General features: G+C 75.3%; 84 protein-coding genes (1 of these 84 only partly in view). 40 read left to right on the forward strand and 44 right to left on the reverse strand.

Annotated elements, in window-relative coordinates:
- The 3 genes from PUR61_RS22995 to PUR61_RS23005 all read right to left on the reverse strand — a co-directional run.
- Positions 1-447, reverse strand: partial view of an alpha/beta hydrolase gene (locus PUR61_RS22995; protein ID WP_329881228.1) — the 5' portion only. It extends 495 nt beyond the left edge of the window; the window shows 447 of its 942 coding nt (coding positions 1-447); it begins with the start codon at positions 445-447; the stop codon falls past the left edge of the window.
- A gap of 29 nt (positions 448-476) precedes the next feature.
- The gene (locus PUR61_RS23000) at positions 477-1,250 is read right to left on the reverse strand and encodes a methyltransferase domain-containing protein (protein ID WP_329881230.1); all 774 of its coding nucleotides are present in this window, start codon (positions 1,248-1,250) and stop codon (positions 477-479) included.
- Between the two features lie 230 nt (positions 1,251-1,480).
- On the reverse strand, positions 1,481-2,575 hold the full coding sequence (locus tag PUR61_RS23005) for an alpha-hydroxy acid oxidase (RefSeq protein WP_443035221.1): 1,095 nt from the start codon (positions 2,573-2,575) through the stop codon (positions 1,481-1,483).
- A 188-nt stretch (positions 2,576-2,763) separates the two neighbouring features.
- On the opposite strand from PUR61_RS23005, the gene PUR61_RS23010 reads away from it, so the two are divergent.
- The 11 genes from PUR61_RS23010 (at position 2,764) to PUR61_RS23060 (ending at position 13,824) form a co-directional block, all read left to right on the forward strand.
- Complete coding sequence (locus PUR61_RS23010) at positions 2,764-4,188, forward strand: class I adenylate-forming enzyme family protein (protein WP_329881232.1); 1,425 nt, start codon at positions 2,764-2,766, stop codon at positions 4,186-4,188.
- A gap of 294 nt (positions 4,189-4,482) precedes the next feature.
- Entirely contained in the window at positions 4,483-4,770 is a 288-nt protein-coding gene (locus tag PUR61_RS23015; protein ID WP_329881233.1) for an acyl carrier protein, read from the forward strand.
- The gene (locus tag PUR61_RS23020) at positions 4,767-5,057 is read left to right on the forward strand and encodes an acyl carrier protein (RefSeq protein ID WP_329881235.1); all 291 of its coding nucleotides are present in this window, start codon (positions 4,767-4,769) and stop codon (positions 5,055-5,057) included. The genes PUR61_RS23015 and PUR61_RS23020 overlap by 4 nt, the downstream gene beginning before the upstream one ends.
- Positions 5,054-6,175, forward strand: a complete 1,122-nt coding sequence (locus PUR61_RS23025) for a beta-ketoacyl synthase N-terminal-like domain-containing protein (protein WP_329881237.1) — start codon at positions 5,054-5,056, stop codon at positions 6,173-6,175. Before PUR61_RS23020 ends, PUR61_RS23025 begins: the two co-directional genes overlap by 4 nt.
- A complete protein-coding gene (locus PUR61_RS23030) occupies positions 6,172-6,687 on the forward strand; it encodes a hypothetical protein (protein WP_329881239.1) in 516 nt (171 codons plus the stop codon). The genes PUR61_RS23025 and PUR61_RS23030 overlap by 4 nt, the downstream gene beginning before the upstream one ends.
- A 164-nt stretch (positions 6,688-6,851) precedes the next feature.
- Positions 6,852-8,489 carry a class I adenylate-forming enzyme family protein gene (locus PUR61_RS23035; RefSeq protein WP_329881241.1) on the forward strand — a complete coding sequence of 546 codons (1,638 nt, stop codon included), beginning with the start codon at positions 6,852-6,854 and terminating at the stop codon, positions 8,487-8,489.
- Complete coding sequence (locus tag PUR61_RS23040; protein WP_329881243.1) at positions 8,486-9,763, forward strand: beta-ketoacyl-[acyl-carrier-protein] synthase family protein; 1,278 nt, start codon at positions 8,486-8,488, stop codon at positions 9,761-9,763. The genes PUR61_RS23035 and PUR61_RS23040 overlap by 4 nt, the downstream gene beginning before the upstream one ends.
- Before the next feature lie 149 nt (positions 9,764-9,912).
- Complete coding sequence (hppD, locus tag PUR61_RS23045) at positions 9,913-10,923, forward strand: 4-hydroxyphenylpyruvate dioxygenase (RefSeq protein WP_329881245.1); 1,011 nt, start codon at positions 9,913-9,915, stop codon at positions 10,921-10,923.
- 44 nt (positions 10,924-10,967) lie between these two features.
- Complete coding sequence (locus PUR61_RS23050; protein ID WP_329881247.1) at positions 10,968-11,882, forward strand: phytanoyl-CoA dioxygenase family protein; 915 nt, start codon at positions 10,968-10,970, stop codon at positions 11,880-11,882.
- Positions 11,879-12,865 (forward strand): thiamine pyrophosphate-dependent dehydrogenase E1 component subunit alpha, encoded by a 987-nt coding sequence (locus PUR61_RS23055; protein WP_329881249.1) that lies wholly within the window; start codon positions 11,879-11,881, stop codon positions 12,863-12,865. Before PUR61_RS23050 ends, PUR61_RS23055 begins: the two co-directional genes overlap by 4 nt.
- Entirely contained in the window at positions 12,862-13,824 is a 963-nt protein-coding gene (locus PUR61_RS23060; protein WP_329881251.1) for an alpha-ketoacid dehydrogenase subunit beta, read from the forward strand. The genes PUR61_RS23055 and PUR61_RS23060 overlap by 4 nt, the downstream gene beginning before the upstream one ends.
- A 64-nt stretch (positions 13,825-13,888) precedes the next feature.
- Here PUR61_RS23060 and PUR61_RS23065 read toward each other — a convergent pair whose 3' ends face one another.
- Positions 13,889-15,238: an acyltransferase gene (locus tag PUR61_RS23065; RefSeq protein ID WP_329881252.1), complete on the reverse strand. Its 1,350-nt coding sequence runs from the start codon at positions 15,236-15,238 to the stop codon at positions 13,889-13,891.
- A gap of 251 nt (positions 15,239-15,489) precedes the next feature.
- Between PUR61_RS23065 and PUR61_RS23070 the strand changes: the two genes are divergently transcribed.
- From PUR61_RS23070 to PUR61_RS23080, 3 genes are all read left to right on the forward strand, one after another.
- On the forward strand, positions 15,490-17,853 hold the full coding sequence (locus PUR61_RS23070) for an FHA domain-containing protein (protein WP_329881253.1): 2,364 nt from the start codon (positions 15,490-15,492) through the stop codon (positions 17,851-17,853).
- 87 nt (positions 17,854-17,940) lie between these two features.
- Positions 17,941-18,534: a hypothetical protein gene (locus tag PUR61_RS23075; RefSeq protein WP_329881254.1), complete on the forward strand. Its 594-nt coding sequence runs from the start codon at positions 17,941-17,943 to the stop codon at positions 18,532-18,534.
- A gap of 428 nt (positions 18,535-18,962) precedes the next feature.
- Positions 18,963-19,979 (forward strand): serine/threonine-protein kinase, encoded by a 1,017-nt coding sequence (locus PUR61_RS23080; RefSeq protein WP_329881330.1) that lies wholly within the window; start codon positions 18,963-18,965, stop codon positions 19,977-19,979.
- A 49-nt stretch (positions 19,980-20,028) separates the two neighbouring features.
- Here the strand turns inward: PUR61_RS23080 and PUR61_RS23085 are convergent, their stop codons facing one another.
- Positions 20,029-21,405, reverse strand: coding sequence for a streptophobe family protein (locus tag PUR61_RS23085; RefSeq protein WP_329881256.1), 1,377 nt, complete (start codon positions 21,403-21,405; stop codon positions 20,029-20,031).
- A gap of 527 nt (positions 21,406-21,932) precedes the next feature.
- Between PUR61_RS23085 and PUR61_RS23090 the strand changes: the two genes are divergently transcribed.
- Positions 21,933-23,231, forward strand: coding sequence for a DUF6777 domain-containing protein (locus PUR61_RS23090; RefSeq protein WP_329881257.1), 1,299 nt, complete (start codon positions 21,933-21,935; stop codon positions 23,229-23,231).
- 72 nt (positions 23,232-23,303) lie between these two features.
- On the opposite strand, the gene PUR61_RS23095 is transcribed toward PUR61_RS23090, so the two are convergent.
- Positions 23,304-23,747 carry a winged helix-turn-helix transcriptional regulator gene (locus PUR61_RS23095; RefSeq protein WP_329881258.1) on the reverse strand — a complete coding sequence of 148 codons (444 nt, stop codon included), beginning with the start codon at positions 23,745-23,747 and terminating at the stop codon, positions 23,304-23,306.
- 193 nt (positions 23,748-23,940) lie between these two features.
- On the opposite strand from PUR61_RS23095, the gene PUR61_RS23100 reads away from it, so the two are divergent.
- Entirely contained in the window at positions 23,941-25,218 is a 1,278-nt protein-coding gene (locus PUR61_RS23100) for an MFS transporter (protein ID WP_329881259.1), read from the forward strand.
- On the opposite strand, the gene PUR61_RS23105 is transcribed toward PUR61_RS23100, so the two are convergent.
- The 3 genes from PUR61_RS23105 to PUR61_RS23115 all read right to left on the reverse strand — a co-directional run bounded on the left by PUR61_RS23105 (position 25,208) and on the right by PUR61_RS23115 (position 28,610).
- Positions 25,208-26,146 (reverse strand): endonuclease/exonuclease/phosphatase family protein, encoded by a 939-nt coding sequence (locus PUR61_RS23105; protein WP_329881260.1) that lies wholly within the window; start codon positions 26,144-26,146, stop codon positions 25,208-25,210. The genes PUR61_RS23100 and PUR61_RS23105 overlap by 11 nt on opposite strands.
- Before the next feature lie 144 nt (positions 26,147-26,290).
- On the reverse strand, positions 26,291-27,886 hold the full coding sequence (locus tag PUR61_RS23110) for an LCP family protein (RefSeq protein WP_329881261.1): 1,596 nt from the start codon (positions 27,884-27,886) through the stop codon (positions 26,291-26,293).
- Positions 27,879-28,610: a DUF6542 domain-containing protein gene (locus tag PUR61_RS23115; RefSeq protein WP_329881262.1), complete on the reverse strand. Its 732-nt coding sequence runs from the start codon at positions 28,608-28,610 to the stop codon at positions 27,879-27,881. Before PUR61_RS23115 ends, PUR61_RS23110 begins: the two co-directional genes overlap by 8 nt.
- A 187-nt stretch (positions 28,611-28,797) precedes the next feature.
- Here PUR61_RS23115 and PUR61_RS23120 point away from each other — a divergent pair, with 187 nt between their 5' ends.
- Entirely contained in the window at positions 28,798-29,004 is a 207-nt protein-coding gene (locus tag PUR61_RS23120; protein WP_329881263.1) for an antitoxin, read from the forward strand.
- Positions 29,005-29,092: 88 nt separating this feature from the next.
- On the opposite strand, the gene galE is transcribed toward PUR61_RS23120, so the two are convergent.
- The 5 genes from galE to PUR61_RS23145 all read right to left on the reverse strand — a co-directional run bounded on the left by galE (position 29,093) and on the right by PUR61_RS23145 (position 35,925).
- Positions 29,093-30,109, reverse strand: a complete 1,017-nt coding sequence (gene galE / locus PUR61_RS23125; RefSeq protein WP_329881265.1) for a UDP-glucose 4-epimerase GalE — start codon at positions 30,107-30,109, stop codon at positions 29,093-29,095.
- A gap of 149 nt (positions 30,110-30,258) precedes the next feature.
- Entirely contained in the window at positions 30,259-30,921 is a 663-nt protein-coding gene (locus PUR61_RS23130; protein ID WP_329881266.1) for a hypothetical protein, read from the reverse strand.
- Between the two features lie 219 nt (positions 30,922-31,140).
- A complete protein-coding gene (locus PUR61_RS23135) occupies positions 31,141-33,507 on the reverse strand; it encodes an RICIN domain-containing protein (RefSeq protein WP_329881267.1) in 2,367 nt (788 codons plus the stop codon).
- A gap of 978 nt (positions 33,508-34,485) precedes the next feature.
- The gene (locus PUR61_RS23140; protein ID WP_329881268.1) at positions 34,486-35,067 is read right to left on the reverse strand and encodes a hypothetical protein; all 582 of its coding nucleotides are present in this window, start codon (positions 35,065-35,067) and stop codon (positions 34,486-34,488) included.
- Between the two features lie 78 nt (positions 35,068-35,145).
- Positions 35,146-35,925: a sigma 54 modulation/S30EA ribosomal C-terminal domain-containing protein gene (locus tag PUR61_RS23145; protein ID WP_329881269.1), complete on the reverse strand. Its 780-nt coding sequence runs from the start codon at positions 35,923-35,925 to the stop codon at positions 35,146-35,148.
- 418 nt (positions 35,926-36,343) lie between these two features.
- Between PUR61_RS23145 and PUR61_RS23150 the strand changes: the two genes are divergently transcribed.
- The gene (locus PUR61_RS23150; protein WP_329881270.1) at positions 36,344-39,076 is read left to right on the forward strand and encodes a cytochrome P450; all 2,733 of its coding nucleotides are present in this window, start codon (positions 36,344-36,346) and stop codon (positions 39,074-39,076) included.
- 129 nt (positions 39,077-39,205) lie between these two features.
- Here the strand turns inward: PUR61_RS23150 and PUR61_RS23155 are convergent, their stop codons facing one another.
- The 4 genes from PUR61_RS23155 to PUR61_RS23170 form a co-directional block, all read right to left on the reverse strand.
- The gene (locus PUR61_RS23155) at positions 39,206-39,349 is read right to left on the reverse strand and encodes a DUF6126 family protein (protein ID WP_329881271.1); all 144 of its coding nucleotides are present in this window, start codon (positions 39,347-39,349) and stop codon (positions 39,206-39,208) included.
- 53 nt (positions 39,350-39,402) lie between these two features.
- Positions 39,403-39,759 carry an ArsR/SmtB family transcription factor gene (locus PUR61_RS23160; protein ID WP_329881272.1) on the reverse strand — a complete coding sequence of 119 codons (357 nt, stop codon included), beginning with the start codon at positions 39,757-39,759 and terminating at the stop codon, positions 39,403-39,405.
- 254 nt (positions 39,760-40,013) lie between these two features.
- Complete coding sequence (locus PUR61_RS23165; RefSeq protein WP_329881273.1) at positions 40,014-40,484, reverse strand: hypothetical protein; 471 nt, start codon at positions 40,482-40,484, stop codon at positions 40,014-40,016.
- A 300-nt stretch (positions 40,485-40,784) separates the two neighbouring features.
- Entirely contained in the window at positions 40,785-41,609 is an 825-nt protein-coding gene (locus tag PUR61_RS23170) for a nucleotidyltransferase domain-containing protein (RefSeq protein WP_329881274.1), read from the reverse strand.
- A 75-nt stretch (positions 41,610-41,684) separates the two neighbouring features.
- Between PUR61_RS23170 and PUR61_RS23175 the strand changes: the two genes are divergently transcribed.
- The gene (locus PUR61_RS23175; RefSeq protein WP_329881275.1) at positions 41,685-42,440 is read left to right on the forward strand and encodes a polysaccharide deacetylase family protein; all 756 of its coding nucleotides are present in this window, start codon (positions 41,685-41,687) and stop codon (positions 42,438-42,440) included.
- Between the two features lie 53 nt (positions 42,441-42,493).
- On the opposite strand, the gene PUR61_RS23180 is transcribed toward PUR61_RS23175, so the two are convergent.
- Together PUR61_RS23180 and pdxR (PUR61_RS23185) are read right to left on the reverse strand one after the other, a co-directional pair.
- Complete coding sequence (locus PUR61_RS23180; protein ID WP_329881276.1) at positions 42,494-43,702, reverse strand: glycoside hydrolase family 3 N-terminal domain-containing protein; 1,209 nt, start codon at positions 43,700-43,702, stop codon at positions 42,494-42,496.
- 205 nt (positions 43,703-43,907) lie between these two features.
- Complete coding sequence (gene pdxR, locus PUR61_RS23185) at positions 43,908-45,464, reverse strand: MocR-like pyridoxine biosynthesis transcription factor PdxR (RefSeq protein WP_329881277.1); 1,557 nt, start codon at positions 45,462-45,464, stop codon at positions 43,908-43,910.
- Between the two features lie 52 nt (positions 45,465-45,516).
- Between pdxR (PUR61_RS23185) and PUR61_RS23190 the strand changes: the two genes are divergently transcribed.
- Positions 45,517-46,446 carry a methyltransferase domain-containing protein gene (locus PUR61_RS23190; RefSeq protein ID WP_329881278.1) on the forward strand — a complete coding sequence of 310 codons (930 nt, stop codon included), beginning with the start codon at positions 45,517-45,519 and terminating at the stop codon, positions 46,444-46,446.
- A gap of 113 nt (positions 46,447-46,559) precedes the next feature.
- Here the strand turns inward: PUR61_RS23190 and PUR61_RS23195 are convergent, their stop codons facing one another.
- Positions 46,560-47,120, reverse strand: coding sequence for a MarR family winged helix-turn-helix transcriptional regulator (locus PUR61_RS23195; protein WP_329881279.1), 561 nt, complete (start codon positions 47,118-47,120; stop codon positions 46,560-46,562).
- 100 nt (positions 47,121-47,220) lie between these two features.
- Between PUR61_RS23195 and PUR61_RS23200 the strand changes: the two genes are divergently transcribed.
- On the forward strand, positions 47,221-48,180 hold the full coding sequence (locus tag PUR61_RS23200) for an EamA family transporter (RefSeq protein WP_329881280.1): 960 nt from the start codon (positions 47,221-47,223) through the stop codon (positions 48,178-48,180).
- Positions 48,181-48,254: 74 nt separating this feature from the next.
- Positions 48,255-48,893 (forward strand): NAD(P)-dependent oxidoreductase, encoded by a 639-nt coding sequence (locus PUR61_RS23205; protein WP_329881281.1) that lies wholly within the window; start codon positions 48,255-48,257, stop codon positions 48,891-48,893.
- Positions 48,894-49,013: 120 nt separating this feature from the next.
- Here PUR61_RS23205 and PUR61_RS23210 read toward each other — a convergent pair whose 3' ends face one another.
- From PUR61_RS23210 to ypfJ, 3 genes are all read right to left on the reverse strand, one after another.
- Positions 49,014-49,751: an SAVMC3_10250 family protein gene (locus tag PUR61_RS23210; protein WP_329881282.1), complete on the reverse strand. Its 738-nt coding sequence runs from the start codon at positions 49,749-49,751 to the stop codon at positions 49,014-49,016.
- Positions 49,752-49,925: 174 nt separating this feature from the next.
- Entirely contained in the window at positions 49,926-50,291 is a 366-nt protein-coding gene (locus tag PUR61_RS23215) for a hypothetical protein (protein ID WP_329881283.1), read from the reverse strand.
- Positions 50,292-50,433: 142 nt separating this feature from the next.
- On the reverse strand, positions 50,434-51,333 hold the full coding sequence (gene ypfJ / locus PUR61_RS23220) for a KPN_02809 family neutral zinc metallopeptidase (RefSeq protein ID WP_329881284.1): 900 nt from the start codon (positions 51,331-51,333) through the stop codon (positions 50,434-50,436).
- Between the two features lie 429 nt (positions 51,334-51,762).
- On the opposite strand from ypfJ, the gene PUR61_RS23225 reads away from it, so the two are divergent.
- Positions 51,763-52,347, forward strand: coding sequence for a putative glycolipid-binding domain-containing protein (locus PUR61_RS23225; protein WP_329881285.1), 585 nt, complete (start codon positions 51,763-51,765; stop codon positions 52,345-52,347).
- Positions 52,348-52,413: 66 nt separating this feature from the next.
- On the opposite strand, the gene fusA is transcribed toward PUR61_RS23225, so the two are convergent.
- Positions 52,414-54,570, reverse strand: coding sequence for an elongation factor G (fusA, locus tag PUR61_RS23230; RefSeq protein WP_329881286.1), 2,157 nt, complete (start codon positions 54,568-54,570; stop codon positions 52,414-52,416).
- Positions 54,571-55,109: 539 nt separating this feature from the next.
- Between fusA and PUR61_RS23235 the strand changes: the two genes are divergently transcribed.
- Positions 55,110-55,553, forward strand: a complete 444-nt coding sequence (locus PUR61_RS23235) for a hypothetical protein (protein WP_329881287.1) — start codon at positions 55,110-55,112, stop codon at positions 55,551-55,553.
- Positions 55,554-55,716: 163 nt separating this feature from the next.
- Here PUR61_RS23235 and PUR61_RS23240 read toward each other — a convergent pair whose 3' ends face one another.
- The gene (locus PUR61_RS23240) at positions 55,717-57,141 is read right to left on the reverse strand and encodes an aminotransferase-like domain-containing protein (protein ID WP_329881288.1); all 1,425 of its coding nucleotides are present in this window, start codon (positions 57,139-57,141) and stop codon (positions 55,717-55,719) included.
- On the opposite strand from PUR61_RS23240, the gene PUR61_RS23245 reads away from it, so the two are divergent.
- On the forward strand, positions 57,140-58,483 hold the full coding sequence (locus PUR61_RS23245; RefSeq protein WP_329881289.1) for an aminotransferase class V-fold PLP-dependent enzyme: 1,344 nt from the start codon (positions 57,140-57,142) through the stop codon (positions 58,481-58,483). The genes PUR61_RS23240 and PUR61_RS23245 overlap by 2 nt on opposite strands.
- Positions 58,480-59,868, forward strand: a complete 1,389-nt coding sequence (locus tag PUR61_RS23250; protein ID WP_329881290.1) for an MFS transporter — start codon at positions 58,480-58,482, stop codon at positions 59,866-59,868. Before PUR61_RS23245 ends, PUR61_RS23250 begins: the two co-directional genes overlap by 4 nt.
- 45 nt (positions 59,869-59,913) lie before the next feature.
- On the opposite strand, the gene PUR61_RS23255 is transcribed toward PUR61_RS23250, so the two are convergent.
- Positions 59,914-61,017, reverse strand: coding sequence for a DUF2690 domain-containing protein (locus PUR61_RS23255; RefSeq protein WP_329881291.1), 1,104 nt, complete (start codon positions 61,015-61,017; stop codon positions 59,914-59,916).
- A 231-nt stretch (positions 61,018-61,248) separates the two neighbouring features.
- Here PUR61_RS23255 and PUR61_RS23260 point away from each other — a divergent pair, with 231 nt between their 5' ends.
- Complete coding sequence (locus PUR61_RS23260; protein WP_329881292.1) at positions 61,249-61,926, forward strand: CHAP domain-containing protein; 678 nt, start codon at positions 61,249-61,251, stop codon at positions 61,924-61,926.
- A 96-nt stretch (positions 61,927-62,022) separates the two neighbouring features.
- Here PUR61_RS23260 and PUR61_RS23265 read toward each other — a convergent pair whose 3' ends face one another.
- Positions 62,023-62,994 carry an EamA family transporter gene (locus PUR61_RS23265; RefSeq protein WP_329881293.1) on the reverse strand — a complete coding sequence of 324 codons (972 nt, stop codon included), beginning with the start codon at positions 62,992-62,994 and terminating at the stop codon, positions 62,023-62,025.
- A 47-nt stretch (positions 62,995-63,041) separates the two neighbouring features.
- Here PUR61_RS23265 and PUR61_RS23270 point away from each other — a divergent pair, with 47 nt between their 5' ends.
- Positions 63,042-63,668: a MarR family winged helix-turn-helix transcriptional regulator gene (locus PUR61_RS23270; RefSeq protein ID WP_329881294.1), complete on the forward strand. Its 627-nt coding sequence runs from the start codon at positions 63,042-63,044 to the stop codon at positions 63,666-63,668.
- Positions 63,669-63,965: 297 nt separating this feature from the next.
- On the opposite strand, the gene PUR61_RS23275 is transcribed toward PUR61_RS23270, so the two are convergent.
- Both PUR61_RS23275 and PUR61_RS23280 read right to left on the reverse strand, forming a co-directional pair.
- Positions 63,966-64,259 (reverse strand): hypothetical protein, encoded by a 294-nt coding sequence (locus PUR61_RS23275; RefSeq protein WP_329881295.1) that lies wholly within the window; start codon positions 64,257-64,259, stop codon positions 63,966-63,968.
- Positions 64,260-64,457: 198 nt separating this feature from the next.
- On the reverse strand, positions 64,458-64,862 hold the full coding sequence (locus PUR61_RS23280) for a winged helix-turn-helix transcriptional regulator (protein WP_329881296.1): 405 nt from the start codon (positions 64,860-64,862) through the stop codon (positions 64,458-64,460).
- A gap of 145 nt (positions 64,863-65,007) precedes the next feature.
- Here PUR61_RS23280 and PUR61_RS23285 point away from each other — a divergent pair, with 145 nt between their 5' ends.
- Both PUR61_RS23285 and PUR61_RS23290 read left to right on the forward strand, forming a co-directional pair.
- On the forward strand, positions 65,008-65,946 hold the full coding sequence (locus tag PUR61_RS23285) for an alcohol dehydrogenase catalytic domain-containing protein (protein ID WP_329881297.1): 939 nt from the start codon (positions 65,008-65,010) through the stop codon (positions 65,944-65,946).
- Positions 65,947-66,091: 145 nt separating this feature from the next.
- Positions 66,092-66,334 (forward strand): hypothetical protein, encoded by a 243-nt coding sequence (locus PUR61_RS23290; protein WP_329881298.1) that lies wholly within the window; start codon positions 66,092-66,094, stop codon positions 66,332-66,334.
- Positions 66,335-66,376: 42 nt separating this feature from the next.
- Here the strand turns inward: PUR61_RS23290 and PUR61_RS23295 are convergent, their stop codons facing one another.
- Positions 66,377-66,760 carry a hypothetical protein gene (locus tag PUR61_RS23295; RefSeq protein WP_329881299.1) on the reverse strand — a complete coding sequence of 128 codons (384 nt, stop codon included), beginning with the start codon at positions 66,758-66,760 and terminating at the stop codon, positions 66,377-66,379.
- 589 nt (positions 66,761-67,349) lie between these two features.
- Between PUR61_RS23295 and PUR61_RS23300 the strand changes: the two genes are divergently transcribed.
- The 7 genes from PUR61_RS23300 to PUR61_RS23330 all read left to right on the forward strand — a co-directional run bounded on the left by PUR61_RS23300 (position 67,350) and on the right by PUR61_RS23330 (position 75,153).
- Positions 67,350-67,655: a hypothetical protein gene (locus PUR61_RS23300; RefSeq protein ID WP_329881300.1), complete on the forward strand. Its 306-nt coding sequence runs from the start codon at positions 67,350-67,352 to the stop codon at positions 67,653-67,655.
- A gap of 195 nt (positions 67,656-67,850) precedes the next feature.
- Positions 67,851-69,518, forward strand: a complete 1,668-nt coding sequence (locus PUR61_RS23305; protein ID WP_329881301.1) for an outer membrane protein assembly factor BamB family protein — start codon at positions 67,851-67,853, stop codon at positions 69,516-69,518.
- Positions 69,519-69,801: 283 nt separating this feature from the next.
- Positions 69,802-69,951, forward strand: a complete 150-nt coding sequence (pqqA, locus tag PUR61_RS23310; protein ID WP_329881302.1) for a pyrroloquinoline quinone precursor peptide PqqA — start codon at positions 69,802-69,804, stop codon at positions 69,949-69,951.
- Complete coding sequence (pqqC, locus tag PUR61_RS23315) at positions 69,948-70,706, forward strand: pyrroloquinoline-quinone synthase PqqC (protein WP_329881303.1); 759 nt, start codon at positions 69,948-69,950, stop codon at positions 70,704-70,706. The genes pqqA and pqqC overlap by 4 nt, the downstream gene beginning before the upstream one ends.
- Positions 70,703-72,301: a pyrroloquinoline quinone biosynthesis protein PqqE gene (gene pqqE, locus PUR61_RS23320; protein WP_329881304.1), complete on the forward strand. Its 1,599-nt coding sequence runs from the start codon at positions 70,703-70,705 to the stop codon at positions 72,299-72,301. The genes pqqC and pqqE overlap by 4 nt, the downstream gene beginning before the upstream one ends.
- 23 nt (positions 72,302-72,324) lie before the next feature.
- Positions 72,325-73,275 carry a pyrroloquinoline quinone biosynthesis protein PqqB gene (pqqB, locus tag PUR61_RS23325; protein WP_443035222.1) on the forward strand — a complete coding sequence of 317 codons (951 nt, stop codon included), beginning with the start codon at positions 72,325-72,327 and terminating at the stop codon, positions 73,273-73,275.
- Positions 73,276-73,524: 249 nt separating this feature from the next.
- Complete coding sequence (locus PUR61_RS23330) at positions 73,525-75,153, forward strand: lytic transglycosylase domain-containing protein (protein ID WP_329881305.1); 1,629 nt, start codon at positions 73,525-73,527, stop codon at positions 75,151-75,153.
- Between the two features lie 124 nt (positions 75,154-75,277).
- Here the strand turns inward: PUR61_RS23330 and PUR61_RS23335 are convergent, their stop codons facing one another.
- The 3 genes from PUR61_RS23335 to PUR61_RS23345 form a co-directional block, all read right to left on the reverse strand.
- The gene (locus PUR61_RS23335; protein ID WP_329881306.1) at positions 75,278-75,862 is read right to left on the reverse strand and encodes a TerD family protein; all 585 of its coding nucleotides are present in this window, start codon (positions 75,860-75,862) and stop codon (positions 75,278-75,280) included.
- Positions 75,863-76,031: 169 nt separating this feature from the next.
- Positions 76,032-76,622, reverse strand: a complete 591-nt coding sequence (locus PUR61_RS23340) for an RICIN domain-containing protein (protein ID WP_329881307.1) — start codon at positions 76,620-76,622, stop codon at positions 76,032-76,034.
- Positions 76,623-76,947: 325 nt separating this feature from the next.
- Entirely contained in the window at positions 76,948-77,613 is a 666-nt protein-coding gene (locus tag PUR61_RS23345; protein ID WP_329881308.1) for a class I SAM-dependent methyltransferase, read from the reverse strand.
- 283 nt (positions 77,614-77,896) lie between these two features.
- On the opposite strand from PUR61_RS23345, the gene PUR61_RS23350 reads away from it, so the two are divergent.
- Positions 77,897-80,218, forward strand: a complete 2,322-nt coding sequence (locus PUR61_RS23350; protein ID WP_329881309.1) for a glycosyl hydrolase family 18 protein — start codon at positions 77,897-77,899, stop codon at positions 80,216-80,218.
- 89 nt (positions 80,219-80,307) lie between these two features.
- On the opposite strand, the gene yidD is transcribed toward PUR61_RS23350, so the two are convergent.
- The 8 genes from yidD to pdxR (PUR61_RS23390) form a co-directional block, all read right to left on the reverse strand.
- Positions 80,308-80,868 carry a membrane protein insertion efficiency factor YidD gene (yidD, locus tag PUR61_RS23355; protein WP_329881310.1) on the reverse strand — a complete coding sequence of 187 codons (561 nt, stop codon included), beginning with the start codon at positions 80,866-80,868 and terminating at the stop codon, positions 80,308-80,310.
- Positions 80,869-80,981: 113 nt separating this feature from the next.
- A complete protein-coding gene (locus tag PUR61_RS23360; protein WP_329881311.1) occupies positions 80,982-81,755 on the reverse strand; it encodes a bestrophin-like domain in 774 nt (257 codons plus the stop codon).
- Positions 81,756-83,330: 1,575 nt separating this feature from the next.
- Positions 83,331-84,737, reverse strand: coding sequence for a family 2B encapsulin nanocompartment shell protein (locus tag PUR61_RS23365; protein WP_329881312.1), 1,407 nt, complete (start codon positions 84,735-84,737; stop codon positions 83,331-83,333).
- A 437-nt stretch (positions 84,738-85,174) separates the two neighbouring features.
- On the reverse strand, positions 85,175-86,644 hold the full coding sequence (locus PUR61_RS23370) for a KamA family radical SAM protein (protein WP_329881313.1): 1,470 nt from the start codon (positions 86,642-86,644) through the stop codon (positions 85,175-85,177).
- 205 nt (positions 86,645-86,849) lie between these two features.
- On the reverse strand, positions 86,850-87,953 hold the full coding sequence (locus PUR61_RS23375) for a hypothetical protein (protein ID WP_329881314.1): 1,104 nt from the start codon (positions 87,951-87,953) through the stop codon (positions 86,850-86,852).
- Positions 87,954-88,162: 209 nt separating this feature from the next.
- On the reverse strand, positions 88,163-88,978 hold the full coding sequence (locus PUR61_RS23380) for a DUF1963 domain-containing protein (RefSeq protein ID WP_329881315.1): 816 nt from the start codon (positions 88,976-88,978) through the stop codon (positions 88,163-88,165).
- Positions 88,979-89,188: 210 nt separating this feature from the next.
- Positions 89,189-89,698, reverse strand: coding sequence for a hypothetical protein (locus PUR61_RS23385; RefSeq protein ID WP_329881316.1), 510 nt, complete (start codon positions 89,696-89,698; stop codon positions 89,189-89,191).
- Positions 89,699-89,866: 168 nt separating this feature from the next.
- A complete protein-coding gene (pdxR, locus tag PUR61_RS23390; RefSeq protein ID WP_329881317.1) occupies positions 89,867-91,402 on the reverse strand; it encodes a MocR-like pyridoxine biosynthesis transcription factor PdxR in 1,536 nt (511 codons plus the stop codon).
- A gap of 228 nt (positions 91,403-91,630) precedes the next feature.
- Between pdxR (PUR61_RS23390) and PUR61_RS23395 the strand changes: the two genes are divergently transcribed.
- Complete coding sequence (locus PUR61_RS23395; protein ID WP_329881318.1) at positions 91,631-92,635, forward strand: ATP-binding protein; 1,005 nt, start codon at positions 91,631-91,633, stop codon at positions 92,633-92,635.
- Here the strand turns inward: PUR61_RS23395 and PUR61_RS23400 are convergent.
- Positions 92,613-92,900, reverse strand: a complete 288-nt coding sequence (locus PUR61_RS23400) for a hypothetical protein (RefSeq protein ID WP_329881319.1) — start codon at positions 92,898-92,900, stop codon at positions 92,613-92,615. The genes PUR61_RS23395 and PUR61_RS23400 overlap by 23 nt on opposite strands.
- 302 nt (positions 92,901-93,202) lie before the next feature.
- On the opposite strand from PUR61_RS23400, the gene PUR61_RS23405 reads away from it, so the two are divergent.
- Positions 93,203-93,511: a chaplin family protein gene (locus tag PUR61_RS23405; protein WP_329881320.1), complete on the forward strand. Its 309-nt coding sequence runs from the start codon at positions 93,203-93,205 to the stop codon at positions 93,509-93,511.
- An 85-nt stretch (positions 93,512-93,596) separates the two neighbouring features.
- Here the strand turns inward: PUR61_RS23405 and PUR61_RS23410 are convergent, their stop codons facing one another.
- Complete coding sequence (locus PUR61_RS23410; RefSeq protein ID WP_329881332.1) at positions 93,597-94,010, reverse strand: universal stress protein; 414 nt, start codon at positions 94,008-94,010, stop codon at positions 93,597-93,599.
- Between the last annotated feature and the right edge of the window lie 482 nt (positions 94,011-94,492).

Here is a 94,492-nt window from a genome sequence, read left to right on the forward strand (position 1 = left end):
GATGCCGAGGGTGTCGGCCTGCTCCGCCAGCCACCGGGCGGCGGCGCGGCTGTCGTGGACGGCGGCGGGGAACGGGTGCTCGGGGGCGAGGCGGTAGCCGACCGAGGCCGTGAGGCAGCCGACCGCGTTGGTCAGGGCGCGGCAGATGGCGTCGCTGGTGTCGGGCGAGCCGAGCGTCCAGCCGCCGCCGAACAGGTAGAGCAGGACGGGGAGGCGGCGGCCGGGCGCCGGGCGGGCGGGCCGGTAGAGCCGGAGCGCGAGCTCGCCGCCGGGGCCGGGGATGCGGTGCTCCTCGACGGCGGAGACCGGTTCGGGGGTGCCGGCGGCGGCGCGGATGTCGGCGAGGTCGGCGGCGCGGGCCTCGGCCAGGGTGAGGGTGTAGAGCGGCGGCGTGCCGGAGCTCGCGCGGCGGTCGCGCAGCGCCTGGGCCTGGGGGTGCAGTGGCATCGGGTGTCCCGGGGGTCTGGCGTCGGGTCTCAGCGGTCGGCCTCGACGTAGACGGTCTCGTCGGTGCGGAAGGCGGTGTCGAGGTCGGCGACGTCGGCCCGCGCGCCCTCGCGGTAGGCGCAGGGGCGGATCTGCCCGGGCTCGAACCCGGCCCGGGTGAGGACGTGCCGCAGCTCGTCGAGGTCGTAGATCCACTGGTGACCGTAGTGGCGGAAGATCTGGTTGACCAGGAAGGCGGGGCGCGCCGGCATCGGCGGGCCGAAGCCGAGGGTGGTGAGGCGGCGGCGGTGCTTGGCCAGGAAGCCGTCGTCGGTGGCGTAGCCGACCAGGTAGCGGGCCAGGTCGGGGGTGGTGATCCGCAGGACGCCGCCGGGGCGCAGGACGCGCCGGGCCTCGCGCAGCCAGCCGACCGCGACCGGCATGGTGACGTGCTCGATCAGGTGCTCGGCGTAGACCCAGTCGACGCTGGCGTCGGCGAAGGGCAGCGGCTTGGAGATGTCGAGCTGGGTGAACCAGCGGTCGCCGTCGACCCGGTAGAGGGTACCGGGTTCGGTGCCGGTCCCGGGGCTGCGCAGCGCGGTGAGGTCGGTGCCGAGTCCGCCCGGGTGGGCGGTGCGGAAGGCGGCGAACTCGATGCCGGTCAGGCCGAGGTCGGTGAAGTCCCGGTGGTCGAACGGGAGCCCGCCTGCGGCCGGTTCGAGTGTGCGGCAGGTGGCGACGTCGGCGCTGAACCGGTCGAGCTGGTCCTCCAGGCCGTCCGGGTCGTCCCAGTCCCAGCCGGGAAAGGCATTCTGTCTGCTCATGGTGTCGGTCTTTCCGTCGTTCTCGTCTGGTGCTGGGCGGTGTGTCAAAAAGGGCCCGGAGGCTGCCCGATGGTGCCTCCGCCGGGTACCGGACGGCCCTGCCGTCCGGTCCTTCCGGCTGCCCGATGGTGCCGTCGTCGCGACGCCTCCGGGGGGGCCGCCGGGTGCGCCGCGGCGCGGCGCGGCGTCGCGGCGGGATCAGGTGCCGCCGGGATCAGGTGCCGCCGGGATCAGCCGGTGGGCCAGGGGGCGAGGGCGGTGCGGTCCAGGTCGGCGAGCCGGGGGCGGCCCAGCAGGGCCATGGTGTGCTCCAGTTCGTCGCGGAGCAGGTCGAGGACCCGGGTGACGCCGTCCTCGCCGCCGGTGGCCAGGCCCCAGAACGCCGGACGCCCGACCAGGACGGCGCGGGCGCCGAGGGCGAGGGCGACGGCGATGTCGGCGCCGCCGCGCACGCCGCCGTCAAGCACGGCGGGGATGTGCGGCGGGAGGGCGTCGACCACCTCGGGGAGGGCGGCGAGCGCGGGCAGTGCGCCGTCCAGTTGACGGCCGCCGTGGTTGGAGACCACGACGGCGTCGACGCCGTGCTCGGCGGCGAGCCGGGCGTCCTCGGCGGTGAGGACGCCCTTGAGGACCAGCGGCAGCCGGGTGCGTTCGCGCAGCCAGGCCAGGTCGGACCAGGTCAGGGTGGGGTCGAACTGCTCGCGGCCGTGGTCGGCGATGCCCGAACTGCCTTCGGTCGCGCGGTGGGTGGAGGCCATCAGGGCGGGGTCGAGATTGACCGCGCGGATCTCCGGCGGGACGGCGAAGCCGTTGCGCAGGTCGCGCAGCCGGCGGCCGATCCGGGGGGCGTCGACGGTGAGCATCAGGGCGGTGAAACCGGCCGCCTCGGCGCGTTCGACCAGGGAGGCCAGCGCGTCCCGGCGGCGCAGCCAGTACAGCTGGAGCCAGAGTGGACCGGTCGCGGCGGCGGCGATCTCCTCCAGGGTACTGCTGGCGAAGATGCCCGCGACCAGCAGGGCCCCCGCCCGGCCGGCCGCCCTGGCGGTCGCGGTCTCGCCGTCCGGATGGACCAGGCGGTGGTAGGCCATCGGGGCAATTCCGAGCGGCAGTCCGAGCGGTGAGCCGAGCAACTTGACGGCGGTCGAGCAGTCGGAGACGTCGACCAGTGTGCGCGGGCGGAACGCGTAGCGTCCGAACATTTCGCGGTTGGCCGCCAGGGTGCGCTCCGCACCGCTGCCGCCCTCGATGAAGTCCCAGATCTCTGGGGAGAGTTGCTCGCGCGCTGCGCGTTCGATCCCGGCCAGCGTGAGTGGTGCCACGGCCATCCTCGTTCCCGGACGGCCGCGCTCGGACCAGTCCACGGGTCGGCAGCGTAGGAGGTCTGGACCTGATTGGTATAGACCTTGATTTGACCAAACGTCTGTGCAATGGTCTGGCAACGGAATTGACCGTATTGCTCGTGATTACCTACACACGGCGTTCATGACAAATCTCCTCACTGTGTGGAGTGGCGTTGACCCGCATTTCCCCTTCTTCACCGCCGCCTTCTTCACCCCCGCACGCCGATGCCCCCGACGACTGGGTCGAACGGGTGCTGCTGGCCGGTCCCGGGGGTGAGGAGTGCCTCCGCTTCGGCACACCCGTCGACCGCGACGCCCTGCGCGCGCTGGTCGCCGAGCAGGCCGAACGGCTCACCGCCGCCGGCCTCGGCCCGGGCGGCACCGCCGCGCTGCGCCTGCCGCCCTCGCTGGGCTTCGTCGTCGCGCTCCTCGCCTGCTGGCGCCTGCGGGCCCAGGTGGCCCTGCTGGACCACCGGCTGACCGACCACGAGATCGAGGGCGCGGTCGAACGGCTGGCCCCACAGGTCCTGGTGGGCTCCGCCCAGCGACCCTCGGCCGCCGCGCTGCGCGGCTACTCCGTGGTCGACCCGGTGGCCGTCCGGCTGCCCGCCGGCCGGCCGGCCCGGACCGGGCACGCCCTGATCCAGCTCAGCTCCGGCTCCACCGGCCCGGCCAAGATCATCGCCCGGACCGCGGGCGACCTGATCCGCGAGCTCGACTGCTACCGGCGGCTGGCCGACTTCCCCGGCGAGGGTGAGCGGGTCGTCCTGCTGTCCTCGGTGGTCCACGTGCTCGGGCTGGTCGGCGGACTGCTCAACAGCCTGCACGCGCACGCCCCGCTGACCGTCCCGGACCGGATGACGGCGGCGGGTATCCTCGCCAGCGTCGCCGACGACGACCGCCCCACCACGGTGATCGGCGTCCCGTTCCACGCCGAGCTGCTGGCCGGCGCCGCCGGACCGCCGGCGCTGCCCCAGCTCCGGCGGATGGTCGTGGCCGGCGAACTGGTCCGCCCGGGCCTGCCCGCCGCGTTCACCGCGCGGTACGGCGTCCCGCTCGGCACGATGTACGGCATGACCGAGCTCGGGGTGATCGCCACCGATCTGGACGGCACCCTGAACCCGGCCAAGCAGCCCGTCGAGGGCATGGAACTGCGTCTCGTCAACGGCGAGTTGCAGCTCCGCACGGCCGCCTCGCCGTACCCCGGACTGGACGATCCGACCCGCTGGGCCGACGGCTGGCTGCACACCCGCGACGCCGCCGTGGTCGACGGGACCACCGGTCTGGTCACCGTGCTCGGCCGCCGGGACTCGCAGGTCTCGATCGGCGGACTCAAGGTCGACCTCACCGAGGTCGAGCAGACCCTCGCCGCACTGCCGCAGGTCCGGGAGGCCGTCGTGGTCTTCGACGGGGGCGCCATCGAGGCCTACCTCGCCACGGAGGACGGCGCCGACCAGGCGCTCGTCCAGGACGGACTCGCCCGTCAGCTCGCCGCCTACAAGCGGCCGCGCCGGCTGGCCTTCCTCCCGCAACTCCCCCGGACCGCCACCGGAAAGCTGCTGCGCGACCCGACCGCCCTGCGCGCCGCCGCCGGCTGAACCCCGGCCAAGGAGCCTCCCGACACCGCCCACCGCACCACCCCGCTGCACCGCACCACTTCGGAACCACGCACCACCGCACCACCACACCGCCACACCGCCACACCACCGCACCACCGCACCGCCGAACCGCCGAACCGCCCCTGCGGGACCCGGCCGGCTCCCCGACAGGCAGACGCCCCGACAGGCGGACACCGCCACCCGTCGGACCCGGTCCGACCACCCGGACCGGCCGTGTTCACATCCCCGACAACCCCGCGCGCGCCGCACGCGCCCGGGCACAAGGAGCACACCATGCAGGACCGCATCCGCGAGTTCGTCCTCGCCGCCCTGGCCGAGATGCAGTACGACGTCTCCGAGGTCACCGGTGACACCGACCTCGGCCCGGCCGGGCTGGACCTGGAGTCGCTCGCCCTCGCCGACCTCTCGGTCCAGGTCGAGGACGAGTACGGGGTCAAGTTCGACCTCGACGAGATGGAGACCACCGCGCTGATGACGCTCGACCAGTTCACCGGCGACGTCGCCGCCCGGATCGCCGCCGCCGACAACGCCGCCACCGCCACCGCGGGCAGCCCGGCGTGACCGACCTCGCCGGACCCGACCGCGCCGAGGTCCTGGAGATGCTGGCGGCGTTCGGGCAGCGCGCCGTCGAGAGCGTCCCCGAAGAACTGGGTTCCCTCGAACTCACTTGGCTGATAGCCGAGTTCGAGCAGCGCTACGGCATCGAGCCGGATCTCGACGACGAGCGGTTCGAAGCCGTCCGGACGGTGGACGACGCCGTCGAGGTGTTCCGTGCAGCCGTCCTCGCGGCCGCGGGCGGCGCCGCGGACGCCGGAGCCACCACGACCGTCGGAGCCCTACGGACATGATCCGCCACGCCCAGCCCGCCGTCCGGCCCGTGGTGACCGGCCTCGGCGTGCTCAGTGCGGCCGGCACCGGGCCGGCCGCACTCGCCGAGGCCACCGCCCACGGCAAGGCCGCCTTCGCCGCCGTCACCCGGTTCGACGTCTCCGCACGCCGCACCACCCGAGCCGCGCTGCTGCCCGAGCCGCGCCCGCTCGCCGACGCGGTGCTCGCCGCCGCCGACCAGGCCTGCCACCAGGCGGGCCTGCCACCGGCGCCCGGCGACGGCGGCCTGCCCGTGCTGCTCGCCCTCCACAGCGACCTGCGCACCCGGGCCGCCGTCGCGGACGTCGCCGCCGGGACGGCCGCCGCCTGGGGCGCCCGCGGAGTCACCCGCACCTACACCGGCGCCTGCGTCGCGGCCGGCACCGCCGTGGCGGACGCCGCCGCGCTGGTCGCCGGCGGCCGGCACCCCCGGGTCCTGGTCGTGGCCGGACACCTGGTCGAGCCCGGCGTGTTCGCGGCCTTCGACGCCGGCCGCGCCCTGGCCCGGGACGGCGAGCTGCGCCCGTTCAGCGCCGGCCGGACCGGCACCCTGCTCGGCGACGCGGCGGCAGCCGTCGTCATCGAGGCCGAACCGGAGGCCGAACGGCGCGGCGCACCCGTGCTGGCCCGGCTGGCCGGCTGGGGCCGGACCGGCGACGCCCACCACGTCTGCCGCCCCGAACCCGAGGGCGAGGGCGCGGCCCGGGCCATCGAGGCGGCGCTCGCCCGGGCCGGGGTCGCCCCGGCCGAGATCGGCTACGTCAACGCCAACGGCACCGGCTCCCCGCTGGCCGACCGGGCCGAGGCGAGCGCGCTGCGCCGGGTGTTCGGCGAGCACGCCGCCCGGCTGCCGGTCAGTTCCAGCAAGGCCGTCCACGGACACGCGCTGGAAGCCTCGGCCCTGCTCGAACTCGTCGTCACCATCAGCGCGTTGAACGAGGGTCTGCTGCCGGTCAACGCCGGCTGGCTGGGCCCCGACCCGGACATCGGACTGGATCTCGTGCTGGACGGACCGCGCACCGCCCGGGCGCGCTACGCGCTCACCCTCAACTCCGCCTTCGGCGGCGCCAACACCGCACTCCTGGTGGCCGCCCGATGACCGCGCTGCGCATCCTCGCCGAGGCCGTCTGGCCCGACCCGGAGGCCGGGACGCCCGAGCAGCTCCCGCCGTTGCCCGGCTTCTCCGCCTCCTCGTTCAACCCGCTGGTCGCCGAGACGGCCGACCGCTGCCTGCGCGCCCGCCACGGCGCGGCCCCGGCCCCCGGCCGGACCGCGCTGCTGCTGGCCAGCACCGGCGGCGACCGGGCCACCGCCCGCGCGATCGACGAGGCTGCCGCCTCCGAGCGGCGGATGCCCCCGTTGCTCTTCTTCCAGTCCAACCCGAACGCCGTCCTCGGCCACATCGCCGCCCGTTGGGGCCTGACCGGCCCGGTGGTGGCGATCAGCCCGGAGGAGAGCCCACCCGGCCGGGTGCCGCAGGACGCGCTCGACCTGGCCGAACTGCTCCTCGCGGACGGCGACGCCGAGCAGGTGCTCGTCATCGCCGCCGAACAGGCCGACGGCCCCGGCGAGAGCGACCGGGCGGTGGCACTGCTGGTCACCGGCGTCTGAGCCGGACCCCCGCACCACCGACCCCGACCACGTCCCCCGACCGCGTCCACCGACCCCCCGCACGTCTGCGCTCCACCGGCGCGAACGGTCCCCCACCCGCCGCGTCCCGCCGCAGCACGCCCAGCACCTTCAGCACGCCCAGCACCTCGGGAGGGATCCACCCCGTGAGCATCCGCAGTATTCGCACCCTTCTGGCGGACGATCCGGCCGTCGGCGCCGGCAATGTCCTCACCAGCCGGCTCGCCCTCGGCCTCGGCCTCGACGAGCCGCTGCTGACCTTCGACACCGCCGTGGACGACCACGCCGCCTGGCAGCCCTTCACCGTGGCCGAGCTGGACCGCGCGGTCCGCGCCAGGGCCGCGACCCTGCACGCGCTCGGCGTCGGCCGGCGCGACCCGGTGGTGGTGTACGCGAGCGACGCCGCCGACCACGTGCTCTCCTTCCTCGCGCTGGCGCGCCTCGGCGCCATCCCCGCGCTGCTCAACCCCAACCTGCCCGGCGAGCGGGCCGCCCGCTACATCGCCAAGCTGGGCCCGGTCGGCATCCTCGCCGACGCCCCGCACCTCGACGCCCTGGCCGGTCACGACCCGGGCGCGCCCGCGTTCCCGGAGATCTCCACCCTCGGGAGCGGCGACCCGGAGGCCGCCCCGGCGCCGTACCGGCACTGGGCCGGTGACCCGGTCGCGATCACCCACTCCTCCGGCACCACCGGCATGCCCAAGGCCGTGGTCCACTCGCACGCGAGCCTGTACGCGGCGATCCGCCACCGTGCCCGGCTGCCCCGCCCGCAGGGCCAGGAGCGGATGCTCAGCGCACTGCCCGCCCCGCACGCCGCCACGCTGATCGCCGTCAACCTCGCGCTCGCCTCGCACACCCAGCTCGCCGTGCTCTCCAGCCAGTCCGGCGCCGGGGTGCTGGACGCGATCGAGAACTGGCGGCCCAGCGGTGTCGTCGGCTTCGCCGCGACCTGGGCCGACCTCGCCCACCACGACCTGGCCGCACGGGAGCTGGACTCGGTCGCGCTCTGGTGGAACACCGGCGACTGCGCCCACGAGGTGCACATCCGCCGTCTGGTCGCCGCCGGCAGCCGCGAGTCCGTCACCCGCGAGGGCCGGGTCCGGCTGCCCGGCTCGCTGTTCGTGGACGGCCTCGGCTCCACCGAGATGGGCCACTCGCACTTCTTCATCACCCACGGCCCCGGCACCGAGCGGTACGGCCGCTGCGTCGGCCGGCCGCACGCCTTCGTCGACTGCGAGCTGGTCGGCCCGGACGGCGAGCCGCTCGGCCCGGGCGAGGTCGGCGAACTCGCCACCACCTCACCGACCCTGGCGCTCGGCTACTGGAACGACTCCGCCACCACCTTCCGCACCCGGCTGCGCGGCCGGTTCCTCACCGGCGACCTGATGTACCGGGACGAGGAGGGCTACTACTACCACGTCGACCGGGCCGTCGACTCGGTCGAACTCGGCGACGGCAAGCGGCTGTTCACCGCGATGTCGGAGGAGCGGGTGCTGGCCGCCTGCCCCGACGTGCTGGACTGCACCGTGGTCGCGGTCCGCGACGGCGGGCAGGTCGTCACCGACGTCCTGCTGATCCTGGCCGCCGACGCCGACCCGACCGCCGACCGGACCAAGGCCGTCACCGCCGCCCTGGACGAGGCCGCCGCGGCCACCGTCCGCCAGGTCGTGGTGGTGGCCGGCGACGCCATCCCGCTCGGGCCGACCGGCAAGGTCCGCAAGGTGCTGCTGCGGCAGCGCTACCTCGACTCGGTGGCCGCCCCCGCCGCGGCGGACGCCCGATGAGCGCCGGCGCCGCCCGCACCGGCGGCCGCCCGGGCGCCGTGGTCACCGGCATCGGCCTGGTCACCCCGGTCGGCCGCAAGCCCGCCGAGGTCTTCGACGCGCTCATCGCCGGCCGCTCCGGAATCCGCGCGCTGCCCGAGGGCCACTCCGCGCACGGCTGGCTCAGCGCCGCCGGCGTCGCCCCGGCCGTCGACGGCCGCGAGGTGCTGCCGCCCACCGAGACCCGCTGCGTGGACCGGTTCGTGCTGCTCGCCCTCGCCGCCGCCGACGACGCGCTCGCCGACGCCGGCCTGGTGGTCGGCCAGGACTCCGACCCGCACCGCACCGCCGTGGTGCTGGCCACCGGCGGCGGCGGGCTGGAGACCTTCGAGCAGCAGTCGCACCGCCGCCTCGACCGCGGCCGGCCCGGCGTCAGCCCGTACCTGCTGCCCGGCATGCTCTCCAACATGGCCACCGCCCGGATCGCCATCAAGCACGGGATCCGGGGCTTCAGTTCGGCCATCGTCACGGCGTGCGCGGCCGGCGCCCAGGCCGTCGCCGAGGGGCTGCGGCTGATCCGGGCCGGCGACGCGGACGTGGTGGTGTGCGGCGGCAGCGAGTCCTCACTGCACCCGACGATCGCCGCCGCGTTCACCAACGCCCGCGCGCTGGCCTCCGGTTGGGACGATCCCGGGCAGGCCAGCCGGCCGTTCGACGTCCGCCGCAACGGCTTCGTGCTCGGCGAGGGCAGTGCGGTCCTGGTGCTGGAGAGCGCCGAGCACGCGAACGCCCGCGGCGCGGCCGGCTACGCCGACCTCACCGGGTGGGGAGCCTCCACCGACGCCCACCACCCGACCATGCCGCGCCCGGACGGCTCCGGCGCCGCCGACGCGATGCGTGCCGCGATCGCCAACGCGGGCCTGGCGCCGTCCGACATCGGCTACGTCAACGCCCACGGCACCGGCACCAAGCTGGGCGACGTCGCCGAGACCGCCGCGCTGCGCGCCGTCTTCGGCGACCAGGGCCCTGCGGTCAGCTCGACCAAGGGCTCCACCGGCCATCTGCTGGGCGCCGCAGGCGCGTTGGAGGCAGCGGTCACCGCACTCGCGGTGGCCCGGGGGACGCTGCCACCGACCGTCAACCTCACCGAGCCGGACCCGGCCTGCGCACTGGACCACGTCCGGGGCTCGGCCCGTACCGTCCCGCTCGGCGCCGCGCTGAGCAACGCCTTCGCCTTCGGCGGGCACAACCTCAGCCTGGTCTTCGAGCCCGCCTCCACCCGGTCCGCCAGGTAGGGCCGCTCCGGCGGTTCCCGTCGCACCGACGCCCGGCGTCCTGCGCCCGGCGGGAACCGCCGGACCGGCCCTGGCGCGGCAGCGTCGCCGCGCCGCCCGACCCGCGCCGGACCACTCGCCAACTCGCCACCCCCCGGGGGGAGATCCCGATGTCCATCCAGTCCATCACCCACGTCGAGTATCACTGCGCCGACGCCGACGCCATGGCGGCCGGCTTCTGCGCCGACTACGGCTTCACCAGCATCCCGCCCGAGCCCGGCCACCTCGCGACGGCCGAGTCCCAGGGCGCCCGCACCCTCCTGCTGCGCCAGGGCGGCATCCGCTTCCTGCTGCGCTCCGCCACCGACCCGGCCCACCCGGTGGCCCGGTACGTGGACCGCCACGGCGAGGGCGTCGCGGCCCTCGCGCTCGGCTGCACCGACCCGCAGGCCGCCCTGGAGCGCGCCGAGCGCCACGGCGCCCGCGTGCTGGACCGGGCCGGCGGCCTGGTGGCCGGCTTCGGCGACACCTCCCTGCGGTTCGTGGCCGAGCAGCCCGCCGCGGACCACGACGAGCCCGCCGGCCGGCTGCTGGACGCCCTCGACCACGCCGCGATCTGCGTTCCGGCCGGCGAGCTGGCCCCCGCGGTGCGGTTCTGCGAGGCGGCCCTCGGCATGCACCGGATCTTCGGCGAGTACATCGAGGTCGGCGAGCAGGCCATGGACTCCAGCGTGGTGCAGAGCGTCTCCGGCGAGGTGACCTTCACCCTGATCGAGCCCGACACCAGCCGCCGCCCCGGCCAGATCGACACCTTCCTGGCCGACCACGAGGGCGCCGGCGTCCAGCACCTGGCCTTCCGCACCGGCGACATCGCCACCGCCGTGCGCACCGTCCGGGACCGCGGCGTCGAGTTCCTCACCACCCCCGGCACCTACTACGACGCGCTCGCCGAGCGGCTCGGCGGCACCGCCATCCCGGTCGACATCCTGCGCGAGCTCGACATCCTGGTCGACCAGGACCACGGCGGCCAGCTGTTCCAGCTCTTCGCCCGCTCCACCCACCCGCGCCGCACGTTCTTCCTGGAACTGATCGAGCGCCAGGGCGCAGGCACCTTCGGCACCGCCAACATCAAGGCCCTGTACGAGGCCGTCGAACGGCAGCGCGCCGCCGCCTCCGTCTGAGTTCGTACGAGCAGCCGCCACGAGAGAAAGAGGAGGCCCCACCCGTGACCACCGCACCCGAGTTCCACCTCACCGAGGCCGAACGCGCTCTGCTGCCCACCCCCGAGGAGGTGGCCGGCTACCTGGAGCACGGCTGGTACCTGTCCCGCCGGCTGTTCAGCGACGAGGAGCTGGACACCCTGCAGGCCGCCACCGAGAAGTACTACGAGGGCCACCGCGACCGCGAGCTGCCCGTCCGCCCGCCGAAGCTCGCGTCCTGGGAGCCCTCGCACGGGCCGATCCAGCGGCACAACGACTACGTGCACTTCGAGAGCGAGGCGATCGGCGCGATCCTGCGCAAGCCGCTGCTCGGTGCCGTCGCCGCGCTGCTCGCCGAGGCCGAGGAGATCCGGGTGTTCCAGGCCACCCTGATCTACAAGCCCCCGGTGCCGGGCGAGCCGAGCAACCAGGTGCCGTGGCACTTCGACAAGCACTACTGGCAGACGTCGAGCTCCGACCGGATGCTCACCGCCTTCCTGCCGTTCCACGAGTGCGGCGAGGAGAACGGCACCATCACGATGGTCGACGGCAGCCACCGCTGGCAGGAGCTGCCCTCCGGCGAGGACTCCACCCGGCACTTCGCCGACCGCGACCGCTCCGAGCTGGACGCCATCCTCGACGCCAACGCCGCGCACAACGGGCAGCAGGTGCGGAAGGTCCCGATGCACATCCCGCGCGGGCACGTCAGCTTCCACCACTGCCGCACCTACCACGGCAGCGGCCCCAACCTGGCGTCGTTCCCGCGCCGGGCCGTCTCGCTGCACCTCCAGGACGGCGCCAACGAGTACCGCGGCGCCACCCGGCCGGACGGCGGGACCGTGGTCTACAACCACGACGTGGTGGTCCGCCGCACCCCCGACGGCCGGCCCGACTACGCCGACCCGGACATCTGCCCGACGGTCTGGCGGGGAGACCTGTGACGGGGACCGCCGCCCTCGACACACCCGAGCAGCGGTACCGGATGCTGCGGCTGATCCGCTCCTTCGAGGAGCAGGCGCTCGGCCTGGTCAAGTCCGGCGTCATCACCGGCGGCATCCACCCGTACATCGGACAGGAGGCCGTCGCGGTCGGCGTCTGCGCCGCGCTGGCGCCCGGCGACCGGCTCACCTCCACCCACCGCGGCCACGGTCACGTGCTGGCCCGGGGCGTCGACCCGGCCCGGCTGCTGGCCGAACTGGCCGGCCGGGTGGATGGGTTGAACCGGGGCCGGGGCGGCTCGATGCACGCCGCCGACCTGCGGCTCGGCATCCTCGGCGCCAACGGCATCGTCGGCGCCGGCGCCCCGATCGCGGTCGGCGCGGCCTGGGCCGCACGGCAGGCCGGCGAGCCCACGGTGGCGGTCGCCTTCTTCGGCGACGGCGCGCTCAACCAGGGCGTACTGCTGGAGTCGTTCAACCTGGCCGCGATGTGGCGCCTGCCGGTGCTCTTCGTCTGCGAGAACAACGGCTACGCCACCACCCTGCCCGCCGAGACGGCCGTGGCCGGCAGCGCGCTCGGCCGCGCCGCCGCCTTCGGCATCCAGGCCGCCGCGGTCGACGGCATGGACACCGAGGCGGTCCGGACCGCCGCCGAACAGGCGGTCGCCCGGGCCCGGGAGGGCGGCGGACCGGCGTTCCTGGAGTGCCGCACCTACCGGTTCGAGGGTCACCACACCATGGAGCGCCGGATGAAACTGAACTACCGGTCCGCCGAGGAGGTGGACGCCTGGCGCGAGCAGGACCCGCTCCCCCGGGCCGCCGCCGCGATCGGCGCCGACCGGGCGGCCGAACTCGACGCCGAGGTGACCGCCGAGCTGGCGGCGGCAGAGCGGTTCGCGCTCGACTCGCCGCACCCGGACCCGGCCGGCGCGGCCGACCACCTGTACGCCTCCGGGCTTCGCCCCCGGGCGGGGGCGGTGACATGACCCGGCTCTCCTACACCAAGGCACTCAACCGGGCGCTGGCCGACGAGCTGGCCGAGGACCCGGCGGTCTGCGTGTTCGGCGAGGACATCGGCGCCGGCATGGCCGGGCCGACCCTCGGGCTGCTGGACCGGTTCGGGCCGGAGCGGATCGTCGACACCCCGCTCTCCGAGCAGGCCTTCACCGCGATGGCCGTCGGGGCGGCACTGGCCGGGCGGCGGCCGGTGCTGGAGTTCCAGATCCCCTCGCTGCTGTTCCTGGTCTTCGAGCAACTCGTCAACCAGGCGCACAAGTTCTCGCTGATGACCGGCGGCCAGGCGAGCGTCCCGCTGACCTGCCTGGTCCCCGGCTCCGGCTCCCGGGACGGCTGGGCGGGGCAGCACTCCGACCACCCGTACAGCCTGTTCGCGCACGCCGGGGTGAAGACGGTCGTGCCGGCCACCCCGACCGACGCCTACGGGCTGCTGCGTTCGGCGGTCCGCGACCCGGACCCGGTCGTGGTCTTCGCCCCCGCCGCCGCCCTGCCGGTCCGGGAGACGGTCACCTGGGAGCTGGCACCGATCCCGCTCGGCACCGCCCGGGTGCACCGGCCCGGCACGGACGTCACCCTGGTCGCCGTCGGCCACCTGGTGCACGACGCGCTGGCGGTCGCCGAGGAGCTGGCCGACGAGATCTCGGTCGAGGTCCTCGACCCGCGCACGCTGTACCCCTTCGACTGGCCCGCACTCGGCGAGTCGCTGGAGCGCACCGGGCGGCTGGTCGTGATCGACGACTCCAACCGCAGCTGCGGCATCGGCGCGGAGGTCCTGGCCACCGCCGCCGAGGAGTTCCGGCTCATCGCGCCACCGCGACGGGTCACCCGTCCGGACGGCACCGTGATGCCGTTCGCACCCGCCCTCGACCGGGCCCTCCAGCCCGGCCGGGAGCAGCTGCGGCACGCGCTGCGGGCCGTCATGAAGTAGGCGACCGGGACACGGTCGGGCAGGATGCGGAGCGGGGGCGGCCACGGTGGCCGCCCCCGCTTCGTCACACCACCTTGGGTACCGCCCCGAGCAGCGCCGGCAGCTCGTCCGCCGGGTCGCGGAAGCGGTGCAGCGCGGCCCGGCCGGCGTCGCCGCGCAGCTTCGCGGCCAGCCGGGCCGGAAGCACCACGGTGGTCAGCAGGCCGGTCCCGTGGAAGCCTTCGACGCTCCAGGAGACCCACGGCAGCGGATAGTTGGCGGTCGGACTGAAGAACACCGGCCGCTGCCCCTGGAAGCTCACCTCGTACAGCCCGAAGCGGCTCCAGTTGGAGAAGCTGAACCGGCGGTGCTCCGGGTCGAAGCCGAGCGGGACGCACTCCTGCAGCCGGGGGCGCCCCAGCTCCTCCAGGAAGCGCAGGTTGGACCGCAGGTTGAGGTGCCGGTCGGCGTAGCCCAGCACGGCCGAGCGCAGCGCCCCGGCGAGCACCGCCGGGCCGTCCGCGGGGGCGTACGGCAGGTGGATGTCGCCGAGCAGGTTGCCGAGCAGGGAGTCCGGCAGGCCGAGCGGCCGGCGCACGTTCACCGGGACGGTCAGCGTGCGCGTCTCGGCGTCGCCGTCCAACTGCCGCACGGTGTGCACCACCTGGGCGCAGACGGCGTCGCCGCCCGAGACCCGCAGGCCGGCCGCGGCGCTGAACTCCTCGCGCATCCGGGCGATCTCGGCGTCGCCGAAGTACAGCTGGACGGTGCGGTTGGCGCGCGGCCCGGCCGCGACCTCGCGGGCCAGCAGTGCACTCTCCTCCGGGCCGGGCAGCCGGAACCCGGGGCTGCCGCAGTCCTCGGCGGGCAGGACCTTGTCGAGCAACGCGTCCTGGTCCTCGACCAGTTCGGCGACCGGAAGTTCCTCGCCCTCGACCGCCGCCGACCAGGCGCGCAGCAGCAGCGCGAAGCTCTGCAGGTCGCCGATCGCGTGATGCCAGGAGCAGCCGAGCACGGTGCCGCCGTCGGCGGTCCGGGTGACCCGGACGGTCAGCAGCGGCCCCTTGCCGGTGCGGGCCGCCGGGGCGTCGACCGGGTCGGCCAGATCGGCGCCGGGCAGGGTCACCCGCCCCATCGCCTCGGCGAGCGTGCCGTCGACGCGGTAACTCTCCAGGGGAACACCGGAGTCGTCGCAGACCGCCGTCAACACCCCGTCGACGGTGTGGAGTCGGCCCGCGAACACGGGGATCCGGGCCAGCGCGCGGGCCAGTCCGGCGGCGAGCCGGTCCTCGTCCAGCGCGCGTTCGAAGAAGAACACCACGGAGACCGAGAGGTCGGCGAGCATGGTGTCGACCAGCCCGCAGCGCAGCACCGTCCCCGGGGCCGAACCGGCCCTGACCAGCCGGGTTTCGCTCAACTGTGGCCAGACACTCATGGGTCCATCCCTGGGCTCGCGGGGACAGCCGTGCGGACCACCCGGACGACCGTGCAGATCACTCCCCGAACGATAGGGCAGCGCACCGGTGTTGATCCAGTGGTCCAGTCCAATTCGTGAGAGGCCCGCCCTGCCGGCAGCAGACCCGGGGGCTGCGGCCGGTCCTGCGGGCAGCTCGCGGCAGCCCGCGGCAGGTCCTCGGCCGGGCCGTGACCAGGCCGAGGACGGCGCCCGGGACTAGACTCCGAACCATGGGAGAGCGCCCAGGCGCGCCCTCGGCGCCGCCCCTGGTACTCGTCACCGGCACGGACTCGCGACTGCTCGACCCGCGCCGGGCGTATCACGTCGGCCGCGACCCGACGAGCGAGATCGTCCTCGACGACCCCCGGGTCTCGTGGCACCACGCCGTGCTGAGCGTCGCCGCCGGCCACTGGCGGCTGGAGGACGTCGGCAGCACCAACGGCACCTACACCGACCACCACCGGATCCGGTCCGAGGACGTCGGCCCCGGCACCCGCCTGCGGTTCGGCAACGCCGCCGACGGCCCGTCCGCCACCTTCGCGGGCCTGCCCGAACCCGCGGCCGGCGAGCGCCCCTCGCTCGTCGCCCCGCAGGCCTCCGGCACCTTCCGCCGGCCCAGCGCCGTCCTGCGGCTGCCCGACCGCAGCGTGCGGATCGGCCGGGCCACCGACAACGACCTCGTGCTCGACGACCTCGTGGTCTCCCGGCACCACGCCGAGCTGCGCACCCTGCCCGGCGGCGGCCACGAGATCGTCGACCTCGGCAGCCACAACGGCACCTACCTCAACGGCCAGCCCGTCCAGCGGGCACCGGTCGGCCCGACCGACATCGTCGGCATCGGCCACTCCGCGCTCTGCCTCGCCGGCGACGAGCTGGTCGAGTACACCGACACCGGCGAGATCTCGCTCAACGTGCAGAACCTCGTGGTCCGGGTCGGCGCCGACCGGCGGGTCCTGCTGGACGACGTCTCCTTCCCGCTCGCCGAGAAGGCCCTGCTCGCGGTGGCCGGCCCCAGCGGCGCCGGCAAGTCCACCCTGCTCAACGCCCTCACCGGGCTGCGCCCCGCCGACGAGGGCACCGTCCTGTACGACGGCCGCGACCTCTACCGCGACTACGCGGAACTGCGCCGCCGGATCGGCCTGGTGCCGCAGGACGACATCCTGCACACCCAGCTGACCGTCCGCCGCGCCCTCTCCTACGCCGCCGAACTGCGCTTCCCCGGCGACACCGCGAAGGAGGAACGGGAGGCCCGGGTCTCCGAGGTGATCCACGAGCTCGGCCTGGACAGCCGGGCCGACCTGGTCATCTCCAGTCTCTCCGGCGGCCAGCGCAAGCGCGTCAGCGTCGCCCTCGAACTGCTCACCAAACCCTCGCTGCTCTTCCTCGACGAGCCCACCTCCGGCCTGGACCCGGGCATGGAACGCTCCGTGATGCAGATGCTGCGCGGCCTCGCCGACGACGGACGCACGGTCGTCGTGGTCACCCACAGCGTGCTCAGCCTGGCCGTCTGCGACCGGCTGCTGGTGCTCGCCCCCGGGGGGCGGACCGCCTACTACGGCCCGCCCGACGAGGCGCTCGACTTCTTCGGGTTCACCGAGTGGCCGGAGGCCTTCGAGGCGTTCGAGAACGAGGACCACGCGGCCTGGCAGCGCCGGTTCCGCGAGTCCCCGCTCTACCGGCGCTACGTCTCCGCGGAGGCGCTGCCCCCCGCCCGGCCCGTACCGCAGGAGCCGTCGGGCGGACAGCCCGGACCGGAGCCCCCGCAGGGCTGGTTCTCCCAGCTGGGGACGCTGATCCGCCGCTACACGTCGGTGCTCGCCGCCGACCGGCTGTTCCTGACCGTCATGATCGCCCTGCCGTTCCTGATCGGCGTGATGTGCCGGGCGATGGCCGGCACCCGGCTCTCCCCGGACAACGCGCTCAACTGCCTGCTCACGCTCTGCATCGGCGGTCTGCTCACGGGCTCCGCCAACGCGGTGCGCGAGATCGTCAAGGAACGGCCCATCTACCAGCGGGAGCGGGTGGTCGGGCTGTCCCGCTCCGCCTACCTGGTCTCCAAGGTGGTGGTGCTGGGCACGATCACGGTGGGGCAGGCCGCCGTCCTCACCGTGGTCGGCCTGGCCGGGGTCGACCTCACCCCGACCCTGCCCAACGGCGTCCAGGTCGAGACCGGGGTCCTGCTGCCACCGCTGGTCGAGCTGATCATCGCGGTCGCCCTGCTCTCCTTCTCCGCCATGATGCTCGGCCTGCTGGTCTCGGCGACGGTCCGCAAGGAGGAGGCCACCATGCCGTTGCTGGTGCTGCTCTCCGTGGTGCAGATCGTCTTCAGCGGCGCCATGCTGAAGCTGTACGCGGTACCCGGTCTGGAGCAGTTCGCCTGGCTGGTGCCCTCCCGCTGGGGTCTGTCCGCGATGGCCCGGACCGTCGACCTGCACGCCGTCTTCCCGACCACGATCACGGCCGACCCGCTGTTCCGGCACGACCGGACCGGATGGCTGTTCGCACTGGTCATGCTGGTGGCGCTGGCGGCGGCGCTGTCCGTCGCCGTGCTCGCCCTGCTGCGCAGGCAGGAGCCGACGATCATGCGGAAGTAGCGGACGGAGGCGACGGGCGGCGGAACCGGGAAGCAAGGGAAAGCGGCGGAAACAGCCGGGAGACGGACGAGAGACGGACGAGAGCCCATGGACGAGTTCGCGTTCCGCCCCACCCATGTCGCCCCGCCGGACGGCCTGGCCAGCTGGGTCACCCCCGACCCGGCGCAGCCGACCGCCCGGCTCGATCCGCTGCTGCCGGTCCGGCTGATCGCCCGCGAGGGCGACTGGGCCCAGGTCCTCTGCTCCAACGGCTGGACCACGTGGGTGGACGGCCGGCTACTGGTCTCCCTCCCCGGTGTGCCCCCCGGCGCGACCGGCCCGCCCGCCCGCACCGCCGACCCGCGCCCCGCGCTCGCCGAGGTGGAGGGCCGGCTGGCCCGCTACCGCTCGATGCTGGAGGACCTCGCGGCGGGCAGCGCCGACCTGGGGACCTTCCAGGACCGGGCCCGCGGCCTGCGGATCGGCCTGGTCATCGACGGCGAGGCGCTCTGGGTGTACGACCCGGCGCACGACCGCTGGTGCTACTGCGACGGCCTCCAGCTCCAGACGTACACCGCCACCGACCGTCCGCATCCGGCGGCCCCGGCGACGCCCTCGACCCCGGTCCCGCCGATCCCGCCGGTCGCTCCGGTCTCCCCGGACGACGGGACGTACGAACCCACCCGGGCGGTGGAGCTGTGATCCCGCCGACCGGCCGGCCCGGGCCCACGCCGGACGAGCCGGCACCGGACGAGCCCGGGCCCGAGGCCCGGCCCGCGCCCGAGCGTGAACCCGACCGCGGGCCCCTCACCACGCCGAACGTGCCACCGCCCGACGACCCGCCCCCCGCGTCTCCCCCCGCACCCGTACCGTCCGCGACACCCACGGCCAGGCCCGCACCGACGGTCGAGCCCGCCGCACCGGACGCACCTCCCGCACCGGACCCGGCACCGCCCCCGCCCCCGCCCCCGCCCCCGACCGCCGTCGGTGACGACCCCGGCCCCGGTGGCGGCCCCGGCAGCACCGGCAGCCCTGCCCCCCGACGCGTCCGCGCCGAGCGGCCCGACCTCCTCGACGACCTCGACGACGACTTCGGGGACGACTTCGGCCCGCCCAGCCTGCCGGCCGGCATGGTCGGGCGCCGGGTCGCCGGCTACCGGCTGGAGTCGGAGATCGGCCACGGCGGCATGGCCGTCGTGTACCGCGCGAAGGACCTGCGGCTCGGCCGCACCGTCGCGGTCAAGCTGCTCGCCCCCGAGCTGGCCCGCAACGAGGTGTTCCGGCAGCGGTTCATCCACGAGTCCCGGGTCGCCGCCGCGATCGACCACCCGCACATCATCCCGGTGTTCGAGGCGGGCGAGGCCGACGGCATCCTGTTCATCGCGATGCGCTACGTCGAGGGCGGCGACCTGCGCGGTCTGATCAAGCGGGGCGGGCCGTTCCCCGTCGACCGGGCGGCCGGGCTGGCCCTGCAGATCGCCTCCGCGCTGGACGCCGCGCACGACCACGACCTGGTCCACCGCGACGTCAAGCCGGGCAACGTGCTGGTCGCCGCCGGCACGGACAGCGAGCACCCCGAGCACCTCTACCTGGCCGACTTCGGCCTCACCAAGAAGTCGCTCTCGCTGAGCGGGCTGACCGGCGTCGGCCAGATCGTCGGCACCCTGGACTACGCCGCGCCCGAACAGATCTCCGGCCGGCCGCTCGACGGCCGCTGCGACCAGTACGGCCTCGGCTGCGTGGTCTTCGAGATGCTCGCCGGGGTGCCGCCGTTCCGGCGCGAGAGCGACCTCGCCCTCCTCTGGGCCCACCTCAACGACCCGCCGCCGACCCTGCGCGACCACCGTCCCGACCTGCCGGCCGCGGTGGACGAGGTGGTGTCCCGGTCGCTCGCCAAGTCCCCGGGAGACCGGTACGCCGGCTGCTTGCAGTTCGTGGCCGAGCTGCGCGCCGCAGCCACCGTCCTGCCGGGGGCGGGGCCGCCCGCGAGCCAGTGGGCGGCGGCCGGACCGCCGACCCAGGTGGTCCCGACCCACCACACGGACGCGTACGGGGGCACCGCGTACGGCGGCCCGCACGCGGGTGCCGCTCCCGGCGTCCCGGAGCCGCCCGCCTGGGCCGACCCGGTGGTCCGTCCGCCGCGCTGATCCGCACGCCGGGGTGACGCGTCCCGCCCCCGGCGCTGCGCTTCAGCCGTTACCGCTGCTCGCCGGGCGCCTGCCCCCGGCGCTTCAGCCGGGCCGCCACGAGGCCGCCGAGCCAGCCGGCGACCAGCCCCCACCCGGCGGCCAGCGGCACTGCCGTCCACAGGACGGGGCTGAGCACGACCGTCCCCCCGGTCAGGGCGGCCGCCGGGCCGACCGGATCACCGACCTCCGGGCCCAGGACGGAACTCAGCAGGTCACCGAGGCCGCCCTCCCCGAGGCCGACGCCCAGCACGGAGAGCCCGTAGTCGGCCGAGACGCGCGTCCAGACGCCGACCAGCAGTACGGTGACGGCCGCCGCCGCGGCCAGCCGGACGGCGTGCTGCCAGAGCCGGACCCCGCGCGGCGAGCGGTAGGCGGCCAGCAGACCGGCCGCGAACATCAGGACCCCCGCGAGCGGAAGCAGCCACCACGCCCGTGCGTCCTGCTCGGCGAGCGTGCCGAGGCTCACCGTGCCGTCCTGCCCCTCGGGGGTGCGCAGCACGGCGGCCAGCGGCTTGGGCACCGGCAGGCCGAGCGCTCCGCTCAGGTGGCCGCTCCACTCGGCTCCGAGGCCGACGCCGAAGGCGATCCAGACCAGGTTGGGCAGGGCGAGCAGCACGACGGCGGCGATCTCCCGGGGGCTGCCGTTCACGACCGCCGTCCCGACCGCGGCCACCAGGCCGAGCGCCACGTAGCCGAACAGCACCGCCAGCATCGCGAACGCGGCCGGCCGGACGGCCTGTTGGAACGGGACGAGGGCGCGCGGCAGCGGGGCGCGGCGGGACACCGCGAAGGTGATCGCGAGCACGACGAGGAGCCAGAGCAGCCCGAGGCCGAGCGTGGAACCGGGGTCGGCGTGGAAGCCGACCTCGGGCGACAGTCCGAGGGCGCCGCCGAGCTCCGCGACGAGGTCGTTGCCGAGCGGGACGGCGAAGGTGTGCCGGGCCCCCAGGGTGAGCAGGACCAGCGCCACCAGCCAGACCACCGCCGTCCGGGCGGCCCGGCCGACCAGTTCGCCGCCGCCCGCCACGGCCCGGAAGCGGAGCTGACGCAGGAACACCTCGGCCACGGCCAGCGCGCCGACCAGGCCGACCGAGAGCGGCATGGCGGTGATCCCGGCGTCCACCGAGGCGAAGAACCCGGCGCCGCCCTCCAGTTCGACCGATCCGCCGACCGCGAGCACGAGCGCGGCGGCCACCACGTACGGGAAGCCGCCGCCGGGCAGGGCGTCGGCACCGGCCGCCCAGAGACCGAGCGCGGCGACCGCCGCCATCGCGGCGAACCCCGCGGCGACCACCGCGAGCGCGTCCAGCCACCCGCGCAGGGCGCCGGGCGGCCCGGCGGCCCCGGTGGGCCGCCCCGGGTGCGGACGGGCCTGCTGCTGCATGCGGGCCTCCTGATGGCTCCGATCCCCCGCGCCACGACTCCGGACCCCCGCGCGCCTCGCTCCAGGGTGACCCAGGACCGGCCGGCCCGCCCGGCCGCGCCTCGGGCCGTTGCTCCGGACGCCGCGACGGCGGGTGACCGGGTCGCGGACGACCGGGTCGCGGGTGGCGCGGCGGGTGACGCGGCGGGGCGACCACGGCTTGCTGTTGCGACGGATCGGGAGCGGGGGGAGAAATGGATCCCAGTGGCAGGAGCCTCCTGCGCCGACCGGACTCGCCGGCCGCCTGCGAAACGGAGCCCTCGATGAGTTCCCAACCACCTCCGTCCGGCCCGCCCTCGGGACCTCCCTCCGGACCCCCGTCCGGGCCGCTCTCCGGGCCGCCGTCGGGCGGCCGCTCCGGACCGCCCGGACCCCCGTCCGGACCGCCCTCCGGTGCCTCCGGCGGGCCCTCCGGGGGACGTCCTACGCCGTGGTGGCGCTCGGGCCGCAAGGCCGCGCTGGTCGCCGGCACGGCCGTGGTGGCCGTGGTGGCGACGGTGCTGATCGTCAACAACAGCGGCGGCGGCAAGCAGGACGACGCCGTGCCGACCGCCAACGAGGTCGCGCTGCAGTCCCCGCAGGACCCGGGACCGGCGCCGTTCACCCCGTCGGTGGAGACCGAGGGCGTCCAGGCCCCGGCGCCGGCCTCCACCCCCGCGCAGCCGGCCACCACCCGAACGGGTGGAGCGGCGACCACCGGAAGCACCGCCGCCGCGACGACGCCGGCCGGCATCCAGAGCGTCGAGGGAACGTCGTCCGGCCTCTACGGGGGCACGATGTCCAAGCCGAACTGTGACATGGAGAAGCTGGTCTCGATGACGTCGACCGGCGACAGCGGCCGGGCCTGGGCGTCCGCCCAGGGCATCGACCAGTCCGAGAACCCGGCCTACCTGCGGTCCCTGACCCCGGCGTTCCTGCGGGTGGACACCCGGGTGACCAACCACGCGTACAAGGGCGGCGCGGCGGTCGGCTACCAGGCCGTGCTCCAGGCCGGTACGTCGGTCCTGGTGGACGCGCAGGGCGTGCCCCGGGTGCGCTGCGGCTGCGGAAACCCGCTGAAGCCGCCGACGCTGGTGTCCGACGCGAAGTACACCGGCAAGGCCTGGGCGGGCTTCCAGCCGTCCGCCACCGTCGTCGTGGTGCCGGCGCCCAAGCCGGTGGCCGAGATCCTGCTGGTGAACGTCGTGACCGGCGGCTGGTTCGTCCGGGTGACCGGGCAGATCGAGATCGTCGACCGGCCCGCCCAGCCGCCGCGCGGCCCGCTGGCGCCGGGTGTCCCGCCGCCGGCCCCGATGACGCCGACCGGACCGTCGGGCTCGGGCTCCACGTCGACCTCGCCGTCCTCCTCGGGGTCGACCTCGGGTTCCGGTTCTGCGACCGGCTCGGGTGCGACGTCGGGGACGCCGTCGGGTTCGACCTCCGGGTCCACCGGGCCGTCCAGCGGGTCGGCGACCGCCTCCACCGCGACGCCGTCCTCGGGTTCGGCGACGGCCTCGACCGCCGGGGCGACCTCGTCCGGGGCCACTCCGTCGAGCGCCTCCACCGGGGCGACCACGTCCGCGCCGCCGACCAGCGCGGCGCCGACGACCGCCGGCGGGACACCGTCGACGGTGACCTCCGCCGCCACGGCGACCACGGCGACCACGACGGCGAGCACCGCCGTCCGGTCGGCCACCGGCACGACCACGACGGCCGCCTCCGCGCAGCAGACCGCGGCGGTCACTCCGACCTGTTCCACCACGCAGCCGTCCACGCTCCCGCCCTGTCCGACCCCGGAAGCCGGCTGAGCCGACCGGCCGCCGGAGGCCCGCCGTCACCCGCCCCTCGACCGGGCGGGCGACGGCGGGCCTCGTTCCGGGCTACGGCAACAGCACCTCGGCGTCGTCCGGACCGAGCATCCGGCCGTCGGCCGCCCGGACCTCGATCGGGGCGATCGGCGCGCCGTCGACGCGGTCCACCAGCCGGGCGCGGGGCTCGTCGCTCTCGAAGAAGTACTGCTCGCCCCACTGGCGCAGCGCCGTGACGACGGGGAACAGCGCGCGCCCCTTCTCGGTGAGCACGTACTCCTGGTAGGGGCTGCCGTCGGAGGCCGGGGCCGTCTCGAAGACCCCGCCGGCGACCAGGCCGGCGAGGCGGGCGGACAGGATGTTCTTCGCCAGTCCGAGGTTCTTCTGGAACTGACCGAACCGGCTCAGCCCGTCGAAGGCGTCGCGGACGATCAGCAGCGTCCAGCCGTCGCCGACGACGTCCAGCGGCCGGGCGACCGGGCAGGACGACTCCTCGTGCGTGGTGCGCCTGGGCACGCGCGCCTCCTCTCACCTGCGGTTCCCTCCGCCCGGGGGCGGGGTTTCACCGTGCAACCCTAGCGCGCGACCAGCGGATCCCCATGCGGTTGCTTATTGAAACCAGACTGTGCCAGGGTGGCGTGGTAGCACATTGAAACCGCATGGGGCCCGGCCACGTCCGGGCCCCCGCCCGCCCCCAGGAGCCGTCCACGTGGTCCCTCCCGACACCACCCGCACCGCCCGCACCGCCCGCGGGACCTCCGCTCCGGCCGCTGCTGCGGCCCCCTCCGCACCCGCCCGTCGGCTCTCCCCCGCCATCGCCCTGCTGTTCTCCGTCGCCGGCGGCCTCGCCGTCGCCAACGTCTACTACTCCCAACCGCTGCTCGACCTGATCGCCGACGACCTCGGCATCGGCCGCTCCACGATCGGCCTGGTCGGCACCCTCACCCAGGTCGGCTACGCGGTCGGGCTGCTGCTGCTCGTGCCCCTCGGGGACCGCCTCGCGCCCCGGCCCCTGATCGTCGGCCAGCTCGGGCTCTCGGTCGTGGCGCTGGGCGCCGTCGCCCTCGCCCCCTCCGCGCCGCTGATGCTCCTCGCGTCCATGGCGGTCGGCGTTCTCGCCGTGGTCGCCCAGGTGGTGGTCGCCCTCGCCGCCTCGCTCGCCGACCCCGCCGACCGGGGCCGCATCGTCGGGACGGTGACCAGCGGCATCGTAATCGGCATCCTGCTCGCCCGGACCGTCGCCGGCGCCATCGGCGACCTGGCCGGCTGGCGCGCCGTGTACGTGGTGTCCGCCGTCGCCACCGGCGTCATGGCCGCCGTCCTGGCGGCCGTCGTCCCGGCCGGGCGGCGCCGCCCCGAACGGATCGGCTACCTGCGGCTGGTCGGCTCGGTCTTCACCCTGTTCGCCCAGGAGCCCGTGCTCCGGGCCCGCGCCGGGCTCGCGCTGCTGACCTTCACGGCCGTCACCGTCCTGCTCACGCCGATGGTGCTGCCCCTCGCCGCCCCGCCGTTCGACCTCAGCCACACCGAGATCGGGCTCCTCGGCCTGGCCGGCGCGGCCGGCGCACTCGGGGCGGGCCGCGCCGGGCGCCGGGCCGACCGGGGCCACGCCGAACGGACCCTGGCCATCGGGCTCACCGCGATGCTGGTCTCCTGGCTGCCGGCCGTGCTGCTGCCGCACTCGGTGTGGTGGCTGGTGCTCGCCCTGGTGGTCGTCGACTACGGCCTGCAGTCCGTGCACGTGGTCAACCAGCACCTGCTCTACCGGGTCCGGCCCGAGGCGCAGAGCCGGCTGACCGCCGGCTACATGCTGTTCTACTCGGCCGGCTGCGGCCTCGGCGCGATCGCCTCCACCCTGGTGTACGAGCACGGCGGCTGGACGGCGGTGTGCGGTCTGGGCAGCCTGATCAGCCTGCTCGCACTCGTCCACTGGCGGCTCACCACCCGGCGGCAGCCGGCGGACACCGGTGGCCGCGTCAGCCCGTGACGGCCAGCTCCGCCACCACCGCCCGGTGGTCGGCGCCGCGGACGGTGTGCTCCGCCACGGACACCGCACGCAACCCGTCCCCGTGCAGGACGTGGTCGATCTGGATCACCGGCCACAGGTAGGGGAAGTCCGCGTTGGACTCCGGCCAGGTGGGCGAGCCACCGCGACCCAGCTCGGCATGGGTGTCGGTGAGACCCGTGCCGAGCAGGTCACGCATCGGCGCGTGGTCGAGGCTCGCGTTGAAGTCGCCCAGCAGGACGGCGTTGCGGGTGGCGCCGTCGGCCGCCGCCCGCAGCTCGTCGAAGTCCTCCGCCCAGCGGCCCGCGTCACCCAGCGGGTAGTACGTGTGCACCGCCGTCAGCCGGACCGTCCGACCGCCGACCGCCACGTCGACGGCCACCTGGTCACGGGCCGCCGCCGAGGCCGCACCGTCCAGCGGGGTCAGCGGGAGCCGCGAGTAGACGGCGGTGTCCCGGCCGGGCCGCACCTCCCGGTACGGCAGCACCTCGGCGATGCCCGCCCGGTCCAGCCCGGCGGCGGCACGCGGGCCCAGCTCCTCGACCGCGAGCACGTCGACCCGCTGCTCACGGACCAGCCGGACCAGCTCGGCGGTGTCCACCTGCCCCATGTAGGCGTTGCTGGTCGCCACTCGCAACCGTGGCGCGTCGGCCGGGACCGAACCGCCGTCCGGTACGAACCTCGGGACCAGCCAGCAGAGTTGCACGGCGACGAGCAGCCCGGCGACCGCCACCGCCCACCACGAGCGCAGCGCCAGCAGCGCCCCCAGCACCACGAGCGTGCCGAGCGCAGCGTGCGGCAGGCCGACCACCACGAGCGACAGCGCCGTACCGTCGTCCCACCCGGCCAGCCGGACCACGACCAGGCCCGCCGGCACCGCGAGTGCGGCGGCGCAGAGTCCCCTCAGCACCCGTCGTACGCGGCCCCACCGGCCCGGGCCCGGCACCGTCCGTCCCATGCGTCACTCCCGCCCCTCGACTCCGTCGGAAGACGCCCCCGGATTCCCGGCGGTTCCCGGGGCGCCCGGACGCGCAGCGCCCCGGCACCGGGGTCCTCAGTCGACGCAGGGGATGCCACCGGCCCGCACGGCGGGGCCCTGCATGGGCGGTTCGGGGGCGGATCCGGCGGCCGGGGTGCCCGCGGGTGCCGGTCCGGCGGAGGAACCACCGGGCGCGGCACCGGAGGTGGGGCCGGGCGTCGCGCCGGAGGTACGGGCGAGCGTGACGACCACGTGACCGGCCGGAGCGGCGGCGGAGGCCGTGGGGGTGACGCCGTAGCGGGCCGCGACCCGCTCGGCCTCGGCCTTCGCGCCGGTGCCGTAGCCGACCGTGGTGGCCTTCGCCCGCCCGGCCGCCGGGCTCACGGCCGTCTTCCCCACCGGATGGCCGAGTTCGGCGAGGGCCTCGGACTCCGCCGACGCGGCGGCGGCACTCACCCCGTAGACATCGACGGTGGCCCGTTCCTTCGCCGGCGGCGCAGGGGTCTCCGGCGCGGTCGACGTGCCGGCCGGCCCCGCGGCGGGTGCCGGTGCCGCGGCCGGGGCCGGGGGCGGCGGCTCGTGGCCGAACAGCTGCTTGACGATCCGCCTGATCTGCTCCGGGTCGACGGTGTTGACCTCCTGGCCGCCGATGTTCTTGAACCCGGTGATCGGCAGGGTGTTGAACTCGACGTTGCCACCGGTCAGGTCGGGCGCCTGCTGCGCGAAGTCCAGCAGGTTCCACCGGTCGTCGATGACCACGTCCTTCTTCACCACGTCGAACAGCCGCTGGAGCTGCCCGAGGTCACCGATGACGCCCTGCTGCTTGAGCTTGTACACGACCGAGGAGAGGAAGGCCTGCTGGCGGTGGGTCCGGTCGAGGTCGCCGTTGGTCAGGTGGTGGCGCTGACGGACGAAGGAGAGCGCCTGCCGAGCGTCGAGCGAGCTGATGCCGGCGGGCAGCCTGAGCCCGGTACCGCCGCCCTCGTGGTTGGCGGTCCGGGCCACGATCGGATCGTCGACCGGGTTGTTGAGGCAGACCTGGATCGGCTCGACCGCCTTGGCGATGTCGTAGAAGCCGATCAGGTTGACCTCGGCGAAGTGGTCGATCGGGACGCCGAGGAACGCCTGCACGGTCTGGACGGTGGCCGACCGGCCCGCCTCCCGGCTCTGCCGCTCCAGCTCGGACCTGGAGAGCCCCCTGCCCCCGAGCCGCTGCTCGGCGGCCCCCTTGGCGATGCCGTACGCCTCCTTGATCTTGTGCATCCGGCCGTCCGCGCCGACGGTCTGCACGTAGTCGTCGCGCGGGACGGAGAGCGCCGTCACCTTGCCGCCGTCGGCCGGTATGTGCAGGACGATCAGGGCATTGGTGTTGTACCCGCCGATCTCGCTGGACCCGGCGTGCAGTTCCTCCTCGACGAACTCCTTGGGAAGGTCGTTGCCGTCCATGTCCTTGCGGCTGTCGAGGCCGATGAGCAGCAGGTTGACGGACCTGTCGAGGCGCGGCGGCGCGTTCCTCCGCGCCTCCGCCAGCGCCCCCGACTTGACCATGCCGCCGTCCAGTTGACGGTACTCGTACCAGACGAGGCCGCTCGCGCCGAGCACGGCCGCCGAGACGGTGGCGGCGAGCGCGCGGCCCACGACGGTCAGCGGCCCGGTGCGGGGATCAGCCACGACGGTTCCTCCGGTCGGGAGTTCGGGTGCCCCGGGCCCCGGCTTCGCGGGCACCCGAGCCGGAGCGCCGGGCGCCGCCGGGGCGGAGATCAGGGCGGGGATCGGGGCGGGATCCGCGTCTGCGGCGCCGGTCGCGGGCGACCCGGCCGTCCGGGGCCGGGCCGGTGCGCCGGGCGCGGACCGCCCGCACGGCGAGGACCAGGAGCGCGGCCACGGCGGCCGCCCCCATCACGGGGAACGCGCCGACCACCCAGCGCACGGCCGCCGAGGCGAGCGCCTTCCCCTGGTACGCGTCCCGGTCGGCCAGGTAGGCGGTGGCCGCCCGGGACGCCAGCGCCACCGGCGGCGCGGCCGTGACCACCCACCAGCCCCCGGCCCCGCCGCAGAGTGCGGCCGCCGCAGCGGCGCCCAGCACGGCTCCGGCCGCGAACAGCGGACCGCCGCCCCGACCGGCGGCCTCGGCGGCCGTCGCGCCGAGCAGCGGCAGCCCGACCGCCGCCGAGACGGCTGCGCCGCCCCGACCGCGCGGCCGGCGCGACGCCGCCCGCCGCGCCTCCCGCCGCGCGACCGCCCGGTGACCACCGCCGGTCCGATCGGCCCGGCCGTCCTGCGCGCCCGCGGTGTCCTCCACGCCCGCCGCATCCGGGCGTCGGGCCGTCCCGGCGGTGCTGCCGGAGCGCGTCCCCACCTCCCGGTACGAGGTCCCCGCCACCTGTCCGGCCATGACCCACACCCTTCCGCCGCGCCCGCGAGCCAACTTCTACAATCCTGTAGAACTGACCTGGAGCATACAAACCCACCCCCGCAAAGTCATCCGCACACCTCCTACCCGGTCACCGAAACCGACGAACCGCCAGGTCAGCGGCGGCTAGGATGACCGCGAACCGCGCTGAAGGAGCAGAAACGCCATCATGTTCGAGAACCTGAAGAACATCGCCGACAAGGCCACCGACCTCGCCCGCGAGCACAGCGGTGCCATCGGCCAGGGCCTGGACAAGGTCGCCGACGTCATCGACGGGAAGACCGACGGGAAGTACAGCGACAAGATCGACACCGCCACCGGCAAGGCCAAGGACTTCATCCGCGGTCTCGACGAGTCCAAGAAGCCCGCGGAGTAGGGCCGTCGCGCACGGGCCGTCACGCACGGGCCGTGCGTGACGGCCACCGGGCCGGGACCCCTGCCGCGAGGTCCCGGCCCGGACCGCGTCAGGCGGAGGCCGTCCTGGCGATCCACACGGCACGCCAGGCGAGCGCGTCCGCGACGCCTTCGGCGATGGTCCGGCGCGGCTCCCAGCCGAGGAGTTCGCGCGCCGCCGTCACGTCGCTGTAGCAGCCGAGCACGTCACCGGGGCGCGGATCGGCCTCGCGGACGTCCAGTTCGGCGCCCACGGCCTGCTCGAAGGCGGTGACCAGCTCCCGGACGGTGGTGCCGTCGCCGGTCCCGACGTTGATGACGCGGTACCGGTCGGTGGCGGCGGGCTTGATCACCTCGTCGAAACGGGTGAGCGCCGCGACGTGAGCCTCGGCGACGTCCTGGACGTGGATGTAGTCGCGGATACCGGAACCGTCCCGGGTGTCCCACTCCACACCGGTGATCGTGAACGGGATGCCGGCGGTGTGGGCCTCGATCAGCTTGCCGAGCGCGTGGCTCGGATGGAGGTCCTGGAGGCCGGTGCGCAGCTGCGGGTCCGCGCCGACCGGGTTGAAGTAGCGCAGCGCGATGACCCGCAGCTCCTCGGCGCCCGCGCCGCGCGTCCAGTCCTGGAGGACCTGCTCCATCATCTGCTTGGTCCGCGCGTAGGGGCTGCTCGCGTCGACCGGACAGCCCTCGTCGACCCGGCCGTCCGGGGTCGGCGCGTAGATCGAGGCGGAGCTGCTGAACACCACCCGGGTACAGCCGTTGCGCTGGAGCGACTCCAGCAGCTCCACGGTCTTGCCCACGTTCTCGCGGTAGTAGAAGAGCGGCCTGGCGACCGACTCGGGGACGACGATGCGGGCGGCGCAGTGCACGACGGCGTCGATCTCGGGATGGTCGGCGAAGATCCGGTCGACCAGCTCCGGATCGGCGATGTCGCCCCGGTAGAACACCCGGCCCTCGACGAACTCCGCCCTCCCCTTGGAGAGGTCGTCGAGTACGACCGGCGTGATTCCCCGGTCGAGCAGGGCGGACGCGACGGTGCTGCCGATGTAGCCCGCACCGCCGGTGATCAGGACCTTCCGCATGGTCGAACGCTCCCTGGCTTCCGTTCGGACACCCCGTCGGCGCCCGATGGAAGTGGGGACGGCCCGTTCGCGCCCGGTGGTTCCCTCGCCCTCGCGGTCCCTGCCGCGGTGCGGGTCCGGCCCGTCGGCCACCGGACGCGACGGCCGGCTCAGGAACGCCGGGCGCGGCGGCGGAGCCGGAAGCCGGTCGCGACCAGGACGACGGCCGCGGCGGCGGTGCCGACGGCGGCCCAGGTCGCGGCGTCGGAGGCTCCGGCGGCGTCCGCGGGGTTCGCCGCGTCGTGGCGCTCGGGCAGGACGGCGGACGTGACCGGCGTGGCGCTCGCGGGCGTGACCGGCGTGGCGCTCGCGGGCGGCGCGGGGACGGTGGCGGCCGTGGGTGCGGTGGTGGGCGCGGCCGCGGGTGAACCGGTGGGGACCGGCAGGGTCGGGTCGGAGATCACCGCCGCCTCGACGTCGAGTTCGCGCTCGCCGTGCCCCAGCGAGGGGAAGGCGCAGTCCACGGTGATCCGCCAGTGCCCGGCCGGCAGCAACTCCCGTGTGGTGTAGGCACCGGGGCGGCCGGGGACGGCGACCAGCCGCCACGGTCCGGCGGTCCGTCCGTCGGCGGAGGTCGCGGAGAGCGTTCCGGCGAACTCCTCGGTGACCGGGTCGTGGTCGTTCTCCCAGGTCGCCACGGCGGTGACGTGCCCGCCCTCCTGCCCGGCGACCTCCAGGTGAACGGTGTCGCCGTGGGCGGCGGCGGGGACGGCGGCGGGAGCGAGCACGGCCGCCGCGGCGAGGGCGGCGGCGGCGAACGGACGGGTACGCATGGCAGGTTCCTCGTGGGGGACGGCCCGGGTCCGGCCGCCGCCGTACTGGTGGCGACCGGACCCGGGGCGGGTGGGGCGGGGCGGAACCGGCGGGACCGGCCGCCGGGGACGGCTCCCGGGGAGCAGCGCCTCCGTCGGGGCGGCCGTCCCGGTGGGGGCCGGCGCGCCCCGGAAGGCCCGCCGGTCGGGAGGCCCGCCCCGTCGAAGAGGCCGGCTCCGTCAGGAGGCCTTCTGCAGCGCCCAGGACTGGTAGGCCTGGCCGTTCGGCTTCTGCAGTTCCAGCAGCCAACCGCCGTAGTACCAGCGGTTGCTGACACCGAGGACCAGCGTGGAGCCCTCGGCGCTCAGGGTGAACCCGCCGCCCGACGGGGTGAACCGCCACTTCTGGCCCGCCGTGTCCGAGCAGGCCCGCTGCGCGAGGTACTGCCCGGCCACCGGGTCCCCGCCGAGTTGCAGGCACTTGTCGGAGCGGGCGGACTTGATCCGCAGCGCGCCGGAGCCCGCGTCCTCGAAGGTCCACTTCTGGTTGGCGTAGCCCGTGCGCTGGTAGGCGATGGCCACGGTGCCGTCGTTGAGCGAGCTGCCCCACAGGTCGGCGGCCTGGCCGGTGAGCCCGTTCACCATCGTGTAGCGGGTGCCCGGCTGCGGCCGGCCGGCGTCGGCCGGGGTGCGGAAGGTGGCCGGGCGGCCGGGCTTGGAGACCGTGCCGCCGGCGTCCCGCACGGCCACCGCGACGGTGTACGAGGTACCGGGCGCGAGCCGGACCAGGCCGACCGCGGTGGAGCGGACGGTGCCGAGTGTCCGGCCGTCGAGCAGCACGTCGTAGCCGCTCGCGGAGGCCACCGCGGACCAGCTCACCATGACGGAGGACTGGGTGATCTGACTGATCGTCACATCAGGGCCTGCGGTACCGGCGGTGGGTGACGCGGTCGCGGTCGGGGTCGCCGTACCGGTCGGGGACGGGCTGCCGGTCGCGGTCGGCGAGGGGCTCCCGGTGGTGGTGGCCGTCGGGGTCGGCGTCGGGCCGCCGGTCGGGCTCGCGGTCGGTGAGCCGGTGGGGCTCGGCGAACCCGTCGGGGTGCCGGTCGGCGAGCCCGTCGGCGTGCCGGTGGGCGTGCCGGTCGGGGACGGGCTGCGGGTGGGCGAGGCCGTCGAGGTGGGCGAGGCGGTCGGGGTCGGCGTGCGGGTCGGCGTCGGTCCGGGGTCCGGGTTCGGACCGGTGGAACCGCCGGCGATCAGGAAGCGGTTGCTGGCGACGTTCCAGTGCGTGGCGAGGTAGCTGCCTGCCGCCGGGCTGGTGTGGTAGTAGTCGTCGTGCCGGCAGTCCAGCCGCATGTCACTGGCGTTGTCCGGGCAGACCGTGCGCATCGCCGGGTAGTACGGGGTGTCCGAGTAGCACATCAGGTCCCACTCGTCGACGCAGTGGCCGCCCTTGCTGGAGTTGGGCGCGCTGTTGCTCACCGCGCCCAGGTTGTGGCCGAGTTCGTGCGCCGCGGTGTGACCGCCCCAGCAGCCGGCGTCGGTCCGGCCGTACGAGGGGCCGAAGTTGCTCAGGTTGTCCTGGCCCGGCCGCTCGTCGCCCGCGAAGGTGCCGATCCCGCAGTAGACCTTCGCGTCGGCGAAGATCATGTACTTGCGGTCCTTGCGGTTGAGGCCCTGGGCGGTGAGCGCGCGGTTGCTGGTGTTGAAGTCCGCCATCTCGGCGTCGGAGATCTGCACGTTCAACACCGAGGCGGAGCAGTCGGGTTCGGTGACGAACCGGACGTGCCGGACACCGCCGGTCTCCTGGGCGCTCGCGTTGTAGATGACGTCGACGTCGGCGGCCCACTTCTTGAAGGAGGCCAGGTACTGCGCGAAGCGGTCGCTGCCCGGCGTGTGGACGTACACCACCTGCACGCGGTTCCCGGCGCTGCCGTCGCCCTCGCACACCACGGCGGAGGCGGCGCCGGCCGCGGGCGTGCCGGCCGCACCCGAGCCGCCGGCCGCGGCCGGATCGCCCAGCAGCGCCTTCTGCGCGGCGTCGAGGACCGGCGTCGCGCCCTTCAGGAGGTCGGCCGCCGCAGGCGGTTGCGCATCGGGGGCGGGAGTCAGCACCGGCGCCTGGGCAACGGCGGCGGCCACCGGCGGAACGTCCTTGCGGATGTCCACGTCCTTCGGCGGCGCGTCCGGGCCGTGGCTGCAGAGGTCGCCGCCGGACACCTCCAGCGAGCCGGCGCAGCGGTCGCCGCCGGGCAGGGCCAGGCCCGCGTAGACCAGGCCTCGCTCCGGCTGGTCCTTGGGTATCTCCTTCAACGGCGCGGCCTTCTGCTCGCGCTTCGGGCCGGGCGCCCGGGTGGCCCCCTCGGCGGTGCCGGTCTCGCCCGGATCCCCGTCCCCGGCGACGGCTCCGACCGCGGCCGCCTCCGCCCGGTCGGCCGAACCGGCCACCGCCACGGCGGTGTCACGGACGACCTCCGGCTCCATCGCCGTCCGGATGCCCAGCACACCCGCGACCAGGCCGGCCGTGACCGCCACGGCCACCAGTACCGTCCGCTTCCCCGCCCGCGTCCGCCGTCGACGGCGGAGCTCCGTACTCCGGTGCCCCATCGCGTGTCTCCTCTCCTCGTGCGTCGACCCGGCCGACCGCGTGGGGCGGCGGCCCGGGCCTTCCGACACTCCGGAGACCGGAACGGGCGGAGGCGATAACAGAAACCTCCTTTCGAAATTCGCGCGGGCGGTCGACACCGGCCCTCCCGTGCGCGACCCGTGAGGAACCGGAGGAGGACGCGGGTGGGGAGCGGGTCCGGCGCCGCGGTCGGCGCGGGCGGCCTGCCGGATCGACGGGCCGTCCGATCCTCCGCCCGGCGGTGCGACCGGTCGACGGTGCGGTGTCGCAGCCCTGCCGGAGTCGCCCCGCACCGCCGACCGTCCGACGGTGCGTCCGCCGGGGCAGCGTCGCCGGCGGGGCGGGAGGCGGAGCCCAAGGACAGGGCGAAGGACAGGGCGGAAGGCCGAGCGGCCGCCGATCGAGGGGGGCTCTCGGGGGGCGCGGGAGGTGAACACGGCGCACGGCGATGCCGGGGAGCGCACTCGGGGGGTATGCGCTCCCCGGCGCGGGGAGGTGGCGGCCACCCCTGCCGGTCGTCCGCGGGCCTCGGACTCCGGCTGCCGTGACCGGAATGCTAGACCTGCCCGGGGTCCGTGGCCAGAGCCCTGACCAGCAAATTTCCCGCCCAGGACATGCCACTTGATCAGCTCGCACCACCCCGGCACGCCGCCTTGCCGGCCCGCCGCCGGGCGACCGCCCGGCGAACCCCGCGCGAACGGGGCGCGACCGTCACCGACGGTTCCCCGGTCGGCCACAATCGGCCGGATCCGACCGGTCGGCCGGTCGGATGTCCGGCGCCGACGCCGCACCCGGCCGCACACCCGGCCGCCCGCCCGACCACGCGCCCGGCTCCGCACGCGGCTCCCCGGCGCACCCGGTCACCCGTCCGGCCGCACCCGGCGGAGCGCACCGCGGGCCACCGGGCACCGGCCCACGCCGCCGTGGACCGACGTGGACCGCCCCGGACCGACGTGGACTCAGGCGGCCACGCCGAGCCGCTGCGCCGCGTACCCGGGGACGCCCTGGCAGTGCAGGGTGGCCAGGCTCGCGGCGAGCCGCACCGGATCGCCGGCCAGCCAGAGCCGGAGCGCGGCGCCCAGCGCCCCACTGGCCGGGCCCACCCGCAGCCCGCTGACCAGGGTGACCCGCTCGCCGACCAGCGGGAGCAGATCGGCGACGGGGCCCGGCAGCCAGAGCGTGACCGCACAGGGAGCGGGCCGGGAGAGCAGCCGTAGCAGGCCCGGAACCGCCTCCCCGGGCAGGCCGGGAGGGACGGGCAGAGCGGTCGAGGATCTGGAAGCCGTCGCGCCCGCCCGCGCGTTCGCCCCGGGCAGGCCGGGCGAAACAGGCGGAACGGGGAGGCCGGGCCGCACGGGAGCCACCGGGAGGCCCGGCAGGGAGCACGGGACGGAACGGGCGTGCAGGCTCGGGATGACGTCGAGCAGTCCGTCCACCACGACGTCCGACACGTCGGTGCCGTGACCTCGCGCCAGGGCACGCAGCAGGGCCCGCTCGGCCGCCGTGATCCGGACGGTCAGCATGACTTCTTCGCAGTCCATGGTCCCAGTTCCCGTCTTGAGCTCGTGGGTGCTCTTCGGTCGTGTCCCGGTCAGCCGTTGTCGATCACTACCTGCCCGTCAACGAGCCTCCGCTACCGGCGTGATCAAGCCATAGTGGCCGTCGTAGCGGCGGTACAGTACCCGGCCGCGACCGTCCCCGGGATCGGTGTGGAAGACGAAAGGCCAGCACGTGAACCAGAGTTGACGGGTGGCCTCGGGCAGGTCGAGCCGTGGCGCCGGGTGCGGGCTCTCCGTCAGCGGCAGCCCGGAGCCGCCGAGCCGCACGGTCGAGTGGGCCCGGACGAGCCGGAATCCGCCGTCGACGGGGCGGCGGTGGACCATGCTGTCCTGCCCCGTGAGCACGTCGGAGAAGAGGTGGAAGCGATAGTCCAGGGCGAGCATCTCGCGGACCGCCTGCTCGGGCGTGCGGCCGGCGAGCGGAACCGACTTCCGCCGGACGATCCGCCGTTCGGCCGGCGGGCGCGACGCGTACTGGGGGCGGTAACTGCTCTCGTGCTCCGCGGCGAGCCCGATCCGCCCCTGTTCGCGCAGCCGCACGGCCCGGCCGGCGAGCGTGCCGAGCGCCAGGTCGACCGCCTCCCGCACCGTCACGGCGGCGAGCTCCACCCGGACCCGGCCCACATCGGCCAGCTCCACCGAGGCCTGGGCGACGGCGGGCCTGGTCACCGAACGGCCGCCCGGCCGGGCGAGCCGGAGACGCGCGCGGTGCGCGTCCGGTCCGAGGTCCGCGAGCAGCGCCAGCGACCGCGCCCGCGCGTACTCGACGTCCTCGCGCGGCAGTTCGCCGCGGATCTCCACGCGGACGTCGAGGGCCGGCCGGTGGCGCAGACGGTTCATCAGGGATCCTCCTTGGCTCCGCACCATGCTGGACCTGCGCACCCTCTCCCGCCGAGGGCCGAAAGGCCCTGCCCGCGGGGCAGGGCGGCCCGGGCCCGGCAGGCCCGTCGGACCGGGCCGGAAGCGGGCGCCGGACCGGTCCGGGCGGGCGCCCGCCGACCTTCCGCCGCCACGCCGGCACTCCACCGATGGAGTGATCCGGGCGAATACGGCGCAACGCTCGCGGGACCGGCGCGTTTCCTATGGCGTGCGCCCTCTCGCAGTGGCGCGCGCGGGGGCCCGCGCCGATGGCCCCCGGATCACGGCTGTCGCGGTGGCGGCTCCGGTGGTACCGCAGCGCCGGGCCGGCACTCCGGGCCGGCACCTCGGTCGGTCGCGCCGGTCCGTCCCGCCGGTCCAACTGGTGAGAGGTGATGTCATGATCCTGATGAACGAAACCCACAGACCGCCCGCCCCGCCCAGAACGTCCCCACCGGGAACCCGGCGCGTCGTTCCGCCGCTCGCACCCGGCGCGCTGCCCGGCCTGGGCCACGCACCCGCGCTGCTGCGCGACCCGCTCGGCTTCCTCGGCTCGCTCGCCCGGTACGGCGACGTCGTCCGGATCCGCCTCGGCCCGCGCACCGTCTGCGTCGTCACCGACGCCGGGCTGGTCCACACCCTCCTGGTGGCGCTCGCCCACGACTGCCCGCGCGGCGCCGTCCAGGACACCCTCAAGACGGCGTTCGGCGACGGCCTGCTGATGTCCGAGGGGCGCGCCCACCGCGACCGCCGCCGGATGATCCAGCCCGCCTTCGGCCCGGACCGGATGGGCGAGTACCTCGCGGTGATGCACCAGGTCACCGAGGAGCGGGCGGGGCGCTGGCGGCCCGGGCAGGTCCTCGACGTGGCCAAGGAGATGAACCACCTCGCGCTGGAGATCGTCACCCGCGCGCTGTTCGACGCCCGGCTCAGCGAGGACGCCACGCTGGCCTTCCACCGGGCCCTGCCCGACATGGTGAAGGGTCAGATCGTGCAGTCGCTCTACCCGCACCCGGCGCTGGCGCGGCTTCCGCTGCCGGTCAACCGGCGTTTCGAGGCCGCCGTCCGGGTCCTCAACCAGGTGGTCGACCAGGCGATCGGCCAGGCTCCCGACACGGCGGCCGGCCGCGCGGGCTGTCCGGTCGGCCTTACCGCCGGAGGGCGCCAGACCCTGCCCGCGCTGCTGCGCGCCGCCGCCGACCCGGCCACCGGGCGACCGCTCACCGAGGCGGATGTGCGGTCCGAGGCGATCACCATGTTCGGCGCCGGCACGGAGACCGTCTCCACCACGCTCACCTGGCTGATCGACGAGCTGGTGCGGCACCCCCGGGTCGAGGCCCGCGTCCTCGCCGAGCTGGACGAGCACCTGCCGGCCGGCACCGCCCCCACCCCGGAGGCGCTCGCCCGGCTCCGCTACACCCGCGCGGTCACCCAGGAGGTGGTGCGGCTGCACGCGCCCAACGCGTTCCTGATGCGCACCGCGCGGGTGCCCGTCGAGCTGGGCCCCTACCGGATCCCGGCCGGCACCGAGCTCCTGTACAGCCTCACCGCACTCCACCGCGACCCGGCGCTCTACCCGGAACCCCTCGCCTTCCGCCCCGGACGTCACGAGGACGGCGGCACCGGCCCGGGCGGGACGGCCGCACGCCAGGCGTTCGTGCCGTTCGGCGCGGGCAAGCACAAGTGCATCGGCGAGGCCTTCGCCTGGGCGGAGCTGACCGTGGCCGCCGCCGCGATCCTCCGCCGCTGGCGGCCCACGGCCGTCACGGGGTCCCGAGCCCGCGAGGTGGTCTGGACCACCGTCCAGGCCCAGGGGCTCCGCGTCCGGCTCGCCCCGCGCGGCGGCGCCGCCCCGCACACCCCGGGCACCCACCGCACGCCCCCGGCCCGCGAGAAGACGCCCGGCCGGTGTCACCTCCCCGGCAAGGGCAAGGGCCCGCGGGCAGGCGCCGGGGCAGGAGCGGGCACAGGGACGGGACGGCGGCCGGGAGGATCCGGCGCGGACCGGCCCGCTCCCGCCGCCGACCCGGTCGCGGGCACCCGCCGCACCGCACCCGCCCGCACCGCACCCGTCCGCTCCACGCCCGCCCGCTCCACGCCCACCCGCTCCACGCCCACCGCTACCGCGTCCGTCCTGACCGTCGCCACCCCGGCCACCGCCGTCCCCCGGCCCGCCCCGCCGGTGCGCCCCGGGCCATCGCCCACCGCCGCGGCGACGCCCCCCGCCCCCCGCACCCCCGGCGAACTGCGCGCCGCCGCCGCCCGCCACACCGGCTGGACCCTCGCCCACGGCCTGCTGACCCCGCCCGACCTCCGCCGCTACCAGACCTACGCGCTCCCGGAGCTGATCGGCCACTCCTATCCCCGGGCCAGGGGCGCCGAACTGGACCTGCTGGTCGACGTCCTCGGCTGGTTCACCATCCTGGACGACCGCTTCGACGGCCCGCCGGGGCGCCGTCCCGCCGAGGCCCGTGCCATCGTCGGCCCGCTGCTCGGCGTCCTGGAGGGCGGCCCCGCGCCCACCGGCCTCCCGCAGCCCCCGCTGCTCGGCGCCTGGCGGGAGCTGTGGCAGCGTCAGGCCGCCCCCATGTCGCAGGCCTGGCGCGACCGCGCCGCCGCCGAGTGGCGGGCCTGCCTGGAGACCTTCCTCGCCGAGACCGCCCACCGGGCCGCCCGCACCGTCCCCGATCTCGCCGAGACCGTGCGCCTGCGCCGCCACGCCAGCTGCCTCTACCCGTTCATGGGCATACTGGAGCGTGTCCACGGCGCCGAGGCGCCCGCCGGGCTGCTCGCCGAGCCCGAACTCCACCGCCTGCGCGCGAACACCGCCGACATCGCGACGCTGATCAACGACCTGTACTCGGCGGACCGCGAGGAGCGCCAGAACTCCGCCGCGTTCAACACCGTGCTCACCCTGCAACGGGTCCGCGGCTGCACCCGCAGCCGGGCCGCCGCCGCGGTCCGCGCCCGGATCGACCGGCTGACCACCGAGAGCGAGACCCTGCGCCGCAGGCTGCTGCGCCGCCATCCGGCCGGTCACTGGTACCTGGACGGCACCCGGGAGCTGGTCGAGGGCGTCTACGCCTGGACCAGCACCAGCCGCCGCTACGGCGGGGAGGGCGGCAGCCGGTGACACCCGGCGGCGGCCGGCCGGCGACCCCGCAGGTTCAGCACCCGCCGCGGGGCCGGCACCGGCCGCCGCCGACCGGTGCTCCCACCCGCCGGCCCGCTGCCGCGGCCGCCGCGCGCGAGGGTCCCGGGGTCACTTCCGGTCGCCGAGCGCGAACAGCAGGAGCACGAAGCCCGCGAAGAGGTGGGTGGCGAAGATGTAGATGCCCGCGCGGATCAGCATGGCCCTGCGCCGCGCCCTCTCCTCGGCGGTGCCGTCTCCGGTGCGCTCACTCATGGCCGGGTTCTCCTTCGGTCGGTCGGGCCGGTCGGGCCGCGCGGACCCGCCGCTCATCCGTTCCTCCCCGGTGTGGCGCGGGACTCGGGCGCCCGCAGCTCGGTGAGCAGCGCACCCTGGTCGGTGATCAGTTCGGTGAGGATGCGCCGGGCGGCCCGCAGCAGCTCGGCGACGTCCGGGGTGCTCAGCGCGTAGACCACGGTGTTGCCCTCGCGGGTGGCCGTGACCAGCTGGGTCCGGCGCAGCACCGCGAGCTGCTGGGAGAGGTTCGACGGCTCGACCTCGATCTCGGTCAGCAGCTCGCGCACCGGGCGCGGGCCGTCCTGGAGCAGCTCCAGGACGCGGATCCGGACCGGGTGCCCGAGGGTCCGGAAGAACTCGGCCTTGGCCTGGTACAGCGGGACCGGCATCGTCCGCTCTCCCCGCGGGTCGGTGGGTGGTTCGCCCGCCGGCGGCCCGGGGCCGGGGCGGGCGCGGGCCGGGGCGGCCCGAAGCATCATCCTCGTAGATGAAGAATTCTTCAAGCCGTCATGATGCCCCACCGGGAACGGGCGACCGGGCGACCGGGCGGCCCGGCAGAGCGACCGGAGCCGCCGGAACGGGAGGGAACGGGACGGGCCCGGGGTCCGCCGACCCCGGGCCCGCACCTGTCGCTACCGCCCGATCAACAGGGCACCACGACGTCGAGGGTCACCGGGGACGGGCCCCACGGGTAACCGGCCACACTGAAGCTGCCGTGCACCGTGGACCCGCACGGCACGGTGCCGCCGACCCCGGTGACCTTCACCGTGCTGGCGGTGAAGCGGGTGTAGCCGCTGACCGAGCCGAGCGAGGCGCCGCCCACGATCTGGCCGGAGAGGCCGGTGATCAGGTCACGGGTCTCCAGCGGCGGGCCGCCCGGGCTCGGCGGGCCGGCCAGGGAGATCCGGCCGTACAGCTGCACGTCGGTGCCGGTCACGTCGGCGCAGACGGCGGTCCACACACCGGCCTGCAGGCCGCCGTAGCCGCAGGTGGTGACCGTGGTGGTGGTGGTCGTGGCGCTGCTCTGCGCCGCGCCCGCCTGGGTCGGGACCGCCAGCAGGGCCGCAGCGCCGGCGGCACCGGCCGCTATCCGGGTGAGTCGGTTCATCCGCATGGTTCCGCTCCTCCTCAATTCGTCAGTCTCTGCACCGCAGAGCACTTCATGTGCCACATGTGACATTTCACATGTGGCGTGCGGCAACCCTGACACAGGATTCGAATGCGCCGCAGCCCTTCAGACCCGAAGATCACCTTTCAGACCGGAAACTGGCCTTCGATGGCGCGATCACGGCTCGATCTCGCACGTCACACCCCACCCCGCAAACCTCGGGCGTCACACCCGGGCCGGCCGGCAGGGCGCGGTGCCGCCGCTTCGGCACCGGGCACTGCCGGCCGGCCCCCGCCGCCGGGGCCGCTACCTCAGGGGCAGCCGCCCGGCGCCCAGCCCCTGCGCGCTCTCGATCGCCATGTCCATGTACGCGAGGGCGTGCGCCCGCCGGACGAACGGGTTCGGGTAGAGCGAGCGGTGCCGACGGCCCTCGCGGACCCGCAGGCACTCGTCCACGATCCGGTGCCACCGGCCGTCGAAGGCCCCCCGGGCGTACTCACCCGCTCCGCGCTTCGACGTGATCCGCCCGGTCGCCAGCGTGTAGTGCAGCCGGCTCACCCCCAGCACGCCCCAGGCCGGCCCCTGCCCGCCGAGGCAGGCCAGCCCCGGTCTCGTGGTCAGCCGGGAGGCCCGCCGCCACCACGGGCGCCAGTACTCGCCCAGGTTCCCCGCCGTCCAGACGGCCAGCTCCCCCGGGTCGGTGTCGATCATCAGCTCCTGGGCGCGCGGTCCGCAGAGCGTCACGCCGTGGTGCGCGAGCGTGTGCCAGAGCACCGGATTGCGGTCGGACCGCACCCGGTGACGGACCTTCCCCTCGAACGCGTGCGGACCCGGCGCGGCCTGCGAGGGCGCACCCGCCAGCTCGTCCCAGGTCAGGTAGGGCCCGTCGAAGAACGGTCGCGGGTACTTGGCCGCGAGCAGGGCGTGGGCCCGCTCCAACCCGGCGAGCTGGTCCACGCCGACCGGATCTGCGGACACCGCCACGAAGTCGATGTCGCTCCGCTCGGGGTGGAAGTCGTCCAGAGCGGTCGAGCCGGTCAGATAGAGGCCCTCGACCAGCCCGGGTGCGGCTGCGTCGACCAGGGACAGATAGGCGTCAGCGATCTCGTGTACGAGTGGGTGCACAGTCACGGCCGCAAGCCTGCCATCCGGATGACCCTCCGTGTCCGTTCGTTTCCGCTTTGGGTCGGCGCGTGTTGATCGGACGTGCACCGTCTTCGCGCCACCCTCACCACCTTTCGCGCCAGCCTTCTCGCCACCCTCGCCACCCTCGCCACCCTGGGGTCGGCGGTGGCGGCTCCGGCACCGCCGACCCTCATCGGCCAGGAGGTCCGCCGGCTCCCCGTCGAGGAGCGGGTCGTGGCGCTCACCTTCAACGCGGCCTGGGACGAGACCGGCCTCGCCGCCGTCCTGGCCACCCTGCGCGACCGGTCCGCACCCGCGACCTTCTTCCCCACCGGCCAGTACGCCGAGCAGCACCCGGGCGCCGTGCGCGCCGTCGCAGCGTCGGGCCACGGCCTCGGCAACCACTCCTACAGCCACCCGCACTTCACCGGCCTCCGGCCCGACCGGGCCCGCGCGGAGGTGCTGCGCGCCGACGCCGCGATCCGCGCCGCGGCGGGGGCCGAACCGCTGCCGTTCTTCCGCTTCCCCTACAGCGAGACCACCCCGGAGGCGATCGCCGGGGTCAACGCCCTCGGCTTCGCCGACCTCGAATTCACCACCGACACCAACGGCTACCTCGGCGTGTCGGGTGGCATGACGATCAGCCGGGTGGTCGAGCGCGCCATGGCGGCTCTCACGCCGGGCGCTCTCCTCCAGCTCCACGTCGGCAGTGCGGAGGACGCGCCCGCCGCCGACCGCCGCTGCCTGGACGCCGAGGCCCTCCCCCTGATCATCGACGCGGTCCGCAGCCACGGGTACCGCATCCTGGACCTGCGCGAGCTGCTCGGCGACGGGTGAGCCCGCCACCGGGCCGCCCGGGCGCGGCGGTGCGCCGGCGCGGTGACCGGTGGTCAGGGAGCAGCGAGCGAGGTCCGCAGGGCGTCCACCCGGCCGACGGCCTCCGTGAAGGCGGCGCGGTCGAGGCGGCCGTCGTCGAGGGCGGCGGCGAGGGCCTGGGCCGCCACGTCGCCCTGGTGCACGTCGCGCGCCGAGCAGAGCAGGAGGTCCATCCCCGCCTCGGCGGCGGCGAGGGTCCGGGCGGCGGTGTCGCCGAAGGCGGCGAGCGCCCCGGCCTCCAGGGCATCGGTGACGGTGACGCCCTCGAAGCCGAGCCGGGCGCGCAGTTCCCCCTGGACGACGACGGACGAGAGACCGGCCGGGCGGCCGGGGTCGAGGGCGGGGTAGACGGCCCAGGAGGTCATCACCAGACGGACGCCGGCGGCGATCGCCGCCCGATACGGCGCCAGGCCGCGCTCTCGGAGGTCGACGAGCGAAACGGGCAGGGTGACGGGGCGCTCGTCGGTGTTCTCCTCACGGGCCGCGGCGCCCAGACCGGGGAAGTGCTTGGCGGTGGCCGCCACCCCGAGGGCCTGCTGCGCGGCGAGGTAGGCCGCCCCCAACTCCCCGACCACGGCGGGGTCCTGGCTGTAGGAGCGCTCGTGGTGGTCGATGAAGTTGTCGGGGGCGTCGTAGACGTCGAGGACGGGTGCGAGGTTGACGTTCAGGCCGGCGGCCGCGAGGGTCTGCGCCGCTCCGGTGCCCGACCGGGCGGCTTCGGCCGGCGGATCGGCGGCCAGTCCGGTCCGGCGGGCCGAGAGCTCGGGCGCACCGGGGAGCCGGCGGATCTTGCCGCCCTCCTGGTCGGTCATCAGCAGGAGCGGGGACCCGCCCGGGGCCTCGGCCGCCGCCTGGCTCAACTGCCGGACGGCGGCCTGGAGCTGGGCCGGGGAGGCGGCGTTCTCCTTGAACAGGATGACGCCGGCCGCCCGGCCCTCCCGGACGGTCTGGAGCAGGGCGGGCGGCGGGATCGGCCCGGGATAGGAGTAGACGACCCGCCGTCCGGCGAGTGTGCGGGAATCGGTGGTGCGCACTGGTGTGGTCCTCTCCGTGGAAACCGGCTCCACGGCGGCATCCGCCATGGGTGCCGCCCGCTCGGCGGCGGGGCTCGGCGGCGGGACGCTACGGACCGGACCGGGCCGGACGGCCGGCACGACCGTGGACAGGGCGGTCAGCAGCAGAGCCAGGACCGTGACGCGGACCGTGCTGCGGGGCGTCGGCATCCGGCCTCCCTAGGTCAGGGGTTCGGCGATCTCGATGCGCTCGGCGGGGTCGGTGCGGTTGCCGGGCACGGCGTGACGACCGCGTACGGCGGATCGTGACGGCCGCACACGGCAGGTCGCCGGGCCGGGCCGGCCGCGCCCGGACGCTCGTCCTCGGCTGCGCGGCCGACCCGGTGCGACACCAGCAGCCTCCCCCCGGGAGCGGTCACTCCGCCTCCCGGAGCAGCCGTCCGAGGACGGCCACCCCCTCCTCGATCTCGCCGGGCGTGCCGGCCGCGTAGCCGAGGACGAGCCCCGGCGGGTGCGGCAGCCGGGCGTGCCAGGAGAGCGGCTGCAGCTTGACGCCGTGGGCGAGCGCCGCCGTGGCCAGTTCGGTGTCGGTGCAGGCGAGGCCGCCCGGGAAGGTGAGCAGCAGGTGCAGTCCGGCGGCGGCGCCGTGCACGACCGCGCCGGGGAGGTGGGTGCCGATGGCGGCGACCATCGCGTCGCGGCGGCGCCGGTGGCGGGGGCGCAGCAGCCGCAGGTGGCGCTCCAGCTCACCCGATTCCATCAGCCGGGCGAGGACGAGCTGCGGCAGCGCGGCGTTCCCGAGGTCGGCGAGGCGCTTGGCGTCGATCAGCCGGTCCCGGTAGCGGGCGGGCGCGAGCATCCAGCCGGTACGCAGGGCGGGGGCGAGGAGCTTGGAGACACTGCCCAGGTAGAGGACCCGGTCGGGGAGGACGCCGTGGAGCGCCGGCACCGGCGGGCGGTCGTAGCGGTGCTCGGCGTCGTAGTCGTCCTCGATCACGAGCCCGCCGTCCGCGGCCCACTGGAGCAGCTCCCGCCGCCGGGCACCGCCGAGCACCACACCCGTCGGGAACTGGTGGGCGGGTGTGAGCAGCACGGCGGGCGCCCCGGTGGCCCGCAGCGCGTCGACCCGGATGCCGTCGGCGTCGACCGGGACGGGCGGGGTGGCGGTGATCCGGTGGCGGAGGTGCTGGCGGGTGCCGAGCGAGCCCGGGTCCTCCACGGCGACGACGTCGAGACCGTCCGCACGGAGCACCTCGCCCACCAGCGCGAGCGCCTGGGCCGCGCCGGCGACGACGATGACGTCGTCGGGGTCGGCGTGGATGCCCCGGTTGCGGCCCAGCCAGCGGGCGACGGCGTGGCGGAGCGCGGGGGTGCCGCGCGGGTCGCCGTAGCCGAACTCGTCGGCGGCGAGGCCGGCGAGGACCGCCCGCTCGGCCCGGAGCCAGGCGGTACGGGGGAACGCCGCGAGGTCGGGGACGCCCGGTGTGAGGTCGATCCGGGAGGGTGCGGCGCGCAGGCCGTCGAAGCTGGCGGGGACGGGCGCGCCGTCGAACAGGGTCGGGCGCTCGGGTTCGCGCTCCGGCGCCGACGGCGGTACCGGTACCGGTACCGGCCCGGCCGGGGCGGCGGAGGCGACCGGGGCGGCGGTGCCGGTCCGTGGGCGGGTCGACGCCCCCGCGCTCGCACGCGCGGGCGGGGCCAGCGGATCGACCACGACCGTGCCGCCCCTCCCCCGCCCCGCGACCCGGCCCTCCTCCGCGAGGCGCCGGTAGGCGTCCGTCACGACGCCCCGCGAGACCCGCAGGTCGGCCGCGAGCACGCGGGTGGCGGGCAGCCGGCTGCCGACCGGAAGCCGGCCGTCGGTGACGGCCCGGCGGAGCCGGTGGGCCAGCCAGTCGGCGAGTCCACCGGCCGGGGCCTCCCGCGGGTCGAGCTGGAGGAAGTCCGCACCGGCTTCTTTGGACCTGTCCATGGGCTGATCATTGGACCTGTTCACGGGGCCATTGTGCCGTGAGGGTGGGGGCATGACGACGACGAGCAGCACACCGGCGACCGCGACCACCCCGACCGACCGGACCGAGCCGATCGGCCCGACCACCGCCCGGCCGGACTCGATCGGCCGGCACGCCGACGGCACCGGCGCCGTCGACCCGGCCTACGTGCACGGCTATTCCCCCGCCGAGGCCCGGCGGCTCGGCGACCAGGCCGACTCCCTCGCCGAACTGCTCCACACCGGCACCGCCTACCCGCCGGGCAGCCGGGTGCTGGAGGCCGGGTGCGGCGTCGGGGCGCAGACGGTGCACCTGCTGGCCACCAGCCCGGACGCGCTGCTGACGGCCACCGACCTGTCGGCGGACTCGCTCGCCGAGGCACGCGCCCGCGTGGCGGCGGCGGCGCCCGGCGCGCACGTCACGTGGCACCACGGGGACCTGCACCACCTGCCGTTCGCGGACGGCAGCTTCGACCACCTCTTCGTCTGCTTCGTGCTGGAGCACCTCGCGGACCCGGCGGCGGCCCTGGCGGCGCTGCGCCGCGTCCTGCGTCCCGGCGGCACGGTCACGGTGATCGAGGGGGACCACGGCTCCGCCTTCTTCCACCCACGCAGCGCGGCGGCCGACGCGGTCGTCGGCCACCTGGTCAGGCTCCAGGCGGACGCGGGCGGCGACGGCCTGCTCGGCCGGCAGCTCCATCCCCTGCTGACCGGCGCCGGTTTCCGGGACGTCACGGTCGCCCCGCGCACCGTCTACGCGGACGGCGGCCGCCCGGAGCTGATGGAGGGGTTCACCCGGCGCACCTTCGTCGCCATGGTCGAGTCGGTGCGCGACGAGGCGGTCGCGGCCGGTCTGACCACGGGCGAGGCGTTCGACCGGGGCGCCGCCGACCTCCGCCGCACGGCCGAGCCGGGCGGGACGTTCCACTACACGTTCTTCAAGGCGGTGGCGGTCAACCCTTAGCCTGCGCGGCCGGCCCGGGGTGGGCCGCCCACAGGCCGGCCGCGCCGGACGGCCCCGCTCCGGGTGGTCTCACCCGGGGCGGCCTCACTCCGGCGGTCCCACCCCGACCGGTCTCACTCCGGGTGGTCACCGAGGGCGGCGAGCAGGGTGCGCAGGGCGTCGATCAGCGCGGTGGTCTGCGTCGCGTCCAGCCCGGCGAGGATCCGGCGCTCGGTGGCGAGGTGGTCGGGGAGGGCGCGGTCGATCAGGGCGTGCCCCTCCTCGGTGAGCGCCACCTCGCGGCTGCGCCCGTCCGAACCGCTCGGGGTCCGGGTGACGAGCCCCCGGGCCTCCAGGCGGTCGAGGCGCTGGCTGATCGCGCCCGACGTGACCATCGCGCACTGCATCAGGCCGGTCGGGGTGAGGCGGTAGGGCGGGCCGCTGCGCCGGAGCGTCGCGAGGACGTCGAAGGAGGCGAAGTCCAGGCCGTGCAGGGCGAAGGTGCGCTTCAGCTCGGCGTCGATCAGCCGGGAGAGGCGGTTGAGGCGGCCGATCACCGCCATCGGCGAGACGTCGAGGTCGGGCCGCTCCGCGCCCCACTGCCCCACGACCCGGTCCACGTGGTCGGACTGCGCCGCACGGTCCGCGTGAGCGGTGCGCTGCGCGTGTTCTGGGTGTTCTGCGTGCTCTGCCACGATCCCCAGCCTAGGCGATTCCTTAGTGGTGAGATAGCTCACAGCCATCGAGCGCCTCCATCCCGCTCCAGATGCCTTAGCGCTGAGATATGTTTGCTTAGTGCTAAGGAATCGCCTCGCCATCGTGCTGATCACCGCCCTGGCCCCTGCCATCTGGGGCTCCACCTACCTCGTCACGACCGAACTCCTGCCGCCCGACCGCCCGCTCCTCGCCGGAGTGCTCCGGGCCCTGCCCGCCGGACTGCTCCTCCTGGCCCTCACCCGGAAGCTCCCGAAGGGCAGCTGGTGGTGGCGCTCCCTCGTCCTGGGCGCACTCAACATCGGCGCCTTCTTCGCCCTGCTCTTCGTCGCCGCCTACCGGCTGCCCGGCGGAGTCGCGGCCACCGTCGGCGCCGTCCAGCCGCTGATCGCCGCCGGCCTGTCGGCCGTCCTGCTCGGCGACCGCATCTCGCTGCGCACCCTGCTCTCCGGCATCGCCGGCGTGGCGGGCGTCAGCCTGCTCGTGCTGCGGGCCAACGCCCGACTGGACGCCCTGGGCATCGCCGCCGCGCTCGGCGGCGCGGTGGTCATGGCCACCGGCGTCGTCCTCTCCAAGCGCTGGACCTCACCGGCCCCGCTGCTCGCCGTCACCGGCTGGCAGCTCACCGCAGGCGGACTCCTGCTGCTCCCGGTCACCCTGTTCGTCGAGGGCCCGCCGCCGTCCCACCTCACCGGCGCCAACCTGCTCGGCTACGGCTACCTGAGCCTGATCGGCGCGGCCGTCGCGTACGCGCTCTGGTTCCGCGGCATCCGCGCCCTGCCGCCGACCTCCGTCACCTTCCTCGGCCTGCTCAGCCCGGTCGTCGCCACCGCGCTCGGCTGGCTCGTCCTCGGCCAGGACCTCTCGCCCGTCCAGGCCCTCGGCGCGCTGATCGTGCTCGGCTCGCTGGTCGCCGCCCAGACCCAGCGGTCGGGCACCGCGCCGAAGGCCGCGGCGGAGGCACCGCCCGCCGGGGCCGCCGGGGCGCCGCCCGAGGCCGTGGACCGCGCGCCCGCCCGGACCCGGCACCGGACCGCCTGAGCGCCGGACCGCCCCGGCTCCGTCACCGCCTCGTACCCTTCCCTCCCCTTCCCGGACCTTCCAGGAGAACTCCCATGCGCATCACCGTGTTCGGCGCGAACGGCAACGTCGGCAGCCGGGTCGTGACCGAGGCCCTCGCCCGCGGGCACCGGGTCACCGCCGTCCTGCGCGACCCCGCCCGCCCGCACCGGCTCCCACCGTCGGCCGTCATCGCCGGTGGCGACGCCCGCGACCCCGAGGACGTCCGCCGGCTCGCCGCCGACCAGGACGTGCTGATCACGGCCACCCGTCCGGCGCCCGGCCACGAGGACGAACTGGCCGTCGCCACCGAGGGCCTGCTCGCCGGTCTGACCGGAACCGGCGTGCGGCTGCTGGTCGTCGGCGGCGCCGGCAGCCTCGCCCTGCCCGGCGGCGACGGCAGGACCGTCGTCGACGACCCCGGCTTCCCCGCCGCCTGGCGTCCCATCGCCGACGCCTGCCGCGAACAGCTCGCCCTGTACCGCGCCGACGCCGGGGTCGACTGGACGTACCTCAGCCCCGCCGCCCTCCTCGAACCCGGCGAGCGCACCGGCCGCTACCGACTGGGCCGGGACGAGCTCGTGGTCGACGCCGCCGGTACCTCGGCCATCTCGATGGAGGACCTCGCCGTCGCCCTGCTCGACGAGGCCGAGCACCCCGCCCACCTCCGCAGCAGGTTCACCGTGGCGTACTGAACGCCGCCCCGGCCTCCGTCACCGCCGCGTCGGCGGCCCCGCCCCGACCCTCCCGAGCCGTCCGCTCGGCGCGGGCCGGGGCACGCGGCCGGGAAGGACGCGGCCCGGGACGGGGAGGGCTCAGCGCGGGCCGGAGTGGTACTCCACCCCGAGCGGGCTGGCGACGAGGCACCGCGGCACGGCATCGGTCGCGGGGAGCACCGCGGTGACGCGGGCGTAGCCGGCCACCCGGGCGGCGGTGGAGACCTCGGGCCCGGTCAGGTCCAGCGAGCGCAGCAGGTCCCGCACACCGGGACCCGGCAGCGCGGCCGACCCGCCGGCCCCGGCGGACGCACCGTTCTCCAGGGCCAGTTCCAGCTCCAGGGCCCGGACCACCTCGCCGACCACGGTCCGGACGAAGGAGCCGCCCGAGGTCTCGGCCCCGGGGTGGTAGCCGAGCGAAGGTCCGTCGACGGCCGGCGGCGGGCCGCCGACCAGGTGGTGCGCGGAGCCGTGCAGCAGCAGCCGGCCGGCCGACTCGCGGTCGTACTCCGGGTCCTCGCCGGGCGCCGGATCGACGAACAGGACCAGGTCCTGGTGCGAACCCCGGAGGGTGACCACCCGCAGCGGCGCCTCGTAGCGGACCCACCGGCCCGGCCGCAGCCCCGGAGCGGTGAACCAGTCGGCCTGCGCGGCCAGGTACTTCTCCACCTGCCTGAGCTTCCGCCGCCGGAGCCGCTCGGTGTCCGGCCCCCGCGAGGTGACCTCGACGCCGCCGAACGGCGTGGTCAGGCCGACCGCGCCGGGCACCGGAACCGGGGATCGGTCCGACCGGAACTGCGACAGCTTGGTCTCCGACAGGTAGACGAACTCGCGCACCCGACCCCTCCCCCGGGCCCACCGGCCCTCGTGACCCGTCCGGCCGACATCCGTCCATGCTGTCACCCCGGTACGCGCGGCGGTGGCCGCCGGAGGAATTCCGGCGGCCACCGCGGTCGGGCAGGCTGGGACGGGTCGGGCGGGTCGGGCGGGGACCCGCGGCCGGGCAGGGGGTCAGGGACGGTCGAGGGTGATGGAGTTGATCGGGGTGAGGTCGGCGTAGACGCCGGCCTGCGCGGCGATGTCGTAGCCGCACCCGGCACCGTTGTAGCCCGTGCACAGGTGGGAGTGCGCGCCGCCGGACTGGTTGTTGAGCACCCAGTGCCATCCGGTCTGGTTGCGGAGGTTGTGGGCGCCGTAGCTGTAGAAGACGTCGGTCGGCGGGGTGCTCGTGCTGGCACCCTCCCCGTAGATGCAGACGGCCCCGTACGGACAGCCGTCCCACGAACCGTCGGCGGCCTGGGCGCCGGAGCTGCCCATGGCCGTGGCGGCGGCCGCCGCGAGAGCGAGCGCGGCGACGGCGTGCAGGATCTTGCGCATGGTGGATCTCCCTCTGGTGCGGCCGGTACGGCCTGTCCGGCCGGTGCCCGGCCAGTGCTCAGCAGCGTAGGAAGGGCCCGGCGGCAGCGGTCCCTGACGGATGACAGGGTGGCCCCGGCGGAGGCCCCGCAGGCGGCACGGGTCAGCGCTGCGCGGCGAAGGTGTCGCAGCGGGCCGGGTCGCCGGTGCGGTAGCCGGTGGTGAACCAGGCCCTGCGCTGGTCGGCGGAGCCGTGGGTCCAGGTGTCCGGGTCGATCCGGCCGGTCGCCTGCTGCTGGATCCGGTCGTCACCGACGGCCGCCGCCGCGTCCAGCCCCTGTGCGATGTCCTGGTCGGTCAGCGTGCTGATCAGCGGCCGTCCGGTGGACGCCTGCGGTGTGGTGGTGGCGTGGTGGGCCCAGACGCCGGCGTAGCAGTCGGCCTGGAGTTCGAGCTTGACGGAGCCGCTGTTCTGCCCCTGCCGGTCCCGGCCGACCTTCTGCATCGTCCCGGTGAGGTTCTGGATGTGGTGGCCGTACTCGTGGGCCACCACGTACGCCTCGGCGAACGGGCCGCCGCGGGCGCCGAAACGGGTGGAGAGGTCGGAGAAGAACCCGAGGTCGAAGTAGGCGCGGAGGTCCGCGGGGCAGTAGAACGGGCCGACGGCGGAACTCGCCGCGCCGCAGGCGGTGGAGACCCGGTCGGTGAACAGGACCGTCTCGGCCGGACGGTAGGCGGACCCGAGGCGGGGCAGTTCGCCGCCCCAGTACTCCTGGAGGCTGTTGGTCACGGCGACGATCCGGCAGTCCTGCCGGCGGTTGGCGTCGGCACCGGTCCGGCAGACCTGCTGCACCTCGCCGGCCGTCGTGGCCCGCGCGGCCCCGCCGCTCCCCTCCGTGCCGTCCGAGAGACCGAGGACGCTCGGGTCGACACCGAACAGCACGGCGATCAGGACGGCGATCAGACCGGCCGCGCCGCCCCCGACGGCGACCTTCCCGCCGGGGATGCCGCGGCGGTCGCTCACCTGCGAAGTGTCGAGGTCCCCCTGGTCGTCGAACTGCATGCCTGCCCGTCCCTCGTGGTGGGTGCGGCGCCTTCGGCGCCTGGCGGCCGGGCCCGGCCGCCCGGCCACGCTAGCCGTTCACCCCGGCCCCACCACGGAAGGACGCGCAGGTCAGGGCCGGTTTCCGGCCCTACGGGGCGGCCCCCCGGGCCCGGGCCTCGCCGGGCTCCTCCGTCAGCCGGGTCGCGCCGGCCGGCGGGTCGGGCCACCGCGTGCCTTCGAGCGCCTCCGGCGAGCCGTGCGCCGCCCGGTCCCTGCGATCCCCGCTCCCCGGGCGGTCGGTCTCCCGATGCCCGCACGTGCCCTCCCGCGACGGCCCCGTCCGCAGCACCCGCCTCCTGGACGATCACGCTCGGCCCTGCGGTTCCGCCGCACGCGACGGACCGCCGTCCACGGGCCGGAGGTCGTCCGGGGAGTACGGTGGCGGGCATGATCACTCACCTCGTCCCCACCTGGCGGGTGGCCGGGAGTCGCGGCGTGGAGACCGCGTGGGTCGGGCTCGGCGACGGCGAGCTGCACGCCCGCGGCCGTGTCGTCGGCACGGTACCGGCGCCGTACTGGCTGAGCTACGAGCTGGAGACCGGCCCCGCCTGGATCACCCGGCGGCTCCGGGTGCGTGCCGAATCGGCAGACGGTGAGCGGGAGTTGGACCTGCGGCAGGAGGGCGGACGGTGGACGGTGAACGGCGTGCACCGTCCGGAGCTGAACGGGGCGCTCGACTGCGACCTCGGCCTCTCCCCGCTCACCGCCACCATGCCGGTGCTCCGTCACCGGCTGCACCGGAGACCGGGTGAGCAGGACTTCCTGATGGCCCTGGTCCGGGTGCCCGGACTGACGGTGCACCCCTCCCCCCAGACCTACACCCACCTGCTCCCGGCCGGGGAGGGCACGGGGGCCGGCGCCGGGGAGGCCGTGACCGTCCGGTACCGGTGCGGGGACCATACCGGTGACCTGCTGTTGGACGGGCACGGCCTGGTCCTCGACCACCCCGGGCTGGCCCGCCGCCTGCCCTGAACCGCCGGCGCCCTCCGTGGCCCCCGGCCGGGCCCGCCCTGCGGGGCGGACCCGACCGAACCCGGCCTACCGGGCCGCCGGCGCCGGGGCGTACCCGGCGGGCCGGGTGGTGAACGTGCCCCGGCCCTGGGTCCGGCTGCGCAGACCGGTCGCGTAGCCGAAGAGCTCGGCCAGCGGCACGACCGCCGTCACGACCGCCGTGCCGCCACGCGGAGCGGAGCCCTGGACCCGGCCGCGACGGGCGGCGAGGTCACCGAGCACGGCGCCGACGGCCTCCTGCGGCACCGTCACCGTCACCTCGGCGACCGGTTCCAGCAGCACCATGCGGGAGGCGCGCAGGGCCTCGCGCAGGGCGAGCCGGCCGGCGGTGCGGAACGCCAGGTCCGAGGAGTCCTTCGGGTGGGTGGCCCCGTCGGTCAGGGTGACCCGCAGCCCCGTGACCGGATGGCCGCCGAGCGGTCCGTCGGCGAGCGCGTCGCGGCAGCCTGCCTCGACCGCCTGGACGTACTCCCTCGGTACCCGGCCGCCCGTGACGGCGGACGCGAACACGAAGCCCTCCACCGCCCCGCCGTCCGGCCCGGCCGCCCCGGCCGGATCCACGTCGAGCGGCGCCACGTCGAGCACGACGTGCGCGAACTGGCCTGCGCCGCCCTCCTGTTTGACGTGCCGGTAGACCAGGCCGGAGACGCCGCGCCCGACGGTCTCCCGGTGGGAGACCTGCGGGCGCCCGACGCTCACCTCCAGCCCCTGCTCCCGGCGGATCCTCTCCACCGCCACCTCCAGGTGCAGTTCGCCCAGGCCGGACAGCACGCGCTGCCCGGTCTCCGGGTCGGTACGGACGACCAGGGACGGGTCCTCCTCGGCCAGCCGGGCGAGGGCGGTGGCGAGCCGGTCGGAGTCGACGGACCGCCTGGCCTCGACGGCCACCGTGACCACCGGTTCCGCCGCGACCGTCGGTTCCAGGACCAGGGGCGCCGTGGGTGCGCAGAGGGTCGCTCCGGCGCGCGCCGCCTTGACGCCGACCACCGCGACGATGTCGCCCGCGACGGCCGTGCCGACCTCGGTCCGGCGGTCGGCCTGGACCCGCAGGATCCGGGCGATCCGCTCGGTGCGGCCACTGCCCGCGTCCAGCACGGTGTCCCCCTTGCGCAACGTGCCCGCGTAGACGCGCAGGTAGGTGAGCCGGCCGGTGGAGCTGACGGTCACCTTGAACACCAGCGCGGTGAGCGGACCGTCCGGGTCCGCAGGCCGCTCCTCCTCGCCGGAGCCCGCGGTGGCGGCGTCCCGGGTGCCGGTGGACGTCCCCACCGGGTTGCCGCGCACCGCCGGTACGTCCAGCGGCGACGGCAGGTAGGCGACGACGGCCGACAGCAGCGGCTCGATCCCCCGGTTGCGGTAGGCCGAACCGCACAGCACCACCACGGCCTCACCACTGCGGGTGAGGTCGCGCAGCGCACCGGCCAGCGTCGCGGCGGAGAGCGCCGCGTGCTCGCAGTACTCCTCCAACGCGCCCGGATGGAGCCCGGCCACCGTCTCGTCCAGCCGGCGGCGGCGGCGCCCGGCCTCGGCCAGCAGTCCCTCCGGTACCGGACCCTCCCGGTAGCCGTCTCCCTCGGGGCCGTCGTCCCAGGTCAGGGCGCGCATCGTCAGCAGGTCGACCACGCCGACGAAACCGTCCTCGCACCCGATCGGCAGCTGGACGGCGAGCGGCGCGGGGTGCAGCCGCTCCCGGATGGAGGCGACCGCCGCGTCGAGGTCGGCGCCCGCGCGGTCGAGCTTGTTGACGAAGGCGATGCGCGGCACGCCGTGCCGGTCGGCCTGGCGCCAGACGGACTCGCTCTGCGGCTCCACCCCCGCGACGGCGTCGAAGACCGCGACCGCCCCGTCCAGGACCCGGAGCGAACGCTCGACCTCGTCGGCGAAGTCGACGTGCCCGGGGGTGTCGATCAGGTTGATCCGGTGGCCGTCCCAGGTGCAACTGACCGCCGCGGCGGAGATGGTGATGCCCCGTTCGCGTTCCTGCGGGTGGCAGTCGGTGAAGGCGGTGCCCTCGTGGACCTCGCCGCGCTTGTGGATGGTGCCGGTCAGGAAGAGGATCCGCTCGGTGACGGTGGTCTTGCCGGCGTCCACGTGGGCGAGGATGCCCAGGTTGCGGAGGGTGCGGACGGCAGGAAGGCCGGTGGTGCCGGTGGTGCCGGTGAGGTGGCGGACGTCGGTGCGCATGGCCCGGTGCCTTTCGGGGTGTTCCTGGAAAGGGGCGGCGCGATTGCGGCGACGGCACGGACGGCGGCCCGGCCGGGAGACGGCTCGGGGCGGCGGCCCCGGGAGCGGGGCCCGGGCGTCCGGTGGACGGCCCGGTGTCAGGCGTGCGTCGCGGGAGTCCGGTGCCGACCGCGCAGCGGGCACCGGGCGCACGAGGACACCAGGATCACCTCGTACCGGGACGAGGGGACGACGACAGCGGTGCGGTAACGCACGACCGGCCTCCCTCGACTCGTCACGGTGCGCACCACCACCCGGAGCGGGGCGGCGCGCTGTTGCGTGCCCGAGTGTAGGGAGTCGACCACCCGCCGGTCACCGGGTTTTCCGGAGGCGGCCCGCCCCCGGGTCGGGCGCGGCGGTGTCGGTCGATCCGCGGCTGACCCCGCGTCACCCGGCGGGCATCCTTCGTGTCATCTGCCGGTACGACGGCCGGCCGCGGTGGAGAGGACTCTGCGCCACGGCCGCGGCCACGGCGGCCCTCCGGGTCCCGGAGGGCCGCCGTGGCCGCGCGACAGGACGCACAGGACGAACAGGACTGCCTCAACTACGCCGAGGACGTCGCGGCAATGGAGCGGATGTGCCGCGCCGTCCACCGGAGCGTGGTGCCGGGCGGGGAGTTCTTCGTGCTCGCCCAGAAGCCCGACTACCGGTTCGACCGTCCGTCCCTGGACACCTACGGGTTCTGCTGCGAACCGACCGGCGAGGAGAGCGGGACGGGTCCACGGGTGCGGATCACGGCCCTCCTGGACCCGCGGCCGATCAGCATCGTGAGCACGGCGCCGCGCCGGGAGGTCTACGAGGAGTGCCTGCGGGCGGCCGGGTTCTGTGAGCTCGGGTGGGTTCCGCTGCGGGTGTCCGAGGCCGGTGCCCGCGCGTTCGGCGAGGAGTTCTGGGCGGACCTCCTCGCGCACCCGCCGCTGGAGATGCTGCGCTGCCGTGCCTGACCGGCGGTGAGGGTCGGCCGCTCTCCGGCCGGACCCCCCGCCCCGGGAACGCCCCCGCCCCCGGGGGAACTGACCTCCCGCGCACCGCTGTTCACCGGTCGGCGTCGCTGCACCGGCGCCGGGCAGCGTGCTCCGCAGCGTGCTCGTGATCACCGCGCCCCGGTCACCGTACGACGGCGGCGGCCAGCCGGCGCACGGCCTCGACGAGATCGGCCTGGTCCGCGGCCGCCGCGAAGCCGAGCCGCAGGTGGGCGGCGGGCGGCTCGGCCGGGAAGTAGCGCCGGCCCGCGTTGACCGCGACGCCGGCCACCCGGGCGGCGTCGGCGACCGCACCGTCGGCGAGCGGCTCCGGCAGCCTCAGCCAGAGGTGGAGCCCACCGGCCGGAATCCGGACGGGCACCCAGTCGGGCAGGTCCTGGGCGAGCGCGCCGGACAGGACGGCGCAGCGTTCGCCCAGCGCCGTGCCGAGCGTGCGCAGGTGGCGGTCCCAGGCGGGGGTGGAGAGCAGTTCGACGGCGGCTTCCTGGAGCGGGCGGGCGACGAAGAAGTCGTCGACCAGCCGCATGCCGCGCAGCCGGCCCATGACCGGGCCCCGGGCGACAAGCGCACCGATCCGCAGGCTGGGCGAGGCGGGCTTGGTGAGCGAGGTGAGGTGGACGACCGTGCCGTCGCGGTCGTCGGCGACCAGCGGCGGAGGCACGGGGCGGCCGTGGCCGAGGTGGCGGGCGAAGTCGTCCTCGATCAGGAAGGCTCCGGCGGCGCGGGCGACGTCGACGATCTGGCGGCGGCGGTCCGGGGGGAGCACGGTGCCGGTGGGGTTGTGGAAGGTCGGCTGGCAGTAGAGGAGCCGGGCGCCGGTCATGGCGAAGGCGTCGGCCAGCAGGTCGGGGCGCAGGCCGTCCTCGTCGATCGGGACGGGGACGGGGCGCAACCCGGCGGCGCGGGCGGCGGCGAGCGCGCCGGGGTAGGTGGGCGACTCGACGAGGACGGGGCTGTCGGGCGCGGCGATCGCCCGGAAGAGCATGGAGAGCGCGCCCTGGCCGCCGCCGGTGACCAGCACGTCCTCGGGGCGGACCCCCGGTCCGGCCTGGCGGGCGAGGATCGCGCGCAGCGGCGCGAGGCCGACGGCGGGCGCCCGGCGCCACGCGTCGGGTCGGCGGGCGGCGCGCGCCAGGGCGGCGCCGAGTGCCCGGACGGGCTGGAGGTTCTCGTGCAGGTATCCGCCGGCGAGGCTGATCGTTCCGGCCGGCGCCGTGGCCGACGTGTCGTCGGTGCCTCCGGGCTCGGCTCCGAAATCGCCGCCCGGCGCCTGCGGACGGCCGGCCAGGGCGACGGCCTGCCACGAGGTGTCGGGCGCCTGGCTGCCGGGGCGGGACCGACGGACGGCGACGAAGGTCCCGCTCCCGGGGCGGGTCACCACCAGTCCCTCGGCGGCCAGTTGGGCGATCGCGCGGGAGACGGTGACCGGCCCGACGCCGTGGCGGGCGATCAGGTCGCGGCTGCTGGGCAGCCGGGCGCCCGCAGGGAGACCGGCGACCTCCCGGCGAAGGATCCCCACGAGTGCGTCAGTACTGCTACCGTCGGACATGAAGAACAACAATAGCGCTTTCCTCTCCTCCCCGGAACCGCTCTCCGGTGGGAAGCCCCCGACCGGGCCGTCCGGACCCGCCGGGCAGCCGCTCGACCTCGCCGCGCCGTTCGACCTCGCCGAACTGCGGGCCGACACGCCCGGCTGCGAGTCCGTGATCCACTTCAACAACGCCGGCTGCGGCCTGATGCCCCGTCCGGTGCTCCGGGCGATGGTCGACCACCTCCGGTTGGAGGCCACCGTCGGCGGGTACGAGGCCTCCGCCGCCCGTGCCGCCGAGGTCGCCGACTTCCACGCCTCGGTCGCCGAGCTGATCAACGCCGGCCCCGACACGATCGCCTTCGCCGGCAGCGCCACCCACGCCTACGCCAAGGCGCTCTCCGCCGTCGACTTCCGGCCCGGCGACATCGTCCTCACCACCCGCAACGACTTCGTCTCGAACCAGATCGCCTTCCTCGCGCTGCGCCGCCGCTTCGGCGTCGAGATCGTGCACGCCCCGGACCACCCGGACGGCAACGGGGTCGACGTCGCGGCGATGGCCGCCCTGATGCGCGGCCGGCGGCCCCGACTGGTCGCCGCCACCCACGTCCCCACCAACTCCGGACTCGTCCAGCCGGTCGCCGAGATCGGCCGGCACTGCCGGGGACTCGATCTGCTCTACCTGGTCGACGCCTGCCAGTCCGTCGGCCAGTACGAGATCGACGTCGAGGAGATCGGCTGCGACCTGCTCACCGCGACCTGTCGCAAGTTCCTGCGCGGGCCCCGCGGTTCGGGCTTCCTGTACGCCTCCGAGCGAGTCCTCCGGGCCGGGTACGAGCCGCTGTTCATCGACATGCACGGCGCCCGCTGGACGGCGCCCGGCGAGTACCGGCCGGTGGACACGGCGGCCCGGTTCGAGGAGTGGGAGTTCCCCTACGCGACCGTGCTCGGCAGCGCCGCCGCCGTCCGCTACGCGCTGCGGGTCGGCCCGGCGGCGGTCGCCCGGCGGACCCCGGCGCTCGCCGCCGCGCTCCGCGAACGGCTCGCGGAACTCCCCGGTGTCCGCCTGCTCGACGGCGGGCGGGCGCCCGCCGCGCTGGTGACCTTCGCCGTGCCGGGCTGGGAGGCCGGGGCGTTCAAGGCGGCGCTGGACGCCCGGGCCGTCAACTCCGCCCTCAGTTTCCGCGAGTTCGCGCAGTTCGACTTCGCCGACAAGGACGTGGAGTGGTGCCTGCGCCTGTCGCCGCACTACTACAACACCGAGGAGGAGGTCGACGAGGTGGCCGAGACCGTCGGCAGGCTGCTCCGCGGCGGGCCCGCCGCGGCAGCGGCGTCCGGAACGGGCGCGGTGACCGGACGATGACGGGCGTTCCGACGAGCTCGGCAACGGCCACGACCGCCGCGACCGCCGCGACATCAACGACATCCACGGCATCAACGGCGCCGTCCGCGGACGTTCCGGCCGAGAACCTCCGGCTCGACCGCGACTTCCACCGCTTCCGGCTCGGCGAAACGGTCTCGCTGCTCGGCACCCAGGTCACCAACCTGGCCCTGCCGCTGACCGCCATCCACGCCTTCGGCGCAAGCGACGAACAGGTCGGGCTGCTCCGCTTCCTCCAGCTCGCCCCCTACCTCGGGCTGGCGCTGCTGATCGGGGTCTGGACCGACCGCGTACGGCGGCGGCCGGTCATGCTGGGTGCCAACCTGGTCCGGCTGGTCCTGCTCGCCCTCGTCCCGCTGCTCTCGTGGTGGCACGTCCTGAACCTGCCGGTGCTCCTGGTGATCGCCTCCGCGGTCGGCATCGCCTCGGTGGCGTTCGACGTGAGCTGGATGTCGTACGTGCCGGTGCTGGTCCGGAGCCCCGAGCGCTACGTGGAGGCGAGCGCCCGGATGGGTGTCAGCAGCTCGGCGGCCGAGGTCGCCGGCCCGGGGCTGGCCGGCGCCCTGGTCTCGGCGCTCACCGCGCCGGTCGCGCTGGTGGTCGATGCCTGCTCGTACGCGGTGTCGCTCGTCTCGCTGCTGCTGATCCGCACCCGGGAGCCGCGACCGGCCCCGGCCGCCGAACGGCACCTGCTCACCGAGCTGCGGGACGGCCTGGGCCAGGTGTTCCGCAACGGCGTGCTGCGGTCGCTCGCACTGATCGGGTTCTGCTGCAACTTCTCCATGGTCTCGGTCTGGACGCTGTTCCTGCTCCACGGCACCCACGACCTGCGGCTCGGCCCGGCCGCCCTCGGCGGGGTCCTCACCACCGCCTCGGTGGGCGGGCTGACCGGCGCGCTGCTCTCGCGGCGGGTCATCGCGCGGTTCCCGCTCGGCCGGGTCTATCCGGTGGCCCAGTCGGCGCTGCTGCTCGGCCCGGTCCTGGCCGCCGTCGCCGCCGGGCCGCGGCCGTCGGTGATCGCGCTCTGCGCGCTCTCCTTCTTCACCAGCTACCTGGGTCTGGGGGTCGCCGGGGTGGTCATCGTCAGCCTGCGCCAGTCGCTGACCCCGCAGTCGATGATGGGCCGGATGACCGCGGCGTTCCGCACCCTGCTCTTCGGCGGCGGCGCGCTCGGCGGGCTCTCCGCCGGGCTGCTGGCCGGGCGGGTGGGCGCCGAGAGCGCGCTGCGCATGGCGGCGGCCGGCTCGGCGGTGGTGGTGGTCGGGCTGGTCCTCTCCCCGGTGGTCCGCCTGCGCTCGCTGCCCGCGGCCCCGACCGACCGGCCGCCACCGGGGCCGCGCGGGGGAGCGGAGGCGGGGACGCGGTGAACCGGCCCCACCTCCCGGGCCGCCCGGCGGAGCACCGGCCCGCCGTCACGACGGCGCCGGGGTGGGGGGCTCGCCGGCGCAGACCGTGCCGCGCGCGTCGATGATCGCGCAGGCCCGGGCGTCGGTGGGGCCGGCCGACCGCACCATCTGGGTGTGCGCGGTGCGGCCGGTCTGCTGCCGGTACTCCTCCTGGTCGGGCGGCGTCCCCTCCCGGCCGAACACCTGGACGCGGTCGCCCGGCGAGCTGCCCGAGATCCTGGCCCAGGCAGCCCGGCATCCGGGGCTGTAGCGGAGCTCCACGTGGACGCCGAAGTCCCGGCCCTGCGCGGTGGTGACGGCGTCGTTCATGCAGACGGTGCTGTTCGGCTCGGTGTGCACGCAGCTGTCGGCACGGCAGGTGGCGGTCGCGGTGGCACCCACGACCGCCCCGGCCTGCGCGGGCGGGGTCACCGGTCCGGAGGCGGCCCGCCCGGGGGCGGCCTGTCCGGGGGACGCCGAGGCGGCGGCCGGCGGGAGCGCGCTGGCCCCGTCGGCCGGACCGGACGGCGCCGGACCGAGCAGATGGTGGACGAGCAGACCCCCCGCGACCACGCCCGCCAGTGCGGCCGCCGCCCCCGCCGACCAGGCCACCCAGTGCCGGGGCCGGTCCGCCGGCGGGGCGTCGGACGGTGCGGTGCCACCGGGAACGGCACCGGCCCGGGCGTCGCGGGCCGGTGCGGCGCCGACCGGTGCGGGGACACCGACCGCGCCGTCGGGACCGCCGGAACCGGCCGAACCGCCCGGCAGCGGCACCTTCGGCCCCCGGACCGGCCCGACACGTTCCTCCGGGACACCGCCCGGTGTCCCGGAGCGGAGCTCCTCGTCCACCCGGGCGCGCAGGGCGAGCGCCGCGTCGAGGTCCTCCGCGGCGAGCCGGTAACACGACCAGAGCGCGCGGATCGCCGGCTCCGGCGCCGGGTACCGCCCGTCGGAACTCTCGTAGCGCGACACCGTCGTCTGGGCGACGCCGAGCCGCCGGGCCACCGTCTTCTGCGGCAGCTCGCCGGCCCGGGTGCGCCAGCCGCGCAGGGTCCGCGCCAGCTCCACCCGGGCCGACGGGACCGCTCCGTCGCCCTCCGCACCCGCCCCGATGACTCCCGTGTCCGGCATCCGTCCGCTCCCCTCTGCCTCGGCCCGGTGCATATCCGCAGATCAGCGCGATGCATATCCGGACCGCATACGAATGAGTAACCAGCTGATCGCGCAGCGTAGAAGTCTGCGGCCCGGCCGTGCAACGCTGATGACCAGCCGGTGAGGAACCCCGGCGAACACCCACCCCCTCCCGTACCCGGGCTGCCGCATGCCGTCCGGGGAGCGGGAATGCACTCGAAGGAGTCACGGATGCACACCAACCGTCACCTCACGCTCGCCGCCTTCAAGCAGCGTGCGGGCCGCACCGTCGCCGTCGCCGCCCTGGCGGCGGCGGCGCTCACCGGGACCGGCGCGGCGGACGCGCTCACCCTCCCGACCGCGCCGGCCGCCGCCGTCACCACCGACGTCGCGGACCTCGCCACCGGGGCCGGCTCCGCCGAGCTGCGGGAGGGTGCGGCCGCGCCGGCGGCGGCTACCCTGCGGGACCGGATCGTGGCCGCCGCGCGCGGCCAGATCGGGGTCACCGAGAGCAGCTCGGCCTGCCAGAAGTACCTCACCGGAAAGGGCCAGACCTGCCGCAACACCTCCTGGTGCGCGGCGTTCGCCGAGTGGACCTGGCGGCAGGCCGGGGTGAAGAACGGCCCGACCACCCTGCTCGGGCGCGGGGTCGGCAAGTGGGGGCAGGAGCACCACCTCTTCCACACCGGCTCGCCCAAGCCCGGCGACCTCGTCGTCTACGGCCCGCCGGCCTACGCGCGCGGCGGCCACGTCGGCGTGGTGGTCTCGGTGAACCGCGACGGCACCCTCGACACCGTCGAGGGCAACGTGAGCAACAAGGTGACCCACCGCCACATCAACCCGCGCACCGCCACGGGCGGCACGAAGAACTGGAAGATCTCCGGCTACGTGACGCCGCCCGGCGCCTGATCCCACCCGGTCCGACACCGACGGCCCCGGCCCGGCGCCGCTCCTCCCACCCCCGGAGGACGCGGCCCGGGCCGGGGCCGCGTCGTCCCCGCCCCGTCAGCGTTCCTGCCGGCAGACCTCCCGCCCCGGCGCCGACCGGCCGACACCCCCCGGCCGACCGCCTGCCGGCTCGCCGCCCTCCTCCACGGCAGGCACCGCTCCGGTCGGCGCCGCTCCGGTCGGCGCCCGGCGCGGCCGTCCGAGCACGACACCGGCCAGGACCAGCACCAGTCCCGCCAGTTGCAGCGGCCCCAGCGTCTCGCCCGCCACCGCCGTACCGAGCAGCACGCCGGTCAGCGGGTTGAGCAGGCCCAGCAGGCCGACCGTGCCGGCCGGCAGGTGACGCAGCCCGGCGAACCAGACCGCGAACGCCAGCGCGGTCGCCACCACCGCGACGTAGCCGAAGGCGAGCAGTTCCCGGCCGGACGGCACGACGGGCGCGCCCTCCGCCACCGCCGCCACCGGAAGGAGCACCAGGCCGCCGGCCACCAGCTGCCACGCGGTCGTGGCGAGCACGTCGGCGCCGTCCCGCCACCGCCCGGCGAGCACGTAGCCGAGCGAGGAGACCAGCATCGCCGCCGCCGAGGCGGCCAGGCCGGGCAGGCTCACCGCCCCGGCCCGGGTGAGCAGCATCAGACAGACCCCGCCCAGACCGACGACCGCCCCGACCAGGTGGGCGCGGGCCGGGCGCGCGGCGGTCAGCGCCCAGGCGAGCAGCAGCATCGTCAACGGGGAGGCCGCCATCACGGTGGAGGCGACGCTGGTGGCGAGCAGCTGGGAGGCGACGTAGAGCAGGACGAAGAAGCTCGCCGTGTTGAGCAGCCCCAGCAGCGCCGAGCGCCACCACCACGCGCCGCGCGGGCGCCGGGGGCGGAGCGCCAGCAGGAGCAGCCCGGCGGGCAAGGCGCGCAGGGCCGCGCCCCAGAGCGGGCGGTCGGCCGGGAGGTACTCCCGGGTGACGAAGTAGTTCGCCCCCCACGCCACCGGCGCGACGGCGGTCAGCAGCACCCACCGGAAACTGGCTTCCATGGAAGACAATATATCTTCCATGGAAGCTATTCGGCTAGGATGACCCCATGGCGAACGAGCACGGCCACGAGCCGGACCCGGCGCAGGAACCGGCACAGGACCACGTCTCCCTGATCCAGGCCGCGTGGCACCGGGAGCGGCCCGACCTCGACGTCGCCCCCCAGGCGGTCATCGGCCGGTTGCACCGGCTGGCCGTCCGGCTCACCGAGGAGCTCTGCCTGGTCTACGGACGGTACGGGCTGGGCGAGGGCGAGTTCGACGTCCTGGCCACGCTGCGCCGGGCCGGGGCACCGTTCGAGCGGGCCCCCGGCGAACTGGCCGCCCACACCATGGTCACCACCGGCGCGATGACCAAGCGGGTCGACCGGCTGGAGCGGGCCGGGCTCGTCACCCGCCGCCGCAGCGAGGCCGACGGGCGGGGCCGGGTCGTCGCCCTCACCGAGGCCGGCCGGCGGCTGATCGACGAGGCGTTCACCGCCCACATGCGCAACGAACACCGGCTGCTGGGCCACCTCTCCCCCGAGGAGGCGTCCGCCCTGGAGGTGCTGCTGACGGCCTGGCAGCGCCGCCTCGACCACCCGGGCCCGGACGCCCGGGATCCCGAAACCCGCGAGCCGGACGGCGCCGCACCCGACGGCGGCGGGCCGGGCGGCGACAGCCCGGCGGCCACCTGACCCGGAGGATCCCCGCGCATCCTCCGCGATGGCGTCGCACCATGACGAAACGGACCTGGGACCTCGTCCTGCTCGGTGGCGCGTCCGGCGTCGGCAAGAGCGTGGCCGCCGACCGGATCGCCGCCAACTACGCGGCCCGGGAACCGGGGGGGGCGGCGTCCAGGCGCGCCGCGCCGAGGTCAGCGCGCGCTACTCGCGCCGGCTCGGTTCCCAGGCCCGCCTGCACGCCCTCCCGGTGGTCGACTGCCGGCCGTGGTCCACGCTCGCCGACCGCCTCGACCACGTGCTCGCCCCGGCTCAGACCAGCGTGTAGCCGCCGCTACGGAACGTCGAGCCGACGTTGCTGCAGTACGCGTAGGACCAGACGCCGGGCGACCTGGTCGGCCCGTAGACCACCTTGTTGTTGGCACAGACGGCCCACGCGTAGTAGCTGCGGGTGCCGTCGCACGAGACGCCGTAGCTGACGTAGTTGCTGTAGGTCGAGCAGGCGGCCACGCGGGCGGGCGCCGCGGAGGCCGGGACGGTCGCGAGGACCGGGACGGCCAGGGCTGCGGTGGCGGCGATCGTCGCCGCCGCGGTACGGATGCGCATGATTCCCCCTCCAGTGGGGTTCGGTTGACGGGCGGCCGGACGGCCGGACCGCAGCCCACTGTCCGCTCCGGAGGTCCGGCGGAACCGGCAGCAGGACGGGAAACGGACGATCCCCGGGCACCCCCGACCCGCCGGGCGCCGGGCCTCGGTCGTCCGACGCCCTCACCGCCGCTCCTCGGCAGCGGATCCGGCACCTCGTCAGTCGTTCCGGACGCCGTCGTACGACTCGCGGTGGGCGAGCACCTCCGGCATGTTCTCCTCGGCCCAGCTCTTGATCGCCTTCAGCAGCGGCAGCAGCCCCGTGCCCAGCGGGGTGAGCGCGTAGTCGACCCGGGCCGGGACGGACGGGGTGACCGTCCGGGTGAGGAGGCCGTCCCGCTCCAGGGCTCGCAGGGTCTGGGTGAGCATCTTCTCGCTGACCCCGGCGAGACGCCGGCGCAGGTCGCTGTACCGCTGCGGCCCGTCGGCCAGCGCGTTGACGACCAGGCTGACCCACTTGTCGCCGATCCTGTCCAGCAGTTGCCGGGCCGGGCACTCGGCGACGTACGCGTCGAATCCGGCCCGCTCGGCCGAGCGGCGCTGGGCGGCGGTCATGGTCGCCATGGTGCTCTCCTCCCCGTGCGGTACGCACTTCCGGGTACGTACTTCCTGCCGGAGAGCAGGTTTTCCTAGCGTGGGCGGTGTTCGCAAGTCCCTGGGTGGGGACGGCTCCCCGGTGGAGCCGGGCCCCGGGTGAGAGGAGTGCGCGATGCGCGCCGTGGTGGTCCGTCGGTTCGGTGGCCCGGAGGTCCTGGAGCTGGTCGAGGTGCCCGTCCCGGGGCCCGGCCCCGGCCAGGTCAGGATCCGGGTGGAGGCCGCCACCGTGAACCCGGTGGACGCGGTGACCCGGTCCGGGGTGCTCGCGGGGGCGGGCCTGATGGCGCCGCGCGACACGGTCGGCGTGGGCTGGGACGCGGCCGGCACGGTCGACCTGGTCGGCCCCGGGGTGGCCGGCTTCGCCGCGGGCGACCGGGTCATCGGCCTGCGCGACCGGCTGGACGTCCCGCTCGGCGCCTACGCCGACTACCTGGTGCTGGACGCCGCCGCCGTGGCCCCGGCCCCGGCGGGCGTGCCGGCCGCCGAGGCGGCCACCCTGCCGCTCAACGGGCTGACCGCCGTCCAGGCGCTGGACCTGCTCGGCCTGCCCGCCGGGGCGACCCTGCTGGTCACCGGCGCCGCGGGTGCGGTGGGCGGCTTCGCCGTGGAACTGGCGGTCCTGCGCGACCTGCGGGTGGTGGCCCTGGCCGGTGCGGGCGACGCGGCGGCGGTCCGCGCGCTGGGTGCCGAGTGGTTCGTGCCGCGCGACGCCGCCGATCCGGCCGCCGCCGTCCGCGCGCTGGTGCCCGGCGGGGTCGACGGCGTGCTGGACGCGGCGCTGCTCGGCGTGACGGTGCTCGGCGCGGTCCGCAACCGGGGCGCGTTCGTCGCGGTGTCGGCGGGCGCCGCACCGCTCGGCCTGCGCGGTGTCCGGGTGGAACAGGTCTGGGTGGCCGCCGACGGGGCGGCGCTCGCCGAACTCTCCGTGCTGGCCGAGCGGAAGGCCCTCACGCTCCGGGTCGCCGGGACGCACCCGCTGGAGCGGGCCGCGGACGTCCACCGCAGGCTGGCCGGGGGCGGCCTGCGCGGACGGCTCGTCCTGCTGCCCTAGCTTCGGCCACCGACGGAGGCCCGGTCGGCTCCCTCGTCGGGCCACACGACGGCCCCACCGGTGGGACCCGCCGGCCCCGGCGTTCCGGGCGCCCCTGCGGGTGCGCGGCCGGGCGAGGGCGGCCACCAGGCCCACCACACCGCCCGTGCCGAGCTTCACCGCGCCCTTGGCGGCCGGCCACCCGGCCCCCGGCACCGTCCGGCCCAGCCAGTGGAACATCACCAACATCACCAACAGCACCACGGCCCCGCAGGCCGCCGCCGGCCCGACGGCCGCCACGACCGCCACGGCGGGGGGCTTGCGGGTCCTCGGCGGCCGCTCCGTCCGATCACCCGACATCCATGGTCCGGGTCTCATCGCGGGTCAGTTCGGTTTCGACCCCCGGTAACGACCCTCGGCGCCCTCCGGGTACGCCCCCCGCCCGGCCCGGTCAGCGCCGGGCGTGGTGGGTGTCCCCCGCGTGCTCACCGGTCTCGTGGTCGGGGAAGCTGACGGCCAGGGTGACCCGGTACTCGAAGACGTCGTCACGGTGGCCGGGCACGCGGGCCCAGGCCAGCGAATGGACCTCCGCCTCCGGCGCCTGCCGGCACCACCCGGCGGCCTCCTCCAGTGCGCGGGCCGCCGACCGTCCGGTGCAGACCACGGCGGTGTACGCCGCCACCGCGACGTCGCCGCCGCACCGACCGTCCCGGGAGACGGCCCGGACCGCGGCGGCGGCGTGGGTCAGGTCACGAGCGAGGTCGTCGACCACGCGGGGCGGCGCGGGCAGGACGGCCGGGGCCTCGGCCACGGTCTCCGGCAGGTTCGAACTCACTGTCAGGGCCTCCATCCCTCTGGTGTCCGTCTGGTTGCGCGACCCGCCCCGTCACGGGATCCGCCTGATCATGGGGTCAGAATGACGGGCCGCCATTCCTGGCATGACCACTTTCACCAGAACGTCACCCGTCCGGGGAAGTCGGCGTTCCGCACTCGACACCGGCCCGGCCGCCCTGGTAAAGGGGTGACGGAGCATCCGGCCAGGTCAGCTCGGCCGGTGGCGGGCGCCGCCGGGAGCCCGGCCGCACGTGCGCGTACCACCCCTGTGCCCCGGACCGCCTGTTCACCCCCCGGACGCGCCCGGTCCCGGCCGGGATCCGCGGCCCGGTCGCGACCCCGGCCGGAGCCTGGCGCGAACCCGCCCGGCAACCGGCCCGACTCCGCCGCCGAGCTCTCCAACTCCCGCAGCAGGAACGGGACATGAATCGTCACAGTCCGCCACGGTCGACGGACACCGTCGGAGGGGGTTCCCACGGAGCGCAGGTCGACGCCTGCGCCCCGCTCTCCTCGCCCCAGGTCGTCGCCGACGGCGGCACGGCGGGGCCGTTCACGGGCACCCGGACCGGCCCGAAGGACGGCACGCCGGTGTGGGGCCGCACCTGGGCTCCCGCCAGTCCTCCGCCCACATCCGCGAGGTGGACGCGGGCAGCATCACCGCGGCGAGGACCGACCCGGGCCTCCAGACCGCCCCGCTGCCCGGCGTCGGTCGGGAGGCGGTGCTGGTCCGGCGGAAGGACGGCACCCGGCCCGAGGTGTTCTTCGTCGCCGACGGCCGCACCTGCTCCGTCGCCGTGGTCAAGGACCGCGGCCCGGGCGACGAGGTGAACGGCCCGGCCGAGGCGGCCGCCGCGAGCGCGCCGGCCCTGGTGCTCGCACCGTCGGTCGCGGGCTGATCCGCCCCGGCACCCAGGCCCTCGGGGCGGCCGCTCGGCCGAACGCCGGGACCGCCGCCCGGCGCAGCCCGTTCCCCCAGGGGCGTGAACGGTCCCGGGCCGGGGGCTGCGGCCGGATGCGGGCACGGTGCGGGCGCTCACAGAATGACGCCACGGCGCCGTACCCCGTACTCCCCGACAGCCAAGGCGGATCGTATGAGCCGACCCCTCCCACCCCCGTCCCCCGGCGGACCGCCCGCGGACGGAGCACCCCCGGCCGGTCCGCCCCGGTCCGGACCCCCGCCCCGGGCCCGGGCCGGCCGTTCCGGAGCGGCCCTGCTCTCCGGACTGGCGCTGCTCGTCCCGGCCCTCGCGGCCGGTGCGCTCACCGGCGCGGCACCGGCCCGGGCCGACAACCCGACCGTCTCGGTCAACAATCTGCGCACCGGCTGGGACGCCGCCGAACCGAACCTGAGCCCCGCCCAGGTGTCCGCCGCCGGCTTCGGTCGGCGCTGGTCGACCGCCGTGGACGGCGCGGTGTACGCACAGCCGCTGGTCGCCGGATCCACCGTGGTGGTCGCCACCGCGACCAACCACGTCTACGGCGTCAACGCGGCCGACGGACGGATCGTCTGGCAGCGCGCACTGGGCACCCCGGTGTCCTCGTCCAGCGCCTGTCTCGCGCCCGGCACCGGCATCGTCTCGACACCGGTCTACGACCGGGCGAGCGGCACCGTCTACCTCGTGACCAAGTCCGGCGACGGCGGCACGCACTTCTCGGTGCACGCGCTGGACGTCGCCTCGGGCGCGGAGCGGAGCGGCTGGCCGGTCACCGTCCAGGGCTCGCCGGTCAACAGCCCCGGCGTCCCGTTCAACCCGTCGACCTCCGCCCAGCGTGCGGGACTGCTGCTGATCGACGGCGCCGTCTACTTCGGCTTCGCCTCGGACTGCGGCATCGGGACGTACGTCGGCACGGTCGCGGGCGTCAACACCTCCACCCGCAAGCTCACCCTCTGGTCCACCGAGTCCGGATCCGCCTCGCAGAACGCCGGCGTCTGGATGAGCGGCGGCGGTCTGGTCTCCGACGGCGCCGGCCGGATCTTCATCGCCACCGGCAACGGCGCCGGCGAGGGCTCGTCCCCGCTCAAGGGGCCGGGCGACAAACCGGGCGGCCACTTCGCCGAGTCGGTGGTCCGGCTGGGGGTGAACGCGGACGGCAGCCTCGCCCCGCGGGACTTCTTCAGCCCCACCAACAACCGGGAGATGGACCACGGTGACGTGGACTTCGGCTCCGGCGGCCCGGCGGCCCTGCCCTCCGGCTTCGGCACCTCCGCCCACCCGCACCTGATGGTGCAGGTCGGCAAGGACGGCCGGATCTTCCTGCTGGACCGCGACCGTCTCGGCGGCATGGGCCAGGGCTCCGGCGGCACCGACAACGTGGTGGGCACCACCGGCCCGTTCAAGGGCGTCTGGGGCCACCCCGGCGTCTGGGGCGGCGAGGGCGGCTACGTCTACCTGGTCGAGAACTACGGCTCGCTGCGGGCGCTCAAGTACTCCGTGAACGGCGCGGGGAACCCCCAGTTGACCAGCGCCGGGACGAGCCCCGAGGGATTCGGCTACGCGTCCGGCTCACCGGTCGTCACCTCGAACGGGACGGTCGCCGGTTCGGCGCTGGTCTGGACGGTCTACTCGGGCACCGGCCCGGGCGGGCAGAACGGCGAACTCCGGGTCTACGACGCGGTTCCGGTCAACGGCGCGCTCAAGCTGCGGCGCAGCTTCGCGCTCGGCACCGTGACCAGGTTCTCCGTCCCGGCGACGGACGGCGGGCGGGTGTTCGTCGGCACCAAGGACGGCCATCTGGTCGCCTTCGGCCGTTCGGCCTGAGGACCGGACCGGTCGTACCGGGTGGGCCGGCCCACCCGGCCCACCCGGTACGGCCCGCCCGGTCCGGCCCACTCGACACGGCATGGCCGAACCGGCACACTCGACACCGGTTTCCCGCCCGGGCCCGGCCCGGTGCGGAGCCCGTCGTGTCACCCGTTCGAGCGCGATTGTCCGCGGATCGCGTGGTTTCGACCGGCGGGCGGGCCCGGCGGCTCGTAGCGTCCTGATCCAGGGGCCCTCGGGCCCCGGCCTCTCACCCACTTCACCGAGGAGGGCAACTCCCATGAAGTCCACGCTCGCTCCCCAGCCCGTCACCACCGCCGCCGTACCGGCCCCGCCGGCCGCGGCCAAGCCCGCCTGGTCCGCCCCGGCGGTGGAGTGCCACCGCACCGGCGCCGAGGTCACCGCGTACGCCGCGCGGACCACTCGGTGACCCAGGCTCCCCCTCTCGCGCCGGCCCGGGTGCCGGCCGACCTGCAGCCGGGCCGCGAGTCCTTCGCGGCCCGGCTGCACGGCCTGCGGGACCGGTACTGGGACACCCACCCGTTCCACCTGCGCCTGCACTCCGGCGACTGCACTCCGGAGGAACTTCGGCGCTGGGTCGCCAACCGCTGGTACTACCAGCTCTGCCTCACCCGGAAGAACGCGGCGATCATCGCCAACTGCCCGCTCGCGGACGTCCGTCGGGAGTGGTCGCAGCGGCTCGGCTACCAGGACGGCCCGAACGCCGACCAGGGCGGCCTGGCCGACTGGCTGGTGCTCGCCGAGGCGGTCGGCCTGGACCGGGCCGAGATCCTGGACGAGCGGCACGTCGCGCGCGGGGTGCGCTTCGCCGTCGACGGCTACCTGCACTTCTGCCAGACCCGCCCGTGGACCGAGGGCGTGGCCGCCGCGCTGACCGAGATGTTCTCGCCCGACCACATGGCCGAACGGGTCGTCGCCTGGCAGAAGCACTACGACTGGATCGACCCGTCCGGCTACGCCTACTTCGAGCACCGCATCCCCGACGCCCGCCGGGACAGCGCCCGGACGCTCGAACTGGTACTGGACCACTGCGTCACGGAGGCCCAGCAGCAGGCGGCCGTGGACGCGCTCGCCTTCAAGTGCGAGGTCCTGCGGGCCATGCTGGACGCCGTCGACTACGGTCCGGCCGGTACCCCTGCGGGCCGGACCGGGACCGGCCGGTGAGCCCCGCACCCGACGCCGCGGCCCCCGGGCTGCGGCGCGGTGTGCGGCTGGTGCACGATCCGGTCCGCCGGCAGGACGCCCTGCTCTACCCGGAGGGCGTCCTGCTGCTCAACGAGACCGCCGCCGCCGTGCTCCGGCACTGCGACGGTCGGCGCGACGCCGGGCGGATCACCGCCCGGCTCGCCGCCGAGTACGACGGGGTGGAGCCCGGGCAGGTCCTCGGTCTGCTGCTCGACCTCGCCGAGCGCCGGCTGCTCACCCTCGACGGCACCGGCGCACCGGCCGTCCCCACCCGGGCCGCGGACCCGCCCGGGACCGCAGGGGCCCACGCCGCGGGGACCCACCCGACGGGGACCCACGCGGCGGAGACCCGCGCCGGACGGCGGGCGCCCGCGCCGCTCGGCCTGATCGCCGAGCTCACCCACCGCTGCCCCCTCCAGTGCACCTACTGCGCCAATCCGGTCGAACTCACCAGACAGCGCGACGAGTTGGAAACCGAGCAGTGGCTGCGCATCCTCGACCAGGCACGCGGCCTCGGCATCCTCCAGGTCCACCTCACCGGCGGCGAACCGCTGCTCCGCCGCGACCTGGCCGCCGTCGTCGCACACGCCCACCGGCTGGGCCTCTACACCAACCTGATCACCAGCGGCCTGCCCCTGGACGGCCCGCGCGCCGCCGAACTCGCCGAAGCGGGCCTGGACCACGTCCAGCTCTCCGTCCAGGACGCCGATCCGGACCGCGCCGACACCGTCGCCGGGCTGACCCGGCTCAACGGCCGGACCGGGCACGAACGGAAGCTGGCCGCCGCCGCGCTCTTCACCGCCGCCGGACTGCCGCTGACGGTCAACGCCGTGCTGCACCGCGGGAATCTGGCCCGGCTCGGCGCGATCGCCGACCTGGCCGTCGAGTTGGGCGCCGACCGGGTGGAGCTGGCGCACACCCAGTTCTACGGCTGGGCCTGGGTCAACCGGGCCCATCTGGCGCCCGGTGACGAACAGGTCCGACAGGCCGAGCTGGACGTGGCCGCGGCCCGCGCCCGGCACGGCGACCGGATCGAGATCACCCACGTCGTCGCCGACCACCACAGCGGCACCGCCAAGCCGTGCATGAACGGCTGGGGGAACGAACAGCTGGTGGTCGCGCCCGGCGGCGACGTGCTGCCCTGCCTGGCCGCCGCCCAGCTGCCCGGTCTCCGGATCCCCAACGCCGTCGGCGACGGCCTGGCGGCGATCTGGCACGACTCCCCCGCCTTCAACCGCTTCCGGGGCACCGCCTGGATGCCCGAACCCTGCCGGAGCTGCGCGCTGCGCGAGGTCGACCACGGCGGCTGCCGCTGCCAGGCCTTCCAGTTCACCGGCGACGCGGGCGTCACCGATCCGGCGTGCCGGCTCTCCCCGCACCACCAGCTCGTCCACTCACCCGCGCCGGCCGACGGCCCGACGCCGGTGCCGCGCCGGTTCACCGCCACACCCGTCACGCCCGGCACGCCCGGCACACCCGGCACACCCGGCACGCCCGGCACACCCGGCACGCCCGGCACGCCCGGCACGCCCGGCACCGCCACGAGCGTCACCGCCGGGCCGGGCCCGTCCTGAGGGAGCACCCGCTGAAGATCCGGATCCTCGGCACCGCCGCCGGCGGCGGCCTGCCCCAGTGGAACTGCGGCTGCGACGGCTGCGCCACCGCCCGCCGCACCGGCGCGGTCCGCAGCCAGGACTGCCTGGCCGTCAGCGCCGACGGCGCCGCCTGGTACCTGGTCAACGCCTCCCCCGACCTCCGCTCCCAACTGCTCGCCGCGCCCGAACTGGCACCCGCGCCCGGCACCCGCGCCACCCCGCTGCGCGGTGTGCTGCTCACCAGCGGCGAGCTCGACCACACCCTCGGCCTGGTGACCCTGCGCGAGGCCGCGGAGCTGTCGGTGCACGCCACGGAGCCGGTCCGCGCCGCCCTGCACGAGGCGTTCCCGGTCGGCCCGCTGATCGCCCCCTACGCCAAGACGCACTGGCACACCGTCACACCGGGCACCACCGTCGAACTGGCCGGCGGCCTGCTCGCCGAGCCGCTGGCCCTCGGCGGCAAACGCCCCCGGTACGCCGCCGCCGGCCCGCCCGGCGAGCGACGTACCGCCCACGGGAGCGGGACGGCCCCGGGCGGGGCGGGCACGGTGGCGGAAGCGGACCGGACGGACTGGGTGATCGGCTACCGCTTCAGCGACACCGCCGGCCGCGCCCGCGCGGTCTACGCACCCGGGGTCGCCGCCTGGACGCCCGCCCTGGACCGGGCGGTGTCCGGCGCCGACCTGGTGATCCTGGACGGCACCTTCGCCACCGACGGCGAGCTCGCCGAACGGACCGGCGGCGCGCGCACCTCGCGCGGGATGGGCCACCTCGCCGTCGAAGACTCGCTCCCCCACCTGGCCCGTCACCCGGGTCCGCGCTACCTCTACACCCACCTCAACAACACCAACCCGCTCGCCCACCGGGGCTCGCCCGCGGCGGTCGCACTGGCCCCCGTGCTGGCCGCGGCGGGTGCGGGCGTCGCCGAGGACGGGACGCTCGTCGAGCTCTGACGTCCTGCCCGTGGCCCGGGGCCCGCCCGGGGTCGGCGCCGCGCCGGCCGTCCTGACCGTGTCCGGTCGAGTTCGTCCACGGCCCGTTCATCGAACGGTGGCGCCCGGGACCGCTCCCGGCCATCCGGGGCCTGTCGGATCGTCGTGATACTAATCGTTCGGGAAACGAGCTCGGTCAGGCACCGGCAGGCACGATGGTGACACCCCGTCCGTTCCCCAGGGGCCGGACGGTGACGGGAGGGGCACAGCATGGCGAGCAGGAACGGCGACGGGACATCCGAGGGGCCACGGCAGGCCGTGGTCAGGGAGATCGTGGTCAGGGAGACCGCGAGCCGCCGGGCCGCGGGCCCCCGGGGCGTCCGCCGGCTGCGGCTCGGCAGCCGGATGGCCGGAACGGCAGCGGTCTTCACGGCCCTCGCCGCCCTGACCGGCGCTCAGTTCACCGGCCTCGGCCTCGCCCCCGTGGCATCCGCCGACGCGCTTCCGGCCCCCGCCGACCGGACCCTCGGCCCGACGGCCACCGGGACCGGCTCCGCGGCCGTGGACCCCGGCACCACCTCGCCGTTCGGCCCCGGCGTGTCCGGCGGGCCCGCTCTCGCCGGGGCCGCCCCGGTCGACGGCGGCGGTACCGTCCCGCTGACCCAGCCGCCCACCGCTCCGGTCGGCTCGCCCTTCGCCGACCCGCTGCGCAACGGGCCCGCCCTGCCGGAGACGGTCTTCGCCGCCTACCGCAAGGCGGAGGCCGCCCTGGCGCTGCGCTCGCCCGCCTGCCACCTGCCGTGGCAGCTGCTGGCCGCGATCGGCGAGGTCGAGTCCGGCCAGGCCGGCCGGGGTGCGGTGGACGCCGCCGGGACGACGTACCGGCCGATCCTCGGCCCGGCGCTGAACGGTGCCGGCTTCGCGGCGATATCCGACACCGACGGCGGCCGCTTCGACGGTGACGGCGTGTGGGACCGCGCCGTCGGTCCGATGCAGTTCATCCCCTCCACCTGGGCTTCCTGGGGCGCCGACGCCAACGCCGACGGCAAGGCCGATCCGAACAACATCTTCGACGCCGCCGAGGCCGCCGGCCGCTACCTGTGCGCGGGCGGCCGCGACCTGTCCGACCCGGCCCAGCTGGACCGGGCCGTCCTCGGCTACAACCACTCGGCCGAGTACCTGCGCACGGTCCGGAACTGGATGGCCCACTTCAGCACCGGGAGCCCGGTCACCACCCCGGGCCGCACCGCCCCGAACGGCCCGTTCGCTCCGCTCACCCTGCCGACCCCGCCGGCTCCCGTCATCCCCGGCATCCCGACCGGTACGCAGCCGTCGGGCGTGCCGCAGCCGTCCACCACGCCCGGCACTCCCGCCGTTCCGTCCACCTCGACGACGCCCTCCGGCGCACCGTCCACCTCACCGTCGACCTCACCCTCGGGGACGCCGTCCACGTCGCCGTCGACCGGTGCGACCCCGTCGGATTCGGCGTCGCCCTCCGCGTCCCCCTCGACCGGACCGACCACCACGCCGTCGGGGACGCCCTCCGCGACCACGGGCCCGTCCGGCAGCGCGAGCCCGACGGCGACCGCCGAGCCGACCGGCACGCCCACCGCGACGCCGACGGCCACGCCGACGACGACCCCGACCGGCACGCCCACCGCCTGCGCCACGCCGACGGACGCCCCCTCGGGCACGCCGACGGCCGGCACCGTCCCGAGCGCCCCGGCGTCGGCGACGCCCTCGGCCACCGCGAGTCCGACGGCCACCGCCCCGGGCTGCCCGACGCCCACCCCGACCGCGACCGCCACCCAGAGCGGCGCCCCGACCGGCTCGGCCGCCCCGAGCGCCGCCGCTCCTAGCACGCCGCTCACGCCCTCCGGCGCCCCGTCGGCGCGCTGACCGGGCGGCACCTGCGGCGTCCGCACGCACGACCTCGGCCCGCCACCCGTTGATCCGGGTGGCGGGCCGAGGTGTCCGCGTGCGACCGACTGCCGGTCGCCCTCCGCTTCGTCGTCGCCGAGGCTCAGAGGTGCTTCACGAGCTCGGGCATCAGGTCCTGGAACGTCCGCCCGGCGGCGGGTTGGCCGATCGCCACGAGCTGCCAACCGGTCCCGGTCCGCTGCATCTTCGCCATGATCTGCGCGGTGTACGGGCCACCGCCGGTCAGTGTGTAACGGGCCAGCTCGGTGCCGGTCTGGGTGTCGACCAGCCGACAGAAGGCGTTCTCGACCTCCTGGAAGGTCTGGCCGGTGAACGAGTTGACGGTGAACAGGATCTGGTCCACCTCGGCCGGCACGGCGGTGAGGTCGACGGTGATGGTCTCGTCGTCGGTCGCGTCCCCGGCCCCGCCCGTCAGGTTGTCCCCGCTGTGCCGCACCGAGCCGTCGTCGCTGGTGAGGTGCTGGAAGAAGACCACGTCCACCGGCTTGCCGGCCGCGAAGAGCACCGCCGAGGCATCCAGGTCGATCTCCTGCCCGGCGAACAGTTTGGCGAGGAAGCCCTTGCGCTGCGCGGCCCGCCAGCCGAGACCCATCCGCACCACGCCCAGCCGCCCGCCACCGGGCTTCTCCAGGCTCAGCTTCTGCCCCTTCGCCAGCGAAACGCTCATCGCGCCCTCCTCGTTCCTCACCTGCGCCCCATGAATCTACAACAGTGTAGATCTTCCCGGCGCCCCGGATTCACCCCGGGACACCTCCATACCCCACGGGCGCGCCCGGGAAGCCGCCCGTGCCCGCACCGCGCCGGGACGCAGTACGGGCACCCAGGGCCCCGGCCGCCTACCAGGTCCAGATCTGGTCGGCCCAACGGTTGTCGCAGCCGCCCACGACCGCCCCGCTGCCGGAGTCCCCGCCCCGGACGATCACGCACAGCTTGCTGTTGTAGTTCTTCAACCAGTAGCCGCCCGCCTGAAGCGAGACCGCCCACCACAGCTGGTCGTCGAAGTCCGCGCAGTCCGTCTGGACCACCGGACCGTTATTGGCGGTCCCCCGGGCCACCAGGCACTTTCCGCTGTGGAAATTCCGGATCCGGAACGCATTGGCCTTGTTGTAGACCGGGTCGAAGATCCAGAACTGGTCGTCGAAACCGAGGCAGCCGTACTGGAACGCCTGGGTGTTGTTCGCATAGCCCTGGACCACCAGACACATCCCGCTGTTCGTGTTCCGCAGCTTCGAGCCCTGCCCCGGATCGGCGAGTGCGAGGTCGGCGACCGGCACCACCACTCCGGCGGCCCCGGCCGCGGCGGGCCCCACCGGCGCCGAGCCGGCCGCCGCGACGCCGCCGGAACCGGCGAGAACCGAGACCGCCAGCGCGGCCACCGCGACGGAGGCCCCGACGAAACGGGCCGACCTGTGGATGAAACCCTGCATGTGCCATCCCCCTCGATCAGTCGGAATTCCCATCGACGGCAGACGAAGCACATGCCTGCCGGACCGAACCCTAACCGCCGGGGAATTCACCTTCAACGGTTTTGCGAAATGACGAATGCACCCGTCCGCCCCGTACACGAAACAGCAAACCGTTCGCCACTGACGCCACCTCGTCACTTCGCTCCGGATCCACCGGCACGAGCGGCCGGCGACCGGCAACCGGCAACCGGGGACCGGGGGGACCGGCCCGGGGACCGGCCCGGGGACCGGCCCGGGGACCGGCCCGGGGACCGGCCCGGGGACCGGCCCGGGGACCGGCCCGGGGTCAGCCGACCCGCTCCGCGCGGACGAGGGCGTCGATCGCCTCCATCGGACGGCCGCCCGCACCACCGCCGGCGCCGTCGTCGGTCGCGAGCCGGTGGCCACCCTCGACGGCCACCGCACGGCGCACCCGTTCGGCCCGAACGGTGTGCAGACCGGCACCGACCAGGTCGGTCAGCACGTCACCCGGGGTGAAGAGCACCTCCGGATCCCGGGGGCCGCCGACGCCCTCGGTCAGGTTGGTCGAGTCGTGGCCGACCACCAGCAGGGTGCCGCCGGGCGCCACCGCGGCGGCGGCGCGACGCAGCGCCGTCCGGCGCTCCTCCGCGGGCAGTTGGAGGTAGGCGACCACGACGAGGTCGTAGCCGCCGGTCGGCGCCTCGAAGGTGCGGGCGTCCCCGTGCCGCCAGGTCAGGCGGTCGGCCACCTCGTCCGGCAGGGCGGCGGTGAGCCGTTCGGCACGGCCGAGGGCCACCGTCGAGAAGTCCAGACCGGTGACCTCCCAGCCCCGGCCGGCGAGCCAGATGCTGTTGCGGCCCTCCCCCGCGGCGAGGTCCAGGGCGCGCCCGGGGGCGAGCCCGGCGAGTTCGCGGACCACCCAGCGATTGGGTTCGGTGCCCCAGACCAGCTCGCTCGCGGCATAGCGGTCGTCCCAGGCGCGGCTGTCCATGACCCGTTCTCCGTTCGACGCGGGGCTCCTCGGGAGGCCACCGTACCGGTCCGGCCGTCGCCGACGACCGTTCCGCGGGGCACCCTTGACGGCGAATATTGGTCCAGTCCAATCTGTGATGTCGTGATGCGGGATCCTGTCCGGTCCGCGTCACGAGCACCACACGCATACCCGAAAACGCGCTCCACACCCGCCCGCGCGCCCCCACAGCGCCCGGTTCGGCTCCCAGGCCCATCCCGGGCCGACCGCACCGCCGGAACCCCACTCCTCCGGAGGATCACCCATGCACGACCGGGTCATGCCCGCGCGCCCTGCCCAACGCCGGGCCGCCGCACCACGCCGACGGGCCACCGCGCTCGCCCTGGCGGCCACGCTCACCACCGGCAGCGCCGCCCTCGCCCTCACGCTCGACACCGCCTCGGCCGCGGCCGTCAACCTGCTGACCAACGCCGACTTCGAGACCGGCGGCCTGGCCGGCTGGACCTGCGCCAACGGCTCCGTCGTCACCACCCCGGTGCACGGCGGCAGTTACGCGCTCAGCGGCGCCGCCTCGGCCGCCGACACCGCCCAGTGCCAGCAGACGGTCGCCGTCCGGCCCAGCACCACCTACACGTTCTCCGGCTGGGTGCAGGGCAGCTACGTCTATCTCGGCGCGACCGGGACCGGCGTCAACTCCCAGAGCTGGGCGCCCAACGCGACCGGCTGGACGCAGCTGAGCACCACCTTCACCACGGGCGCGGCCACCACCTCGGTGACGGTCTTCACGCACGGCTGGTACGGCACCGGCGCCTACCGGGCCGACGACCTCAGCCTGACCGGCCCGGCCGGACCGACCAGCAGCTCCAGCCCGACGGCCACCAGCAGCCCGACCGTCACGACCAGCCCCACGGCCTCCAACAGCCCGACGGCGTCGAACAGCCCCACCGCGTCGAACAGCCCGACGGCCACCACCAGCCCCACCCCGACGGCCACCTCGACCGGCACCGGCCCGGCCGGGGACGGCAAGGTCACCACCCCGAACGGCGTCACGGTCACCAAGGTCACCCACAACGCCGTCGTGCTCAGCTGGCAGCCGTCCACCCTCACCAGCGGCGACGGCCCCGTTTCCTACAAGGTGTACGCGGGCAACCAGCTGGTGGCCACCTCCATGGGCACCTCGGTCGCCGTCAGCTCGCTGCTGCCGACCCGCGGGTACACCTTCACCGTGCAGGGCTACTCCGGCAGTCACGCGTCCGCCCAGTCCGCCCCGGTGAACACCACCACCGCCGCCGCCCCCGCCAACAGCCCCTTCCGCTCGGCCTACTTCGACCAGTGGGGCGTGTACGAGAACGCGTACCACGCGAAGAACGTGGACACCAGCGGTGCGGCCGGCAAGCTGGACGTCATCAACTACGCGTTCGCCAACATCCACCCGACCAACCTCACCTGCTTCCAGGCGGTGAAGGCCTCGGACTCGGCCAACGAGAACAACCCGAACGCCGGCGACGGCGCGGGTGACGCCTACGCCGACTACCAGGCCGACTACAACGGCGCCACCAGCGTGGACGGCAGCGCCGACGTCTGGGAGCAGCCGCTCAAGGGCAACTTCAACCAGCTGCGCCAGCTGAAGGCCAAGTACCCGAACCTGCGGCTCAGCATCTCGATCGGCGGCTGGACGTACTCCAAGTACTTCTCCGACGCCGCCGCGAGCGACGCCTCGCGCAAGAAGTTCGTCTCCTCCTGCCTCGACATGTTCCTCAAGGGGAACCTGCCGACCAACATCGCCGGTGACCCGGCGGGCGGCGCGGCCTCGGCGGCCGGCCTGTTCGACGGCATCGACCTCGACTGGGAGTACCCGGGCTCGGCCGGCGGGCACACCGGCAACCACACCTCCCCCGCCGACAAGCAGAACTTCACCCTGCTGCTGAAGGAGTTCCGCACCCAGCTGGACGCCCTCGGCAGCGCGCAGGGCAAGCGGTTCCTGCTGACGGCTGCCCTGCCCAGCGGCCAGGACAAGATCGCACAGCTGGAGACCGACAAGATCGGCGCGTACCTGGACTACGCCGACGTCATGACCTACGACATGCACGGTGCCTGGGACGCCAAGGGCCCGACCAACCACCAGGACCCGCTGCACGACAGCCCGGCCGACCCGACCACGCCGATCACGCCGGGCACCCGCAAGTACAACATCGACACCACGCTGGCCGCCTACACCACCGGCCTGCCGGAGTACGGCATCGCGGGCGGCTTCCCGGCGAACAAGCTGGTGCTGGGCCTCCCGTTCTACTGGCGCGGCTGGACCGGCGTGCCGGCCGGCTCGAACTTCGGCCTGTACCAGAGCGCGACCGGCCCGACGCCGGCCAAGCCGCTCAGCGCGGAGGCCGGTCTGGCCTCCTGGAAGGAGCTCAACGCCACCGCCGCCAACACCCACTGGGACCCGGTGACCGAGTCGTCCTGGGTGTACGACGGCACCAACTTCTGGACCGGTGACACCCCGCAGGCCATCCAGGCCCGTGGCGCGTACGCCAGGAGCAAGGGTCTGGCGGGCCTGTTCGCCTTCGCCCTGGAGAACGACGACGCCTCGGGCTCGCTGCTCAACGCCATGAACAGCAGCCTGCACTGACGCTTCGCCGGCTGATGCCGGAGGCCGCGCGGATCACCTCTCGACCGTGATCCGCGCGGCCCCTCCGTCTGCCGGGCCGCCCGGCCCGGTCAGCGCTCCGGCACCGGGTCGACGCCGCCACCCCGGCGGGCGGCACCCGGGCGGCAGCTCAACAGCCGGCCGACGGTCAGCCGCGCACCGCGCACCGCACCGTGCCGGTGCAGCGCCTGGACGGCGTACGTCGAGCAGGTCGGCGTGTACGGGCAGCAGGCCGGCCGCTCGGGGCTGATCTCGGTGCGGTAGTAGCGCACGGCCCCGTACAGCACCCCGGCCGCGAAACCGCCGGGCACCGGCGCGGCCGGGTCGACCCGGCCCGCCGCGCCGCCGTGCCGTCGGCCGCGGCCTCCGGCGAGGGCGAACCGGATACCCGCGACCGTCATCACCGGGAAGAACAGGAGCAGGCAGGGACCGTCGCAACCGCCGCTGCAGTCGAGGTTGTCCAGGCAGTCGTTGTCCTTCTTCTTCTCCCCGTGCTTGCGAAGGTAGGCCTTCCACTCCTTGCGCTGGCGGCGCCGCCTCCGGCGCTCCTCGGCGGGCAGCCACCACCAGGCGCGCCCGGGGCGCTGGGTCGTCGGGTACGGGTCGCCCTGGTGGGGCTGTCGGTAGGCCACGCGCGCGGATCCTCTCGGCATGCACGCCGGGGCCGGCCCCCGACGGCCCGATCAGAGTATCGAAGGCCGGGGCCGCCGGGAGACGGGTCCGGGTGACTTGCTCGACCGGCCGGTCACTCCTTCCCGCCGCCCAGTGCCGGGAACAGGTCGGTGAACGTCTCGGTGGTGACCGAGACGCTCCGTCCGAACGGGTCGTCGAAGTCCCAGATCAGGAAGAGCAGGAAGGCGATCAGCGCACTGAACACCCCGGCGAGCAGCAACTCCCGTGCCGAGCGCCTGATCTGGAGCGCGAACACCATCCCGACCGTCACCACGGCGCCCACGATCAGGCCGAACCAGACCACACCCGGCATGGTCGGTCCGGCGTTCTGGCCCCGCGCGTTGCGGGCGTCGTCGGCGATGCCGATCCGGTCCATGATCGGCTGGTACGCCTGGGCCTCCAGGTCGCTGGCCGGCGGACGGGTCGCGACGTCGCTGCGCAGCTTCGCGAGGAGCTCGGTGCCCCGGTCGGAGATCTCGCCGTTCTCGCGCATGTACGTCCACTCGACGTCGACCACGTAGGAGACGTAGGCGTCGACGTCGGCACGGACCTTGTCACGGAACTCGACCGGGTAGACCTGCGCCCGCTCGCTCACCTCGTGCAGCGCCTGCGCCTCGCGGAACACGTCGTCCTGCGCCACGCCGCGTGCCTCCCAGACACCGGCGAGTGCCAGGCCGAGCACGATGGCGTAGACCACGCCGATCATCATCGTCATGTACTCGATGACGTCCGGTGTCTCGTCGGTGTCCTCGTCCTCACCGGCGCGGCGGTGCCTCAGCAGCACCACCGCCACCACGACGGCACAGGCCGCCAGCATGGCGATGGCCAGCGCCAACCACTCGGACATGGGAACTCCTCTCTGGGTCGGGTCATTCGTCGGATCGGATCGGGCTGAATCGGATCGGACCCGGCCCGTGCCGGGGTGGGAGGCACGGGCCGGGTGCACCGGGGGCGGAACTGCGAGCCGCTGCGGGCGGCCCGGTGGTGCTCACGTCGGACCGACGCGGTGTCAGGAGCTGCCGGTACCGCCTGAGCCGCCGGAGCCGCTCGAACCGGCGGACCCGGTGGAACCGCCGGCGCCTCCGCGACCCCCCGAGCCGCCTCGGCCGGAGCCTCCGCGCGGACGCAGGGCGACCGCCGCGAGCACGGCGGGCACCGTGATCACCAGCATGGTCCGGGTCGGCGCGGCGCCGTGGTGCCGCTCCGGGGCCTGCACCGGTGGGGCCTGCGGGATCCGGACGGGCTTCACCGTCGGGGCAGGGCGCACCGGCTCGGGGGCCGGGCTCTGCGGTGCCTGGGTCTGGGGTGCCTGGGTCTGGGGTGCCGGGGGCGGTGGTGGCGTCGGCGCGGGCGGGCGGGGCGCCGGCGGGGGCGGCACCACCGGCTGTGCGGTGGGCCGCGGGGTCGTCGGCCTCGGCGTCGGTACCGGGGTGGGCACCGGCCGCGGGGACGCGGGCGGCGTGGTGGGCCGCGGCGTCGGGGAGGGCGGAGCCGGGGGCGGCACCGGCGCGGGGGTCGGCGGCGGTGTCGGCACCGGGGTGGGTGTCGGGGTCGGAGTGGGCTTCGGGGTGGGTGTGGGTGTGGGAGTCGGGGTCGGGGTGGGTGTCGGCTTGGGCGTGGGCGTCGGGCACGGATGGCTGTGCGTCGGCTTCGGTGGCCACGGCTTGGTGGGCCAGGGTTTCGGCGGCCACGGCCTCGGGGTCGGCGAGCCCGGGTGGTGCGACGTCCCGGAGAGGTCGACGGTGACGTCCACCTCCACGTCGACGCCGACCTGGACGTCCACTCCCCCGTGGCCGACCCCCACCGAGACGTCCGTCCCGGTGGAGACGCAGGTGCTGACGACCGGCCCGTGCGGGCGCCCTCCGCCGTACTGTCCCGAGGTCCTGGCGGCGGCCGAACCGCTCAACAGCGCGCAGAGCGCGGCCACCCCGGCCGCCGCTCCGGCCAGCCGGATCCGCCGGGCGCGGGAGGTGCCGGCGCCGATCGGGTCACGGCCGCGGGTGACGCCGTCGCGCCGGGTACCGCCGCTCGCAGCACCGTCTCTCGCAGCGCCGTCTCTCGGAGTGCCGTCTCTCGGAGTGCCGTCGCTCGCGGCGGTGGGGTCCGCGGTCACGACTGCCCGTCCACCGGTATCCGTCGGGGCGGCTGGGACTGGGGCATGGGCTCCATGCACCTCTCGTGTCGTCAGGAAGGTCGGACGCGCCGGAAGGGGGCCGACACCGGACGGCCCGCCTCGGGGGGCGGGCCGTCCGGTACCAGGTGAAACGATCATGCGGGCGGCCCGTCACGGCCGGACCGGTTCCGGTCGCGAGCCCGGGGCCCGGGTCACGGGCCGGACCGGTCGTCACGACGGGTTCGTCACGGCACGGTCGTCACGACGGGGCCGCCGCGTCGAGGCGGGCCGGGCGCCCGGCGCCACGGATCAGCGGCGGCCGTGCGCGACCTCGACGTTCTCCAGCACGCCGACCGCGTCCGGCACCAGGATCGCGGCCGAGTAGTAGGCGCTGACCAGGTACGAGATGATCGCCTTCTCGTCGATGCCCATGAACCGGACCGAGAGGCCGGGCTGGTACTCGTCCGGGAGGCCGGTCTGGTGCAGGCCGATGACGCCCTGGTTGTCCTCGCCGGTCCGGATCACCAGGATGGAGCTGGTGTTCTCCTTGGTGATCGGGATCTTGTTGCACGGCAGGATCGGCACCCCGCGCCACGCCGGCACCTGCTGCCCGCCGAGGTCGACGTGGTGCGGGTAGATCCCGCGCGAGTTCAACTCACGGCCGATCGCCGCGATGGCCCGCGGGTGGGCGAGCAGGTAGTCCGGGTCGCGGCGGCGGCTGAGCAGCTCGTCCAGGTCGTCCGGGGTGGGCGGGCCGGAGTGGGTCTGGATCCGCTGGGCGAAGTCCGCGTTGTTGAGCAGACCGAACTCCGGGTTGTTGACCAGCTCGTGCTCCTGGCGCTCGCGCAGCGCCTCGATGGTCAGCCGGAGCTGGTGCTCGATCTGGTTCATCGGCTGGTTGTAGAGGTCGGCGACCCGGGTGTGCACCTTGAGGATCGTCTGGGCGACGCTCAGCTCGTACTCGCGCGGCTTGAGTTCGTAGTCCACGAAGGCGCCGGGCAGCTCGTACTCGCCGTGGTGGCCGGCCGACATGGCGATCTCGGCCTCGCCGCGCTCGTTCTGGCGCTGGAGCGGGAGGGCGAGGAAGGCCCCGAGGTGCTCCTGCAGCGCGGGCGAGCCGTCCCGGATCGCCTCGAAGTCCCGGCGGGGCAGCGAGAGGACGGTACCGGAGGTCACCGTCCTGGCGGTGAACTCCCAGACGGCGTCGGCGTCGAGGACGGCGTGCTCGCCGAAGCGGTCACCGTCGGCGAGCACGCTGACCACCGTCTCGTCACCGTACTTGCCGGTGCCGATCTGGTTGATCTTGCCGTGCGCGATCAGGTAGATCCGGTCGGCGGGCGCTCCGCGCTCGGCGAGCACCTCACCCGGGCCGAAGTCGCGCTGCTCGCAGCGGTCGGCCAGCGCGGTGAGCACCCCGTCGTCCTCGAAGCCGCGCAGCAGGGCGAGTTCGCCCAGCTCCTGCGGGATGACCCGGACCTCGGAACCGGTCTTGATGAACTCGACCCGGCCGTCGCCGACGGTGTAGGTGAGGCGGCGGTTCACTCGGTAGGCGCCACCGGCGGCCTGCACCCAGGGCAGCACCTTGAGCAGCCAGCGGGAGGTGATCTCCTGCATCTGCGGCGCGGACTTGGTGGTGGTGGCGAGATTGCGGGCAGCGGCCGTAGTGAGGCTCGACTGCACCACCTGCTGTGTCTCCGGGCTGGTCTCCACGGGCATCGGCAGGGCTCTCCTTCATCTGGTCAGGTCACGTCGTCTGCGCAGGTCCCGCCGACGGGGCCGCCCGGTCGGCGGTGGCCGGGTGAACGGTCTCGACGGTTCATCAGATACACGTATCGGCAAGGGTGTTGATGGCGTTCACGAAGTGGAGCGCCACTCGGTCGATCCACCGGGAACCCTAGATCACCAAGGCCCGACCGACCCCGTATGGCGGTGGAGTGCCCCCCGATAGGGTGAATCTCTCCGAGCGGAGGGTTTGAATCCGTCAGCCGGGCCCCACAACGCCGACACGTTTCTGCGCATGCGAATCGTCCAGACGTAGGAACGATTCACCTGACCCGAACGGAGCAACGTGAACGCCCGCACCCCGGCCGGCGGGGTGCGGGCGACTGGAACACGTGTTCGCCTGTCGAACAGAGTCGGCCGCCGAGGGCCGATCAGACCAGCGCGGGCTCCCCCGCGAGCTGCGAATCCCCAGCGAACCAGGGCCTCCGCTCGAACGACGCCGGCCTCAACTGATCGAACCAGGTGGCCCGTTCGTCGTACCGGGCGAAGAACGGCAGGCCCACCCGCTCCGGCTCGCGGGCCTGCAGGAACCGGCAGACGAAGACCCGCTCACCCGCGACCTCCGCGACGCCGTCCAGGCAGACCTTCCCCGGCCCGGCCGACATCACCGGCCCGCGCGCCGTCCGCTCCAGCCCCGACACCTGGCGAACCGCGTCCCGGTAGATCTCCACCGCCCGCGCCAGCGGCACCTCGAAGTAGGAGCTCGCCCCGGTGTCCCGCTCCACGAACAGGTAGTACGGCGCGATGCCGAGCCGCACCATGTCCCGCCACATCGCGGCCCAGACGTCCGGGGAGTCGTTGACGTGCCGGATCAGCGGCGCCTGGGCCCGGATCACCGCCCCCGTGGACCTGATCCGCGCCACGGCCGCCCGGACCGCCTCGCCGGCCAGCTCGCGCGGGTGGCTGACGTGGGCCATCACCGCCACCTGCCGCCCGGCGGCGACCGCACGTTCGAACAGGCGGAGCAGGTCGTCGGCGTCCGGGTCGGTGGTGAACCGGTGCGGCCACCAGGCCAGCGCCTTGGTGCCCAGCCGGATCGTCCGCAGGTGCTCGGTCCCGGGACCGAGCAGCGGCTCGACGTAGCCGGCCAGCCGCGCGGTGGACATGATCAGCGGATCACCGCCGGTGATCAGCACGTCGGCGACCTCCTGGTGGGCCCGCAGGTAGTCCAGCGCGGTCGCCGGACCGGGCAGGCTCTGCCGCAGGTCCGGCTCACCGACGAACTGGGCCCAGCGGAAGCAGTAGCCGCAGTAGGCGTGGCAACTCTGGCCCTGGGCGGGGAACAGCAGCACCGTCTCCCGGTACTTGTGCTGGAGGCCGGGCACGGGGCGGCCGTCCAGCTCCGGGATGTTCTCCTCCAGCTGCCCGCCCGGGTGCGGGTTGAGCGCGCGCCGGGCGGCCGCCACCGCCTCGGCGAGCCGCTCGCGCGGGGCGCCGGCGGAGATCAGCGCGGAGATCCGGTCGAAGAGCTCCGCCGGGAGCATGTCCCGGTGCGGGAAGGTCAGGCGGTACATCGGGTCGTCGGGGACGCGCCGCCAGTCGATCAGCTCCTCCAGGACGTGGTTGTTCACCTTGAACGGCAGCACCGCCGCGACCACCGCGATCTCGTGCCGCAACCGCTCGTCCGCCCCGGCGAGCTGCGGCAGCCCGGCGAGCCGGTGGCCGGGTACCGCGCGCAGTTTGGGGCGCCGGCCGGCCCCGGCCGCCGTCCCCGTGCTGCCGGCACCTGCGGTGGTGCGCGCGCCGTCGCCGGCGTCGGTGATGGTGATGTCGGCGCCGGTGGTGGTGCCGGCGGCATCGGCAGGCCCGCCGTTCACACGCTGGTCTCGTACGGTTCGCACCCGTGTCACCCTTCTCCCGGCCGCTCCACGCGGCCCTGCGGGCAGCCTAACCTTCGCGCGGTGACCATCCGTCAGAGGGCCTGGGAGCAGCGGCCGTACGGGTCCGGGGCGGGCGGCGGCCGGGCGCTTCCCCGGTCCGCGGGGCGGGCGGACACCCGGCCCGGGCAGCGGGCGGGGCACCCGGCCCTCGACGGCCCGCCCCCCGCTACGGCTCGCCGCGGTCCCGGTGGTCCCGCTCGCGCCGTCGTGCCACGTACCAGAAGGTGCCCACCAGGGCGGAGAGCCCGATCACCACGAAGGCGAGCGCGGGCCACCGGCTCTCGAACAGCCGGACGTCGGCGAGCAGCAGCACGACGACCGCTCCCAGCGGGACGGCCAGCGAGGCCACGGCCCGGGCGGCCGCCACCACCATCCCGGGGTCGGTGCGGGTCCGGCGGGGCCCGGACCAGCCCGCCGGAGCGCCGCCGAAGTGGAAACCCACCGCACGCGTGGCGATCCGGTCGGTGGCCCGGTTGTAGGAGGCCCCCATGTACGGCAGCCAGACCAGCGGGGCGACCGTACCGAGGAGGAAGACCACGGCCAGCAGCGCCCACCCGCCGGCGGAACGCCAACGGGACGGCGGCGGGTCCTCGCCCTCGCTCGTCAGCCCGAGCAGGCGGGCCATCCGCCGGATCAGGGAGGCGAATCCGCGGATGCGCCGGGTCCGGCGGTCCCGACCGGCGGGCGCACCGCCGGGCACCGGATCGGGGCCGGACGCCAGCGCGCGCTCGGCGGCGGCGAGGTCGGGGTACGCCCCCTGGAGGACGAGGATCTCGGCGGCCCGGGCCGGTGCCACCGGGTCCTTCCCGGCGAGGGCGGCGAGCTCCAGGAGGAGTTGCCCCTGGGCCAGCAGCGCGCTGCAGAAGGCGAACGGCACCAGCCAGAGGAACGGCCCACCGACGAACGCTCCCTCGGACTGGCTGACCCGCCGGGCGTGCGTGACGGCCCGGACGGCCAGCTCGCCCGTGGTCTCGTCGGGGCGGGACGCGCGGAGCGCGGCGGTCCGCCGGGCGGCCCGGGGGCCGCGGTGACGGACGGCGAAGACCGCGAGCAGCTCCGGCAGACGGCCCGGGTGCGCGCGCACCGAGCGCAGCAGCTCGACGGCGGGGGCGGCGGTGTCGGTGCCGGCCGCGACGTCGGCGCTGCGTACGGTGCCGACGGCGTCGGTGCTGTCGGCATCGGTGCTGTCGGCAGGAGCGGCCGCCCGGTTCGGCGCGGACTCCGTTCCCGGCTCCGCGCCCTCCGGGGTCCGCTCTCGCTCTGGGACCACGTTCGTCTCACCGCCCCGCCGTACCGCCCGACCGACCCCCGGCAGGGCACCCGGTCCCTCGTTCCGGGCCTCACCCCAGCCTAGGACGAGTCCGCCGGTTCCCGCCGTTCGTCCGCCCGGCGGTCGCCCGGCGGTTGCCCGGCCGTCCCGGGCGGAAGGCCGGTGCGGGGCCGGTACCGATCAGGTCGGGGGTTCCGCGCCCGCCCCCGTCAGACGGTCTCGAACCCGTGCCGGACCAGGTCGAAGCGGCCCGCCGCGAGGTCCTCGTCGGTGATCCAGAACGAGACGTCGGCGCACGCGCCCCGTGCCGTGTCCAGCGCGCCGCCCCCGATCTGGAGCAGCGGCCGGTGGCCCTCGGGGCGTCCGGTGTCGGTGTCGCACCAGCCGAGCACCCGCACGGCCGGCCGGGGCAGCTGGTCCGCGAGGTCGAGGGCGAGGTCGAGCGCGACCAGGAAGTCGTCGGGGAACAGGTTCTCCAGCTCGCGGTCCTGGTAGGACGGCGCGGAGAGCGCCCACGACGCCCGGACCGGGACGGCCGGGACGGCGGGTGTGCCGTGCTCGCTCGGCGGTGCCGCTCGGGGCGGCGCCCCGGCGGGCACGTGCAGGACCCGGCAGCCGCGGCCGCTGAAGTCCGCGAGCCACTCGTCGTGGAAGAAGAGCAGCAGACCGTCGGTGGGAAGCGGCCAGCGGTCGCCGGGCCCGGTCGCCCGGAACACCCCGGCCAGTCGGGCGCAGTCCAGCTGGGCCAGGAAGCGCATCGGACGGCCGGAGAACGCGGGCCAGGCCGTCCCGGCCGGCAGCGCGGGCAGCCCGCCGAGCCGGCCCTCGTCCCTCTCACCACCACCCGTCTCGCCGTCGCCGGTGACCGGCCCGAGGACCAGCGAGGAACGGAACAGCCGGTGCACCAGCGGTGCGAGCCGGTCACCGGCCCGTGCGCGGATCGCCGCCGCGACGGCCTCGGGGATCGGCGGCGCGCCCCCGCCCGGGGCGGTCGTCGACATGTCAGTGGTCACCGGTTCGGCCATGCGCCGAGCCTGCCATCCGGGTCCGACAATCCGCGGGGCGCACGGGCCGCACACGCGGCGGACCGCCGACCCGGTGGGCCACCGACGCCCCGGGGGGAGACACCGGAGTCCCGTCAGGTGCCGGTACGGGGGCGATCGGCACCTGACGGGGGTTCCGGGCGGCCCCGGCCGGGCGCTGCGGCCCGGAGCGGGGGCGGGGCGGGGTCGGGATCAGGAGCAGGTGACCTCGTTGCCGGGGACGTTGAAGATGCCGGAGTCGGAGGCGGTGCCCGAGGCGTACTCGTAGTAGAGGTACGTGTAGAAGTCGATGCGCGCACCGTTGCCGCAGGCCGAGTCGGCGGCGATGTCGTAGGTCAGCGTGACGGTGGTGGTGGCACCCGCCGCGACCGGCACGGAGTGGTGGACCAGACCGCTGGTGGCGCCGGTGTCACAGCTGCTCACGTTGCCGCCGCAGGACGCGAAGGCGTACTTCAGGCCGGTGGCCTGGGTCGTGCCGTAGGTCGGCTGGATGGACTCGTAGAGGAACTGCACGGGGGTGTCGTGCGGGTTGGTCAGGGTCAGGGTCAGGGTGACCGAGGAGCCCGGGGTCGCCGTCGCCTTGTCGGAGGACACGGAGAGCAAGGGGGTGTCGGCATGGGCGGGGGCGGCCGAGAGGAGCAGGCCGATCAGGAGGGCGAGGATCGCGGGCAGGCCGAGGCGGCTCAGGAATGATGTGCGCATGACCATGGAGCGTAGGCGGGCTGCCCCGCCCCGGTGTTCTCCTCCGCACCGGTCCGTACCGGCATATGACAGCGGAGCGGACGCCCGGAACCACTACCTTCCGGTTCCGGCCCCGCCGGAAGGCCGGACACCCTACCCTTTGCTCCCGGCCCCGCGCCGGACGGCCGCTCAGAGCGGCTCCGGCAGGATGTCGCAGAGCGCGTCGAGTGCGGCCGGGTAGGCGTGGTCGGGCGGGGTGGAGTAGCCGACGACCAGTCCGTCGGAGGCCGGCATCGCCTCGGGCGTGACCAGCGGGTGCCGGTAGTCCGCGAGGCCGTCCAGGGCCAGCCCCCGGTAGGCGGCCGCCTTGAGGACCGACCGCTCCGTTCCGGGTGCGAGCCGGAGCACCGCGTGCAGGCCGGCCGCGATGCCGGAGACCTCGATGTGCGGGGCACGCGAGGCCAGCGCGGCGACCAGCGCGTCCCGGCGGCCGCAGTAGCGCCGGCGCATCCGCCGGACGTGCCGGTCGTAGCCGCCCGAGCCGATGAACTCCGCGAGCGTGAGCTGTTCCAGCGCACTCGCCCAGGCCTCGCGCTCCCCCTTGGCCGCGAGCACCCGGTCGACCAGGTGGTCGGGCAGCACCATCCAGCCGATGCGCAGCGCGGGGCTGAGGCTCTTGCTGACGGTGCCGAGGTAGACCACCCGCTCGGGATCGAGGCCCTGCACCGCACCGACCGGCTGGCGGTCGTAGCGGAACTCGCCGTCGTAGTCGTCCTCCAGGATCAGTCCGCCGCGTCCGCGCGCCCAGTCCACCACCGCCGAACGCCGCCCGGCGTGCAGCGGACCGCCGGTCGGGAACTGGTGGGCCGGGGTGAGCAGGACCGTCCGGACGTCCGGGTGGCGCGCCAACTCGCCGACACGGGCGCCGCGTTCGTCCAGCGAGAGGGGCACCGTGGTCGCCCCGGCGGTGGCGATCAGCCCTCGGTGGAAGGCCAGCCCGTACGCCTCGACCGCGAGCGGTCCGGTGGTCCGGGCGGGCAGCACGGCCCGCGGACCGTCGAAGAGCAGTCGCAGCCCGTGGGCGAAGCCGGAGCAGACCACGATCCGCTCCGGATCGGTCCGTACGCCGCGCACCCGGGCCAGGTAGTCGGCGAGGACGTCGCGAAGCTCGCGGCGGCCCTGCGGATCGCCCGGTCCGAACGCCTCGTTGGGCGCGGCGGTGAGCGCGCGCCGCCCGGCGGCGAGCCACGCGGTGCGGGGGAAGGAGGCGGTGTCGGGCCGGCCCTGCCGCAGGTCGTGGGCGGGCTGCGGCGGCCGGGACGGCCGGCGGGCGCGGGTCGGGGCGACGGGCTCGGCCCGGTCGGCGACGGCGGTGCCCGAACCCTGCCGGGCGGTGAGCCAGCCCTCGGCGACGAGCTCGGCGTAGGCGTCGGCGGCGGTGTTGCGGGCTATGCCGAGGTCCGCGGCGAGGGCGCGGTAGGGCGGCAGACGGGTACCGGGGGCGAGCCGGCCGCTGCGGATCGCCTCACGCAGGGCGCCCATCAGGGCGGCGCGGCGGCTGCCGGTGACGGGGAGGTCGAGATGCAGGTCGGCACCGGACGGACCGTCGCCGGCGCGGGCCGCGCCGGCGGCCCCCTCGTCCGGTCGGTCGGCGGTCTCCCGGGGCGCGCGTCCGGCAGGACGGCGGCGGGGTGTCCGGGGCGGCTCGACCGAGATGTCCGTCATGGTCAGGCAGCCTATCGCCGGACCGGGCCCGCCCCCGGGGCCGGGCCCGGCGCCCCGCCGCCGCCCCCGGAGCGCGGCGGGGTTGCCGGGGGCAGGGGCCGGAGTTCACGGGGCACCCGGCGGGAAAGGGGAGGATAGCCGGGGCCGCAGGTGTGGCCACCTGCGAGGAAAGGTGCGGGGACGGTCGTGGGCACTGGGGTGGGAGCGGTCGGGTCGACCGTGGGGACGATGGTCGGGCGGGGTCGCGAACAAGCGCTGCTGGCCGCGTTCGTGACGGAGCCGGGGCCCGGGGCCCTGCTCCTGCGGGGCGAGACGGGAGTGGGGAAGAGCGCGCTGCTCGACCACGCCGCCGCGCACGCGGCAGACGCCGGGCACCTGGTGCTCCGGGCCGCCGGGGCCGAGGCGGAGAGCGAGCTGCCCTTCGCGGGACTGCACCAGTTCCTGCACCCCCTGCTTCCACGGGCCACCGGCCTGGACGCCGCCCGCCGGGCGGTGTTCGACGTCGTCCTCGGGCGCGGCGACGGGGCGCCGCCGTCGCTGATGTCGCTGGGGATCGCCGTCCTCGACCTGCTGTCCCTGACCGGTTCCGAGCGGCCGGTACTGCTGGTCCTGGACGACGGCCAGTGGGTCGACGCCGCCAGCGCCGACGTGCTCGGCTTCGTGGCGCGCCGGCTCACCGCAGGTCCGGTACGCCTGCTGGTCGGCGTGCGGTCCGAGGTCGCCTCCGGGTTCGACGCGGCGGCGCTGGCGGAGCTCCCGGTGGCCGCGCTGCCGGACGGCGACGCGGAACGGCTCCTCGACCGGCGCCACCCGGGTCTCGACCCGGGGGTGCGGCGGCTGGTCCTCGACCAGGCCTGCGGCAATCCGCTCGCGCTGCTGGAACTCCCGCCGTACGTGGGAGCGGCCCACCGGAGCGGGGGCGCTCCGGGCGGCGGGGGTTCCGCCGCCGGCGGACCGGCGACCGGCCCGCACCCGGCCGGACTTCCGCGCCGCCTCCAGCACGTGTTCGGCACCCGGATCGAGCGGCTGGACGACGCGGTGCGGGAGGAACTCCTGCGCGCGGCACTCGACGGTGCGGGGACGAGGAGCGGCGGCCGCGCCGCGCGGTACCGGATGCGGGACGTCGACGAGGCTGCGGCCTCCCGGGCACGGCGGACCTCCCGGGCGCGGGACGGCCGCGCCCGGGAGGTCCGTACGACCCCGCCGACGCCTAGTCGATGCGGACGGAGTTGACGATGTACGAGCGCACGTCGTTGCGGGTGCGCTCGGCGAGCGTCGAGTCGGTGGAGTAGGCGCTGACGGTCAGCCAGACGTTCCGGCCCTGCGGGACGCAGACGACGGTGGCGATCACGTTGCCGTTGCCGCCGATCACCTGGTAGTCGCCGTCCCCGGCGAGGTCCCAGACCTGGAAGCCCTGGCGTTCGAGGGCGGTCTGGGCCAGACCGAGACAGCTGCCGAGGTTGTCGTTCTTGGTGAAGGTGCCCCAGTGCGCGTACATGCGGGTCTCCCGTTCGTGCCGCGGCCGGGTGGCCGCGGGCCGCTGCCGCGGCCCGTCCGTCGAGCATCGGGCGGCCGATGTCCCGGAAACACGGGGCGGGTGTCCCGGTCGTGCCCCGTCCCGGTGCCCGGGACCGGAGCAGGACCGCGGTGTCGGACGGACCGGTGGCGCGAGAGCGGGCAAGGCAGGTGGGCCGGCCGGGCTCGGCGGCTGCTGCATCGGGGTGGGGTTCCGACTGCGCTCGGGTGATCGCACGGTCGGATCATGTGGTCATCGGCGTGTCGGCTGGCTATTCCTTCCCCATGACCAACACCAGGAAGTACCTGCTCGCCGCGGGCCTGAGCGCCGCGCTGGCCGTCATCTCCGCCGGTCCCGCCCTCGCCGGCGGCTGCGACGACTCCGCGCACAGCGCCCCCACCCAAGCCGCGCCGCCCTCCTCGGCCTTCCTCGGCGGGGGCGGCGGGGGCGGGGGAACCACCTGTATCAACACCGGCGGCGCCTACGCCAGCGGCGTCGTGGCGGGCTCCCCCGGCGTGCTCTCCGGAAACCAGATCCAAATCCCGATCAGCATCCCGATCAACATCTGCGGCAACGGCGTCTCCGTGCTCTGACCCCCCTCGCACCGCACAGGGCCGCGGCCCCGGCATCCGCCCGGGACCGCGGCCCTCGTCGCCTCCTCGTCCGCGCGCCCTTCCCCTACGGCACCACCGTGACCGGCCAGCGCCCCGCCTTCACCAGCCGCACCGCGACCGAGCCGATCACCCGGTGACCGGCCTGCTCGGAGGCCCCGACCACCACCGCGTCCGCCCGCAGCTCGTCCGCCAACCGCGCCAGACCCGTGAACGGGTCGCCCCGGACGGTCAGGAAGCGCCAGTCCAGCCTCCAGACGTCGCGCAGCCGGTGCTCGGCCTCGCGCAGGGTGTCGAGCAGCTCGTCGGCGATCTCCCGGGTGGTCTCCTCCACCGCCGCGCCCGCGAGCGCGGTGGCCGCACCGAGCACCGGCTGGATGTACGCGACCGCCAGGGTGGCGTGCTGCCGCCGGGCCAGACCGGCCGCGTAGGCGGTGGCCCGCCAGGCGGAGTCCGATCCGTCCAGCCCGGCCAGGACCATCTTGGGGCCGTCCGTCCCCAGCTCGAACCCGGTGGGCGCGACCGCCGCCCCCGGCTCCCCGGTCCCCTCCCCCACCTCGTCGAAGGCCTCCGCGTCCCACCGCTCATCGCTCTCGTTGCTCATGGCCCGAGGCTATGCCGAGCACTCCCGGTGCCTGCACGGGGCACGGCGGGTGAGGGCTGTGGTGCGGGCCACCCGGAGGCGGGTGACCCGCCACCCTTTCCACCACCCCCGGCAGAGACACCGTCACCCACCGTCGACCATGTGCGCGGCCTCACAGCCCCACCCCTGTGGCCCGGACCACTTCCCACCCCCCAACGATCTTGAAAATAGGGACATTTGCCTTCAAAACACCCCATTTCCTTGATCCTTACGACCGGTAACCACCCCCTGACATGCCTAAACCTCAGAATCCTTGAAACCCCCACCACCACCCCCGTAACTTCGAACCCGTTGCACCGAGCACACCGCTCACCAGGGCC

The organism is Streptomyces sp. BE20 (assembly GCF_036322525.1).
Lineage (GTDB): Bacteria > Actinomycetota > Actinomycetes > Streptomycetales > Streptomycetaceae > Kitasatospora.

Bases quoted from the DNA above. Each gene is read 5' to 3' on its own strand.
- PUR61_RS23000 (WP_329881230.1), bottom strand. From the start codon at position 1,250: ATGAGCAGACAGAATGCCTTTCCCGGCTGGGACTGGGACGACCCGGAC.
- PUR61_RS23005 (WP_443035221.1), bottom strand. From the start codon at position 2,575: ATGGCCGTGGCACCACTCACGCTGGCCGGGATCGAACGCGCAGCGCGC.
- PUR61_RS23015 (WP_329881233.1), top strand. From the start codon at position 4,483: ATGCAGGACCGCATCCGCGAGTTCGTCCTCGCCGCCCTGGCCGAGATG.
- PUR61_RS23025 (WP_329881237.1), top strand. From the start codon at position 5,054: ATGATCCGCCACGCCCAGCCCGCCGTCCGGCCCGTGGTGACCGGCCTC.
- PUR61_RS23030 (WP_329881239.1), top strand. From the start codon at position 6,172: ATGACCGCGCTGCGCATCCTCGCCGAGGCCGTCTGGCCCGACCCGGAG.
- PUR61_RS23040 (WP_329881243.1), top strand. From the start codon at position 8,486: ATGAGCGCCGGCGCCGCCCGCACCGGCGGCCGCCCGGGCGCCGTGGTC.
- hppD (WP_329881245.1), top strand. From the start codon at position 9,913: ATGTCCATCCAGTCCATCACCCACGTCGAGTATCACTGCGCCGACGCC.
- PUR61_RS23060 (WP_329881251.1), top strand. From the start codon at position 12,862: ATGACCCGGCTCTCCTACACCAAGGCACTCAACCGGGCGCTGGCCGAC.
- PUR61_RS23065 (WP_329881252.1), bottom strand. From the start codon at position 15,238: ATGAGTGTCTGGCCACAGTTGAGCGAAACCCGGCTGGTCAGGGCCGGT.
- PUR61_RS23070 (WP_329881253.1), top strand. From the start codon at position 15,490: ATGGGAGAGCGCCCAGGCGCGCCCTCGGCGCCGCCCCTGGTACTCGTC.
- PUR61_RS23075 (WP_329881254.1), top strand. From the start codon at position 17,941: ATGGACGAGTTCGCGTTCCGCCCCACCCATGTCGCCCCGCCGGACGGC.
- PUR61_RS23080 (WP_329881330.1), top strand. From the start codon at position 18,963: ATGGTCGGGCGCCGGGTCGCCGGCTACCGGCTGGAGTCGGAGATCGGC.
- PUR61_RS23085 (WP_329881256.1), bottom strand. From the start codon at position 21,405: ATGCAGCAGCAGGCCCGTCCGCACCCGGGGCGGCCCACCGGGGCCGCC.
- PUR61_RS23115 (WP_329881262.1), bottom strand. From the start codon at position 28,610: ATGGCCGGACAGGTGGCGGGGACCTCGTACCGGGAGGTGGGGACGCGC.
- PUR61_RS23120 (WP_329881263.1), top strand. From the start codon at position 28,798: ATGTTCGAGAACCTGAAGAACATCGCCGACAAGGCCACCGACCTCGCC.
- galE (WP_329881265.1), bottom strand. From the start codon at position 30,109: ATGCGGAAGGTCCTGATCACCGGCGGTGCGGGCTACATCGGCAGCACC.
- PUR61_RS23130 (WP_329881266.1), bottom strand. From the start codon at position 30,921: ATGCGTACCCGTCCGTTCGCCGCCGCCGCCCTCGCCGCGGCGGCCGTG.
- PUR61_RS23135 (WP_329881267.1), bottom strand. From the start codon at position 33,507: ATGGGGCACCGGAGTACGGAGCTCCGCCGTCGACGGCGGACGCGGGCG.
- PUR61_RS23140 (WP_329881268.1), bottom strand. From the start codon at position 35,067: ATGGACTGCGAAGAAGTCATGCTGACCGTCCGGATCACGGCGGCCGAG.
- PUR61_RS23145 (WP_329881269.1), bottom strand. From the start codon at position 35,925: ATGAACCGTCTGCGCCACCGGCCGGCCCTCGACGTCCGCGTGGAGATC.
- PUR61_RS23150 (WP_329881270.1), top strand. From the start codon at position 36,344: ATGATCCTGATGAACGAAACCCACAGACCGCCCGCCCCGCCCAGAACG.
- PUR61_RS23155 (WP_329881271.1), bottom strand. From the start codon at position 39,349: ATGAGTGAGCGCACCGGAGACGGCACCGCCGAGGAGAGGGCGCGGCGC.
- PUR61_RS23160 (WP_329881272.1), bottom strand. From the start codon at position 39,759: ATGCCGGTCCCGCTGTACCAGGCCAAGGCCGAGTTCTTCCGGACCCTC.
- PUR61_RS23165 (WP_329881273.1), bottom strand. From the start codon at position 40,484: ATGCGGATGAACCGACTCACCCGGATAGCGGCCGGTGCCGCCGGCGCT.
- PUR61_RS23180 (WP_329881276.1), bottom strand. From the start codon at position 43,702: ATGCCGACGCCCCGCAGCACGGTCCGCGTCACGGTCCTGGCTCTGCTG.
- pdxR (WP_329881277.1), bottom strand. From the start codon at position 45,464: ATGGACAGGTCCAAAGAAGCCGGTGCGGACTTCCTCCAGCTCGACCCG.
- PUR61_RS23190 (WP_329881278.1), top strand. From the start codon at position 45,517: ATGACGACGACGAGCAGCACACCGGCGACCGCGACCACCCCGACCGAC.
- PUR61_RS23205 (WP_329881281.1), top strand. From the start codon at position 48,255: ATGCGCATCACCGTGTTCGGCGCGAACGGCAACGTCGGCAGCCGGGTC.
- PUR61_RS23215 (WP_329881283.1), bottom strand. From the start codon at position 50,291: ATGCGCAAGATCCTGCACGCCGTCGCCGCGCTCGCTCTCGCGGCGGCC.
- ypfJ (WP_329881284.1), bottom strand. From the start codon at position 51,333: ATGCAGTTCGACGACCAGGGGGACCTCGACACTTCGCAGGTGAGCGAC.
- PUR61_RS23225 (WP_329881285.1), top strand. From the start codon at position 51,763: ATGATCACTCACCTCGTCCCCACCTGGCGGGTGGCCGGGAGTCGCGGC.
- fusA (WP_329881286.1), bottom strand. From the start codon at position 54,570: ATGCGCACCGACGTCCGCCACCTCACCGGCACCACCGGCACCACCGGC.
- PUR61_RS23245 (WP_329881289.1), top strand. From the start codon at position 57,140: ATGAAGAACAACAATAGCGCTTTCCTCTCCTCCCCGGAACCGCTCTCC.
- PUR61_RS23240 (WP_329881288.1), bottom strand. From the start codon at position 57,141: ATGTCCGACGGTAGCAGTACTGACGCACTCGTGGGGATCCTTCGCCGG.
- PUR61_RS23250 (WP_329881290.1), top strand. From the start codon at position 58,480: ATGACGGGCGTTCCGACGAGCTCGGCAACGGCCACGACCGCCGCGACC.
- PUR61_RS23255 (WP_329881291.1), bottom strand. From the start codon at position 61,017: ATGCCGGACACGGGAGTCATCGGGGCGGGTGCGGAGGGCGACGGAGCG.
- PUR61_RS23260 (WP_329881292.1), top strand. From the start codon at position 61,249: ATGCACACCAACCGTCACCTCACGCTCGCCGCCTTCAAGCAGCGTGCG.
- PUR61_RS23265 (WP_329881293.1), bottom strand. From the start codon at position 62,994: ATGGAAGCCAGTTTCCGGTGGGTGCTGCTGACCGCCGTCGCGCCGGTG.
- PUR61_RS23270 (WP_329881294.1), top strand. From the start codon at position 63,042: ATGGCGAACGAGCACGGCCACGAGCCGGACCCGGCGCAGGAACCGGCA.
- PUR61_RS23275 (WP_329881295.1), bottom strand. From the start codon at position 64,259: ATGCGCATCCGTACCGCGGCGGCGACGATCGCCGCCACCGCAGCCCTG.
- PUR61_RS23280 (WP_329881296.1), bottom strand. From the start codon at position 64,862: ATGGCGACCATGACCGCCGCCCAGCGCCGCTCGGCCGAGCGGGCCGGA.
- PUR61_RS23285 (WP_329881297.1), top strand. From the start codon at position 65,008: ATGCGCGCCGTGGTGGTCCGTCGGTTCGGTGGCCCGGAGGTCCTGGAG.
- PUR61_RS23305 (WP_329881301.1), top strand. From the start codon at position 67,851: ATGAGCCGACCCCTCCCACCCCCGTCCCCCGGCGGACCGCCCGCGGAC.
- pqqA (WP_329881302.1), top strand. From the start codon at position 69,802: ATGAAGTCCACGCTCGCTCCCCAGCCCGTCACCACCGCCGCCGTACCG.
- PUR61_RS23330 (WP_329881305.1), top strand. From the start codon at position 73,525: ATGGCGAGCAGGAACGGCGACGGGACATCCGAGGGGCCACGGCAGGCC.
- PUR61_RS23335 (WP_329881306.1), bottom strand. From the start codon at position 75,862: ATGAGCGTTTCGCTGGCGAAGGGGCAGAAGCTGAGCCTGGAGAAGCCC.
- PUR61_RS23340 (WP_329881307.1), bottom strand. From the start codon at position 76,622: ATGCAGGGTTTCATCCACAGGTCGGCCCGTTTCGTCGGGGCCTCCGTC.
- PUR61_RS23345 (WP_329881308.1), bottom strand. From the start codon at position 77,613: ATGGACAGCCGCGCCTGGGACGACCGCTATGCCGCGAGCGAGCTGGTC.
- PUR61_RS23350 (WP_329881309.1), top strand. From the start codon at position 77,897: ATGCACGACCGGGTCATGCCCGCGCGCCCTGCCCAACGCCGGGCCGCC.
- PUR61_RS23360 (WP_329881311.1), bottom strand. From the start codon at position 81,755: ATGTCCGAGTGGTTGGCGCTGGCCATCGCCATGCTGGCGGCCTGTGCC.
- PUR61_RS23365 (WP_329881312.1), bottom strand. From the start codon at position 84,737: ATGCCCGTGGAGACCAGCCCGGAGACACAGCAGGTGGTGCAGTCGAGC.
- PUR61_RS23380 (WP_329881315.1), bottom strand. From the start codon at position 88,978: ATGGCCGAACCGGTGACCACTGACATGTCGACGACCGCCCCGGGCGGG.
- PUR61_RS23385 (WP_329881316.1), bottom strand. From the start codon at position 89,698: ATGCGCACATCATTCCTGAGCCGCCTCGGCCTGCCCGCGATCCTCGCC.
- pdxR (WP_329881317.1), bottom strand. From the start codon at position 91,402: ATGACGGACATCTCGGTCGAGCCGCCCCGGACACCCCGCCGCCGTCCT.
- PUR61_RS23395 (WP_329881318.1), top strand. From the start codon at position 91,631: ATGGTCGGGCGGGGTCGCGAACAAGCGCTGCTGGCCGCGTTCGTGACG.
- PUR61_RS23400 (WP_329881319.1), bottom strand. From the start codon at position 92,900: ATGTACGCGCACTGGGGCACCTTCACCAAGAACGACAACCTCGGCAGC.
- PUR61_RS23405 (WP_329881320.1), top strand. From the start codon at position 93,203: ATGACCAACACCAGGAAGTACCTGCTCGCCGCGGGCCTGAGCGCCGCG.
- PUR61_RS23410 (WP_329881332.1), bottom strand. From the start codon at position 94,010: ATGGTCCTGGCCGGGCTGGACGGATCGGACTCCGCCTGGCGGGCCACC.